Source organism: Angustibacter sp. Root456 (assembly GCF_001426435.1).
In the GTDB taxonomy this organism is placed as follows: Bacteria; Actinomycetota; Actinomycetes; order Actinomycetales; family Angustibacteraceae; genus Angustibacter.
In genome coordinates this window covers 440,764-555,672 of sequence record NZ_LMER01000020.1, presented here as the reverse complement: position 1 = coordinate 555,672, position 114,909 = coordinate 440,764, and the positions used below count along the sequence as shown (strand labels likewise).

Annotated in this window: 95 protein-coding genes and 2 pseudogenes (2 of these 97 cut by a window edge); 32 read left to right on the top strand and 65 right to left on the bottom strand. The window is 72.7% G+C overall.

The annotated features are described in order from the left end of the window. The 5 genes from ASD06_RS17350 to hisC form a co-directional block, all read right to left on the bottom strand. Positions 1 to 1,429 carry the 5' portion of a dihydrolipoamide acetyltransferase family protein gene (locus ASD06_RS17350; protein WP_056680533.1) on the bottom strand. The gene continues 113 nt to the left of window position 1, outside the view, so 1,429 of the gene's 1,542 nt are visible here — the first part of the coding sequence; its start codon is at positions 1,427 to 1,429; the stop codon falls past the left edge of the window. A 13-nt stretch (positions 1,430 to 1,442) separates the two neighbouring features. Further along, positions 1,443 to 2,426 (bottom strand): alpha-ketoacid dehydrogenase subunit beta, encoded by a 984-nt coding sequence (locus tag ASD06_RS17345; RefSeq protein ID WP_056680530.1) that lies wholly within the window; start codon positions 2,424 to 2,426, stop codon positions 1,443 to 1,445. A 1-nt stretch (position 2,427) separates the two neighbouring features. Further along, positions 2,428 to 3,591 carry a pyruvate dehydrogenase (acetyl-transferring) E1 component subunit alpha gene (gene pdhA / locus ASD06_RS17340; RefSeq protein ID WP_056680528.1) on the bottom strand — a complete coding sequence of 388 codons (1,164 nt, stop codon included), beginning with the start codon at positions 3,589 to 3,591 and terminating at the stop codon, positions 2,428 to 2,430. A gap of 228 nt (positions 3,592 to 3,819) precedes the next feature. Continuing rightward, positions 3,820 to 5,358 carry a hypothetical protein gene (locus ASD06_RS17335; protein ID WP_157371776.1) on the bottom strand — a complete coding sequence of 513 codons (1,539 nt, stop codon included), beginning with the start codon at positions 5,356 to 5,358 and terminating at the stop codon, positions 3,820 to 3,822. Between the two features lie 217 nt (positions 5,359 to 5,575). Further along, on the bottom strand, positions 5,576 to 6,718 hold the full coding sequence (gene hisC / locus ASD06_RS17330; protein WP_082538170.1) for a histidinol-phosphate transaminase: 1,143 nt from the start codon (positions 6,716 to 6,718) through the stop codon (positions 5,576 to 5,578). Between the two features lie 179 nt (positions 6,719 to 6,897). Here hisC and ASD06_RS20070 point away from each other — a divergent pair. Together ASD06_RS20070 and ASD06_RS17320 are read left to right on the top strand one after the other, a co-directional pair. After that, a pseudogene (locus tag ASD06_RS20070) lies at positions 6,898 to 9,354 on the top strand (immune inhibitor A domain-containing protein); the annotation flags it as partial. 58 nt (positions 9,355 to 9,412) lie between these two features. Further along, a complete protein-coding gene (locus tag ASD06_RS17320) occupies positions 9,413 to 9,799 on the top strand; it encodes a phage holin family protein (protein WP_056680519.1) in 387 nt (128 codons plus the stop codon). A gap of 110 nt (positions 9,800 to 9,909) precedes the next feature. Here the strand turns inward: ASD06_RS17320 and paaN are convergent, their stop codons facing one another. Next, on the bottom strand, positions 9,910 to 11,700 hold the full coding sequence (gene paaN / locus ASD06_RS17315; protein WP_082538169.1) for a phenylacetic acid degradation protein PaaN: 1,791 nt from the start codon (positions 11,698 to 11,700) through the stop codon (positions 9,910 to 9,912). A gap of 63 nt (positions 11,701 to 11,763) precedes the next feature. Here paaN and ASD06_RS17310 point away from each other — a divergent pair, with 63 nt between their 5' ends. Genes ASD06_RS17310 through paaK form a run of 3 tightly spaced genes read left to right on the top strand, consistent with a single transcriptional unit; the run spans position 11,764 to position 15,102 of the window. After that, positions 11,764 to 13,338: a 3-hydroxyacyl-CoA dehydrogenase gene (locus ASD06_RS17310; protein WP_056680516.1), complete on the top strand. Its 1,575-nt coding sequence runs from the start codon at positions 11,764 to 11,766 to the stop codon at positions 13,336 to 13,338. 34 nt (positions 13,339 to 13,372) lie between these two features. Next, the gene (gene paaI / locus ASD06_RS17305; protein WP_082538216.1) at positions 13,373 to 13,789 is read left to right on the top strand and encodes a hydroxyphenylacetyl-CoA thioesterase PaaI; all 417 of its coding nucleotides are present in this window, start codon (positions 13,373 to 13,375) and stop codon (positions 13,787 to 13,789) included. Continuing rightward, positions 13,786 to 15,102, top strand: coding sequence for a phenylacetate--CoA ligase PaaK (paaK, locus tag ASD06_RS17300; protein WP_082538168.1), 1,317 nt, complete (start codon positions 13,786 to 13,788; stop codon positions 15,100 to 15,102). Before paaI ends, paaK begins: the two co-directional genes overlap by 4 nt. A gap of 34 nt (positions 15,103 to 15,136) precedes the next feature. Here the strand turns inward: paaK and ASD06_RS17295 are convergent, their stop codons facing one another. Continuing rightward, positions 15,137 to 15,619, bottom strand: coding sequence for a DUF4396 domain-containing protein (locus ASD06_RS17295; RefSeq protein ID WP_056680510.1), 483 nt, complete (start codon positions 15,617 to 15,619; stop codon positions 15,137 to 15,139). Between the two features lie 82 nt (positions 15,620 to 15,701). On the opposite strand from ASD06_RS17295, the gene ASD06_RS17290 reads away from it, so the two are divergent. Further along, positions 15,702 to 16,703: an LLM class F420-dependent oxidoreductase gene (locus ASD06_RS17290; RefSeq protein ID WP_056680508.1), complete on the top strand. Its 1,002-nt coding sequence runs from the start codon at positions 15,702 to 15,704 to the stop codon at positions 16,701 to 16,703. 101 nt (positions 16,704 to 16,804) lie between these two features. Then, the gene (locus ASD06_RS17285) at positions 16,805 to 17,770 is read left to right on the top strand and encodes a DMT family transporter (RefSeq protein ID WP_200942288.1); all 966 of its coding nucleotides are present in this window, start codon (positions 16,805 to 16,807) and stop codon (positions 17,768 to 17,770) included. Position 17,771: 1 nt separating this feature from the next. Here the strand turns inward: ASD06_RS17285 and ASD06_RS17280 are convergent, their stop codons facing one another. Further along, entirely contained in the window at positions 17,772 to 18,470 is a 699-nt protein-coding gene (locus ASD06_RS17280; RefSeq protein ID WP_056680504.1) for a dienelactone hydrolase family protein, read from the bottom strand. 61 nt (positions 18,471 to 18,531) lie between these two features. On the opposite strand from ASD06_RS17280, the gene ASD06_RS17275 reads away from it, so the two are divergent. Further along, on the top strand, positions 18,532 to 19,794 hold the full coding sequence (locus tag ASD06_RS17275) for an NAD(P)/FAD-dependent oxidoreductase (protein ID WP_056680502.1): 1,263 nt from the start codon (positions 18,532 to 18,534) through the stop codon (positions 19,792 to 19,794). A gap of 188 nt (positions 19,795 to 19,982) precedes the next feature. After that, a complete protein-coding gene (purB, locus tag ASD06_RS17270; protein WP_056680501.1) occupies positions 19,983 to 21,389 on the top strand; it encodes an adenylosuccinate lyase in 1,407 nt (468 codons plus the stop codon). A 26-nt stretch (positions 21,390 to 21,415) separates the two neighbouring features. On the opposite strand, the gene ASD06_RS17265 is transcribed toward purB, so the two are convergent. The 4 genes from ASD06_RS17265 to ASD06_RS17250 all read right to left on the bottom strand — a co-directional run bounded on the left by ASD06_RS17265 (position 21,416) and on the right by ASD06_RS17250 (position 24,840). Beyond that, positions 21,416 to 22,129: a DUF72 domain-containing protein gene (locus tag ASD06_RS17265; protein WP_200942286.1), complete on the bottom strand. Its 714-nt coding sequence runs from the start codon at positions 22,127 to 22,129 to the stop codon at positions 21,416 to 21,418. 31 nt (positions 22,130 to 22,160) lie between these two features. Beyond that, a complete protein-coding gene (locus ASD06_RS17260; RefSeq protein ID WP_056680500.1) occupies positions 22,161 to 22,799 on the bottom strand; it encodes a VOC family protein in 639 nt (212 codons plus the stop codon). Between the two features lie 153 nt (positions 22,800 to 22,952). Continuing rightward, on the bottom strand, positions 22,953 to 24,161 hold the full coding sequence (locus tag ASD06_RS17255; protein WP_056680499.1) for a pyridoxal phosphate-dependent aminotransferase: 1,209 nt from the start codon (positions 24,159 to 24,161) through the stop codon (positions 22,953 to 22,955). 64 nt (positions 24,162 to 24,225) lie between these two features. Beyond that, positions 24,226 to 24,840, bottom strand: coding sequence for a phosphatase PAP2 family protein (locus tag ASD06_RS17250; RefSeq protein WP_056680494.1), 615 nt, complete (start codon positions 24,838 to 24,840; stop codon positions 24,226 to 24,228). Positions 24,841 to 25,174: 334 nt separating this feature from the next. Here ASD06_RS17250 and ASD06_RS17245 point away from each other — a divergent pair, with 334 nt between their 5' ends. After that, positions 25,175 to 25,597 (top strand): ATP-binding protein, encoded by a 423-nt coding sequence (locus ASD06_RS17245; RefSeq protein WP_056680491.1) that lies wholly within the window; start codon positions 25,175 to 25,177, stop codon positions 25,595 to 25,597. A 192-nt stretch (positions 25,598 to 25,789) separates the two neighbouring features. Beyond that, positions 25,790 to 26,383 carry a hypothetical protein gene (locus ASD06_RS17240; RefSeq protein WP_056680490.1) on the top strand — a complete coding sequence of 198 codons (594 nt, stop codon included), beginning with the start codon at positions 25,790 to 25,792 and terminating at the stop codon, positions 26,381 to 26,383. A 52-nt stretch (positions 26,384 to 26,435) separates the two neighbouring features. Here ASD06_RS17240 and ASD06_RS17235 read toward each other — a convergent pair whose 3' ends face one another. Genes ASD06_RS17235 through ASD06_RS17225 form a run of 3 tightly spaced genes read right to left on the bottom strand, consistent with a single transcriptional unit; the run spans position 26,436 to position 28,416 of the window. Further along, complete coding sequence (locus tag ASD06_RS17235) at positions 26,436 to 26,888, bottom strand: PPOX class F420-dependent oxidoreductase (protein ID WP_056681244.1); 453 nt, start codon at positions 26,886 to 26,888, stop codon at positions 26,436 to 26,438. Positions 26,889 to 26,896: 8 nt separating this feature from the next. Next, positions 26,897 to 27,430: a methylated-DNA--[protein]-cysteine S-methyltransferase gene (locus tag ASD06_RS19860; protein ID WP_304438695.1), complete on the bottom strand. Its 534-nt coding sequence runs from the start codon at positions 27,428 to 27,430 to the stop codon at positions 26,897 to 26,899. Beyond that, entirely contained in the window at positions 27,427 to 28,416 is a 990-nt protein-coding gene (locus ASD06_RS17225) for a DMT family transporter (RefSeq protein ID WP_082538167.1), read from the bottom strand. Before ASD06_RS17225 ends, ASD06_RS19860 begins: the two co-directional genes overlap by 4 nt. Before the next feature lie 127 nt (positions 28,417 to 28,543). Here ASD06_RS17225 and ASD06_RS17220 point away from each other — a divergent pair, with 127 nt between their 5' ends. Beyond that, complete coding sequence (locus ASD06_RS17220) at positions 28,544 to 30,520, top strand: bifunctional diguanylate cyclase/phosphodiesterase (protein ID WP_157371775.1); 1,977 nt, start codon at positions 28,544 to 28,546, stop codon at positions 30,518 to 30,520. Between the two features lie 9 nt (positions 30,521 to 30,529). Here the strand turns inward: ASD06_RS17220 and ASD06_RS17215 are convergent, their stop codons facing one another. Both ASD06_RS17215 and ASD06_RS17210 read right to left on the bottom strand, forming a co-directional pair. Further along, complete coding sequence (locus tag ASD06_RS17215; protein WP_056680488.1) at positions 30,530 to 32,089, bottom strand: LLM class flavin-dependent oxidoreductase; 1,560 nt, start codon at positions 32,087 to 32,089, stop codon at positions 30,530 to 30,532. A gap of 12 nt (positions 32,090 to 32,101) precedes the next feature. Next, positions 32,102 to 32,698 carry an Lrp/AsnC family transcriptional regulator gene (locus ASD06_RS17210; RefSeq protein ID WP_082538166.1) on the bottom strand — a complete coding sequence of 199 codons (597 nt, stop codon included), beginning with the start codon at positions 32,696 to 32,698 and terminating at the stop codon, positions 32,102 to 32,104. 29 nt (positions 32,699 to 32,727) lie between these two features. Between ASD06_RS17210 and ASD06_RS17205 the strand changes: the two genes are divergently transcribed. Further along, positions 32,728 to 33,954, top strand: a complete 1,227-nt coding sequence (locus ASD06_RS17205) for a PLP-dependent aspartate aminotransferase family protein (protein WP_082538165.1) — start codon at positions 32,728 to 32,730, stop codon at positions 33,952 to 33,954. Positions 33,955 to 33,973: 19 nt separating this feature from the next. On the opposite strand, the gene ASD06_RS17200 is transcribed toward ASD06_RS17205, so the two are convergent. Together ASD06_RS17200 and ASD06_RS17195 are read right to left on the bottom strand one after the other, a co-directional pair. Further along, complete coding sequence (locus ASD06_RS17200) at positions 33,974 to 34,573, bottom strand: methylated-DNA--[protein]-cysteine S-methyltransferase (protein ID WP_056681225.1); 600 nt, start codon at positions 34,571 to 34,573, stop codon at positions 33,974 to 33,976. Between the two features lie 32 nt (positions 34,574 to 34,605). Then, positions 34,606 to 35,094, bottom strand: coding sequence for an RNA polymerase sigma factor (locus tag ASD06_RS17195; protein ID WP_056680486.1), 489 nt, complete (start codon positions 35,092 to 35,094; stop codon positions 34,606 to 34,608). A 152-nt stretch (positions 35,095 to 35,246) separates the two neighbouring features. Between ASD06_RS17195 and acsA the strand changes: the two genes are divergently transcribed. From acsA to ASD06_RS17170, 5 genes are all read left to right on the top strand, one after another. Then, positions 35,247 to 37,007, top strand: coding sequence for an acetate--CoA ligase (gene acsA, locus ASD06_RS17190; protein ID WP_056680483.1), 1,761 nt, complete (start codon positions 35,247 to 35,249; stop codon positions 37,005 to 37,007). Positions 37,008 to 37,096: 89 nt separating this feature from the next. Continuing rightward, positions 37,097 to 38,029 (top strand): pyruvate dehydrogenase (acetyl-transferring) E1 component subunit alpha, encoded by a 933-nt coding sequence (gene pdhA / locus ASD06_RS19005; RefSeq protein ID WP_056681221.1) that lies wholly within the window; start codon positions 37,097 to 37,099, stop codon positions 38,027 to 38,029. Continuing rightward, the gene (locus ASD06_RS19000) at positions 38,026 to 38,994 is read left to right on the top strand and encodes an alpha-ketoacid dehydrogenase subunit beta (protein WP_200942282.1); all 969 of its coding nucleotides are present in this window, start codon (positions 38,026 to 38,028) and stop codon (positions 38,992 to 38,994) included. The genes pdhA (ASD06_RS19005) and ASD06_RS19000 overlap by 4 nt, the downstream gene beginning before the upstream one ends. Further along, positions 38,991 to 40,328, top strand: a complete 1,338-nt coding sequence (locus ASD06_RS17175) for a dihydrolipoamide acetyltransferase family protein (RefSeq protein ID WP_056680479.1) — start codon at positions 38,991 to 38,993, stop codon at positions 40,326 to 40,328. Before ASD06_RS19000 ends, ASD06_RS17175 begins: the two co-directional genes overlap by 4 nt. Next, positions 40,325 to 40,606: an acyl carrier protein gene (locus ASD06_RS17170; protein ID WP_056680477.1), complete on the top strand. Its 282-nt coding sequence runs from the start codon at positions 40,325 to 40,327 to the stop codon at positions 40,604 to 40,606. The genes ASD06_RS17175 and ASD06_RS17170 overlap by 4 nt, the downstream gene beginning before the upstream one ends. Before the next feature lie 119 nt (positions 40,607 to 40,725). On the opposite strand, the gene ASD06_RS17165 is transcribed toward ASD06_RS17170, so the two are convergent. The 6 genes from ASD06_RS17165 to ASD06_RS17140 form a co-directional block, all read right to left on the bottom strand. Beyond that, entirely contained in the window at positions 40,726 to 41,016 is a 291-nt protein-coding gene (locus ASD06_RS17165) for a hypothetical protein (protein ID WP_056680474.1), read from the bottom strand. Positions 41,017 to 41,115: 99 nt separating this feature from the next. After that, positions 41,116 to 41,550 (bottom strand): Hsp20/alpha crystallin family protein, encoded by a 435-nt coding sequence (locus tag ASD06_RS17160; protein ID WP_056680473.1) that lies wholly within the window; start codon positions 41,548 to 41,550, stop codon positions 41,116 to 41,118. A 17-nt stretch (positions 41,551 to 41,567) separates the two neighbouring features. Next, positions 41,568 to 42,461 carry a class I fructose-bisphosphate aldolase gene (locus ASD06_RS17155; RefSeq protein WP_056680471.1) on the bottom strand — a complete coding sequence of 298 codons (894 nt, stop codon included), beginning with the start codon at positions 42,459 to 42,461 and terminating at the stop codon, positions 41,568 to 41,570. A gap of 105 nt (positions 42,462 to 42,566) precedes the next feature. Then, on the bottom strand, positions 42,567 to 43,244 hold the full coding sequence (locus ASD06_RS17150; protein WP_056680469.1) for a hypothetical protein: 678 nt from the start codon (positions 43,242 to 43,244) through the stop codon (positions 42,567 to 42,569). A gap of 100 nt (positions 43,245 to 43,344) precedes the next feature. Next, a complete protein-coding gene (locus ASD06_RS17145; protein WP_056680464.1) occupies positions 43,345 to 44,913 on the bottom strand; it encodes a glycerol-3-phosphate dehydrogenase/oxidase in 1,569 nt (522 codons plus the stop codon). Next, positions 44,910 to 45,461, bottom strand: a complete 552-nt coding sequence (locus ASD06_RS17140; protein WP_056681215.1) for a TetR/AcrR family transcriptional regulator — start codon at positions 45,459 to 45,461, stop codon at positions 44,910 to 44,912. The genes ASD06_RS17145 and ASD06_RS17140 overlap by 4 nt, the downstream gene beginning before the upstream one ends. 83 nt (positions 45,462 to 45,544) lie before the next feature. Here ASD06_RS17140 and ASD06_RS17135 point away from each other — a divergent pair, with 83 nt between their 5' ends. Then, complete coding sequence (locus ASD06_RS17135; protein WP_200942278.1) at positions 45,545 to 47,137, top strand: FAD-binding oxidoreductase; 1,593 nt, start codon at positions 45,545 to 45,547, stop codon at positions 47,135 to 47,137. A gap of 149 nt (positions 47,138 to 47,286) precedes the next feature. Here the strand turns inward: ASD06_RS17135 and ASD06_RS17130 are convergent, their stop codons facing one another. The 4 genes from ASD06_RS17130 to ASD06_RS17115 form a co-directional block, all read right to left on the bottom strand. Continuing rightward, complete coding sequence (locus tag ASD06_RS17130; RefSeq protein ID WP_056680463.1) at positions 47,287 to 49,050, bottom strand: DUF429 domain-containing protein; 1,764 nt, start codon at positions 49,048 to 49,050, stop codon at positions 47,287 to 47,289. Positions 49,051 to 49,183: 133 nt separating this feature from the next. Next, a complete protein-coding gene (locus tag ASD06_RS17125; RefSeq protein ID WP_056680461.1) occupies positions 49,184 to 49,672 on the bottom strand; it encodes a DUF664 domain-containing protein in 489 nt (162 codons plus the stop codon). Continuing rightward, positions 49,672 to 50,220: a GNAT family N-acetyltransferase gene (locus tag ASD06_RS17120; protein ID WP_082538213.1), complete on the bottom strand. Its 549-nt coding sequence runs from the start codon at positions 50,218 to 50,220 to the stop codon at positions 49,672 to 49,674. Before ASD06_RS17120 ends, ASD06_RS17125 begins: the two co-directional genes overlap by 1 nt. 68 nt (positions 50,221 to 50,288) lie before the next feature. Continuing rightward, a complete protein-coding gene (locus tag ASD06_RS17115) occupies positions 50,289 to 50,825 on the bottom strand; it encodes an ABATE domain-containing protein (protein WP_056680453.1) in 537 nt (178 codons plus the stop codon). Positions 50,826 to 50,863: 38 nt separating this feature from the next. Between ASD06_RS17115 and ASD06_RS18640 the strand changes: the two genes are divergently transcribed. Further along, entirely contained in the window at positions 50,864 to 51,874 is a 1,011-nt protein-coding gene (locus ASD06_RS18640; RefSeq protein ID WP_082538162.1) for an EamA family transporter, read from the top strand. Between the two features lie 32 nt (positions 51,875 to 51,906). Here the strand turns inward: ASD06_RS18640 and ASD06_RS19730 are convergent. The 3 genes and pseudogenes from ASD06_RS19730 to ASD06_RS17100 all read right to left on the bottom strand — a co-directional run. Beyond that, positions 51,907 to 52,935: pseudogene (locus ASD06_RS19730) on the bottom strand (MFS transporter); the annotation flags it as partial. 56 nt (positions 52,936 to 52,991) lie between these two features. Further along, a complete protein-coding gene (helR, locus tag ASD06_RS17105) occupies positions 52,992 to 55,136 on the bottom strand; it encodes an RNA polymerase recycling motor ATPase HelR (protein WP_056680450.1) in 2,145 nt (714 codons plus the stop codon). A 110-nt stretch (positions 55,137 to 55,246) separates the two neighbouring features. Then, positions 55,247 to 55,645: a VOC family protein gene (locus ASD06_RS17100; RefSeq protein ID WP_056680448.1), complete on the bottom strand. Its 399-nt coding sequence runs from the start codon at positions 55,643 to 55,645 to the stop codon at positions 55,247 to 55,249. Between the two features lie 146 nt (positions 55,646 to 55,791). On the opposite strand from ASD06_RS17100, the gene ASD06_RS17095 reads away from it, so the two are divergent. Together ASD06_RS17095 and ASD06_RS19725 are read left to right on the top strand one after the other, a co-directional pair. Further along, positions 55,792 to 56,016, top strand: coding sequence for a tautomerase family protein (locus ASD06_RS17095; protein WP_056680446.1), 225 nt, complete (start codon positions 55,792 to 55,794; stop codon positions 56,014 to 56,016). Between the two features lie 56 nt (positions 56,017 to 56,072). After that, positions 56,073 to 57,725, top strand: a complete 1,653-nt coding sequence (locus ASD06_RS19725; protein WP_056680444.1) for a helix-turn-helix transcriptional regulator — start codon at positions 56,073 to 56,075, stop codon at positions 57,723 to 57,725. 18 nt (positions 57,726 to 57,743) lie between these two features. On the opposite strand, the gene ASD06_RS17085 is transcribed toward ASD06_RS19725, so the two are convergent. From ASD06_RS17085 to dnaB, 3 genes are read right to left on the bottom strand one after another with little or no spacing between them, the layout of a single operon-like run. Next, positions 57,744 to 58,337, bottom strand: coding sequence for a hypothetical protein (locus ASD06_RS17085; protein ID WP_056680441.1), 594 nt, complete (start codon positions 58,335 to 58,337; stop codon positions 57,744 to 57,746). After that, positions 58,334 to 59,590 (bottom strand): MFS transporter, encoded by a 1,257-nt coding sequence (locus ASD06_RS17080; RefSeq protein WP_082538161.1) that lies wholly within the window; start codon positions 59,588 to 59,590, stop codon positions 58,334 to 58,336. Before ASD06_RS17080 ends, ASD06_RS17085 begins: the two co-directional genes overlap by 4 nt. 42 nt (positions 59,591 to 59,632) lie before the next feature. Next, positions 59,633 to 63,223 carry a replicative DNA helicase gene (dnaB, locus tag ASD06_RS17075; protein ID WP_056680434.1) on the bottom strand — a complete coding sequence of 1,197 codons (3,591 nt, stop codon included), beginning with the start codon at positions 63,221 to 63,223 and terminating at the stop codon, positions 59,633 to 59,635. Positions 63,224 to 63,571: 348 nt separating this feature from the next. On the opposite strand from dnaB, the gene ASD06_RS17070 reads away from it, so the two are divergent. Further along, the gene (locus ASD06_RS17070) at positions 63,572 to 64,855 is read left to right on the top strand and encodes an MATE family efflux transporter (RefSeq protein WP_200942277.1); all 1,284 of its coding nucleotides are present in this window, start codon (positions 63,572 to 63,574) and stop codon (positions 64,853 to 64,855) included. A gap of 159 nt (positions 64,856 to 65,014) precedes the next feature. Here ASD06_RS17070 and rplI read toward each other — a convergent pair whose 3' ends face one another. The 6 genes from rplI to ASD06_RS17040 all read right to left on the bottom strand — a co-directional run bounded on the left by rplI (position 65,015) and on the right by ASD06_RS17040 (position 70,624). After that, on the bottom strand, positions 65,015 to 65,461 hold the full coding sequence (gene rplI / locus ASD06_RS17065; RefSeq protein ID WP_056680430.1) for a 50S ribosomal protein L9: 447 nt from the start codon (positions 65,459 to 65,461) through the stop codon (positions 65,015 to 65,017). Between the two features lie 16 nt (positions 65,462 to 65,477). Then, entirely contained in the window at positions 65,478 to 65,714 is a 237-nt protein-coding gene (gene rpsR, locus ASD06_RS17060) for a 30S ribosomal protein S18 (protein WP_056680427.1), read from the bottom strand. 110 nt (positions 65,715 to 65,824) lie between these two features. Beyond that, complete coding sequence (locus ASD06_RS17055) at positions 65,825 to 66,415, bottom strand: single-stranded DNA-binding protein (protein WP_056680423.1); 591 nt, start codon at positions 66,413 to 66,415, stop codon at positions 65,825 to 65,827. Positions 66,416 to 66,471: 56 nt separating this feature from the next. Beyond that, positions 66,472 to 66,762 (bottom strand): 30S ribosomal protein S6, encoded by a 291-nt coding sequence (rpsF, locus tag ASD06_RS17050; RefSeq protein WP_056680422.1) that lies wholly within the window; start codon positions 66,760 to 66,762, stop codon positions 66,472 to 66,474. Positions 66,763 to 66,975: 213 nt separating this feature from the next. Beyond that, positions 66,976 to 68,409, bottom strand: coding sequence for a glycosyltransferase family 87 protein (locus tag ASD06_RS17045; RefSeq protein ID WP_056680419.1), 1,434 nt, complete (start codon positions 68,407 to 68,409; stop codon positions 66,976 to 66,978). 19 nt (positions 68,410 to 68,428) lie between these two features. Continuing rightward, positions 68,429 to 70,624 (bottom strand): transglycosylase domain-containing protein, encoded by a 2,196-nt coding sequence (locus ASD06_RS17040; protein ID WP_056680418.1) that lies wholly within the window; start codon positions 70,622 to 70,624, stop codon positions 68,429 to 68,431. Between the two features lie 263 nt (positions 70,625 to 70,887). Here ASD06_RS17040 and ASD06_RS17035 point away from each other — a divergent pair, with 263 nt between their 5' ends. Together ASD06_RS17035 and ASD06_RS17030 are read left to right on the top strand one after the other, a co-directional pair. Then, a complete protein-coding gene (locus tag ASD06_RS17035) occupies positions 70,888 to 71,466 on the top strand; it encodes a PadR family transcriptional regulator (RefSeq protein WP_056680417.1) in 579 nt (192 codons plus the stop codon). 39 nt (positions 71,467 to 71,505) lie between these two features. Beyond that, on the top strand, positions 71,506 to 72,585 hold the full coding sequence (locus ASD06_RS17030) for an inositol-3-phosphate synthase (protein ID WP_056680416.1): 1,080 nt from the start codon (positions 71,506 to 71,508) through the stop codon (positions 72,583 to 72,585). Positions 72,586 to 72,673: 88 nt separating this feature from the next. Here the strand turns inward: ASD06_RS17030 and ASD06_RS17025 are convergent, their stop codons facing one another. The 13 genes from ASD06_RS17025 to ASD06_RS16965 all read right to left on the bottom strand — a co-directional run bounded on the left by ASD06_RS17025 (position 72,674) and on the right by ASD06_RS16965 (position 95,420). Further along, positions 72,674 to 72,943 (bottom strand): WXG100 family type VII secretion target, encoded by a 270-nt coding sequence (locus ASD06_RS17025; RefSeq protein WP_082538159.1) that lies wholly within the window; start codon positions 72,941 to 72,943, stop codon positions 72,674 to 72,676. A gap of 64 nt (positions 72,944 to 73,007) precedes the next feature. Continuing rightward, positions 73,008 to 73,304 carry a WXG100 family type VII secretion target gene (locus tag ASD06_RS17020; RefSeq protein ID WP_082538158.1) on the bottom strand — a complete coding sequence of 99 codons (297 nt, stop codon included), beginning with the start codon at positions 73,302 to 73,304 and terminating at the stop codon, positions 73,008 to 73,010. Between the two features lie 52 nt (positions 73,305 to 73,356). After that, positions 73,357 to 77,799, bottom strand: a complete 4,443-nt coding sequence (locus ASD06_RS17015; protein WP_056680408.1) for an FtsK/SpoIIIE domain-containing protein — start codon at positions 77,797 to 77,799, stop codon at positions 73,357 to 73,359. Continuing rightward, positions 77,796 to 80,216: a transglutaminase domain-containing protein gene (locus ASD06_RS17010; RefSeq protein WP_157371773.1), complete on the bottom strand. Its 2,421-nt coding sequence runs from the start codon at positions 80,214 to 80,216 to the stop codon at positions 77,796 to 77,798. The genes ASD06_RS17015 and ASD06_RS17010 overlap by 4 nt, the downstream gene beginning before the upstream one ends. Continuing rightward, positions 80,213 to 81,436: a DUF58 domain-containing protein gene (locus ASD06_RS17005; protein ID WP_056680402.1), complete on the bottom strand. Its 1,224-nt coding sequence runs from the start codon at positions 81,434 to 81,436 to the stop codon at positions 80,213 to 80,215. Before ASD06_RS17005 ends, ASD06_RS17010 begins: the two co-directional genes overlap by 4 nt. Before the next feature lie 4 nt (positions 81,437 to 81,440). Continuing rightward, positions 81,441 to 82,409, bottom strand: a complete 969-nt coding sequence (locus ASD06_RS17000) for a MoxR family ATPase (RefSeq protein WP_056680400.1) — start codon at positions 82,407 to 82,409, stop codon at positions 81,441 to 81,443. A gap of 55 nt (positions 82,410 to 82,464) precedes the next feature. Further along, positions 82,465 to 88,824, bottom strand: coding sequence for a fibronectin type III domain-containing protein (locus tag ASD06_RS16995; protein WP_056680395.1), 6,360 nt, complete (start codon positions 88,822 to 88,824; stop codon positions 82,465 to 82,467). Next, positions 88,824 to 89,558, bottom strand: coding sequence for a hypothetical protein (locus ASD06_RS16990; protein WP_056680391.1), 735 nt, complete (start codon positions 89,556 to 89,558; stop codon positions 88,824 to 88,826). The genes ASD06_RS16995 and ASD06_RS16990 overlap by 1 nt, the downstream gene beginning before the upstream one ends. 1 nt (position 89,559) lies before the next feature. Further along, positions 89,560 to 91,182, bottom strand: a complete 1,623-nt coding sequence (locus ASD06_RS16985) for a serine/threonine-protein kinase (protein ID WP_056680387.1) — start codon at positions 91,180 to 91,182, stop codon at positions 89,560 to 89,562. Continuing rightward, positions 91,179 to 92,753 (bottom strand): FHA domain-containing protein, encoded by a 1,575-nt coding sequence (locus ASD06_RS16980; protein WP_056680386.1) that lies wholly within the window; start codon positions 92,751 to 92,753, stop codon positions 91,179 to 91,181. Before ASD06_RS16980 ends, ASD06_RS16985 begins: the two co-directional genes overlap by 4 nt. A 3-nt stretch (positions 92,754 to 92,756) precedes the next feature. Then, entirely contained in the window at positions 92,757 to 93,557 is an 801-nt protein-coding gene (locus ASD06_RS16975) for a PP2C family serine/threonine-protein phosphatase (protein WP_056680384.1), read from the bottom strand. Then, on the bottom strand, positions 93,554 to 94,066 hold the full coding sequence (locus tag ASD06_RS16970; protein ID WP_056680381.1) for a hypothetical protein: 513 nt from the start codon (positions 94,064 to 94,066) through the stop codon (positions 93,554 to 93,556). Before ASD06_RS16970 ends, ASD06_RS16975 begins: the two co-directional genes overlap by 4 nt. Positions 94,067 to 94,193: 127 nt before the next feature. Then, positions 94,194 to 95,420 (bottom strand): WXG100 family type VII secretion target, encoded by a 1,227-nt coding sequence (locus tag ASD06_RS16965; protein WP_056680378.1) that lies wholly within the window; start codon positions 95,418 to 95,420, stop codon positions 94,194 to 94,196. 119 nt (positions 95,421 to 95,539) lie between these two features. On the opposite strand from ASD06_RS16965, the gene ASD06_RS16960 reads away from it, so the two are divergent. From ASD06_RS16960 to ASD06_RS16950, 3 genes are all read left to right on the top strand, one after another. After that, on the top strand, positions 95,540 to 95,704 hold the full coding sequence (locus ASD06_RS16960; RefSeq protein WP_157371772.1) for a hypothetical protein: 165 nt from the start codon (positions 95,540 to 95,542) through the stop codon (positions 95,702 to 95,704). Between the two features lie 457 nt (positions 95,705 to 96,161). After that, positions 96,162 to 96,521 carry a hypothetical protein gene (locus tag ASD06_RS16955; protein ID WP_157371771.1) on the top strand — a complete coding sequence of 120 codons (360 nt, stop codon included), beginning with the start codon at positions 96,162 to 96,164 and terminating at the stop codon, positions 96,519 to 96,521. Positions 96,522 to 96,771: 250 nt separating this feature from the next. After that, positions 96,772 to 98,049, top strand: a complete 1,278-nt coding sequence (locus tag ASD06_RS16950; RefSeq protein ID WP_056680368.1) for an MFS transporter — start codon at positions 96,772 to 96,774, stop codon at positions 98,047 to 98,049. Between the two features lie 19 nt (positions 98,050 to 98,068). Here the strand turns inward: ASD06_RS16950 and nhaA are convergent, their stop codons facing one another. Genes nhaA through ASD06_RS16900 form a run of 10 tightly spaced genes read right to left on the bottom strand, consistent with a single transcriptional unit; the run spans position 98,069 to position 108,212 of the window. After that, entirely contained in the window at positions 98,069 to 99,466 is a 1,398-nt protein-coding gene (nhaA, locus tag ASD06_RS16945) for a Na+/H+ antiporter NhaA (RefSeq protein WP_082538157.1), read from the bottom strand. Between the two features lie 14 nt (positions 99,467 to 99,480). Next, positions 99,481 to 100,473 (bottom strand): transketolase family protein, encoded by a 993-nt coding sequence (locus ASD06_RS16940; RefSeq protein ID WP_056680365.1) that lies wholly within the window; start codon positions 100,471 to 100,473, stop codon positions 99,481 to 99,483. Next, a complete protein-coding gene (locus ASD06_RS16935) occupies positions 100,470 to 101,357 on the bottom strand; it encodes a transketolase (RefSeq protein WP_056680362.1) in 888 nt (295 codons plus the stop codon). The genes ASD06_RS16940 and ASD06_RS16935 overlap by 4 nt, the downstream gene beginning before the upstream one ends. Then, complete coding sequence (locus ASD06_RS16930; protein ID WP_056680359.1) at positions 101,354 to 101,839, bottom strand: ribose-5-phosphate isomerase; 486 nt, start codon at positions 101,837 to 101,839, stop codon at positions 101,354 to 101,356. The genes ASD06_RS16935 and ASD06_RS16930 overlap by 4 nt, the downstream gene beginning before the upstream one ends. Further along, complete coding sequence (locus ASD06_RS16925) at positions 101,836 to 103,554, bottom strand: dihydroxyacetone kinase family protein (RefSeq protein ID WP_056680357.1); 1,719 nt, start codon at positions 103,552 to 103,554, stop codon at positions 101,836 to 101,838. The genes ASD06_RS16930 and ASD06_RS16925 overlap by 4 nt, the downstream gene beginning before the upstream one ends. After that, positions 103,551 to 104,402, bottom strand: coding sequence for a sugar phosphate isomerase/epimerase (locus ASD06_RS16920; RefSeq protein WP_056680354.1), 852 nt, complete (start codon positions 104,400 to 104,402; stop codon positions 103,551 to 103,553). Before ASD06_RS16920 ends, ASD06_RS16925 begins: the two co-directional genes overlap by 4 nt. Before the next feature lie 18 nt (positions 104,403 to 104,420). Beyond that, complete coding sequence (locus tag ASD06_RS16915) at positions 104,421 to 105,197, bottom strand: SDR family NAD(P)-dependent oxidoreductase (RefSeq protein ID WP_056680352.1); 777 nt, start codon at positions 105,195 to 105,197, stop codon at positions 104,421 to 104,423. 60 nt (positions 105,198 to 105,257) lie between these two features. Then, on the bottom strand, positions 105,258 to 106,526 hold the full coding sequence (locus ASD06_RS16910; protein WP_056680351.1) for a TRAP transporter large permease: 1,269 nt from the start codon (positions 106,524 to 106,526) through the stop codon (positions 105,258 to 105,260). Beyond that, entirely contained in the window at positions 106,526 to 107,191 is a 666-nt protein-coding gene (locus tag ASD06_RS16905; RefSeq protein ID WP_082538156.1) for a TRAP transporter small permease, read from the bottom strand. Before ASD06_RS16905 ends, ASD06_RS16910 begins: the two co-directional genes overlap by 1 nt. 1 nt (position 107,192) lies before the next feature. Beyond that, positions 107,193 to 108,212, bottom strand: coding sequence for a DctP family TRAP transporter solute-binding subunit (locus tag ASD06_RS16900; protein ID WP_056680346.1), 1,020 nt, complete (start codon positions 108,210 to 108,212; stop codon positions 107,193 to 107,195). 129 nt (positions 108,213 to 108,341) lie between these two features. Here ASD06_RS16900 and ASD06_RS16895 point away from each other — a divergent pair, with 129 nt between their 5' ends. Further along, the gene (locus ASD06_RS16895) at positions 108,342 to 109,049 is read left to right on the top strand and encodes a GntR family transcriptional regulator (protein ID WP_200942276.1); all 708 of its coding nucleotides are present in this window, start codon (positions 108,342 to 108,344) and stop codon (positions 109,047 to 109,049) included. 79 nt (positions 109,050 to 109,128) lie between these two features. On the opposite strand, the gene ASD06_RS16890 is transcribed toward ASD06_RS16895, so the two are convergent. Then, on the bottom strand, positions 109,129 to 110,526 hold the full coding sequence (locus ASD06_RS16890) for a CCA tRNA nucleotidyltransferase (protein ID WP_369853785.1): 1,398 nt from the start codon (positions 110,524 to 110,526) through the stop codon (positions 109,129 to 109,131). 126 nt (positions 110,527 to 110,652) lie between these two features. Between ASD06_RS16890 and ASD06_RS16885 the strand changes: the two genes are divergently transcribed. The 3 genes in view from ASD06_RS16885 to murJ are tightly spaced (each overlapping or abutting the next) and all read left to right on the top strand, a layout consistent with a single transcriptional unit that may run on beyond the window. Further along, entirely contained in the window at positions 110,653 to 111,129 is a 477-nt protein-coding gene (locus tag ASD06_RS16885; protein WP_235502378.1) for an NUDIX hydrolase, read from the top strand. Beyond that, positions 111,126 to 113,339, top strand: coding sequence for a DUF6049 family protein (locus ASD06_RS16880; RefSeq protein WP_056680338.1), 2,214 nt, complete (start codon positions 111,126 to 111,128; stop codon positions 113,337 to 113,339). Before ASD06_RS16885 ends, ASD06_RS16880 begins: the two co-directional genes overlap by 4 nt. Then, on the top strand, positions 113,336 to 114,909 hold the 5' portion of the coding sequence (gene murJ, locus ASD06_RS16875; RefSeq protein ID WP_200942275.1) for a murein biosynthesis integral membrane protein MurJ. The gene runs 73 nt beyond the window's last position; only the first 1,574 of its 1,647 coding nucleotides appear in the window; its start codon is at positions 113,336 to 113,338; its stop codon lies off the right edge, out of view. The genes ASD06_RS16880 and murJ overlap by 4 nt, the downstream gene beginning before the upstream one ends.

The following is a 114,909-nucleotide window of genomic DNA, read 5'->3' as shown; positions in this document are numbered from 1 at the left end:
TGGTCACCTGGCGCACCCGCACCTTGCCCTTGTGCACCCACGGCATGGGGCGCACCTGGCCGAACGCGAGGATCGCCGCCTCACCGGAGTTGAGGATCGGCGTCCCGGTGTCGACGCCGAAGACGCCGACGTTGGTGATCGAGATCGTCCCACCGGCCATGTCGGCGGGCTGAGTGCGCCCCTCGCGCGCGGTCTGCGTGAGGGACGCCAGCTCGTCGGCCAGCTCGCGCAGCGACTTGGTGTGCGCGTCCTTGATGTTCGGCACCACGAGCCCCCGCGGGGTCGCCGCGGCGATCCCCAGGTTGACGAAGTGCTTGATCACGATCTCCTGGTTCGCCTCGTCCCAGGCGGCGTTGATCTCCGGGTTGCGCCGCGCCGCGATGAGCATCGCCTTGGCCAGCACCAGCAGCGGCGAGACCCTGACACCGGCGAACTCGCGGTCGGCACGCAGCCGCTCGACCAGCTTCATGGTGCGCGTGACGTCGACCTGCACGAACTCGGTGACGTGGGGGGCGGTGAAGGCGGACGCCGTCACGGCCTGCGCCGTCATCTTGCGCACGCTCTTGATCGGCACGCGCGTCTCGCGCTGCCCAGCCGACGCCGGCGCGAAGTCGCCGTACTCGCGGGCCGGTGCGGTAGCGGCCCCGCCTCCACCCGAGGCGTGGTTCTGGACGTCCTCGCGGGTCACCGTGCCGTTCGGCCCGGTGGCCGCGACCTCGGAGATCTCGATGCCCAGGTCACGCGCGAGCTTGCGCACCGGCGGCTTGGCGAGCACCTTGCCGTGCGGACGCGGCTGCTCGTCGTGGCCGAGGTGACCCGGCAGGTCGACGTGCGGGGCGCGGTGCGGCTCGGGCTCAGGCTGCGACGCCTTCTCGGCCATCTCCTGCTCGACCATCCGGCCGATCTCGTAGCCGCCGTGACGCTGCGGCTTGACGCCCTCCTCGGTGAACGAGTCGACGTTGGCCTTGCGCGGCCGGCGCACCGCCGACGTCGTGCGCGGGCCGTAGCCCACCAGCACCGAGGTGCGGCCACCGGGGGCCGGGCCGCCGATGAGGCCGGGCTCGACGGCGCCCTCCTCGGGCGCCTGCTCGACCTCGGTCGCGCCGGGCGCCGCGCCCTGCGGCTCGGACGACTGCGGCGCCTGGGCGCCGCCGCCATCGGCGCCACCGCCGCCACCGCTGCCGGGGGCGACGTCCACGGAGATGATCGGCGTGCCGACGTCGACCGTCTGCCCCTCGGGCACGAGCAGCTCGGAGACGACGCCCGCGAACGGCGTCGGCAGCTCGACCAGCGACTTGGCGGTCTCGATCTCGACGATGATGTCGTTGGTCTTGACCGTGTCGCCCGGCTGCACCTTCCAGCTGACGATCTCGGCCTCGGTCAGGCCCTCGCCGACGTCGGGCAGGCGGAACTGCTTCAGATCTGGCATGTCCTCCCCTTCCTCAGTGGGCGAGCGAGCGGTCGACGGCGTCGAGCACCCGGTCGAGGTCTGGCAGGTACTCCTCCTCGAGCTTGCTCGGCGGGTAGGGCAGATTGAACCCGCCGACCCGGATCACCGGCGCCTCGAGGTGGTAGAAGCAGCGCTCGGTGACCCGCGCCGCGATCTCGGCGCCCATGCCGAGGAAGGTCGGCGCCTCGTGGACGACGACGAGCCGGCCGGTCTTCTCCACCGACGCCGCGAGCGTGTCGACGTCGAGCGGTGACAGCGAGCGCAGGTCGATGACCTCCAGGCTGCGGCCCTCCTCCTCGGCGGCCTTGGCCGCCTCGAGGCAGGTCTTCACCATCGGGCCGTAGGCCGCGACGGTGACGTGCTCGCCCTCTCGCACGACCTTCGCCTGGTGCAGCGGGCGCGCGTCGGCGAGCGTGAGCCCCTCGGGCAGCTCGGCCTTCTCCCAGTAGCGCCGCTTCGGCTCGTAGAAGATCACCGGGTCGTCGCTGGCGATGGCCTGCTGGATCATGAAGTGCGCGTCGACGGGGTCGGCGCAGCACACGACGCGCAGGCCGGCGGTGTGGGCGAAGTAGGCCTCGTTGGACTCGCTGTGGTGCTCGACGGCGCCGATGCCGCCGCCGACCGGGATCCGGATGACGACGGGCAGCTTCACCTTGCCGAGCGAGCGGGCGCGCATCTTGGCCAGCTGCGAGACGATCTGGTCGAAGGCCGGGTAGACGAAGCCGTCGAACTGGATCTCGCAGACGGGCCGGTAGCCGCGCAGGGCCATGCCGATCGCCGTCCCGACGATGCCGGACTCGGCGAGGGGCGCGTCGATGACGCGGTCTTCCCCGAAGTCCTTCTGCAGGCCGTCGGTGACGCGGAAGACGCCGCCCAGCTTGCCGATGTCCTCGCCCATGAGCAGGACCTTGGAGTCGGCCTCCATCGCGGCCCGCAGGCCGGTGTTGATGCCCTTCGCGAGGGTGATCTGCGCCATTTCAGTGCCCTCCCTCGTGGCCGGCGTCTGCGAACGAGTCGAGGTAGGTCGCGAACGCGCGACGCTCCTCGTCGACCAGGGGGTGGTCGTCGACGTACACGTGCTCGAACATGTCGAGCGGCTGGGGGTCGGGCATGTTCAGGCAGCCCTGCCGCACGTGCGCGGCGAGCTCGTCGCTCTCGGACTCGACGGCCGCGAAGAAGTCGTCGTCGGCCATGCCGTTCGCGATCAGGTGGGCCTTCAGGCGGCTGATCGGGTCGCGCTCCTTCCACACCTCGACCTCGGCCGAGACGCGGTAGCGCGTGGGGTCGTCGGACGTCGTGTGGGCGCCCATGCGGTAGGTGAACGCCTCGATGAACGTCGGGCCGCCACCCTGGCGGGCGTTGTCGAGCGCCGCCTTGGTGACCGCGTAGACCGCGAGGACGTCGTTGCCGTCGACGCGCACGCCCGGGAAGCCGAAGCCCTTGGCGCGCTGGTACAGCGGGATCCGGGTCTGGCGGTCGTTGGGCTCGCTGATGGCCCACTGGTTGTTCTGGCAGAAGAACACCACCGGCGCGTTCTGCACCGCCGCGAAGACGAACGCCTCGTTGACGTCGCCCTGGGACGTCGCCCCGTCGCCGAAGTAGGCGATGACCGCGGCGTCGCGGCCCGGCTCGCCGCTGCCGACGGCGTGGTCGCGCTGGATGCCCATCGCGTAGCCGGTCGCGTGCAGCGTCTGCGCGCCGATGACGATCGTGTAGAGGTGGAAGTTCTTCTCGTCCGGGTCCCAGCCGCCGTGGTTGACGCCGCGGAACAGGCCGAGGAGGTTGAGCGGGTCGACCCCGCGGCACCAGGCGACGCCGTGCTCGCGGTAGGTCGGGAAGGCGTAGTCCTGCGGCGCCATCGCGCGGCCGGAGCCGACCTGGGCGGCCTCCTGACCCAGCAGGCTGGCCCAGATGCCCAGCTCGCCCTGGCGCTGCAGGGCGGTGGCCTCTGCGTCGACGCGGCGCACCAGCACCAGGTCGCGGTAGAGGCCCCTCAGGTCCTCGGCCTGCAGGCCGGCCACGTAGTGCGAGTACTCGGGGTGCTCGATCCGCTCGCCCTCGGGGGTGAGCAGCTGCACGAGGTCGGGGCCTCCGTCGGTGGTGCTGACGTCGACCTCGTTCCCGACGGCGCTGTCGGTCACGTGATCTCCTTCGTCGACCCGGCGCGAGGGTGGCCCGCGGCGGGAGCTGACCAGTAGGTACCGACGCCTGTGACCGGCGGTGGCCGGGGCGAGGCGGCGGGGGCGCCCGCGCGCGCGGTTGTGGCGCGCGTCACGGTTGCTCAGGTCAAGGTACCGGCAGCAGTCGGCAGGGTGCGAACGGGCTGCACGCGAACGACGACCAGGGCCGCTCGATTCGACGGCCGGGTGTCAGCGACGGTGGCGGCCCGGCGCGCGACGCGGCTCGTCGTCGCTCGACGCCAGGTGCGCGCCACGGTGCTTGGCCGCCGAAGCGTCGTGGTGGTGCTTCACGCCGGCAGCCGCGCGGGGCTTGCGGGCTGGCTTGGTCTTGGCCTTGGCCTTCGCAGTGCGCAGCGTCTCGGGCTCCACGCGGCTGTGCGGGCGCACCTTGTCGTCGCCGCGGGCGGGGGCCTTGCTGGGCGCGCGGCGGCCGGCGGTCGACGTCGATGTCGACGTCGACGTCGATGTCGATGTCGACGCGGTCTGGACGCTGCCCACCTGCGGGCCGGCGTCAGCGGCGACCTTGCGGTCGCTGCTCGACGTGGGGGCCGTCGGCGAGCTGGGCGCCGAGGTGGCGTCGGGGGACGCGTCGTCGGTGGGGGACGCGGTGGCGGAGGCGGACGCCGTCGCGCTCGCGCTGGGCGCCAGGGCCGCGCGCTGGGCCGTGGCCTCGCCACTGTCGGTGACGCTGTCCGCGACGGCCTGCACGACGGTGGACGTCGACTGCTGGGCCACCTCCGGACTGGCTGAGGCGGCCGCGGCGGTGGCCACGAGGACGACGGCGGCGGCGTCGGTGGTGCGCGGCGCGACCTGCTTCACCGTGTCGCTCACGAGCGGGGCCACCGCGGACTGCAGCGCCGACGGCAGGGCGGTGCGGAAGCTCACGGCGGCCACCAGACGGATCTGGCCCTCCGACGCCTTCGCCTGCGAGGCCTTGACCGCGTCGTCCAGCGCGGTGTTGGCCGCGGTGTTCATGGCCAGGGTGACGACGGCGTCCATCGACTTGTCGAGTCGGTGGGAGACCTTCTTCACGGCTGCGCGGTCCTGCGGGGACGGGCCGGCGAGGAGCGCGAGTGAGGTGCTGACGCGGCCGACGACGGCGTCGCCGGCCTTCTCCACCTGCTGCTTGGTGAACGCCACGACGATGGAGCTCGGCGGCTGCTTGGTGGGCGTCGGTGTGGAGGTCGGCGGCTTGCTCGGGTGACTGGGGCTGGTCGGCGGCTTGCTGTGCGACGGCGAGGTCGGGCGCCCGGGGTGCGACGGGTGCGTGCTCGAGGGCCGCGACGTCGTGGGACGGCTGGGCGGCGTGGTCGGGCGGCTGGGCGAGGTGGTCGGCACCGGCGTCGTCACCGGACGGCTGGTCTGCTCGCCAGGTTGCGGGATCGGGTTGCTCACGCCGCCCCGCTGCGGGGTGGGAGCGGTCGGCCTGCCGCCCGCTGCGGGAACGACGACACCGACTCCCACCGGGGTGCGAGCCGGGCGGCGCACGAAGGGGCTGCTCGGCGCGACGGGCGTCGGCACCGTGATGGCCTGCACCGAGCCGGGCACTCCGGGCACGTCGCCCGTGACCGCGGCGTACGGGTCGTGCAGGCCGGTGGCGCTGAAACCGAAGACGGCGGCACCGACGAGGGCCGCGGAGGCCATGGCCGCGATCGCGGCGGCGGGCCCGCTCGAGCGCACGCTCAGCCTGCGACCGGCACCTCGCGCCGTCCGCCGCTCTGCGGTCATGACCATCGCCCCCGGTGGCGTGTCGAAGGATGTTACGGAACGTTACGCTCGTGCCGATGTCACGTAATGCTATCGCACGACCGCAGTCAGTAACACCTAGAAGAACCAGCCTAATCGGCGTAACGCACGAACAACATGCCCCGATATGACTAGCCCTCAGGTGACCCGACAGGACTACATCGGCAGTGGGCCGCCAACGCTTTAGCCCATCAGGGGTTCACCCGTTCGCGGACCCCCGGCGGAGGAACTGCCCCGCCACCTCGATGAGGCGGTCGTTGGCTGCAGGCTCACCGATGGTGACGCGCACCCCGTCGGTGGCGTACGGCCGCACCACCAGCCCGTGCGCCTCGCAGGCCGACGCGAAGTCCGGCGTCCGCTCGCCCACGCCGAACCACACGAAGTTCGCCTGCGACTCGGGCAGCTCCCAGCCCTGCTCGGCGAGGGCGGCCGCGACCCGCTCGCGCTCGGCGACCAGAGCCTCGACCCGCTCGGCGAGCTCCGCGGACGCGCCCAGCGAGGCGATCGCCGCCTCCTGGGCGATCCCCGAGACGCCGAAGGGGACGGCCGTCTTGCGCAGCGCCGCGGCCACTCGAGGCTGCGCGACCGCGTACCCCACCCGCAGGCCGGCGAGCCCGTACGCCTTGGAGAAGGTGCGCAGCACGGCCACGTTGGGGTGCTCGCGCTGCAGGGCCAGGGCGTCCGGCGCCTGCGGGTCGCGTACGAACTCGACATAGGCCTCGTCGATGACGACCAGGACGTCGCGGGGCACGCGGGCCAGGAAGGCGTCGAGCTCGTCGCGGTGCACGACCGGCCCGGTCGGGTTGTTGGGCGTGCACACGAGCACCAGCCGCGTGCGGTCGGTGACGGCGTCGGCCATCGCCGACAGGTCGTGCCGGGCGTCGGGGCGCAGCGGCACGGGCACGGGGACGGCGCCGGCGGCCTGCGCGACGATCGGGTAGGCCTCGAACGAGCGCCACGCGAAGATCACCTCGTCACCCTCGCCGCACGTCGCGGCGACGATCTGACCGAGCACCCCCACGCTGCCGGTGCCGGTCGCCACGCACTCGGCTCCGACGCCCACGTGGTCGGCGATGGCCTGCACCAGCCCCGTGGCGAACATGTCCGGGTAGCGGTTCATCGAGGCCGCTGCCTGCTCCACGACCGCCTGCACCGCCGGCAGCGGCGGGTAGGGGTTCTCGTTCGACGACAGCTTGTACGTCGTCACACCGGGCTGCGACGGCGCGGGCTTGCCCGGCACGTAGGCCGGGATGGCGTCGAGGGTCGCTCGCAGGTGCACGGGCACCTCGTGCTCGGCGTCCGGCGTGATGGCGTCCGGCGTGGTGGCGTCAGGCTCGCTCATGGCCGCCACCCTAGGACGCCGCACCGACGGGTGCGTGATCGGTCGGCCGGCGGCGGCACCACAGGGCCACGTCACGGGCGAAGGTCACGATTTGTGACAGGTGAACGACAACCTCTAGTCACCGTCGGCCCCGGCCCCTACGTTGTGTCACGGCCAACTCGGGGTGAACACGGGCCTTCGTGACCTTTCGGTCTCCTCGCGGTGTGGCTGCACGTCACCATCCCTCCACCGAATGGAGAACGTCAGTGCGCAAGGTCACCGCGGGAGTCGTGAGCCTCGTGCTCGCGGCCGGCGCTGGTGCAGCCTTCGGCATCGCGCCGGCCGCTGCAGCGCCGCCCGTCAACACCCCGTCGCAGGCGTCGGCCACGAGCCGACCCCAGGCGACCGACGAGCTCACCAACCCCCTCGAGAGCAAGCGGCGCGAGCTGCGCGAGGCAGCCCTGTCGGAGGTCATCTCCGGTGAGGCCAAGCCCGTGACCCGCGGCGGCAGCACCGTCGTCAAGGTGGGTGAGAAGGCTCAGGGACACGGCCGCAAGGGCCTGGCCCGCAGCCGCACGAAGACCGACCAGTACGTCGAGCTGGCCCGCGAGAAGACCGACCACATCTTCGTGATCCTCGCGGAGTTCGGGAACGAGCGGCACCCCGACTACCCCGACCAGGACACCGACCCGACGACGGAGGGTCCGGCGACCTTCGACGGCCCGCTGCACAACGCGATCCCCGCTCCCGACCGCACGAAGGACAACTCGACGGTCTGGCAGGCGGACTACAACCGCAAGCACTACCAGGACATGTACTTCGGCAAGGGCGAGAACTCCCTCGCGTCGTACTACGCCAAGCAGTCCTCGGGCCGCTACACCGTCGCCGGTGAGGTCACCGACTGGGTCAAGGTCAAGTACAACGAGGCCCGCTACGGCCGCAGCAACGGCACTCCCTGCGGGGGCAACGTCTGCTCCAACAGCTGGGCGCTGATCACCGACGCCGTCAACCAGTGGGTCGCCGACCAGAAGGCCAAGGGCCGCACGACCGCCCAGATCACGGCCGACCTGGCGCAGTTCGACCAGTGGGACCGTTACGACTACGACGGCGACGGCAACTTCAACGAGCCCGACGGGTACATCGACCACTTCCAGATCGTGCACGCGGGTGGCGACCAGGCGGACGGCGACCCGCACCAGGGCGAGGACGCCATCTGGAGCCACCGCTGGTACGCGTACTACAACGGCCAGGGCAAGACCGGCCCCGCGACCAACAAGCTCGGCGGCACCGAGATCGGTGACACCGGCCTGTGGGTCGGCGACTACACGATGCAGCCGGAGAACGGCGGCCTGTCGGTCTTCACGCACGAGTACGGCCACGACCTCGGCCTGCCCGACCTGTACGACACCGCGGGCGGCAGCAACGGCGTCGAGTACTGGAGCCTGATGGCCCAGAGCCGCCTGAACGCTCCGGGCGAGGCGCTCGGTGAGCGTCCCGGCGACCTCGGCGCCTGGGAGAAGATGCAGCTCGGCTGGCTCGACTACGAGATCGTGCCCGCCGGCACGCGCCGGACGCTCAACGTCGGCCCGCACGAGTACAACTCGCGCAAGGCCCAGGGCCTCGTGGTCCCGCTGCCCGACAAGAAGATCACCACCGACCTCGGCGCGCCGGCATCCGGCAGCTACCAGTGGTTCAGCGGCCAGGGTGACGACCTCAACAACACCCTGACCCGCAAGGTCACGCTGGCGGGCGGCACCTCGACGCTGTCGATGAACGCCCGGTGGAACATCGAGGACTGCGGCGCCGACGCGTGCGACTACGCGTGGCTCGAGGTCAACGACGGCTCCGGCACGTGGGTGAGCGTCCCCGGCTCGGTGACCCACGCCGACGAGGGCAACGGGATCGACGGCGTCCAGGCGACCTACACGCCCATCACGTTCGACCTGTCCGCCTACGCGGGCAAGACGGTCGACGTCCGGCTGCGCTACCAGAGCGACGGCGCCGCGCAGGGCACCGACCCGGACCTGGGCTGGAGCGGCATCTTCGCCGACGACATCACCCTGACGTCCGGTGGGACGACGGTGTTCGCCGACGACGCCGAGACCGCCGACCCGGCCTGGACGGCGGACGGCTTCACCCGCGTGGGTGCGTCGGTCTCCAACTCGTTCGCGAACTACTACATCGCCTCCAACCGGCAGTACGTGTCGTACGACCGCTGGCTGAAGAGCGGCCCGTACAACTTCGGGTTCGCGAGCAAGCCGGACTACGTGGAGCACTACAGCTTCATGCCGGGCCTGCTCATCAGCTACTGGGACACCTCGCAGGCTGACAACAACACCAGCCAGCACCCCGGTGAGGGCCTGATCCTGCCGATCGACGCCCACCCGGCGCCGATCTACCGGATCGACGGCAAGGCGTGGCGCTCGCGGGTGCAGGTCTACGACGCACCGTTCTCGCTGCACCGTCCGTCGTCGTTCACGCTGCACGTGGCCGACCAGCCCAGCTACATCAGGGGTCAGAAGGCGCAGCCGGTGTTCGACGACACCCGTTCCTACTGGAACGACGTCATCCCCGGTGTCGGCGTCAAGGTCGCCGACGCGGGCGTCCGCATCCAGGTGCTCGACGAGAAGGGCACCTCGATGCGCGTCCGGGTGAGCNGGCCGGGAGGTGCGAACCTCCCGGCCCGCCGTCGTCTGCGGTGGTTGACTGACGATCATGAAGTCGTTCCTCGTCAGGGTCGTCGTCAACGCCATCGCCATCTGGGTCGCGACGCTTGTGGTCAGCGGGATCTCGGTGAGCAGCCCCCGCGACAGCACGGCGAGCACCGTGCTGACCTACGTGGTGATCGGTGCGATCTTCGGGCTGGTCAACGCGATCGTGAAACCGGTCGTGAAGGTGCTGGCGTTCCCGTTCTACGTGCTGACGCTCGGGCTGCTGACCTTCGTCGTCAACGCCCTCATGCTCGAGCTCACCGCCTGGCTGTCGAGCCACACCAGTCTCACGCTGACGATCGACCACTTCTGGTGGGACGCCATCTGGGGCGCCCTCGTGGTCACGCTCGTGAGCGTCGTCCTCAACGCCGTCCTGCCCGACGACGACTGACCCCTCCGAGCCCCCCGCCCACGGCAAATTCCCCGGAATCTGTACACCTGGAGCAGCCCAGGCGTACAGATTCCGGGGAATTTGCCGGCAGGGGTCGGTCGGGGAGGCCGTCAGGAGTGGCGGCGGGCCGTGATCACCCGGAAGCGGCTGGCCACGAACGCGCCGTCGGTGTAGGTCGCGTTGGCCGCCGGGTTGGCGCCCGTGCCGTGGAAGTCGCTGAACGCCGCGGTCTGGTTCACGAACACCTGGCCGTTCAGGTTCTCGCTCAGCGCCACGCCGGCGTCGACCGCGGCGTCGCGCGCGGCGTCCAGCACGTCGTCGGACGTCGAGTACACCGCCGCCGTCATCGCGCCGTGCTCGCGCACGGTGTCGCGGAAGCGCTGCAGCGACTGCTCGGTGGAGTCGGTGGCGATGAGGAACACCACCGGCCCGAAGCACTCCTGGGTGTAGGTCGACTCGGCCGCGACGTCCAGGGCGAGGATGCCCGGCGTGCGGACGACGGCGTCCGGGTACGTCGGGTGGGTGACCGCCCGCGAGTCCAGCACGACGCGGCCGCCGGCTGACGACGCGAGGTCGGCCAGGCCCGACGCCCGCGAGCGCACCTGGTCGTTGACCGTGGCGCCGAGCAGCTCGACTGCCTTCGCGTCGTCACCGGTGAGCCGAGAGACGGCCTGGCCGAGCTTGTCGGCGAAGTCGTCGAACGACAGGTGGCCCTCGTCGGTGTCGACGCCGGCGCGCGGCACGTAGACGTTCTGCGGCGTGGTGCACATCTGGCCGCTGTACAGCGTGAACGAGAAGGCGAGGTTGCCCAGGGCACCGCGCAGGTCGGGCACCGAGTCGACGACGACGGTGTTGACGCCGGCCTTCTCGGTGTAGACGGCCTTGCCCGCCGCGCCCGCCTCGCGCTCGAGCCAGCCGCCGAACGTCGGGCCGCCGGTGTAGTCGATGACCTTCACGGCCGGGTGCAGGGCGAGCGTCTTCGCCAGCCCTTCGCCGTCCGCCTCGGGTGCGAGCGTCACGAGGTCGGGGTCGAAGCCGGCGTCGCGCAACGCGCTGCGGATCGCCGAGACGCTGATGGCCAGCGGCAGGATCGCCCGCGGGTGCGGCTTCACGACCACCGCGTTGCCGGTGGCGAGCGAGGCGAACAGGCCGGGGTAGGAGTTCCACGTCGGGAAGGTGTTGCAGCCGATCACGAGCGCGACGCCGCGCGGGACGACGCGGTAGTCCTTCGTCATCCGCAGCGGCTCGCCCTTGGCGGGCTTCTCCCACACCACGGAGGCCGGCACGCGCCGCTGCTCGAACAGCGCGTAGGCGACGGCCTCGAGCGCGCGGTCCTGCGCGTGCGGCCCGGCGGCCTGGAAGGCCATGACGAACGGCTGGCCGGTGGTGTGCATCACCGCGTGCGCCATCTCGAACGAGCGCGCGTGGATGCGGTCGATCGCCTCGACGCAGACGGCGGCGCGCACCTCGGGTCCGGCGTCACGCCAGGCCGGGATCGCGTCCTGGGCGGCGGTCATGAGCCGCTCGACGTCCTGGTGCGGGTAGCCGATGCGCAGCGTCGGACCGAACGGCGACACCTCGTCACCGACCCGCCCGTCGGTGGCGGGCTGGTCGTCGAGCTCGTCGAACTCGCGGGTCAGGTGGCCCTCGAAGGCCTGCTGGCCGGCCTCAGCCGCACCCTCGCCGTACACGCGCGGCGACGGGGACTCCGGGTAGCGGGAGTAGTACGAGCGGGAGACGGCGGCCGCGAGCGCGTCGTCGACCGTGCCCCGGTGCTTCTCGACCAGATCGCGCGCCGCCGTCGGGGCCGTCTCGGGCACCGGGTGAGCGGGCAGGGAGAACGGGCTGCGCGGCGCCTCGGCCTCGTGGGCGTAGGTTCCTGCGTGCGACTCTGCACTCATACGGTGACCCTATCCGCCCGAGCTGCAGCGCCCCACCGCCAGCACCCACCGAGGAGGACCCGCGTGACGCTCCCCGCGCCCGGATCACCCGTCGCCGTCGTCGGCGCCGGCACGATGGGGGCCGGGATCGCCCTCGTCGCGGCCCAGTCGGGGCACCCCGTGCGGATCCTCGACGTGCGAGAGGGCGCGGCGCAGGCGGCGGTCGACCAGCTGCGCGCCAAGCTGGCGTCGCTCGCCGAGCGCGGCAAGGTCGACGCCGACGGCGCCCGGTCGGCGAGCGATCGCCTCTGCGCAGCCGCGTCGGTGGCCGACCTGCGCGACGTGGCGCTCGTCGTCGAGGCGGTGGCTGAGGACCTCGAGGTCAAGCGCGCGCTGTTCCGCGACCTCGAGGCGGTGGTGGGCGACGACGCGCTGCTCGCCACCAACACCTCGTCGCTGTCGGTGACGGCGGTGGCGGCTGCGCTGCAGCGACCCGAGCGGGTGGTCGGCCTGCACTTCTTCAACCCCGCCGACCGCATGCGGCTGGTCGAGGTGGTGCGCGGCGACGCGACGTCCGAGGCGGTGGTGGATGCCGCCATCGAGCTGGCCCGTTCGTGGGGCAAGACGCCCGTGGTGTGCACCTCGACGCCGGGCTTCATCGTCAACCGCGTGGCCCGTCCGTACTACGGCGAGGCGCAGCGGATGGTGGAGGAGGGGGTTGCCGATCCCGCCACCATCGACGCCGTGCTGCGCGAGGCCGGCGGCTTCCCGCTCGGGCCCTTCGAGCTCACCGACCTCGTGGGGCAGGACGTCAACCTCGCGGTGTCGAAGTCGGTGTGGGCCTCGACGTTCCACGACCCCCGCTATGCCCCCACGGTGTTCCAGCAGCGGCTGGTCGACGCCGGGCGGTACGGCCGCAAGACCGGCCGCGGTGTCTTCGCCTACGGGCCGGACGGCAAGCCTGCGGACGCCGAGCCGGCCACGGAGCCGCCGCGGCCGGCTCCCGCCCAGGCGGTGCTGCACCACGTAGACGACGACGACGGGTTCTGCGTCATGCGGCCATTCCTGCACCGCATCGAGGCCGGCGGAGTCACCATCGAGCGGCTGCTGCTCGACGTCGAGGACCTCGAGGACGACGACGAGGTGGGCATCGAGCTGCCCGGCGGGGCCGTGCTGCGCGAGGTCAACGGCTCGAGCCCGCTCGACGACTGGGCCGCCGGCGAGGGCGGCGTCGTGCACCTCGACTGGGCGCACGACCCCGCGACGTGCACGCGGGTCGTCCTGTCGCCCTCACCACAGTGCCCGCAGGAGGCGGTGGAGGCCGCGGTGGCACTGTGCCAGGCCGCCGGCGTCGCGGTGAGCGTGGTCGGCCCGACGCCCGCGGGCGTCGTCGCGCGCACCGTCTCGATGCTGGTGAACGAGGCGGTCGAGCTGCTGCTGCGGCGCGAGGCGAGCGCCGAGGACGTCGACGTCGCCATGATCCTGGGCACCAGCTATCCCTCGGGGCCGCTGCAGTGGGGTGACCGGCTGGCGGAGGCGGGCGTCGACGTCGCCTGGTTCGTGAGCGAGCTGAACGACCAGTTCCCGATCGGGCGGTACCGCCCCTCCCCCGGCTTCCAGCTCGCCTCGGTGCGGGGGGTGCGGCTGCGTGACCTCTGACCTGCAGGCGCTCGCCCGCCGCAGCGCCGAGGCGATGCTGGCCGAGGACCGCGCCAGCGCCGGGCTGGGCATCGAGCTGCTGGACGTCGGCCCCAGCACCGCCCGGCTGCGGATGCCCGTGCGCGACGACATGGTGAACGGCCACGCGATCACCCACGGCGGCTTCATCTTCGCGCTCGCCGACAGCGCGTTCGCCGTGGCGTGCAACACCCACGGGGTCGTCACGGTGGCCGCCGGCTGCGACATCACCTTCGCGGCGCCGGCCCGGCTCGGCGACGTCCTGGTGGCCCACGCCGTGGAGACCGACGTGTTCGGGCGCAGCGGCAGCACCGACGTCCGCGTGACGCGCGAGTCCGACGGCGTGCTCATCGCGATCTTCCGGGGTCGTTCGCGCTCGCTCGGCCGTCCCATTCCTGGTGTGGAAAGCGTTGTGACAGAGGAGAAGTCGTGAGCCTTCCTGAGATCGACGACCGTCCCGACCTGTACGACGCCGCCGAGCGCTGGTCAGTCGACGAGCTGCGCGCCACCCAGCTCGAGCGGCTGCGATGGTCGCTGACGCACGCCTACGAGAACGTGCCGCACTACCGGGAAGCCTTTGACGCCAAGGGTTTCGACCCCCGCGAGGTGACCAGCCTCGACGACGTGCGCCACGCGCCGTTCACGTCGAAGGCCGACCTACGCGACAACTACCCCTTCGGCATGTTCGCCGTGCCGCGCGAGCAGGTGAACCGCGTGCACGCGTCGTCCGGCACCACCGGGCGTCCCACGGTCGTCGGCTACACCGGGCAGGACATCGCGACCTGGGCCGGGCTCATGGCGCGCTCGATCCGGGCGGCGGGTGGGCGTCCGGGCGACGTCGTGCACGTCGCCTACGGCTACGGGCTGTTCACTGGCGGCCTGGGCGCGCACTACGGCGCAGAGGCGTTGGGCTGCACCGTCGTCCCCGTCAGCGGTGGCATGACCGAGCGCCAGGTGCAGCTCATCACGGACTTCGGCCCGCGCGTGATCATGGTGACGCCGTCGTACTTCCTGTCGGTGCTCGACGAGATGGAGCGTGCGGGTATCGACCCCGCGACGTCGTCGCTGCAGGTGGGCATCTTCGGCGCCGAGCCGTGGACGGACGCGATGCGCCGCGAGATCGAGCAGCGCGCGGGCATGCACGCCGTCGACATCTACGGGCTGTCGGAGGTGATGGGGCCAGGCGTCGCGCAGGAGTGCGTCGACACCAAGGACGGCCTGCACATCTGGGAGGACCACTTCTACCCCGAGGTCATCGACCCGGTGACCGAGGAGCCCGTGGCCGAGGGCGAAGTGGGGGAGCTGGTGTTCACCTCGCTCACCAAGCAGGCGATGCCGGTGGTGCGCTACCGCACCCGCGACCTCACGCGGCTGCTGCCGGGGACGGCGCGTCCGGGTATGCGGCGCATGGAGAAGATCACCGGACGCACCGACGACATGATGATCGTGCGAGGCGTCAACGTCTTCCCCACCCAGATCGAGGAGCTCGTGCTGGCGACCCCGGGCCTCACGCCGTACTTCCAGTGCGTGCTCACGCGGCCGGGGCGGATGGACGAGCTCACCGTGCTGGTCGAGGCCGAGGAGGGACTCGGCTCAGCCGAGCGTGAGGGCCTCGGCCGGCAGGTCTCCGGCATGATCAAGCACCGCATCGGCATCACGGCCGGTGTGCGCGTCGTCGAGCCCGGTGGTGTCGAGCGCAGCATCGGCAAGGCGCGCCGGATCGTCGACCAGCGCCCGCACGACTGAGTCGGGCGGGCGCTGGCCGGCGTCCTCGAGGGCGTCAGTGCATCGCGTGGACGACGGCGTGGCCCTTGCCGCGGCCGATCATCCACTTGTTCACCGGCGTGGTGACGACGAACGCGATGGCGAGCGAGGCGATCAGCGAGCCCCAGAACAGCACGCTGCCCAGCCCGGCGTCCATCGCACCCGGCACCGCGAGCACGAAGCCGTTGTCGACGACCTCCATCACCGCGATCGAGACGGTGTCGGCGGCCAGCGCCACCTTCACCGCGCCGGCGAGGTCGAGGCCCGAGCGCAGCACGCCGCGCATCGTGAGGCCGTAGCCGAAGACGAACGCCAGGGCGATCGACAGCACAACGGTGGCGGCGTTGTGCCAGCCGAGCGCCGTCCCGATCACCATGCCGAGCACCTCGCCGATGGCGCAGCCGGTGAGGCAGTGCAGCGTCGCCTGAGCGGCCATCCGCCACGTGGCGGAGCCGGCGGTGCCGTGGGAGGCGTGGTCGGTGTGCATCGAGTGGTCCATGGCTTCGCCAACACAGTACCCCCATGGGGTATTCCATCGCGCCGCGAGTGCGGCGTGCGGCTCGCCGTGCCAGCGTCGAGCCATGACACGTTTCGGGTACACCCTCATGACCGAGCAGGCCGGGCCGACCCAGCTGGTGCGCGACGCCCAGCTCGCCGAGCGCGCAGGGTTCGACTTCGAGGTGAGCAGCGACCACTACTTCCCGTGGCTCGAGGCCCAGGGCCACGCGTCGTACGCGTGGTCGACCCTGGGCGCGGTCAGCCAGGTGACCGAGCAGGTTGAGCTGATGACCTACGTGACCTGCCCCACGCAGCGCTACCACCCCGCCGTCGTGGCGCAGAAGGCCGCGACCATGGGCCTGCTGTCGGGCGGTCGCTTCACCCTCGGCGTCGGTGCGGGCGAGAACCTCAACGAGCACGTCGTCGGGCGGGGCTGGCCATCGGTGCGCGTGCGACAGGAGATGCTCGCGGAGGCGATCGAGATCATCCGCGAGCTGTTCACCGGCGAGCTGATCGACTACACCGGCGAGCACTTCCGGGTGGAGTCTGCGCGCCTGTGGGACCTGCCCGAGCAGCCCGTGCCCATCGCCGCCGCCGTGTCGGGGGCGCGCTCGATCGAGCGGTTCGCGCCGCTGGCCGACCACCTCATCGCCGTCCAGCCCGAGGGCGACCTCGTGCAGGGCTGGGCCCAGCACCGCAAGGACGCCGGGCAGCCGGCGTCGCGCACCATCGGCCAGATCCCGGTGTGCTGGGGGCCTGACCGCGACGCCGCCGTGCACACCGCGCACGAGCAGTTCCGCTGGTTCGGCGGCGGGTGGGCCGTGAACGCCGACCTGCCCACGACGGCCGGGTTCGCCGCGGCCTCGCAGTTCGTGCGCCCCGAGGACGTCGCCGAGTCGATCCCGTGCGGGCCCGACGTCGACCCGATCGTCAAAGCCGTCTCGGCCTACTGGGACGCCGGGTTCACCGACATCGCGCTGATCCAGGTGGGCGCCGACAGCCAGGAGGAGTTCTGCCGGTTCGCCGAGGCCGAGCTGCTGCCGGCGCTGCGCGAGGCCGCGCCGGCCGTCCCACCCGCCGGCTGACCCCTCCCCACCCCCCGGCAGATTCCCAAGAACTTGTACGCCTGGAGTCCGCCAGGCGTACAAGTTCCGGGGAATTTGCCGGGGGTGGGTAGCGTGCGGGGGTGAGGAACAGCAGCGCCCGGGCGGCGTCGGGCGTGGCGTTCGCCGTGGCGGCATCGGTGCTGTTCTCGCTCAACGCCACCGCGAGCAAGCTCGTGCTGCAGCACGGCCTGACCTCGATCGAGCTGGTGTCGCTGCGCTCGGCCGGGGCCGCCGTCCTGCTGCTCGCCTTCACGGCGATCACTCGCCCGCGCACGCTGCGCGTCTCGCGCCGCGAGCTGGGGTTCCTCGCGGTCTACGGCATCTGCGGCATCGCGATGGTGCAGTGGCTGTACTTCGTCGCCCTGTCGCGCATGCCAGTGGGCGTCGCGCTGCTGCTCGAGTACACCGCGCCCCTCATGGTCGCCCTGTGGGTGCGGTTCGCCCGGGGCGAGGCCGTGCGCTCGCGGGTGTGGGCCGCGCTCGCGCTGTGCCTCGGCGGCCTGGCGCTCGTGGCCCAGGTCTGGGACGGGCTCACGCTCGACGGCGTGGGCGTGCTGGCCGGCCTCGGTGCCGCGGCAGCGCTCGCGACCTACTACCTCATGGGTGAGCGCGGCCTCGGGCAGCGCGACCCCGTCTCGCTCATGGCCTGGATCTTCTCGTTCTCGGCTCTGCTGTGGGCCGCGGTCGTGCCGTGGTGGAGCTTCCCCTTCGAAGCGCTCACCCGCCCGGCGCCGCTGCCTGGCGGTGTCGACGTGCCCGTCGGCGTGCTCGTGGCCGGGATCGTGCTGCTCGGCACCGTGACGTCGTTCGGGCTGGTGCTGCTCGCCGTCGGACGAGTGGGGGCCGCGCGCGTAGGCATCCTCGGGATGCTGGAGCCGGTCGGCTCGGGCCTGGTGGCCTGGTGGGTGCTGTCGGAGCGGCTGCGCCCGGTGCAGCTGCTCGGCGCCGGGGTCGTGCTCGTCGGCATCGTGCTCGCCGAGACGGCGCGCCGGCGCCCCCCTCAGGCCACCGACGCCGTCCCGCTGCCCGAGGGTGTGGCGCCCTGAGTCAGCGCACGCGCGAGCGCAGGAAGTCCACCGTGCGCGACCACGCGAGCTTCGCCGACTCCTCGTCGTACGTGCCCAGGCGGTCCTTGTCGTTGTGGAACGCGTGCCCGGCCGGGTAGTAGAAGAACTCGACGTCGGCGCCGGACTCCTCGCGGATCTGCTGCTCCTGCTGGCGCGCCTGGTCGACCGGGTAGAAGTCGTCGCGCTCGCCGTAGTGGCCCTGCACCGCGGCCCGCACGCCGGTGTAGGTGTCGGGCACGGCGGGGCCGACGCCGTAGAACGGGACGGCGGCGCTGACCTTCTCGCCCTGCTGGGCGGCGAGCAGCAGCACGAAGCCGCCGCCCATGCAGAAACCGACGGTGCCGACGGTCTGCGACGTGACGGCGTCGTGCGCCAGCAGGTAGTCGACGGCGCCACCGAGGTCGCGCGCGGCCTGCTCGACCGGCAGCTGCTGCATCATCTCTCCGGCCTCGTCCGAGTCGTGGGCCACGCGGCCACCCATGAGGTCGGGCGCGAGCACCACGAAGCCCTCGCCCGCGAGCCGGTCGGCGACGTCGACCATGTGGTCGTCGAGGCCCCACCACTCCTGGATGAGCACGACGCCCGGCCCACTGCCGGAGCTCGGAACGGCCAGGTACCCGTGGGCCTGGTGGCCGTTGCTGGCGAAGGTGACGTTCTGCCGGGGGTTCGTGTCAGCCATGGGGCGATGCTAACCACGCCGGCGAGATGCGGCTCGCCGTGCGAGCGAGGAGGCTGTTCACATGATCAACCCCCGCTCGAAGCGTCCGCGCGTCGTCGTCGTCGGAGGCGGTTTCGCCGGCCTGTCGGCCGTACGCGAGCTCAGCGTGGCCGACGTCGACGTGCTGCTCATCGACCGGCACGGGTACAACACGTTCCAGCCGCTGCTGTACCAAGTAGCGACCGGTGGGCTGAACCCCGGTGACGTCACCTACGCGCTGCGCGCCTTCACCAGCCGGTACCGCAACGCCGACTTCCTGCGCGCCACGGTGACCGGCGTCGACACCGAGCAGCGGTTGGTGCAGCTCGAGGGCCTCGACCCAGTGCCGTACGACTACCTGATCATCGGCTGCGGGGTCACCGCGAACTTCTTCGGCATCGACGGCGCGCAGGAGCACGCGCTCACGATCTACACGCGCAGCGGCGCGATCAGGACGCGCGACCGCATCCTCACCGCCATCGAGGACGCCGCCCAGGACCGCGAGGGTGCGCCCGACCCCACCGTGGTGGTGGTCGGCGGTGGCGCCACGGGCGTGGAGATGGCCGGCTCGCTCGCCGAGCTGCGCAACGCCGCCGTGCCCATCGCCTACCGCACGCTCGACATCTCGCGCGTGCGCATCGTGCTGGTGGAGATGACAGACGTCGTCCTCGGGCCGTTCCACCCCCAGCTGCAGGCGTACGCCGCCAAGGAGCTGCGCGAGCGGGGCGTCGACCTGCGACTCGGGACGTCGGTGCAGCAGGTGCGCGAGGACGCCGTCGTCGTCAAGGGCCCGGACGGCGAGGAGCAGACGATCCCGGCGGCGGCCGTCGTGTGGGCGACGGGCATCACGGCCTCTCCGATCGTGGGCGACTGGGGGCTGCCCACCGGGCGCGGCGGCCGGATCGACGTCGGCCCCGACCTGCGCGTCACCGGCCACCCCGAGATCTTCGCCGTCGGCGACGTGGCGCTCGACCCCGAGAACCTGCCGCAGGTGGCCCAGCCGGCGATCCAGGGCGGCAAGCACGCGGGCGTGCAGATCCGGCGGCTGCTCGCGGGCTCGCCGACCGAGACGTTCCGCTACCGCGACAAGGGCAGCATGGCCACGATCGGGCGCAGCGACGCGGTGGTGGAGTTCCCGTTCGGGCTGCGGCTGAAAGGCCTCGTGGCCTGGCTCGCGTGGCTGGGCCTGCACCTGTTCGAGCTCATGGGCGGGCGCAACCGGCTCGCCGCGCTCATCAACCTGTCGGTGCGGTACTTCAGCTGGCCGCGCAGCCTCAACATCGTGGTCGGCGACCCCGCCGACTGATCCCTTCCGCCGCTCAGGCCGCATTCCGCCGCTCGTGCCGCTTTGCGCGGCTCAGCCGCGGTCTGGGTGGCGCAAGCGCGCATGCGTCCGCCGCCCGAGCCGCGGCTGCCGGGCGCAAACCGGTGCTGGAGGCGGAAAGGGCTCGAGGGGCGGAAGGGGGTGAAGGGCCGGGCCGCGGATCTGGGACCATGAAGCCCGTGACCTCCACGCCCCTCGCAGACGCCGGTATCGCGCTCGGAGCCCTCGACGGTCGCTACCGCGCGGTCGTCGCCCCCCTCGTCGAGCACCTGTCCGAAGCCGCGCTCAACCGCGAGCGCGTGCGCGTCGAGATCGAGTGGCTCGCCCACCTCAGCCGCACGGGGGCGGTGCCCGGCGTCCGCGCGCTCACCGAAGACGAGGTGGCCGCCCTGCGCGCGGTGGTCGACGGCTTCGGCCCGGACGACGTCGCCGAGCTCGGCGAGATCGAGCGCGAGACCGTGCACGACGTCAAGGCGGTCGAGTACTACCTCAAGCGTCGGATGGCCGCGCTCGGGCTGGGCGAGCTGAGCGAGCTGGTGCACTTCGGGTGCACCAGCGAGGACGTCAACAACCTGTCGTACGCGCTGATGGTGCGTGGCGCCGTCCAGCAGGTGTGGCTGCCGGCTGCCGAGGCGCTCGCGGACGACGTCGCCGACCTCGCGCGTGCCCTGCGCGACCAGCCGATGCTGGCCCACACGCACGGCCAGCCCGCCACGCCCACGACGCTGGGCAAGGAGCTCGCCGTACTGGCCCACCGCCTGCGCCGCCAGCTGCGCCGGATCGCCGCCGCGGAGTACCTCGGCAAGATCAACGGGGCCACCGGCACCTTCGGCGCCCACGTGGCGGCCGTGCCGGGCACGGACTGGCCGGAGGTCTCACGCACCTTCGTCGAGCACCTCGGCCTCACCTGGAACCCGCTCACCACCCAGATCGAGTCGCACGATTGGCAGGCCGAGCTCTACAGCGACCTGGCGCGTTTCAACAGAGTTTTGCACAACCTGTGCACCGATTCGTGGACGTACATCTCGCTCGGCTACTTCGTGCAGGTGCGTGGCCAGGGCACGGTCGGATCGTCGACCATGCCGCACAAGGTCAACCCGATCCGGTTCGAGAACGCCGAGGCCAACCTCGAGGTCTCGAACGCCCTGCTCGACGTGCTGGCCCAGACGCTGGTCACCAGCCGCCTGCAGCGCGACCTCACCGACTCCTCCATGCAGCGCAACATCGGGACGGCGTTCGGCCACTCGCTGCTGGCCATCGACAACGTGCGGCGTGGGCTCGCGGGTCTCGACCCCGCGCCTGCGGCCATGGAGCGCGACCTCGACGCCAACTGGGAGGTGCTCGGCGAGGCCGTGCAGTCGGCCATGCGCGCCGCCGGCCTGGCCGGGACGCCGGGCATGCAGGAGCCGTACGAGCGGCTCAAGGAGCTCACGCGCGGCCAGCGCGTCGACGGGCCGCGGCTGCGCGAGTTCGTCCGCGGGCTCGGCCTGCCGGACGACGTCCGCGAGCGCCTCGAGGCCCTCACCCCGGCCGGGTACACCGGCCTGGCGTCGCGGCTGGTCGACTTCGTCGACTGACGCCGACCGGCTCAGCCGGCCCGCGGTCACGGCGCCAGCAGGGCGCGGAACCGCTCCGCGTCGCTGGTGCGCGACACGTTGTTGAACATGACGTACGGCGACGGCCGGCCCTTGACGAGGTCGCGCAGCCGGCGCAGCTCGTCGTCGGTGTGGACGTGCCGGAAGCCGGTGGTGCCGTGCAGCCGGTAGTAGGTGTGCTCCGGCGTCACCGTCTCGGTCTGCATGGGGTCGACCACGTGCACCAGGTCCAGCTCGGAGCAGAGGTCCGCGAGGAGCTGTCTGGGCCACTCGCCACGGGGCTCCCACAGCAGCCGACCGGCCGGTCGCTGCACCTGCGATACGAAGCTGCGCAGCCGGGCGACGTTGTCGGGCGTGGGCCCGAAGCTGCGTGGGCACTGCAGCAGCACCGCGGTGGCGCGCAGGACGCGGGCGCACTCAAGGGTTCGCTGCCAGCCTGCCAGCACCGCGGGCGTCGTCCGGAACGCTCCGACCTGTCCGTGGTCGCCGTCCGGAAGCGGTCGCTTCATCCGCCGGTACGTGGGGCTGGTGGACTCGTGGGTGACGACCTGCCACGCCTTGATCGTGAACTCGAAGTCGGCCGGCGCCTGCGCCCGCCAGCGCGCCAACGTGGCGTCTGGAGGCGGTTCGTAGAACGTGTGCTGCACCTCCACGACCGGAAAGCGCCGCACGTACGACGCCTGCGACACCGTCCACCCGCACAGGCCCACGCGAACGTCCACGAGGCCCACCCTGCCAGCCCGCGGTGCGGACTCAGACGGTGACGGCGCCGTTGGGGGTGTCGAAGGTGCAGGCCAGCAGCCCCGGGGTGCCGTGGGGCGCCACGAACTGGAACGCGACGTCCTGGGCGACGTAGGTCGAGGGCAGGCCGAGCCAGTCGGTGACCCGGTGGGCGTCGCCTGCGATCTGCAGACCCGCGAGGCGGACGTCGGAGGGGCCCGCGGTGGAGGGGTGCAGGTCGTCCGGGGTCTCCCACTGCAGCACGAACGGCAGCTGGGGGTCGGCCAGCAAGCCCTTGACGCCGATCTGGCGCCAGCGCAGCTCGACGCCGTCCGGGCGGTGCCGGTTTCCGGGCACCGACTCGCGACCGAGGCGCTCCTCGACCGGGTGGATGTCGTCGACGGCCACGACCCAGCCGAGCCAACCGCCGCCGGCCTCGCTGCGGGCCCGGACGGCCTGGCCGAAGGGCGCCTTGTCGGACGCCGGGTGGTCGAGCACCTCGACGACCTCGACGTAGCGGCGCTCCGCCAGCGGCAGGATCACGTTGCGGGTGCCGAACCGGGGGTGCACCCCGCCGTCCACCGCCGCGACGCCGAGCTGCTCGGCGAGACGCTCGGCGGTGTCGTGCAGGCCACCGCTCTCTGCGGCGTAGGACACGTGGTCGACTCGCATGCGGGGATGGTGTCACACGGCGCGGGGTGCTCTGCGCGCAGGTCTGCCAGCCGGACGTCTGGGGAAGATCACTTCACTCGGCGCTGGCGACTGGGTGCCCCTACCGCCATAGGTTGGCCGCGGGGTGCCACCGCGGCCAACAGGCGGGAGAGGTCAGCGGCGGGGGGCGAGGAACTCACCGAGGCGCCCGATGGCCTCGGTGAGGTCGTCGACGTGCGGCAGGGTCACGATGCGCAGGTGGTCGGGATCGGGCCAGTTGAACCCGGTGCCCTGCACCAGCAGCAGGTGCTGCTCGCGCAGCAGCTCGAGCACGAGCTGCTGGTCGTCCTTGACGGCGTAGACGCCGGGGTCGAGGCGGGGGAAGAGGTACAGGGCGCCGTCCGGCTCGACGCACGAGACGCCGGGGATGTCGGTGAGCAGCCGCAGCGCGGTGTCGCGCTGCTCGCGCAGGCGCCCGCCGGGCAGCACCAGCTCGTCCAGGCCGTGCCGCCCCCCGAGCGCGGTGGCGATGGCGTGCTGGGCGGGCACGTTGGCGCACAGCCGCATGTTCGCCAGGATCGTCAGGCCCTCGATGTAGCTGCGCGCCTCGGACGTCGGCCCCGACACCACCAGCCAGCCCGACCGGAAGCCGGCGAGGCGGTACGCCTTCGACAGCCCGTTGAAGGTCAGGCACAGCACGTCGGGCGCGATCGCCGCCGTCGCGGTGTGGGTGGCGTCGCCGTACAGGATCTGGTCGTAGATCTCGTCGCTGAGCAGCATCAGGCCGTGCCGCCGCGCCAGGTCGGCGATGCCCTCGAGCACCTGCGTGCCGTAGACGGCGCCGGTGGGGTTGTTGGGGTTGATCACCACGATCGCCTTGGTGCGGTCGGTGATCTTGCCGGCGAGGTCGTCGAGGTCGGGCTGCCAGCCGGCGCTCTCGTCGCACAGGTAGTGCACCGGACGCCCCCCGGCGAGCGACACCGCCGCCGTCCACAACGGGTAGTCGGGCGCCGGGATCAGCACCTCGTCACCGTTGTCGAGCAAGGCCTGCAGCGCCATGACGATGAGCTCGCTGACCCCGTTGCCGAGGTAGATGTCGTCGACGTCGATGCCCTGGACGCCCTTGGCCTGGTGGTACTGCACCACCGCACGGCGCGCCGACACCAGCCCCTGCGAGTCGCAGTAGCCCTGGGCGGTGGGCAGCGCGGCGACGACGTCGGCCAGGATCCCCTCGGGCGCCTCGAACCCGAACGGCGCGGGGTTGCCGATGTTGAGCTTCAGGATGCGGTGACCCTCGCGCTCGAGCCGCTGGGCCTCGGCCAGCACCGGCCCGCGGATGTCGTAGCAGACATCGGCGAGCTTGCGGGACTGCAAGAACGTCACGACGTCCAGTGTCTCAGCGCCGCCGCCCGGTGGGCAGTGCGGCTCGCGGGCTGAGACCGACGTCTCACGCGCGAGCCGGCTGGGTGCGGTCGTCCGGCAGGCGCCGCCGGGTGGTGAGGAACAGCCGGTGAGCGGTGATCACCACCGACAGCCAGCCGAGGGCCAGCGCCCACGCGACGACGACGTCGGTGAGCCAGTGGTGGCCGAGGTAGACGCGGGTCAGCCCCATCGTGACGCCGAAGGTGGCCGCGAGCACGACCGTCACCACGCGGGCGCGGCGCGTGCGCAGCCGTCGCACCACGACGTACGCCGTGATGCCGGCGAGTGCCATGGCGTTCAGCGAGTGCCCGCTCGGGAACGAGAACGACTGCTCGTAGGGCGGCACCGCGTCGGCCAGCGGCGGCCGCACTCGCCCGACGACGACCTTGCCCACCACGGTCATCGCGAGGGACCCGGCCCCCGTCGCCAGGCCGAGCAGCACGGGGTCCCACGCGCGCCAGCGCCACGCCAGCAACGCCAGGACCACGGTGGCGAGCACGGGCATGCCGATCGGCCCGCCGATGGTGGTGTAGACCTGCACGACGCGCGTCAGTCCCGGCGTCCGCATCGCCTTCGCTGCCTCGAGCACCGGGTGGTCGAGGCCGGCCAGCCCGTCGGCGTCCGCGACCTGGTCGTACACCTCCTCGGCACCCCAGGTGCAACGCGAACACGGCGATGCCGACGGCGAGGGTCAGCAGCGCGACGCCGTGCGGTTGCGCCCATCGGGCGAGGCGCGCCGCCCAGCCCGCCACCCGGCGTCCGGCGGCGGTCGGCCAGGCGGCGAGGTCGCGCTGGCCGACGTGCTCGTCGTCCGTGGGGCGCTCGCTGGCGGCCTGTGGGTCGTCCATCGACGCATTGTGTCCGGATCGTGCACGACGCGCCCGCTCGTGAGACCGGCGATACGGTGGAGGCGAGGGTCCGAACGGGGGGCCTGGAACGGTACGGAACGGTACGACAGGTCCGAAGGAGACCCGATGTCGGTGCGTGTGGTGCCTGCCGCTGAGCCGCCTGACGGCATGGCCGTCGGCGAGTGGCCGCTGCGGCCGGTGGCGAGCAGTGCACCGCTCGCGCGACGCCTCGTGACCCAGGCGCTGACCGGCGCCGACGAGCAGGTGCTGCGGCGCGCTGCGCTCGTGGCCAGCGAGCTGGTGACCAACAGCGTGCGGCACGCGCCGGGTGGGGTCTCGCTCGCCGTCCAGCAGCTCGACGGGGACTTCGTCGTGGCGGTGACCGACAGCAGCAGTGCTCCGCCCCAGCTGCGCGACGACGGTCCGCTGGCCGACAACGGGCGTGGGCTGATGATCGTGGCCCGGGTGAGCCGCGCGCTCGGGTGGGCGCGCACGCCCACGGGCAAGGTCGTGTGGGCTCGCCTGTCGCCCCGGGGCCCGCAGCTCTAGCGGCGCGCCGCTCGCCGTCGTCCGGCCTCCCCCACGTGATCAGGCACGCCGGGGCGCCGCTGGGGAGGATCACTTCACTGCCGTGTGGCCACTGGGGCACCCTGCTGCACTCCTATGGCAGCAGGGTGCCACCGCGCCGAGCCTGCGGCGGCCGGGAGTGGGGCGGGTGAGGAGCCGCCGTAGGCTCGGCGCATGAGCGAGCCGGACGCCGTCGACGCGCCCCTGCTGGACGCCCTCGCGCGCCGTCCGCTCACCGTGGCGCGCACCCCCGACGACCGCAGCGTGGTGGTCGAGCACGACGGACGGCGGGTCGTCGTCGCCTGCACCGACCGCGCCCTGCTCGCGGCGTGGTGGCACGAGCACGCGGCGGACGCCCCTGCGGTCACCGTGCGTGAGCTGTCGCTGCGCGAGCTGCTGGGGCTGTGGGCCGCACCGGACGTCGACCTGCTCGTCGACCCGGACGCCAGCGGCGGCGTACTCGTGCCCGTCACCCCCGCGCGCCGCCACCTCGGGCTCGGGCCGGTCGTGGCCGAGGGTGACGGCAGCGAGCCCCTCCCGTTCACCGGCTTCCACTCCGGACGCCGGCCGCTCCAGCTGCTCCTCGTGCTGGCAGTGGTCGCGGTCGTGCTCGGGGCCGTGGCGTTGAGCCGGCCCGACCCGTGGTTCGGGCTCGCGGCGCTCGGGAGCCTGCTCGTGGCCGGCGTCATCGGTCGTCCGGTGCTGCGCGAGCTGCGCGCCGCCCGCCGCGCCACCCGCCGGTTGCAGCAAGCGCGCCGCCTGTCCTGACCTCGCACCAGCCCCACCCCGCCCGTGCGGGTGGGGCAGGTCTGGGGGTGGGTCAGCGGGCGAGGCCGTAGAGGCGGTCGGGGACGAAGCTGAGCACCAGCCGCTCCTCGTCGACCATCGCCTGGCGGAACTCGTCCCAGTCGGGGTGCTCGCCGCTGAGCGTGCGGTAGTGGTCGACCAGCTCCTCGACCGTGGCGTCGTGCGGGTCGCGCGCCACGACGCCGAGCTGGGCGCGCCCCTCGGCGACGACGTACGACCACCCGTCGGCGCTCGACGCGTGCAGGCTGAGCCGGGGGTCGCGGCGCAGGTTGGCGGTCTTGGCGAGGGGGCTGCGGGTCGAGATGCGCACCAGCATCGACTGCGGGTCGACGGCGTACGACACCGTCGACAGCTGGGGGCGGCCGTCGCGCTTGAGCGTGGCGAGCACGCCGCGGCGCGCCCCGCGCAGCAGGTCGGCGAGCGGCTGGGGCAGGGCGGCGCCGGACGGCGTGGCGGTGGGGTCCATGCCGCCCATCAGAACAGCAGGTCGGCCTCGAGGTCGAGCAGGAAGCGCTTGCGAGGCAGCCCACCGGCGAACCCGGTGAGCGTCCCGTCGGCGCCGATCACCCGGTGGCACGGCACGATCACCGGGATCGGGTTGGCTCCGTTGGCCGTACCCACCGCCCTGGACGCCTCCGGCCCCAGCCCCAGTCGCGCGGCGATCTCGCCGTAGGAGCGGGTCTGCCCCCACGGGATCTCGCGCAACGCCGCCCACACCCGCTGCTGGAAGGCGCTGCCCCGCGGCGCCAGCGGAAGGTCGAACTCTCGCAGCTCACGGGCGAAGTAGGCGTCGAGCTGCCGCCGCACGTCGGCGAAGAGGGGCAGGCCGTCGTCGCGCTGGGCGTCGGGGTGGGCCGCCGACCACCGCGTGTGCGGGCTGAACCACAGCGCCGTCAACGCCTCACCGTCCGAGACGGCGAGCAGGTCGTCGACAGGGCTCGGCACGAGCGTCCAGCGCAGCACCCGGCCATCGTGCACCAACGGCGCTCGCAGGTCGTCGGCGATCACGCGGCGCTCCCGCGGCGGGTGGCCCGCGGCGCCCGGCGCGCGACGGCCACCCCGAGCAGGCAGACCACGCCGCCCACCAGCGACAGCGCGGCGGGCACCTCGCCCAGCAGCCCCCACGCGAGCAGCGAGGCGATCGCGGGCACGAGGTAGGTGGTGGAGCCCAGCCGCCCTGCGCTGGTGCGCGCCAGCGCGTAGGCCCACGTGGTGAAAGCCACCGCCGACGGCCCGACGCCGAGGTAGACCACCCACGCCGACGTCGAGAGGTCGGCGGCCGCGAGCTCGCGCACCAGGTTAGGGGCCGCGGGCAGGCAGGCGACCGCCCCCACGGTGCAGGCGATCCAGGTGACCTGCAGAGCCGGCATCCGCGCGAGCAGCGGCTTCTGCGCCACGACGCTCACGGCGTACGCGACCGCGGCGACGAGGCACAGCACCGCGCCCACGGTCTGGGCGTCCGCGCCGGCCCCGACGGCGCCCGACGCCCGCGCCGTGGCGACGCCGATGAGCACGACACCACCGAAGGCCACGACGCTGCCCACCACGAGGTGGCGGGGGAAGCCCTCGCCGAGCACCACGGCCGCCAGCACCGCCACCAGCAACGGGCCGATGTTGACCAGCATGGCGGCAGTGCCGGCGTCCACGCGCTGCTCGGCCGCGTTGAGCGCGACGTTGTAGAGCCCGAACCACAGGACGCCGATCAGCAGCAGGCGCACGCCGTCCCGCCGGCTCGGGCGGGCCACCGGCGCGCGGCGGTGACGTCGCGCCAGCAGCAACCCGAGCAGCAGACTGGCCACGAGGCAGCGGCCCAAGGTGAGAGCCGCCGGCGACACGGCGTCGCCCACGTGCCGGATCGCCACGAACGCCGAGGCCCACAGCAGCACGGTGACGCCGATCGCCGCGGCAGCGAGGCGGGACGCCGGTGACGGGCCGTCCGCCTCGGCGGGGCGGGCGGGTGGCCTGGCGGGCGGGGTGGCCGCAGCGGTGCTCATACCTGGCCAACGCCCGCGGGCGGACAGACGTGAGGTTGCGGTGCGTGACCTTTCCGCCATCCGGGGGCGGCTGCGCCCGCAGGCTCAACCGGCGCTCGCGGTCGGTCGATAGGCGGCCGTGCCGACCGTGGACTCACCCCCCGCCTCCGTCGGCCGGGTGTTCGTCGCGTTCGCCGCGGTGAGCCTGGTCGTCGTGGTCGCGATGGGTCTTGCGCTGTCGCGCTCGTTCAGCGCGGGGTCGCAGCAGCGGGGGCTGGCCGAGGGCCGGGCCCAGGTCGAGCTGATGGCCCAGGCGAGCGTCGAGCCGCTGCTCGGCGGCCTGCCGGTCGACGACGACCTCGACATCCAGACGATCACGGGCATGCGGGCGGTGACCGCGCGGCTGGAGGCCTCGGGTCGAGTGCTGCGCCTGCGGGTGCACGCCCCCGACGGCCACGTGGTGTTCTCCGACGACGGCAGCGGCTTCACCGGCCCGGTCGACGACGAGGCGCTCGACGCCGCCACCGGGCACAGCGTGCTGCGGCTGACGCGGCTCAACGCTGACAGCAACGACAACGGCCCGGCGGGCGTCCCCGCGATCGAGGCCTACCAGCCCCTCGGTGACCCCCAGGCCGCCCTGGGCGTGCTCGAGGTCTACCTGCCGTACGCGCCCATCCAGGCCGAGATCGACGCCGGGCTGCACCGCCTGCACCGGCTGCTGGTGATCGGGCTGTCGGCGCTCTACCTCGTGCTGCTCGGACTCGCCCTCACGACGACCCGACGGCTGCGCCAGCACGGACGCCACAACGCCTACCTCGCCGAGTACGACCAGCTGACCGGCCTGCCGAACCGGCGGCTGTTCCAGCGCGAGCTGGCCGCGCTCACGGCTGACAAGCTGGCCGGCGCGGTGGCGGTGATCGATCTCGACCGCTTCAAGGAGGTCAACGACTCGCTCGGGCACCGCAACGGTGACGCGCTGCTGCGCGCGCTCGCCGATCGCCTCGCCGCGGCCGTGCGGGCGGGTGACCTGGTCGCCCGGCTGGGCGGGGACGAGTTCGGCATCGTGCTGCCCGACGTCACGTCTGCCGAAGCGGCCCGCGCGCGCTTCCTGCAGCTGCGCGAGCGCCTGGGTGACGACCTCGACCTGTCGGGGATCACGCTGTCGAGCGAGGCGAGCATCGGCTTCGTCCTGGTCGGCGACGACGGCCGGGCGCCCGACACGCTGCTGCAGCGCGCCGAGATCGCGATGTACGTCGCCAAGGCCAGCACCGACGGCGTGGTGCGCTACGACAGCGCGCTCAACCACTTCGACGCCGACCGGCTGGCCATGGTCGGTGAGCTGCAGCGCGCCATGGACCTCGACGAGCTGGTGCTGCACTACCAGCCCAAGCTCAGCCTCGACGACGGCCGCGTCGTGGGTGTGGAGGCGCTGCTGCGCTGGCACCACCCGCGGCACGGCCTGGTCTACCCGGACTCGTTCCTGCCACTGACCGAGCGCACTGGTCTCATCGAGCCGCTCACCGACTGGGTGGTGCGGCGCGCCCTGCGCGACCTCGGGCGAATGGCCGTGCCGGCGACGGCGCGCGTGTCGGTGAACGTGTCGGCGCGCAACCTCACCCAGCCCGACTTCGCCTCGCGCGTGCTGGCCGCCGTCGCGACGGCCGGCGTGCCGACGTCGCGACTGGTGCTCGAGATCACCGAGACGGCGGTGTTCGCCGACCTCGAGCGCGCGACCGCCACGCTGGCCCAGCTGAGCGGAGCCGGCATCGCCATCAGCCTCGACGACTTCGGCCAGGGCCAGACGTCGCTGGGGTACCTCTCGCGGCTGCACCTCGCCGAGCTCAAGATCGACCGGGCGTTCGTGCGCGACATGCTCACCGACGACGCGCACGCGACGATCGTGTCGTCGCTCGTGGGGCTGGCGCACAACCTCGGGCTCACGGTGGTCGCCGAGGGTGTGGAGGACGACGCCACGCGCCGAGCGCTGGCCGAGCTCGGGTGCGACGAGGGGCAGGGATACGGCCTGGCCAAGCCGATGGACCCGCAGCGGCTGGCCGCCTGGCTGGGGCAGCAAGGCCCCATCCGCGGGCCCGGCGCCTTGGCCGCCGTGGCGTCGGCTCAGTAGAATCCCAACTCAGGAGAAACCCAAGCGCGCCAACGGTTCCACCAGCTCACGTTCTTCGTACGCCAGGTGCGACAGCAGCGTGTCGGTGAGCAGGTCGACGGCGGCCCGCACCTGCGCGAGGCCGTCCGGCGCCGACACCATGGCGACGAGCGCCTGGTCGACGCGCTCGAGCACGTCGGAGATCACGTGGTGCTCGGCTTCGAGGCGGTCGATCACCGGCGCGAGGCGCGGGTCGCGCGAGCGCAAGTGGGGGAAGACGCTGTGGTCCTCCAGGCTGTGGTGCCCCGTCACGATGCGGCAGTACGACGCGCAGTAGACGCCGAGCGTCCAGTTGTTCTGCCGCAACGTCATCGTGGCGATGTGCGAGCGCGCGTCGCCGACTCCGGCGTGGCCGGCCGAGACCTGCTCGACGAGCTCGCGCAGCTGGTTGAGCTCCGCACGCAACGCGTCGTGGACGTCGACGAGGTGCTGGCCTGCCGCCTGCTCCTGCGGCGTGTACGCGCGGTCGCCCTGTGGCGCAGGGCCGGCGGGGCGGGTCGACTCGTCCCACGGGCGCTCGGCGCTCAGGCGCGTGCCGTCGTCCGGCGTGGGCACGACGTCGAGACCCGGCACGACGCGCACCTCGATTCTCTGCGGCGCGGGCGGTTCGGTCGGCAGCGCCACGTCGGGCCGCCCTGAGCCCGACCGCTCGGCAGCCACGAGCTCACGGACGCCCGGCGCCACCTCGGCGGCGAACCGCCGGATCACATCGGGGTCGTCGCTCGCCAGGACGTACGTGCTCATGCCGTGCGTGAGCGTGAGCTCGGCGAGCTGCTCGACCCACACGGTCGCCGGGCCGGTCAAGAAGCCGCGGCCGTCACCGCCGAAGTCGCCGTTGACGTTGTAGAGCCGGCGTACCTCACGGGGGTCGCGTCCGGCGTCCGTCGCGGCCTCGTCGATGGCGGCGTTCATCGGGCCGATGGCGTCGACGTCGGCGTAGCCGAGGCTGGGGAGCCAGCCGTCGGCGTGCGCTCCGGTGATCCGCAGCATCCGCGGCTTGTAGGCGCCGAGCCAGATCTCGACGTCGTGGGCGGGGCGCGGGCCCGGGTGGGCACCCCGCACGCGGTAGTGCTCGCCGTCCTCGCGGATCGAGCGGGCGCCGTCTTCGTCCCACACCGCCCGGATGATGCGCAGGGCCTCTTCGAGTGCGTCGACCCGCTGCGGTGCAGTGAGTTTCGGCCCTCCAACGGCGGCGATGGCGTCGGCGAAGCCGCCCGCGCCGAGGCCGAGCTCGACCCGGCCGCCGCTGAGCAGGTCGAGGGTGGCGACGCTGCGCGCCAGCACCACGGGTGGCCGTAGCGGGAGGTTGGCGACGTTGGGTGCCACGGTGACGCGCTCGGTGCGCGCGGCGATCACCGACAGCAGCGTCCAGGTGTCGACGAACTTCGCCTGGTACGGGTGGTCCTGCACGGTGACGAGGTCGAGGCCCACCTGCTCGGTCAGCAGGGCGAGCTCGACGACGCGATGGGCGGTGGCCGCGAGCGGGGTGATGAAGGTGCCGAAGCGCAGCGGGTGGCCGTAGTCAGTCACCCGCGCATCGTGTCACCGGACCCGTCGAGGGGCGTCCGGGGTCAGCAGCCCGTCGCCGCGCAGGTGCTCGAACACCAGGTGGGTCTGCGTGGCGCGCACGGCGGGATGGCTGGTGATGCGGTCGAGGATGAGGGCGCGCACGGCGTCCGCCGACGTGGCAGCCACGTGGATCAGGTAGTCGTCCTGCCCGGCGACGTGGAAGACCTGGACGACACCCGGCAACGTCGGCGCGAGTGCGCGGAACGCGTCGACGTGGGCGTGCGTGTGGCCGTGCAACCGGACGGCGATGAGCACCTGCAGCGGGCGCCCGACCCGCGCCGGGTCGATGTCGGCGTGCACCCCCCGCACGACGCCGCGCTCGCGCAGCGCGCGCGTGCGGGCCAAGGCGGTGGACGGCGCCACGCCGGCGCGCGAGGCGAGCTGCGCGTTGGAGGTGCGGCCGTCGGCCTGCAGCTCACGCAGGATCGCCAGGTCGACCGGGTCGAGGTCGGCCGGTGGAGGGGACGGCGCGCTCTCGTCGTTCGCCACGACGGCCTCCTCGGCGTGCAGGGTTCGACGCCGTGCGGTGAACACCGGCGCCTGCCGCAGGTTCTTCGGCAGCAGCCCCATGGTGGCGCAGATCCAGCCACGCTGGGGGGATGTCAACGACGACTGATGCCCTGAGCAGCGCAGCCACTCACGCCCCGGCGCAGGGCCGGCGTCCGGGTGAGCGCACGCGCGCCGTCCACGCCGGACGCGCCGACCTCACCGACCTCGGCGTGCACGCGCCGCCGCTCGACCTGTCGTCGACCTACCCGCTGCCCGACGTCGACCTCGGCGGCGACTCGTACGAGGCCATGGCCACCGGTGGGCGTCCGACGGCCGGCGGCAACGTCTACGCGCGGTTGTGGAACCCCACCGTCGCGCGGTTCGAGGACGCCCTCGCCGACCTCGAGGGCACGAGCGACGCGGTGGCGTTCGGCAGCGGCATGGCGGCGCTCACCGCGGTGCTGCTCGCGTGCGTGCACGCCGGCCGCCCGCACGTCGTGGCGGTGCGCCCGCTGTACGGCGGTTCCGACCACCTGCTCGCCACGGGGATGCTGGGCACGCAGGTGACGTGGGCGAGCGCTGACACCGTCGCCGAGTCGGTGCGGCCCGACACCGGTCTGGTGGTGTTCGAGACGCCGGCCAACCCGACGCTGGAGCTCGTCGACATCGCCGCCGTCGTGGCGCAGGCGGGCGACGTGCCGGTGCTGGTGGACTCGACGTTCGCCACGCCCGTGCTGCAGCAGCCGGCTCGGCACGGCGCTGCGCTGGTCATGCACAGCGCCACCAAGTTCCTCGGCGGCCACGGTGACGTGGTGGGTGGTGTCGTCGCGTGCGGCGACGAGTGGGCGCATCGCCTGCGGTCGGTGCGCGCCATCACCGGAGCGCTGCTGCACCCGCTCGCGGCGTACCTGCTGCAGCGCGGGCTGCCGACGCTGCCGCTGCGCGTGCGCGCCCAGCAGCAGACGGCGTGCGAGGTGGCCGCGTGGCTCTCCGACCACCCGCGCGTCACCGCGGTGCACCACCCGAGCCTCGCGGGCGCCGACCCGCTCGGGCTCCTGGGTCGCCAGCAGGCGGGACCGGGCAGCCTGCTCGCGTTCGAGGTGCGCGGGGGTGCGGCGGCCGCGCGGGCGGTGGCGTCCGGCGTCCGGCTGATCACGCACGCGGTGTCGCTGGGCGGGGTCGACACGCTGATCCAGCACCCGGCGTCCCTCACGCACCGGCCCGTCGAGGCGTCGGCCAAGCCGGTGGGCGCCCTGCTGCGGCTGTCGTGCGGGCTCGAGGACGCCGCCGACGTGATCGCCGACCTCGACCAGGCGCTGACGAGCCCCACCCCCTGACCGCGGTCCCCCGCGCAGGTCAGGGGGACGGCGGGGTGACGCCCTCGAGGGCGAGGAGCAGGCTCTTGGCGGCCGGGCCGCCGCCGTACTGCCCGAGGGAGCCGTCGCTCTTGACCACCCGGTGGCACGGCACGACGAGCGGCAGCGGGTTGCGCGCGCACGCCGAGCCCACGGCCCGCACGGCGCGCGGGCTGCCGGCTGCGGCGGCCACCGCGGCGTAGCTGGCGGTGTGCCCGTACGCGATCTCGTTCAGGTGGTCGAGCACCGCCCGGCGGAACCCGTGGGCGAGCTGCAGGTCGAGCGGCAGGTCGAAGGCGCGGCGGCGTCCGGCGAAGTACTCGTCGAGCTCGCGGGCCACGGCGTCGAGCCGGTGCCCGTCGTGCAGGATCCGCGGCGACACCTGGCGCGCGATGCGGTCGAGCACCAGGTCGTGCCCCTCGCGCTCGAAGGCCACCCGCAGCAGCCCACGCTCGGTGGCCGCCAGCAGCAACGGGCCCACCGGGCTGTCGACCGTGCGGTAGGCCACCTCGAGCAGGTGCTCGCGGGAGGCGTCCGCCGCCAGCCGCTCGTGCAGGCGACGCAGGGTGTCGCCATCCGCCGGGCCGAGACCGGCCAGCAACGCCCGGACGTCGGGTGCGGTGTCATGTGCGCTCACGACTTCACCTCCTCCGGTGTCAGGTAGCTGCGGCGCAGGGCTGCGATGCCGTCGGCGGCAGCCCGTCGGGCGGCGTCCGGTGTGCCACCGACGATCTCGGCGACCTGCGCGTACGGCAGGCCGACGAGGTGGTGGTAGGCGACGCACTCGCGCTGCTTGAGCGGCAGGTCTGCGAGCGCGGCCCACAGGTCGGCCTCCCAGCCACCGGGCTGGCCGGTGGTGCTCGGCCGCTCGGGGACGACGTCCGTGGGCACCGGACGCCGGGCCGCGCCCCGCAGCTGGTCGATCGCCTTGCGGTGGGCGATGGTCACGAGCCAGGCGGCCACGTCGCTGCCCGGCCGCAGGTTCGGGTAGGCCCGCAGCGCCGACAGGAAGGTCTCGGACCACGCGTCGTCCGCCGCGTGCGGGCCGACCACCGCGCGGCACACGCGCAGCACCATCGGCCCGTACCGGGCGACGACGGTTTCGAACGGCTCGAGTCCCACAACAGGTCAACGTCCCACGAGGCGGTTTCGTGAGCCACCCTCGCCGGGGCACGGCCGCTGCGTGTCGCGGGGTGGGTGCGGGCGGGACGTTTCGCCCTACCCGCGCCGGGCGCCGCGCGCGACGGTGACCACAGACTCACCGCGGAGGCGTCATGGCGCACCAGGACCTGCTCACGGGCACCAGCCACCTCAGCGAGCGCACCGACACGTCGCTGTGGGACGCCGCGCGCGCCGACCTCGCCGGCCTGCCCGACGGGCGAGGCCTCAACATCGCCTACGAGGCCGTCGACCGGCACGTCGCCGAGGGCCGAGCCGGCACCGTCGCCCTGCGCTGCCTGGCGCTCGACGGCAGGTCCGCTGACGTCACGTACGGCGAGCTCGCCGAACGCAGCGCCCGCGTGGCGAACGCGCTCACCGACCTCGGCGTGACGCCGGGCGACACCGTGTTCTTGCTGCTCGGGCGCACCGCCGACCTCTACGCCGCGGCTCACGGCGCCCTCAAGACCCGCGCGAGCGTGTGCACGCTGTTCGCGGCGTTCGGCCCCGAGCCGATCCGCGCCCGCCTCGAGCTGGGCCGGGCCAGGGTCGTCGTCACAACGCCCGCGCTCTACGACCGCAAGCTCGCCGGCGTGCTCGACGCGCTCGACCACCTCGACCACGTCCTGCTCACCGGCCCGGACGACGGCCGCGAGCGCCCGCGCACCCGCTGGCTCGAGCCGTTGCTGGCCGCGGCCGAGCCGACGTACGTCGTCGGCCCGACGGATCCCGAGACGCCGTCGTTCCTGCACTTCACGAGCGGCACGACGGGACGCCCGAAGGGTGCGGTGCACGTGCACGGAGGGGTCGTAGCCCACCTCGCGACCGCCCGGCTGGTGCTCGACCTGCGTCCTGGCGACGTCTACTGGTGCACCGCCGACCCCGGGTGGGTGACGGGCACGTCGTACGGGCTGGTGGCCCCTCTCGTCGTCGGCGCGACCTGCGTCGTCGACGAGGCGGAGTTCGACGCGAGCCGGTGGTACGGCGTCCTGGAGCGAGAGGGCGTCACGGTCTGGTACACCGCACCGACGGCGATCCGCCGGCTCATGCGCGCGGGCGCCGAGCTGGCCCAGAAGTTCGACACCTCGCGGCTGCGCCTGGTGGCGAGCGTCGGCGAGCCGCTCAACGCCGAGGCCGTGCGGTGGGGCGAACAGGCCCTGCGCCGCACGATCCGCGACAGCTGGTGGCAGACCGAGACGGGCGCGATCATGATCGCGAACTACGCGGCCGACGCCGTGGCCGGCTCGCTGGGGCGTCCCGTGCCGGGAATCACGGCAGCCGTGCTGGTGAGCGACGAGCAGGGCGAGGCGCTGCGTCCGGGCGGGCACGTGCAGGTGCGGACCGAGCCCGACGTCCCCGGCGAGCTCGCGCTGCGACGGGGCTGGCCGTCGATGTTCCGCACCTACCTCGACGACCCCGAGCGGTACGCGGCGGCCTTCGTCGACGGCTGGTACCTCACGGGCGACGTCGTGAAGCAGGACGCCGAGGGCCGGCTGTGGTTCATGGGCCGCGCCGACGACGTCATCAAGTCATCGGGCCACCTGATCGGCCCGTTCGAGGTCGAGAGCCTGCTCATGGAGCACCCGGCCGTGGTGGAAGCGGGCGTGATCGGCCGACCCGACCCCGTGGCCGGCGAGGTGGTGAAGGCGTTCGTCGTGCTGGGCAGCGGCGTCGAGCCCTCCGACGCGCTGCGGCTCGACATCGTCGGCTTCGCTCGCAAGCGTCTGGGTGCGGCGGTGGCTCCCAAGGAGATCGACATCGTCGACGACCTGCCCAAGACGCGCAGCGGCAAGATCATGCGGCGCCTGCTGCGGGCGCGCGAGCTGGGCCTCGCCGAGGGCGACACCTCGACGCTCGAGACGGTGGAGTCGCGATGAGCCGCCGCCCGGCCCGCACCGCCACGGCGTCCGAGCAGGCAGCCCCGGCGCCGACGTCCGCTGACCCCGACGTCCAGCTGCTGCGCACGATGCTGCGGATCCGCCGCTTCGAGGAGAAGTGCGCTGAGCTGTACAGCGCGGGGAAGATCCGCGGCTTCCTGCACCTCTACATCGGCGAGGAGGCCGTGGCGACGGGCGTGCTGCCCGAGCTGGGCCCGGACGACGCCGTGGTGGCCACCTACCGTGAGCACGGTCACGCCCTCGTGCGCGGTGTGCCGATGCGCTCGCTGATGGCCGAGATGTTCGGCAAGGTCGAGGGCTGCAGCCACGGCCGCGGCGGCTCGATGCACCTGTTCGACGTCTCGCGCCGGTTCTACGGCGGCCAGGCGATCGTCGGCGCTGGCCTGCCCACCGCCATCGGCCTCGCGCTGGCCGACCGCATGCTCGGCCGCACCGGGCGCGTCACCGCCTGCTTTTTCGGCGACGGCGCGGTGGCCGAGGGCGTGTTCCACGAGTCGGCGAACCTGGCCGCGCTGTGGCACCTGCCGGTGCTGCTGTGCTGCGAGAACAACCGCTACGCCATGGGGACGGCGATCGAGCGCTACGAGTCGCAGACCGACCTGTGTCTCAAGGCGGCCGCCTACGAGATCCCCGCGTGGCCGGTGGACGGCATGGACGTGCTGGCGGTGCGCGACGTCGCGCGGCGCGCGGTGGAGGCCGTGCGCGGTGGGGGCGGTCCGCTCTTCCTGGAGCTGCAGACCTACCGCTACCGCGCGCACTCGATGTACGACCCCGACCGCTACCGCGACCGCGCCGAGATCGAGCGGTGGAAGCAGCGCGACCCGATCGCGACGCTCGCGGCGTCCCTGCGCGAGCGGGGGGTGCTCGACGACACCGCGCAGCGCGCCATGGAGGACGACGTCGCGACCGAGGTGGCCGACGCCGTCGAGTACGCCGAAGCGGGCCACCTCGAGCCGGTCGACGAGCTGACGCGCTGGGTGCACAGCGAGGTGACGGCGTGACGACCTACCGCGAGGCCGTGCGCGAGGCGATGCGGTCGGCCATGGAGGCCGACGAACGGGTCTTCCTCATGGGTGAGGACGTCGGCGCCTACGGCGGCGGGCACGGCGTGAGTCTGGGGCTGCTGGAGCAGTTCGGGCCCGAGCGCGTCCGTGATGCGCCGTTGTCGGAGAACGGTTTCGTCGGTGCGGGGATCGGCGCGGCACTCGGTGGGCTGCGTCCCATCGTCGAGATCATGACGGTGAACTTCAGCCTGCTGGCGCTCGACCAGGTGCTCAACACCGCCGCGACCCTGCTGCACATGTCGGGCGGCCAGGTGAACGTGCCGCTGGTGATCCGCATGACGACCGGCGGCGGCCGCCAGCTCGCGGCGCAGCACTCGCACAGCCTGGAGAACTACTACGCCCACATCCCCGGTCTGAAGGTGGTCTCGGCCGCGACCGTCGAGGACGCGCGGTGGATGCTCGCACCAGCGCTCGACGACCCCGATCCGGTGGTGATCTTCGAGCACGGCACCCTCTACAACACCGAGGGAGAGCCCGGCGAGGGCCCGGTCGATCTCACCAGCGCGGCGTTGCGTCGCAACGGTTCCGACGTCTCCATCATCACCTACGGCGGCAGCCTCGGTGTCTGCCTCGAGGCAGCCGAGAAGCTCGCCACCGACGGCGTCGAGGCCGACGTGCTCGACCTGCGGGCGCTGCGCCCACTGGACGTCGGCGCCGTGGCGGAGTCGGTGACCCGCACCCGCCGCGCGGTGGTGGTCGATGAAGGGTGGCGCTCGGTGGGCATCGCGGCCGAGGTGATGGCGCTCATCCAGGAGCAGGCCTTCTACGAGCTCGACGCTCCGGTGCAGCGGGTCTGCACCCTCGAGGTGCCACTGCCCTACCCGCGCCATCTCGAGCAGGCCGCGCTGCCGTCGTCCGAGCGGGTGATCGAGGCCGTGCACGAGACGCTGGGACGCGCATGAGCACGCTGTTCACGATGCCTGCGCTGGGTGCGGACATGGAGTCGGGCACCCTGCTCGAGTGGCTCGTCGCGCCCGGTGACGAAGTGCATCGTGGGCAGGTCATCGCCGTCGTCGACACCGCCAAGTCGGCGATCGACGTCGAGTCGTGGCACGACGGGGTGGTCGAGCGGCTGCTCGTCGAGCCCGGCACCACGGTGGACGTCGGCACGCCGCTCGCCGAGCTGGGCGCCGTCGGGCAGGCGATACCTGTTGCGTCAGCGGTGATTCCGTCGCCGCGTGTGGCCGAGCCGAGAGCGTCCGTGAAGGCACCACCGCCCGCCACGCCCGTCGTCCGCCATCTCGCGGCGCAGCTCGGCGTCGATCTGGGCTCGGTCGTCGGCACCGGCCAGGGCGGCCGGATCACGCACGCCGACGTCCGCGCTGCAGCAGGCCCACCGATCACGCCGACGGCACCGCGGCGTGCGCGGGTGTCACCGGTGGCGCGCCGACGGGCCGCGCAGCTCGGGATCGACGTCGGCACGCTGAACGGCACGGGCAGCGGCGGGGCCGTGACGCTGGCGGACGTCGAGGTCGCGGCATCCGCCCCTGCGACAGCGCCCGCGCCTGCCGTTGCGCCGCAACCGGTTCCAGCGAAGGCGACCAGCGCACCGCCGGACGACACGGCGACCCGCAACGCGGCGATGCGGGCCGCCATCGGGCAGCTCATGAGCCGCTCGAAGCGCGAGATCCCGCACTACTACCTGGCGCACACCATCGAGCTGTCAGCGGCGTTGCGGTGGCTGAAGGACCACAACACCGGGCTGTCGGTGGCGCAGCGCGTGCTGCCCGCCGCCGTGCTGCTGCGGGCGACCGCCGTGGCCGCCACGCGCGTGCCCGAGGTGAACGGGCACTTCGTCGACGGCGCGTTCGAGCCCAGCACGGCGGTGCACCTCGGTGTCGCGGTGAACCTGCGCGGTGGGGGTCTGGTGACGCCGGCCCTGCACGCGGCCGACCAGCTCGACGTCGACTCGCTGATGGCGGCGCTGCAGGACCTCGTGATGCGCGCCCGAGCCGGCCACCTCAAGCGCACCGAGCTGTCGGAAGGCACGATCACCGTCACCAGCCTCGGCGAGCGCGGGGTCGAGCTGGTGCACGGCGTGATCGTGCCCCCACAGGTCGCACTGGTCGGCATCGGCACTGTCGTGGAGCGGCCGTGGGCGGTGGGCGACGCGGTCGCCGTCCGGCCCGTCGTCACCGTGACCGTCTCGGGCGACCACCGGGCAGGCGACGGCCACCTCGGCGCCCGCTTCCTGGTGACGCTCGACGAGCTCCTGCAACGACCGGAGGACCTGTGACCAGCACCGAGCACGAGAAGACCCAGCGCGACGAGCAGGCCCGAGCGGCCATCAGCGAGCTGCTCGCCCGCATCGCCCCCGGCAACGACCTCGATGCCATCCCCCCGGACGCCGATCTGCGCACCGAGCTCGACCTCGACTCCATGGACTTCCTCGGGTTCGTGGTCGGCCTCGACGACAAGGTCGGCGTCGCCGTCCCGGAGGAGGACTACCCGAAGCTCACGACGATGCGCGGCGCCGTCGAGTACGTCGCAAGCCACCTACCGGGCCCACGGTGAGCACCCTCACCCAGCCGCTGCGGCAGGGACCCACTGTGGCGCAGTGGCTGTCGCTGTGCGCGCTCGGCGAAGCCATCGGGATGAGCGCCGGGGGCAGGCTGCACGAGCTCGGCGCCGGCTCAGAACAGCAGCGCGAGCCAGCACAGCACTGAGCGCACCGCGTCCAGCATCGACCTGGCGAACGAGCGGTGCCGGCGTCGGGAGTCCCGCCAGGCCAGCACCGCGGCCGCGGCGAGGGACACCACCACGGTCAGCCCGCCGATCGCTGCCGCGAGCGTCGAGTCGGCGACGTCGCTGACCGCCAGCAGGATCCCGCCGGCGAAGGCGAGCAGCAGGAACGCGCCGGCCACCGGTCGCCCTGCAGTGGCCAGCACCACCGCCGGGACGGCGTCAGGGCGCGCCTCGCTCATGGCTCCATGGTGCCTCACGCAGCGAACGGGAGGCTGCTCCATCAGCAGTCTCCCGTCGCCTCGGCGCCGGCCAGCCCGCACTGACCTCGCCGCCGCGGGCTACTCAGACGGCCCGCGGGCGACCGGGATCATCCGTGTCGCCGGCTTGGACTCCTCCAGCGGCACGTCCACCTCCAGGATCCCGTCGCTGTAGTGCGCCGAGAGCTCGTCCTCCTTGGAGCCCGTCGGCAGGCTGACGCGCCGCACGAACGAGCCGTAGTGGAACTCCGAGCGTCCCTTCTCGGTGACCTCCTCGCGCCGTTCGGCGCTGATGGTGAGGACGCCGTCAGCGACGCTGATCTCGACGTCCTTCTCGGGGTCGATGCCCGGGAGCTCAGCGCGGATGACGTAGCGGCCTTCGTCCATGCGGTCCTCGATGCGCATCATGTGGGCACCTTCACGGCGTAGCTCTGCGACGCCCGGCCACCCGGACTCGATCCAGTCGAACAGCTCGGTCAGCGGTGACGTCGCCGTCCGCTTGGTGATAGCGGCCATTGCTCCTCCTTCGTGGGTCAGCGACTGGGGTGACGGTCGAGGACGTCGCGCAGCCGAGCGACGAGCTTCAGCGAATCCTCGTGCTCGCGCTGCCAGACGTTTCGGCCGAAGATCAGGCCGGTGGCGCCGGCGTCCATCGACAGCTGCGCCTTGGTGAGCATCGCCTCGTCGCTCGCCTTCGAGCCACCGGAGATGAGGACGAGAGTCCTTGCGGCAGAACGGACGACGGCCTCGACCGCCTCCTGGTCGGTGAACTCCCGCGCGTACTCGTCGCGCACGTGCTCGGTCTTGCGCGGCTTGGGGAAGTTCAGCTTGACGACGTCCGCGCCGATCTCGGCGGCGGTCCGGGCTGCGTAGTCGACGGCGTAGAAGGAGTCCTTGCCGCCCTTGGCCTCGATCGCGGATCCCCGCGGGTACGCCCACACGATCAGCGGCATGCCGAGCTCGAAGGCGCGCTGGCGCACCCGGCGCAGCGCAGCGAAGTCCTGGTCGTAGGCCGGCGAGCCGACGTAGAGCGTGTAGCCGACGGCGTCCGCGCCGAGACGCACTGCCTCGTCGACGCTCGCGTGCACCGACGACAGCGCGTCGGCGTCGGGCGGGATGTCGGTCTTGCCGTTGAGCTTGAGCACCAGCGGGATCTCGCCGGCATACTCCCAGAAGAACTTCTGAGCCAGGCCGATCTGCAGCACCACGCCGTTGAAGCCGCCCTCGACGGCCAACCGCAGGATGTATCGCGGGTCACTGGACTCCGGGTTGGCGAAGAAGTCGCGCGGGCCGTGCTCGAGGCCCTGGTCGTAGGGCAGGAACAGCGCCGTGCCGTTGCCTGCGCCGTGCTCGAAGAGGATGCGCCGCAGCCTGGTCTTCTTGCCGGTTCCCAGACCGAGCTCGTCCAGCGTGGGTCGTGACGGCATCTGACACCTCCGTGCTCGCCTTCTCCCATGCTGGGAGGCGGCCCGAGCACGGGGTCAGAGCCGAAGGTCCTGACCGCCCCTCCGCCCCGCCCACCCCTCGGGCCGTCAGGGACGACGGCCGGCGAGCAGGCGGGACGCCGCCCGCTGCCAGGCCGGCGACGAGCAGGACGTGTAGTTGGTCCAGGTGGCCCCGAGCTGCACGGCCATGCAGTCGGCCGCGCGCTCGAGGCCGGTCATCCCCGAGCCGCCGAACGCGGCGTTCAGCCCGGCGATGGTCGCCGACGCGCTGCCGTAGACCCGGATCTGCAGCACGTGCGCCCACTCGTGCCGGACGACGGAGTCGAGGCGGCTCGCGGGCACGGACGGGCTGATGTAGACGGTGCCGCTGCCGAGGTCGGTGGCGCCGTAGTGGCCGTACTGGCTGGTGAGCACCCAGCGCGTGGGCCGGTGGGCGCCGTAGCGCGGGATGCGCGCGACGGCCTGGTGGAGCGTGGTGCTGGGTCGCACCGGCTTCGAGCGTGCTGGTCGCTTCACCGCAGCCCGGCGCACCACCTGCCGGTGCGGAGCGGCAGCCGCTCGGACCTGCAGCGCAAGGGGCTTGTGCGGCAGCCCGCTGACCGTTGCGGTCACGGCGGGCAGCGGGTTGGGCTCCTGGTCGACGACGAGCGCCTCGAGCCGCACGCCGTCGCGCGTGGACGACGTCGCAGGTGCGCCCGCGGCGGCCGCCACGCCGACGATCGCGGTGGTCGCGGTGACAGTCAGGACGCACCCTGACAAGAGCACGCGAAAGACCGTAACTCGGCCAGCCATGTGCCGTCACCCTCGATCGCCTCGACTCCGCGGACCTCAGGGACGTCGGCAAGCGGACCCGGTGACTTGACCGTTACACGCGCAGGGCGGCCAGCGCGTGCTCGGCCGCGGGCACCGCCGCCGCGCGGTCGGCCGCCACCAGCCCCACTCGCGTGCGACGGTCGAGCAGGTCGTCGACGTCGAGCGCACCCTCGTGGGTCACACCCCACGCGAGGTCAGCGGCCGTGCAGTCGACGCCGGGCGCCACCGGCCGGGTCGACTCCCCTTGGCGGGCGACGGCGAGCGCCTCGCTGCCGTGCCGGTCCACCAGCCGCTGCGGCAGCTTCCGCAGCTCCTCGGACGCCGGACCCGAACCCTCGGGCCCGGCAGCTCCCACGAGCGGCAGTCGCGACGTGCGGCACGGCCCGCAGCTCAGCCCGGCCCTCCGGACGGCGACGTCGACGGCGTCCTGAGCCATCCTGCGGTACGTCGTGAGCTTGCCGCCCACGACCGTCACGACACCGGACGGCGACTCGAGCACCGCGTGCCGGCGCGACAGGTCGGCGGTGCGCCCCCGAGCGTCGAGCAGGGGTCGCAGCCCCGCGAACGCACCCACCACCGCCCGACGGTCCGGCGGGTGCTCGAGGGCCGTGCCCAGCAGGTCGAGCAGGAACGCGATCTCGTTCTCGGTGGGCGTCGGCACGTCGGGCAGCGGCCCGTCGACCGGTTCGTCGGTGAGCCCGACGTAGACCAGGCCCCCGGCGTGCGGCACCACCAGCAGGTAGCGGTTGCGCTCACCGGGCATGGGCACGGTGAGGGCAGCCGACAGGCCCGGTAGATCGCGGCCGCGCAGCACCAGGTGGGTGCCGCGCGAGGGCCGCAGGGCGACGTCCGGCGCGAGCTGGCCCGCCCACACGCCGGTGGCGTTCACCACGGCCCGCGCTCGCACGACACCGGTGCGGCCGGTGAGCTCGTCGCGGACGTCTGCGCCGTCACCGCGCAGCGTCACGACGCGGCAGCGGGTCAGCACCCGCGCCCCGTGGGTCGCCGCCGTCCGGGCGACGGCCACGACGAGCCGCGCGTCGTCCTCCAGCCGCCCCTCCCACGTCGCGAGACCGCCGCGCAGGCCTGCGCGCCGCACACCGGGCAGCAGCTGCAGCACCTCCGGGCGGGTCAGGTGCCTGGCCGGTGGCAGCACCTGACCCGACGTGCGGGTGCCCAGCCGGAGCAGGTCACCGCCGCGGAACCCCAGGCGTGCCACCGATCCCTGCAGCCGCGAGACCTCCGGCAGCAGCGGCAGCACCATGGGCACGGGCTGCACGAGGTGCGGCGCCGTGGTGGTCATGAGGATCCGCCGCTCGACCGCGCTCTCGGCGGCGACGCCGACCTGCCCGCGCGCGAGGTAACGCAGGCCGCCGTGGGCCAGCTTCGAGCTCCACCGCGACGTGCCGAAGGCCAGGTCGTGCGCGTCGACGGCGACGACGTCCAGCCCGCGTGCCGCCGCATCGAGCGCCACACCGGCACCGGTGATGCCCAACCCCACGACGAGCAGGTCGACGACGCGCCCGTCCGTGGCCTCAACGAGCTCCGTCGCGCGCCGAGTGGCGTTGAGCGCCGACCCGCGTCCGGGCCGCGCCGCACCGCTCGTGGCCGCGCGTGTCATGGCCCGACGTAGCGCTCGACCAGGGTGGCGAGCTCGTCGACCAGCCGGTCGAGCTCGGTGTCGTCGTCGGCCATGGTCTGGGCGGAGATGGTGGCTCCGTGCGCCGCGAGCAGCACGGTGCGAGCGAGCACGCCGGGGTCGGCCAGGCGGATGCTGCCGTCGCGCTGCCCGTCGCGGATCGCGTGCTCGAGCAGCGCCAGGATCGCCTCCTGGCTGCGACCCGGCCGGTCGAGCAGGTACGGAAGCAGCAGCTCGGGGTCGACGTCGATGATGCGGCGCAGCAGCGGGTTCGCTCGCACGGCGCGCACGGTGCCCACGACTCCGGTGACCAGGCGCTGAGCCGCCGTGCCCTCGCCGGCTGCGACCTCGGCCGCGGCGCTCGCCACACCCGACCACTCACGGGTCATCAGGTCGGCCAGCAGCGTCTGCATGTCTGGCCACGAGCGGTAGATGGTCATGCGCGAGACGCCGGCGCGGCGGGCGACGTCGGTGAGCGTGGTGCGCTTCCAGCCGACGGCCAGGATGCACTCGCGGGCGGCGTCGAGCATCAGCGCACCGGTGGACGACGAGTCGAGCTCGAACGCCGGATCGACCATGTGACTGTTGGACGCCATGTGTCACACTGTAACGCATGCCTGACCGCGAGCCCATGCCCTTCGCCCGGTGGGGAGCCATCGACCACGCCACGCCCCTGACCCCCCAGGCCCGCGCCCTGGTGCGGCAGGCGCTCGGCATCGAGCACCCACCCGCGGCGGCGACGACGCTGCGCGACGTCGGCCTCCCCCGACCCCAGCTCCCGAGCGGGTTCCTCAGCGACCTGCGCGAGCTGCTCGGCCCTGGCGGCGTGGCCACGGACGACGCGAGCCGCGCACTGCACGCGCGCGGCCGGTCGACGTCCGACCTGCTGCGCCTGCGCGCCGGCGACCTCGGCGACGCACCCGACGCCGTGCTGCGCCCCGGCACCGCCGAGCAGGTGCAGGCCGCGCTGGCCCGCTGTGGCGCCGCACGCGTCGCGGTGGTGCCGTTCGGCGGGGGCACGTCGGTGGTCGGCGGCCTGAGCGCACGGCGCGACGGCTTCGCCGGCCTGGTGGCGCTCGACCTGCGGGGGTTGCGCCGGCTGGTCGCGCTCGACACCGTCTCGCGCACGGCGGAGCTGGAGGCCGGGCTGCTCGGGCCCGAGGCGGAGGCGCTGCTCGCGGCGGAGGGCTTCACGCTCGGCCACTTCCCGCAGTCCTTCGAGCACGCCAGCATCGGCGGGTTCGCGGCCACGCGCTCGAGCGGTCAGGCGTCCGCGGGGTACGGACGCTTCGACGACCTGGTCGTGGCGCTGAGGGCGGCGACGCCGAGAGGACCGCTGGAGCTCGGCCGCGCACCCGCCAGCGCGGCGGGGCCCGACCTGCGCCAGCTGCTGCTGGGCTCGGAGGGCGCCTTCGGCGTCATCACCTCCGTCACCGTGCGCGTGCGCCCGGCCCCGCAGGCCAGCCGCTACGAGGGCTGGCGGTTCGCGACGTTCCCCGACGCGGTGACGGCCGCCCGAGCCCTGGCGCAGGACGGCCCGCTGCCGACGGTGCTGCGCGTCAGCGACGAGGCAGAGACCGCAATCGGGCTCGCGACCCCCGAGTCGGTCGGCGCCGAGTTCGGCTCCGGCGCCCTGCTCGTCGCCGGGTACGAGGGCACGGCCGCGGACGTCGAACGTCGAGCCGCCGATGTCGCCACGGTGCTCACCACGCTCGGCGGCACGTGCCTCGGCCCCGAGCCCGGGGAGGCGTGGCGACGCGGGCGCTACGCCGGCGGCTACCTGCGCGACGCGCTGCTCGACGAGGGCGCGCTCGTCGAGACGCTCGAGACCGCGGCGTTCTGGTCGCAGCTGCCGGTGCTGTACGACGCGGTGCGCGGCGCCCTCGCGGACGCACTCGGCCGGTCGATCGTGCTGTGCCACCTCTCGCACGTGTACGCCACCGGCGGCTCGCTCTACTTCACCGTGGCGGCCCCCCAGACTCACGACCCGTTGCGGCAGTGGGACTGCGCAAAGCGAGCCGCGTCCGAGGCGGTGCTGTCGTCTGGAGGCACGATCAGCCACCACCACGGCATCGGCCGCGACCACCGCGACGACCTGCCGCGCGAGATCGGTGACGTCGGCGTCGGCGTCCTGCGGGCGGTGAAGGACTACCTCGACCCCGACGGCGTCCTCAACCCCGGTGCGCTGGTCGGAGAGGGGACCTAAGCCCTCTCCCGCCGCGATACCCCCTGCCGTATCGTCGAAGCGTCCGGTACCTCCTCCGCAAGACCCGGCGCGGCTCCGTCAGCCTGCCGTGAGCGTCCCTCCGGACGCGGGGCCGTCGAGGCTCGTCGCACCTCGGCGGCCTCGTCAGGTCAGGCGCTGGGTTCGTTGCCCCGCAGACGATCCAGGCGCGCCCGCAGCAGCGGTACCCGATGCTGGTTGCCGTGCAGGCCGACGTAGCGGCTGCCGAAGACGGCCAGCAACGCGTCGTCGAGCCGCCGGACGGCGCCCGGCGGGTACCGGTAGGCCGTGCGGCCGTCGATGGCCGCGACGTCGATGGTGCCCAGCAGCCCGGCGAGCTCGTCGAGCGAGGTGATGCCCAGCTCGAGCAGCAGCCCCGAGATCCACTCGTAGTGATCGGTGCGCGACCAGCCGGCATCGGCGAACTGCGAGGCCAGGAACGCAGCGAGGTCGTTGGCCGCGATGCGCGGGTCGGTGTCGTCGGGCTCCTCGCGCTCGGTCGACCGTCCGTCGCGCAAGCGGTCGCGGATCGCGGAGAACTCGCTGTCGGCCAGCTCGAGCAGTCCGGCGGCGAGGGTGAAGCGGCGGTCGAGGTCGGGCGCGTGCTCCTCGGGCACGACGCCCTTGTAGCGGATGTCGTGCTCGAACTCGGCCCACGCGTGCTGCAGCACCGTGCGCACCTGCACCTGGGCGCTGCGGCCCCGGAGCAGGTCGGACGCCGCGGCAGCGCGCGCGTCGTCGAGCTCGACGAGCAGGTGCCGGCTGGCGTAGCCGAACCGACCCTCGCTCGCCGTCACCTCGCCCATGTCGCGGTCCTCGAGGACGCGCAGCTGGTCGCTGAGGACGTCGGCCACGGCGGTGACGTCGCTGCGCACGTACGTGATGACCCGCACGCCGATCTGGTCGGTGATCTGGTGCAACGGATCGGCGTAGAGCGGGCGGCCGTCGACGGTGCGCTCGGCCTTGGCGGCGAACGACGCGACGGTCTTCGCACGGCCGCTGACGGTGAGGTAGTTGATGCCCGCGTCGTCGAGCAGGCTCGTGACGAGCTCGACGTACTGCTCCGTGGCCTCGCGCAGGTCGGGTTGCAGGGCGGCGTACTCCTGCACGGCTTGGCGGATCGTCTGGTCGACCTCGGTGAGCTGGTCGGTGTCGGGCTCGTGGCCCGGCGGCAGGCTCGGCGTCACGATCGCGCCGGTGCGGGCGTCGCCGTACGTGGTGGTGAGATCGGGTCGACGCTCGGCGAAGAGCGCGACGTACGCGCAGACGACGGCATCGACCTGGTCCTCGGCGCGGCGCAGGTCGCTCTTGCGCTCGGCGGTCTCGACGCCGGCCACGAGGTCTCGCCACCCCCGGTGCTGGGTGAGCCGCAGGGCCGGCTCGGCGGCGGCCAGGCCCTCGAGCAGGCCGATCAGCCGCATGAGCTCCGAGCGCAGCTGGGTGAGCGGGCGGCCCGGCTTGTTCTTGTACTTCAAGGTCCGGCCGAGGCGGAACAGCGAGACGGTGGCGGCGTGCGGGTACACCTCCATCGCGCGCTGGGAGCCAGTGGCGGGCGGGGTGATGTCGAGCCCGAGGCGCTCGGCCAGGCGTGCGGCGCGGGGCTGCTGGGCAAACTCGGCCCGGGCGGTGTTGGTGGGGTGGGCACCGGCGTGGAACCTCGCGAAGTCACGGTTGAGCGCGGCCTCGGCGGGCCGGTTGCCGGTGGCGTTGGTGACGACGATGGGCGCGTCGAAGCCGACGAGGCACGGGCCCCCGACGTAGCCGGCGAGCGCGGCGACCACGCTGTCGTCGTCCGTCACCGCCGACAGGTGCACCAGCCGCCCGTCGGCGTCCAGCACCGCGACGCCGGTGGGTCGCTTGTCACCCCAAGCCAGGTCGACGCCGATGAAGTGCACGGGGCCACTCTGCCCCACCCGCTCCCCGTCCTTCGCGCAGATACCCGCCGATTTCCGGTCAGAAGTGCGCCCCGACGCCGTCTGCAGGCGGAGATCGGCGGGTATCTGCGGGTGTGTGCGCGTGTCAGGGCGCTCAGTCGAGCACCAGCCACTGGCGGCCATCGATGAGCTCGCGGACGGCGTCCAGATGGCCCGCGTGCGTGGCGGTCTCGGTGAGCACGTGCAGCATCACCTCGCCGAGGTCCGCGAGCCGGTAGTCACCGAAGAAGCCCGGCCACCACGCCGGCGGCGCGTCGAGATCCGTGGCGGCGATGATGGCGGCGGCGCGCTCGATCTCGTTGCGGTACAACGTGATGACGTCGGACGGCGCCAGGCCGGGCGGCACCGTCCAGCCACCATCGGAGTCGGGGTCGATCGCAGCGACGACCTCCGGCTCACCCGCCACGGTGCCGCGGAACCAGAAGCGCTCGACGTCCACGGCCAGGTGGTGCAGCAGCTGCGTCGGCGTCCAGCCGGAAGGCAGCACGGCGCGCTGCAGGTCGTCGTCGCTCAGGCCGTCGACGATGCCCAGCACGTGCCGGCGGGCGGATCCCAGGTGGGCGGCCAGCACGTCCTTGTCCATCAGGCTCCTGGGTCGGGCTGCCAGGCGAACTGGCGCATCGTCAGGCCGAACCACCGGTCGGTGAGGCCCTGGTCGACCATAGCCAGCCGACGGGTCACGGCCTGGGACGCCACGTTGTCGTCGTCGGTGACGGCGAGGACGCGACGGTGACCGGCGTCCGCCGCACGCTGCAGCAACGCGTGCGCAGCCTCGGTGACCAGGCCCCGGCCCTGGTGGTCGGGGTGCAGGTGCCAGCCGATCTCGACCTCCGACGTCGCGCCGTCGGCGTCGTCGAGCGGTAGCAGGATCAGCGTGCCGACCGGAGTCCCGTCGGCGCCGTCGTCGCGGGGCACCAGCGCCCACAGGCCGAACGGCGCCTCGAGCTCGTCAGCCAGCTGCACCCAGCGCTGCAGGCGCCGGCGGGCCTCGGCCTCGTTCTCCACCACGCGGCGCGGCTGCGGGCCGAGCCAGCGCATGACGTCCCAGCGGGAGTAGAGGTCGAGGTAGGCGGTGAGGTCGTCGTCGCACCAGTGGCGCAGCTCGGTGCGCGGTGTCGTCAGCAGCAGCACGGCCGCGACGGTAGTGCGCCGCAGCCGGTGGCGCACTGCACTTTTCGGCTCTCTCCACTCGCCGCCGGTCAGCGGGCGGCGCGGCGGGCGCGGTAGGCCGCGACGGCGTTGCGGTTGCCGCAGGTGGTGCTGCAGTACCGACGCGAGCGGTTGCGCGACAGGTCGAGCACGAGGCCCTCGCAGGCGCCGTCCGCGCAGGCGCTGAGTCGCGACATCTCGTCGGCGCGGATGACGTCCATCATCGCCACGGCCGTCTCGACGCGGACGCGCGTGACGAGCGACTCGTCCTGCGACACCGCGTGCACGTGCCAGTCGAAGGGGTCGTGCCGCATCAGCTGCGGCACGGCGCGGGCCTGGGCGAGCATCACGTTGACCTGCTCGGCCGCCGCGTCGCGGTCGCTGGTGAGCAGCCGGCGCAGCTCGTCGCGCAGACCGCGGACGTCGGCCAGCTCGCCGGCGTCGCGGTCGTGCCGCCCGGTGTACCCGTGGGCGTCGAACCAGGCGTCGAGCTCGGCCACCGTCGTCATCGTGTCGGGCGGCCCAGCACTGTTGACCAGCGCGACCGCCGCCTGCAACGACAGCTCGGTGTCATGAGTGAAAATCACGTTGACACCTTACCCAGGCCGCCCTAGCGTCATGACCCATGACGGCGATCGCTCATGACACGCACACCGCTCGGATGACCAGCGGTCTCGTGCTGGCCGTCGTCTCCGCCACCACCTTCGGCCTGTCGGGCTCCCTCGCCCGCGGGCTGCTCGACACCGGCTGGACGCCGGGTGCGCTGGTCGTGGTGCGGGTGGGTCTGGCCGCCGTCGTCGTCGCGCCGTTCGGTGTCGCCGCGCTCGATGGACGCTGGCTGCTGCTGCGACGCAGTGCCGGCGTGATGCTGCTCTACGGCCTGCTCGCCGTGGCGGGTGCGCAGTTCTGCTACTTCTCCGCGGTGCAGCGCATGCAGGTGGGCCCGGCCCTGCTCATCGAGTACACCGCGCCGGCCGCCGTCGTCGCGTGGCTGTGGCTGCGCCGTGGCGAGCGGCCAACCCCGCTCACCGTCGCCGGTGCCGGCCTCGCCGCAGTGGGCCTGGTGCTCGTCCTCGACCTGCTGTCGGGTGCACGGCTCAGCCCGGCCGGTGTCGCGTGGGCCCTGGCGGCCATGGTGGGCGCCGCCGTCTACTTCGTGGTGTCGGCCGACGAGGGCAATGGCCTGCCGCCACTCACCCTGGCCGCGGGCGGCCTGCTCGTCGGGGCGCTCGGTCTCGGCCTGCTCGGCGTGGTGGGGGTGCTCCCGCTGCGGGCGGCGACCGCCGACGTCGCGTACGCCGGTCACACCGTCGGGTGGTGGGTGCCCTTGCTCCTGCTCGGCCTGGTGACGGCGGCCGTGGCGTACGTGACCGGCATCGCGGCGACACGGCGGCTGGGCTCGCGACTCGCGTCGTTCGTGGCGCTGCTCGAGGTGCTGGCCGGCGTCGGCTTCGCCTGGGCGCTGCTCGACGAGCTGCCTCGCGCCGTTCAGCTGCTCGGCGGGCTGCTGGTGCTCGCGGGCGTCGTCGCGGTGCGGCTGGGCGAGCGCAGGCGCTGGGAGGTGACGGCCAGCACGACCCCGCAGCCGGCGACGACCCCGCACAGCGGCCACAGCAGCGACGGTGCCGTCGCGTAGACGAGCCCTCCCAGGGGCGCGGACAGCATCATGCCGCTCGTCGCGGCCCCCATGTACAGCCCCTGGTACTGCCCGACGAGGTGGTCGGGTGCCTCGTCGAGCACGTGCGCGGTGGCCGTCGTCTTGTAGAGGATCTCCCCCGCGGTGAGCACCACCATGGCGGTGACGGCCGAGGCGGCGAGGGGCAGGCCCGGCAGGTCGACGCCGAAGAGCACGAAGCCGACCGCCACGAGCGCGTAGCCGATGGCGACGATCGTGAGGGCCGCGTGCCGACGCAACACGACGGCGACCGGCACCTCGAGCAGCAGGATGAGCCCGGACCCCAGCGCGATCAGCAGCGTGTAGAGACCGAGTGGCTGCCCGTGATCGCGGAGGTACACCGGCAACGTGCTGTAGAGCTGGCGGTACACGAGGTCGACCAGCACGACGCCGACCAGCAGGACGACGAGCGGCGGGTTGGCGCGCACCGACCGCCACAGACCGTCGCGTGGCCGGCCTGGGGCGTGCGGTGCGTCCGGCGGCAGCAGCCGCGAGGTGATGACGCGCAGCACGATGGTGAGCACGCCGTCGACGACGAACAGCGCGTCGAGGCTCGACGCGGTGGCCACCAGAGCCGCGATCGGCGGCCCGATCACGAACCCCGCGTTGGACGCCGCGCGGCTCACGGCCACCGACGAGCGCCGGTCGCCCGTCGGCACAGCGAGCGCCGCCAGCGCGCCCTGGCTCAGTGACGCCGTCGCGCCGAGGTAGCCGATCACCGGCAGCGTGAGCGCGAGCGCCCAGGTCGGCGTCCACGGGATGAGCGTGGTGCCGGCGCCGACGACGCTCGCCGCGGCGAGCAGCACGCGCCGGTGGCCGAGGCGGTCACCGAAACGCCCGCCGGTGAAGTTGCCGAGCAGGCTGCCCACCCCGTGCACGCCGGCGATGACACCGGCGGTGCCGACGGGCAGGTGCCGGTCGCCGGTGAGGTAGAGCACCAGGAACAGGATGAGGAACGAGCTGGCGGAGCTGACGAAGCGGCCGCCGGCCAGCACCCACACCACCCGCGGCAGGTCGCGCATGCGGGTCGCATCGGCTGCGGCGGTGGGCACGGTCGGCAGCATGGCAGGGAGCACCGTCAGTCGTCGCTGGTGAGGACGACGAGCTGCTGGGTGGCCCGGGTCATCGCCACGTAGCGGTCGACGGCGCCCTCGATCCCGGTGCCGAACGCTTCGGGGTCGACCAGCACGACGAGGTCGAACTCCAGCCCCTTGGCCAGCGCCGGAGTGAGGGAGCGCACGCGCGGCCGGGACGCGAGCGGCGGGCCGCCGATCACGCACGCCGTGCCCTCCGCGTGCGCGTCGAGCCAGCGGTCGAGCAGCGACTCCAGGTGCGCCGTCCGACCGCGCTGCACCGGCAGCCCGCTGCGGCGCACGGACGTCGGCACGTTGGCGTCGGGGACCGCGGCCCGGATCACCGGCTCGGCCTGCGTCATGACCTCCTCGGGCGTGCGGTAGTTGATGCTCAGCGTGGCGAGGCGCACTGAGGCGACGCCGAGGCGAGCCAGGCGCTCCGCCCACGACTCGCTGAAGCCGTGCCGCGCCTGAGCGCGGTCGCCGACGATCGTGAGGCTGCGCGACGGGCAGCGGCTGAGCAGCATCTGCCACTCGGCGTCCGTGAGCTCCTGAGCCTCGTCGACCACGACGTGCGCGAAGGGGCCGGCGAGGGCGTCGGTCGCCTGGTGGGTGATCGGTGCGTCGTCGACGATGACGCTCTGCAGGTCGCTCACGCGCAGCATCGACATCACCTTCATCTCCGAGTCGTCGGTGGCCACGAGGTGGTCGACCACGGCGTCCATCTCCTGGCGCTGGGCGGCGACGGCGGCCCGCTCCCGGGTGCGACGACGGGTGGCGTCCGGGTCACCCACGCGGCGGCGGGCGGCGTCCAGGAACGGCAGGTCGGACGTCGTCCACGCCGTCGGGTCGTCACGCTGCAGAGTGCGGACGGCGGCGGGCTCGAGCCACGGGGCGCAGTGGCGCAGGTAAGCGGGGACGCTCCACAGGTCGCCGACGACGTCGAGCGGGTCGAGCGTCGGCCAGGCGGCGTTGAAGCGGGTGCGCAGTCCTTCGTGCCGGTGCAGCGAGCGCCGCAGCGCGTCCGGCGACAGATCGTCGCCGTCGTGCTGGTCGGCGAGCAGGTGGATCAGCGCCTCCCAGATCTGCTCGCGGGCCTCGTTGTGGGGGGTGTCGGGGTCGGGGGCGGCGAAGACCTCGGCCCAGTCGCGGGCACTCAGGCGCAGCTCGACACCGTCGACGTCGACCGTCAGTGGGTCGGTGGGCACCTCCTCGTAGAGCCGGACGGCCGGCTCGATGGCCGCCAGCAGCCGGGCGTCGGACTTGAGCTGGGCCACGTCGGTGTCGCGCTCGGCGACGGCGGTCGCTCCCTCGGGCACGAGGTCGCGCAGCGTGCAGGTGCGCACGCCCTCCTCACCCAGGCTGGGCAAGACGTCGGACACGTACGCCAGGTACGGCTCGTGCGGGCCGACGAAGAGCAGGCCGCCGCGGTGGTGGCCGAGGCGCGGGTCCTCGTAGAGCAGGTAGGCGGCGCGGTGCAGCGCGACCACGGTCTTGCCGGTGCCCGGGCCGCCGTCGACCACGAGTGGGCCGCGCGACGACGCACGGACGATCGCGTCCTGGTCGGCCTGGATGGTCGCGAGGACGTCGCGCATCCGGGGCGACCGGCTGGCGCCCAGGCTCGCGATGAACGCGGACTGGTCGTCGAGGGCGCCATGACCCTCGAGGCCTTCGGCCGTGAAGACCTCGTCCCAGTAGTCGGTGACGCGGCCGAGCGTCCAGCGGTAACGGCGGCGGCTCAGCAGGCCCATGGGCTGGGCATGCGTGGCGGCGAAGAACGGTTCTGCGGCAGGGGAACGCCAGTCGACGAGCAGGCGCCGACCATCGGCGTCCGCGAGACCGAGGCGTCCGACGTAGCGAGGCTCGGGGTCGCCGTCCGAGACGATGCGGCCCAGGCACACGTCGATGCCGTAGCGCTGCAGGGTGCGCAGGCGGGCGCTGAGGCGGTGCACCTCGAGGTCGCGGTCCATGGCCGACTGGCCGTGTCCACCGGCCTGCCGGCGCTGGGTGTCGAGGCGCCGGGTCAGCTCGCCGGTGGCGTGATCGAGGGCGGCGGTGATGGCGGCGAAGTGCTGCTCGTCGGCGGCGATGAGAGCTGGAACTGCCTTGTGCGCAAGGGTCTCGGGCAGGCTGAAGGCGGTGTCGGTCACGCGGGCGGCTCCGAGGGTGGGGCTGGCGGAGCGGCGATTCTGCCCCGCCACCGGGGCCTTGCCGCAAGACCCGGGTGCCGCTATACCTTGGAAGTGGAGGGGCTCCCTCGTCAGGCGAGGTTGAGCTGCCAGGAGACGCCGAACCGGTCATTGACCCATCCGAAGCGACGGCTGAACCCGTAGTCCCCCAACGGCATCAGCGTGCCGCCGCCGTCAGCGAGCGCCGTGAAGAGCCGCTCGAGCTCGTCGTCGGACTCGGCCTCGACCCACAGCGACACCGACGGCGTGAACCCGAAGCCGTGCTGCACCGGGCTGTCGCTGCACATGACCTCCTGGCCGGCGAGGGTGAAGCGGGCGACCATGACCGTGCCTTCGGGGCCGGGACCGTCGGCGCCGTACTTCGCGACGTCGAGCACCTCGCCGTCAGCGAAGAGCGACGTGTAGAACGTCATGGCTTCCTCGGCGTCGGCGTTCTGGAACATCAGGAAGGGCGCGGCTTTCGTGGCCATGCCGGCGATGCTAGCCCCGCTCTGGCCCGATCGGGCCAGGGTCCGCGCCGCCAGAATGGCTCGTCCGGGCGACGCGCCGATGACGCGGCGGGGCCGACGCTGGCCGTGGGCGTCGAGAGTCGGCGTCCACGACCCAGGAGGACACCATGCCGCTCATCCAGGTGAAGGTCATCGAGAACGTGTTCACCCCCGACCAGAAGCAGCAGATCATCCGACGGCTGACCGACACGATGGTCGAGATCGAGGGTGAGAACATGCGCCCGGTGACGTGGTGCGTGCTGGAGGAGGTCGCCAGTGGCGACTGGGCCATCGCCGGCAACCCGTTGACGTCAGCGGACGTGCGCGCGCTGGCGGCAGGGGTCAACGCGTAGGGCGAGCCGACGCGCACTCCTTGCGGCCACGGCCTTCGGGGCGGGACGCTCCGTCCATGCAGGACGACCGGTCGACGGGTGTGGCCGCAGCGGACCAGGCGCTGCGGGCGGGCCAGTGGGCCGGGGCGCGCGACGGCTACCTGGCCGCCTTGCGCGCGGGGCCGGACCCTGCGGCCTACGCGGGGCTGGCGCAGGCGTGGTGGTGGCTCGACGACGGAGCCGCCTGCCTCGAAGCCCGCGAGCAGGCGTACCGCGCGTTCCGCGACCGCGGCGACGTCCGCGGCGCGGGGCGCGCGGCTGCCGACCTCGGGTACGACTCGCTGCTGTTCGGGCAGGGGCCGGCGGTGGCCCGCGGGTGGCTGGCCCGCGCGCGTGAGCTGCTGGGACAGGTGAGCGAGGCCGAGGAGCACGGCTGGTGGGCCCTGCGTGAGGCTGAGGTGGCCCTGGCCGTCGAGCACGACGTGACGGGTGCCCGGGCCTGGGCCGAACGGGCTGTCGACGTCGGCACCCGGCTGCAGGTGGCCGATCTGCGGTTCGCGGGCACCGCACTGGCCGGCCTGGCGTCGACCAGCGCCGGCGAGGCCGCTCGGGGCCTGCGCGAGCTGGACGCGGCGGTCGCCGCGGCGACCGTGGGTGACGTGCAGGACCTGATGTGGACGGGGAAGATCTGCTGCTGGATGATCGTCGCCTGCCAGGAGACGCAGGACCTCGGCCGGGCTGAGGAGTGGTGCCGGCGAGTCGAGGCGCTCTGCGAGCGGCGACACCTGACGCCGCTGTTCAGCGTGTGCCGGATCCAGTACTCGTCGATCCTCGTGGCGCTCGGTACGTGGCCCGAGGCGGAGCGCACACTCGTCGCCGTGCTCGACCAGTTCGCGCAGTCGCGCCGTCAGACGCGCGTCGAGGCGATCGTGCAGCTCGGTGAGCTGCGGCGACGCCAGGGGCGCCTCGACGAGGCCGACCACCTGCTGAGCCAGGCAGAGTTCCATCCGGTGGCAGTGGCCGGTCGCGCCCTGATCCGCCTCGCCCGCGGGGACGCTCGCGGCGCCTGGTCGTCCGTGCGGACCGTGTTGCGCACGATCCCCGAGTCCAACCGCCTGGACCGAGCCCGGGTGCTGCTGCCCGCGGTGCTCACCGCGACGGCGGCCGGCGACCGGCTGGCCGCCGCGGCCTGCGCGAGTGAGCTGGCCGCCACGGCGCAGGACGTCGGCACCGACCCCCTGCTCGGGCTGGCCGCCGTTGCCGCTGCGACCGTCGGCGGCGGCGAGCCGGAGCCGCTCTGGCGCGAGGCCGTGCGACGGTTCCACGACTCGGGGTTGCGGTTCGACGAGGCGCAGAGCCGGCTGGGTCTCGCTGCTGCGCTGCTGGACTCGGGCGATCCGACGGCGGCGGCCGAGCAGGTGGCGACGTCGAGCCGGCTGCTGGCCGACGTCGGCGCGACCGGCCTGCTCGAGCGGGCCGGGCGGCTGGCGCGGGCGGCGGCAGCAGCAGGTCCAGAACCGGCTGCGACTCCTGACCGCGGACGGCTCACCCGCCGCGAGACGCAGGTCATGCAGCTGGTGGCGACGGGACGAAGCAACGCGCAGATCGCCGCGGAGCTCGTGCTGAGTGAGCACACGGTGCACCGGCACGTGGCCAACATCCTGACCAAGCTCGATCAGCCGACGCGGGCCGCCGCCACCGCCTACGCCGTCACCCACGGCCTCGTCTGAGTCCGGCCGTCGGGACGCTCAGCGGGCGGTCGCCGCGCGGCGCCCCAGCAGGGTCACGAGCAGGTTGGCGTAGCCGCGGGCGTCGTCGATCGCCTCGTGGGTGTGCGGGACGTCGCCAAACCACTCCGTCGGCAGCTGGTGCACCGAGAAGGTGGCCGGGTCGCCGCCGGTGGCGCCGCAGGCGAGGCTCATGAGGCACACACCGGGCCCGTGAAAGAGGCGGTCGGTCTCGTAGGGGCCCTGGCACACGGCGTACTGCGTGAAACGCCGGAGGTAGTAGTCGATCCAGCCACCGTCGAAGGCGAGAGGCGACGCCACGAAGTGCCGGTCGGCACCGAGGCTGAGCACCCACTGCGCGTAGTCGTCGAGCACCACGGGCACGGGACGCGGGTCGCGCGTGGCCGCCGCCCACGCCTGCGGCTGGGTCTGGAACCACGCGTGGGTGTCGGGGTTCGGCTGGGCTCCCGGCAGCGGTTCGAGGACGGCCTGGAACTCACCGCGGACGTCGCCCGCCGCCGTCACCGCGACCGAGGCGAAGGAGCGCATCGAGCTCGGGCCCGGCCAGGGCCCGTCGACCTCGATGTCGGTGACGACGTAGATCGGCTCGGTCATCCGGGCACCCTGTCCTGCGCTTGATGCGCAGTCACCTGGCTCAGCAACGGGATCGCCCTGATCGCAGCGCTCAACGTGATGTTCAGACCGGCGAGCACCAACGGCACGCACAGCACCAGGACGGCGGCCCGCAGCCCGGAGTTCTGGAGCAGCAGACCGCCCGCGATGGGTGCGAGAGGACTCGTCGCCGTGGCGAGGAACCCGATCGCGCTCTGGGCACGCCCCTGCATGTCGTCGGGCGTCACCAGCACCTGGTAGCCGAAGAGCCCGGCGTTGAAGGACGGCACGAAGAAGATCGCCCCGGCGAGCAGCACCACCAGTGCGGCCGGTGCCGTCGTCAGGGCGGTGAGTGCGAAACACACCGTGATCACCCACACCGCCAGCACGGCGATGCGTCCCGTGGTCAGCCGGGCGATCAACGGTGCAGCGGCCAGAGCTCCCAGGAGGCCACCGACGCCGATACCGGTCTCGAGCAGGCCGATGACCGGGGCGCGGGTGCCGATGCGCTGGAGGTGGACGATGAGCACCAGCATGATCGCGTTGGCACAGAAGTTGAGCACCGTGGCCGAGAAGGCGATGGCCCGGATCGCAGGCTGAGCCAGCACCCAGCGCACGCCCTCGCGGATCGAGGCCAGCACGGGTGGCTTGGCGGAGCCGCTTGGGGCTGCGAGGGAGGCGCGCAGCGTCAGCGTCGCGACAGTGAGGACGACGTAGGAGACGGCGTCGGCGAGCACCGGCACGACGCGCGAAACGGAATAGAGGGCGCCCGCTAGGGGCGCGCCCACCAGGGACGCGAAGTGCTCGCGGCCCTCGTTCGCCGACATGGCGGCGCCCATGTCGTGCGGCGCGACGATCGCCCGCAGGGCCGCGTTCTGCGCCGGGAGGAAGAAGGCGCGCGAGAGGCCGGACCCGAGCCCCACGACCACCAGGTGCGCGAGGGTCAGGTGGTCGAGGGCCAGAGCCGCCGCGACGGAGCCGTAGAGGACGGCGCCCCCGGCCGCGCAGCAGACCAGGATCGTCTTGCGGTTCCACCGGTCGACCAGAGCCCCCGCCGGCAACGAGGTCAGGGCCGCACCGAGCGCGTAGGCACTTCCTACCAACCCGGCCTGGGCGGGTGAGCCCGTGACGTCGACCGCGAGCAGGGTGAACACGAAGGCGCTCATGGCCGAGCCGAGCGAGCTCACCGTCTGGCTGCTGAGCAGCACCACGTAGTCGCGGTTGTGCATGAGCCGACCAGTGCTCCCCCAGGGCATGGCGGGACCTTGGCAGGGCGAGCCGGATCTGTCCAGGTTGGGCTAGCTCTGAGCCATGTCGACGAAGCGCGAGTAGTGACCCTGGAAGGCGACCGTGATCGTGTCGGTGGGGCCGTTACGGTGCTTCGCGACGATGAAGTCCGCCTCGCCCGCGCGCGGCGACTCCTTCTCGTAGGCGTCCTCGCGGTGGAGCAGGATCACCATGTCGGCATCCTGCTCGATGGAGTTGTGCACCGCGACGCCGTTCGCGATGAAGTTGTGGTTGCCGACGACCGTGGCGTCGAAGACCTGCTCCTCGCCGTCCGGCTCGATCGACACGACCTCGTCCCAGAGCAGGTCATTGACTGCATGGACGTCGAGATCCGCCCGATCCATCACGGCCGTGATGCCCGACAGCAGAGACTGACCCGAACGCGGACCGGCGCGCAGCATCGACTCGATGTGGGACCACATGACGGGATCGGCCAGCCGCTGTGGTGTCGTCGCGGTGTCATCGCGCGCCCGCTCCAGCACGTCGCGGGCGTCGACGTCGAACGACTCCTCGAGACCGATCTCCTGAAGGAAGCGCCGTCGGTCGTCGGCGTCGCGCAGCTCCAATCCAACAACAGGTCCAGCACCGGTCGACTTCACGCTGATCCCGAAGCGGAGCAGGAGGCGAGTGATCGCCTCGCCGAGGGAGGCTTCACCTGCCCAGACGACGGTGCCGGCGTCGGGTCCTTGGGGTGCTCGCAATGCTCCACCCGCGGACCAGAGTCGGCACAGAGCGATGCCGATCTGACGCTTCGGCAGGTGGAACATCCACGAGGGGACATCGTGCGAGGTGCCTAGTTCAGGTCCGCTGATCGCCGCCAGCACCTCCTCGTCACTTCGTACCGCCTCCAGCTCGGGCGCGGGGACGTGCCGCGGGACGCCCAGCCGCGAACCGACCTCCAGCTGGTCGAGCCGTCGCCAACCGTCATAGGTGAGGAACGGGTGGTTGGCGGTCGCCCGCACCTGCTTGCCGGAGGCGAGGGTGAGCTTGAAGACCGGCTTCACACCCGTCGAGAATACGTGCGTGAGATGACGTCGGACGTACCGCAGTGAGTCGTCGAGCGACCACACCGGGACGTCGGTGGCGCCCGAGGCGAACAGCTCGCCCATCGTCGTCTCGGCGCCGGTGTCGGCGCGCAGGATGCGGGTGTCGGCGGTGAGGCAGCCCGATTCGCGAAGGTCGCTCATCTGCGGCTTCTTGTCGGTGCGCTGCTCCGGGCCACGGTTGAGCTGGCTGATCGCGATCACCGGCACCTCGAGCTCCTTGGCCAGCAGCTTGAGGGCTCGGGAGAATTCCGAGACCTCCTGCTGACGGGACTCGACGCGCTTGCCGCTGCTCATCAGCTGCAGGTAGTCGATGATCACGAGCTTGAGGTCGTGCCGCTGCTTCAGCCGCCGGCACTTCGCGCGGATCTCCATCAGCGACATGTTGGGGCTGTCGTCGATGAACAGCGGCGCGTCGCTCAGCTCGCCCATGGTGCGCGCCATCTTGGTCCAGTCGGAGTCCTCCAACCGCCCCTGGCGCAGCTTCTGCAGCGGGATCTTGGCCTCGGCGCTGAGCATGCGCATGGTGATCTCGGTGCGGCTCATCTCGAGCGAGAAGATGACCGACGTCAGCCCGTTGTGGATCGACGCCGACCGGGCGATGTCGAGACCCATCGTGGAGTTGTGCGTCGGGATCATCGACCGGCCTGCGAGGAACAGGTGGTCGGGCGAGTCGACCTGCAGGCAACGCACCGGCACCGACGCCACCGGACGCACCTCGGTGATGAAGCGCGACCGTCGACGGGTGAACCGACGAGCGCCGCGCTCCTTGTGGAGCAGGCGCTTGCGCTCGAGCCAGAAGACCGTGTCGTCCGTGCTGAACGACACTGTGTACGCGGTGGACGAGGCGTCGGTGCGTCCGCGAACTGGCCTCGTGGCGAAACCACACCGGTGCCCCAGGCTCAGGACGAGCTCGCGGACGCCCTCGGCCAGCCGCTGGTTCGTGCTCGTGAACTGCACGACGCCCGTCGGCATGACGGTGCCGTCGGTGTCGAGGAGACCGGCGAGCAGGTCTCGTCGCTGCTGGACGCTCCCGCGCAGGTAGTCGGCGGGGATGTGCTTGTTGTTCAGGACTCCGATCGTGCGCAGGCGACCCGCTACCGTGCCGTACTTCCAATGGCACTCCTGGCACCGCACGAGTCCGCAGGTCTCCACACCGCAGTCGGGGCACGTGGGCGTCGCGACCGGCGCGCTCACCGTCTTGGCGCGCCCTCCGCACGAGCGACCACAGGTGCGCACCTGGCTGGTCCGCGGCTGGAAGAGCGCGCCGCACACGACGCACGCACGCTCCACGACCGCCTCTGTCGGCAGCTTCAGCGAGTAGCGCAGGTGCGCACCCGTAGGTTGCACGACGAGGCCGTCGGCCTCCAAGCGCATGACGATCTCGGGGTCGGCGCTCGTCAGGGACGCAGCCGCGCTCGTGCCGTCGCCGAGCCAGGCGCCGAGCGTGTACGGCTGGACGAGAAAGTCCCGCTCGGGGAGCTCGAGCGGCTCGGTCGTCGGGACAGCGTGGTTGAGCCGACCGTCAGCGGTCTCGCAGCGCAGCGTCTGCGCGATCTCCTCGGTGGTGCGCACCGACCCGAGGGTCAGCTCGGAGTCGCCCCGCCGGCGCACACGGACAGCAGCCGGCCCGCGACGGGAAGCCCGCGTCGTCGTGACCCACTGGTGCTCGGCATCCGCGACGATCACCGAGCCGTCCGAGAAGTGCACTTCGTAGCAGGGGCGGTCGACCATCACGTCGGTCGCGGCGACCACCCGGGTGGGGGCACCGTCGGCCCCCAGGAGCTCGTCACCCACCTGGACGTCGCCCATCGTCGTCCAACCCGTCGGCGTCGGCATCGGCGTGTCGAGCGCGAGCGCCTTGCCGATGGCCGGTCTGGCGGCGAGAACCACCATCTGACCCGGGTGCAGGCCGTTGGTGAGCCGGTCGAGGTCGGCGAACCCGGTGGGGACGCCGATCATGCCCTCGCCGCGGTGACCGGCCGCCTCGATCTCGTCGACCGTCGGCTCGATGATCTGGCCGATCGGCAGGTAGTCCTCGCTCGTGCGGCGTTCGGTGACGGCGTACACCTCGGCCTGGGCGGCGTTGACGATGTCGTCGACGTCGCCGCCGGTGGTGGCGTAGCCCAGCTGCACGATCTTGGTGCCGGCCTCGACGAGCCGGCGCAGCACCGCCCGCTCGCGGACGATGCGCGCGTAGTAGCCCGCGTTCGCGGCCGTGGGCACCGACGAGATGAGCGTGTGCAGGTACGGCGCACCGCCCACCCGGCCGAGGTCGCCCCGCTTGGTGAGCTCGTCGGAGACGGTGACGGCGTCGGCCGGTTCGCCCCGGCCGTAGAGGTCGAGGATCGCGTCGTAGACGAGCTCGTGGGCGGGTCGGTAGAAGTCGTTGCCGCGGACGACCTCGACGACGTCGGCGATGGCGTCCTTGCTCAGCATCATGCCGCCGAGCACGGACTGCTCGGCCGCCACATCCTGCGGCGGGGTGCGGTCGAACGACTCCCCCGGGCCGTCCGGTGGGCCGTACTGCGCCGGCCTGTCCACGTCGGTGATCGACACCGCTTCGCACCCCTCCCTCTCGACTGCACGAACCCCCAACGCGACCCGGGGAACAGTGCACCAAAGGGCACCGACAGCGGCGGTCGTGACGTGCGACCCCACGCTAGGGAGGTCCGGCGGGTGGACTCAAGCGGGCCTGTGCACAGCCCTGGTGAGAAGGTGTGGACGACCCTGTTGACCACTGCCCACAGCCTGTGGAGTCCACTGTGGACGACGACGGCTCCCGGCCCGGTCTCGTGCTCGCGACCGGCCACGATGCCGTGCACACGCTGTGGACAGAAGAAAGTTCTCGAGGATCTCGCTATCGACCAGCCACCCGTCCGTCATCCGGACGCCACCTCGCGCGAGGTGCTGCGGCTCGCCGTCCCGGCGTTCCTGGCGCTGGTGGCCGAGCCGGCGTTCCTGCTGGCGGACTCGGCCATCGTCGGGCGCCTCGGCACGGTGCCGCTGGCCGGTCTGGGCGTGGCCTCAGCCGCCCTGTCCACCGCGGCAGGCATCTTCATCTTCCTCGCCTACGGCACCACGGCGTCGGTGTCGCGTCGGGCTGGTGCGGGCGACGCGCGGGCGGCGTTCGGCCTGGGCGTGGACGGCGTGTGGCTGGCCCTGGTGCTCGGCGTCGCGAGCGGCGCGCTGCTGCTCGCCGCGGCACCCTGGGTGGCGGGCGCCTTCGACGCCTCGGGGGCAGCCACCGCGCAGGCCGTGACCTACCTACGGGTGAGCGCGTTCGGCGTGCCCGGCATGCTCACGGTGCTCGCCGCGACCGGGGTGCTGCGCGGCTTGCAGGACACCCGCACGCCCCTCGCGGTCGCCGTCGCGGGCTTCTCGCTCAACATCGTGCTGAACGTCGTCTTCGTCTTCGGGCTCGGCCTGGGCATCGCGGGGTCGGCGCTCGGCACCGTGGTGGCGCAGACCCTCATGGGCACCGCCCTGGTCGCGGTGGTCGTCCGGGGCGGACGCCGGCACGGAGCCTCGCTGCGGGCCCACCCGCTGCGGGTGCTGGCGGCGGCGCGCGACGGCGTCCCGCTCCTCGTGCGCACGCTCGCACTGCGGGCGGTGCTGCTGCTCACGACCTGGGCGGCGGCGTCCGGCGGTGACGTCACGCTCGCGTCGTACCAGGTGTCGGCGACGGTCTGGACCTTCCTCGTCTTCGCTCTGGACGCCCTGGCGATCGCGGCGCAGGCGCTCACCGGGCACGCCCTCGGGGCGGGCGACGTGGCACGGGCCCGGGCGCTGACGGCGCTGATGCTGCGTTGGGGCGTCGTGGGCGGTGCGGTCTTCGGTGCCGTGGTGGTGCTGCTGCACCGGGTGCTGCCACCGCTGTTCACGGCCGACGCCGGCGTGCGGGCCTCGCTGGCCGGTGCGCTCATCGTGGTCGGCCTGCAACAGCCGCTCTCGGGCTACGTGTTCGTGCTCGACGGCGTACTCATCGGGGCTGGCGACGGGCGGTGGCTGGCGCGCGCGGCGCTGGCCCAGCTCGTGGTTTACGTGCCGGTGGTGCTGGCGGTGCGCGCAGGGGCGGGATCGGCGTCCGCGCTGTGGTGGGGGTTCGGCGTCTTCATGCTCGTGCGCGGCGCGCTGCTCGGCTGGCGAGCGCGCGGGCCGCAGTGGGCCGTCGTCGGCGCCTCCCGCTGAGCCGCGCCGGTCGCGCAGATACCCGCCTACTTCCGGTGGAATCCGCCCTTCAGAGGGCCCCACAACCGGAAGACGTCGGGTATCTGCGGGAAAGGGCGGGCATGCGGAAGGGCCCGCACCCGAGAACGGGTGCGGGCCCCAACGCTGAGGCGGACGGCGTCAGCCGGCGACGACCTCGAGAGCCACCTTCGCGGAGACCTCGGGGTGCAGACGCACGCTCACGTCGTGACGGCCCACGGCCTTGATCGGCTGGCCGAGCTCGATCTTGCGGCGGTCGAGCTCGGGGCCACCGGCCTGCTGGACGGCGTTCGCGACGTCCGCGGTGGTGATGGCACCGAACAGGCGGCCGGCAGCACCCGCGTGGGCGGTGAGGGTGACCGTCTTGCTCTCGAGCTGGCTCTTGATCTGCTGAGCCTGCTCGATCGAGGCGATCTCACGCGACGCGCGGGCCTTGCGGGTCGCGTCGACCTGCTTCTGGCCGCCCTTGGTCCACGGGGTGCCGAGGGAGCGGCGGATGAGGAAGTTCCGGGCGTAGCCGTCCTTGACGTCGACGACGTCACCGGGCGCACCGAGACCGGTGACCTCCTGGGTGAGGATGAGCTTCATCTTCTGGTCCCCTTCCTCAGCGAGTCGCGCTGGAGTAGGGCAGCAGCGCCATCTCGCGGGCGTTCTTGATCGCGCTGGCGATCTGCCGCTGCTGCTGGACGGAGACACCGGTGACGCGGCGAGCGCGGATCTTGCCGCGGTCGGAGATGAACTTGCGCAGGAGCGCGGTGTCCTTGTAGTCGATGTACTCGACCTTCGCCGCCTTCAGCGGGTTGGCCTTCTTCTTCGGCTTGCGCACAACGGGCTTTGCCATCGTGGAGCTCCCCTTTCGTGGAGCCCGGACCGCGTGCGAGGTCGGTCCGGGATGGTCGGAGTTGATCTGTCAGTGCCCGGCGAGGCCGGGCGGGTACTGCGAGGTGCCGATCAGAACGGCGGGTCGTCGTTGTAGCCGCCGCCGGACTGCTGGCCACCGAAGCCGCCGCCCGAGCCACCGGACGGGCCGGTCGCCCACGGGTCGTCGACCTGCTGGCCGCCGCCCTGGCCACCCTGGTTGCCCTGGTTGCCCCAGCCGCCGCCACCTTGGCCGCCGCCGCTGAAACCACCGCCACCCTGGCCACCGCCGCCGCCACCGAAGCCGCCGCCACCGCCGCGCTGGGCCTTGGTGACCTTGGCCGTGGCGCGCCGCAGCGTCGGGCCGATCTCGTCGACCTGCATCTCGGTGACCGTGCGCTTCTCGCCCTCCTTGGTCTCGTAGGAGCGCGAGACCAGGCGGCCCTGGGCGATCACGGCGGTGCCGCGGGTCAGCGACTCGGCGACGTTCTCGGCCGCCTCACGCCACACCGAGCAACGCATGAACAGCGTCTCGCCGTCCTTCCACTCGTTCGACTGGCGGTCGAACGAGCGCGGGGTCGAGGCGATCGTGAAGTTCGCGACGGCAGCACCCGACGGGGTGAACCGCAGCTCGGGGTCGCCGGTGAGATTGCCGACGATCGTGATGATCGTGTCGCCTGCCATGGCCTGCCCTTCGTTTCGGTGGGGTGGACGACGTCCGGTCGGTGCGACCGAACGGGTCAGCGCACCTCGGGACGGATGAGCTTGGTGCGCATCACGGACTCGTTGAGGCCGAGCTGGCGGTCAAGCTCCTGGGCCACGGCCGGCTCGGCGTGCATGTCGACGACCGCGTAGATGCCCTCGGACTTCTTGTTGATGTCGTACGCGAGACGACGGCGTCCCCAGACGTCGACCTTCTCGACGCTGCCGCCACCCTGACGGATGACGTTGAGGAACTTGTCGAGGCTCGGAGCGACGGTGCGCTCCTCGAGATCGGGGTCGAGGATCACCATGAGCTCGTAGTGACGCATGCGTTAACCCACCTCCTCTGGACTCAGGCGGCCACGGTCTCTCCGTGACAGGAGGGCTGATACGTCGTTCGCCGCGGCACCCGAGGCACCGGATCCACCGGCACCAGGCCCGCGACGACGGGATCAAGACTACCGGGTGCGGGCAGGCGAGGACGAATCTCTGTCCACAGGCGCCGTTACCGGGCGCGGGCCGGCCGCCGTGGGGGCCCGGGGTCAGGCGAAGCGCAGGACGACGGCGTCAGGGGCGCCGTCCAGCGGGCCGCCGAGCGGGTCGTCGTCACCGGCCCGCCGCACGGCATCGCGCTCGGGACGCCGGACGTCGCGCACGACCGACACCACCAGCCAGAGCAGCCCGGCCGCGCGCACGAGCAGCAGCAGCGAGTACCACGCGCCAGGCAGGCCGCGGTCGGTGTTGGTCTGGCCGCCGATGTAGAGCCAGACACCGACGAAGTACGTCGCCTCGCACGCGAACCACACCAGCTGGTCGCGCCACCGGGGCCGGGCGAGCGCGGCCAGGGGCAGCAGCCACAGCGACGCCTGCACGGGCCACGACTTGCCCGTGAGCACGACGATCGCGAGCACCACGAACGCCACCTGCGCCACGCGCGGACGCCGGTCAGCCGCCAACGCGAGCACGAGGCCGACCACCAGCGCCACCGCCAGCCCGACGAGCGCGAGGGTCGTGACGGCTCCGCTGGACAGGCTGACCGGGTCCCAGCCCAGCCGGTCGACCCAGTGCGGGCGAGGGTCGGACGGCACCACCTGCGGCAGCAGCCACAGGGAGCCGTAGCCCGCGCTGCTGTGCGCCCACGCGCTGTAGACGGCCTTGACCCCCGCCGGGTTGACGGCGAACCAGGGCAGCAGCACCGCCACCACCGTGAAACCGGCGGCGACCGTCGTGGCGAGCCACTCGCGCCAGCGGCCGGCGCGCAGCGCGAGCACGGCGAGCACCACCAGCAGCACCGCCGGGTAGGTGCGCGCGGTGACCGCGAGACCGATCAGGACACCCGCGAGCAGCGGTCGAGAGCGCGCCCAGGCCAGCAGGCCGCACGCGGCGAGCGTCACGCCGAGCAGGTCCAGGGACACCAGGGCCGACAACGCCAGCAGGGGTGAGAGGGCGACGATCGAGGCGTCCCAGGGCCGGCGCCGGCCGGCGCTGGCTGCGGTCACCGCGACGAGCACGGCCAGCAGCACGGCGATGAGCGCGGTCGACAGGTCGAAGTACCACCGGTCGCGCTTGAGTGGTGGCCCGTCCGGCGTCGCCTGGCCCACCGCCCACATGGTCAGGCCGGTGAGTACGGGCTGGGCCAGGTAGTCGCCGTCGCGGGCGTCGACGTACGGCACGGCGCCGCTGGCCAGGCCGCTCGTCTCGTAGACCAGCGGAAGGTCGCTGTAGCACGCGTGGAAGAACTGGTCTGGCGTCGACCAGCCCTGGGCGCGGCAGTGCTGCTTCTCGACCACGCCGAGAGCGAGCACCACCATCGACAGCACGACGAGCACGCGGGCCGCAGTCCACCAGCCGTGCCGGCCGCCCCGCACGCGCCGCCCCGCGGGGCCGCCCACCACGGCGGAGAAGCGCTCGACGACTGGGTCGTCGCGCGACGGCGCCACCACGGGCTCGTCGACGACGCCGGTTGCGGGGGTCACGCGCCGATCATGGCGCACGTCAGCCGGGCGGCGCCGCAGCGGCGGTCGTCTTGGTCTTGGTGGCCGGTTCCGCCGCCTTCGTCTGCGTCGCGGTCGTTGTGCTCGAGCTCGTCTTCGTGGTCGGGAGCGTCGTCGGCACGGTGATCGTCGTCGTCGGCGTCGTCGACGTCGTCGTGGTGGTGGACGTCGGCGGCGTCGTCGGCGTGCTGGTCGTCGGCGTGCTCGTGGTCGGCGTGCTGGTCGTCGGCGTGCTCGTCGTGGTCGTGGTGGTCGGCGTGTAGGTCGGCACGTTGCTCTTGCCGCCGTAGACGGGGTCGGGGAACTGCAGGACCTTCTGGCCGTCGAGCGCGTCCTTCATGAACGCGGTCCAGATCTTCAGCGGGAACGACGCGCCGGTGACGGCGTTGTTACCACCTAGGCCGTTCAGCGAGAGCTGCACGACCTGGCCCTTGTCGTTCTTGCCGTTGCGGTACAGGCCCACGGCGGTCGCGAGCTGCGGCGTGTAGCCGGCGAACCAGGCCGCGTTGTTCTTCTGCGCGGTACCGGTCTTGCCGGCGAGCGGGCGGTCGATCTGCGAGCCGGCGTAGGAGCCGGTGCCGTTCTTGATCACCGCCTGCAGGGCGTAGGTGAGGTCGGCCATGGAGTCCTCGCTGAAGACGCGTTCGGTCTTCGGCTTGGCCTTGTACAGGCTCTTGCCGTCGGCGCCCGAGACGCTGCGAACCGTGTAGGCGTCGGCGTGCATCCCCTGGGCCGCGAAGGTGGCGTAGGCCTCGGCGACGTCGATCACGTGAGGCGAGGCCGTGCCGAGCACGTTCCCGAGCTGCGGGGGCTTCAAGCCCAGCGTGTTCGCCGGGTACCCGGCCTTGATGGCGGCCTGCATGGTCTTCTCGGGGCCGACGTCCTGGTTGAGCGCGACGTAGACGGTGTTGACCGAGTGGGCGGTGGCCGTGATCAGGTCGATGTTGCCGAACTGCTCACCGCGGCCCGGCCCGTAGTTCGAGACCTCGTAGGTGCCGAACTTCTTGGGTGAGCTGCCGTCGTACCGGGACTTCAGCGAGATGCCGTCCTCGAGCGCGGCCGCGAGCGCGAACGGCTTGAACGTCGAGCCGGCCTGCATGACCGACTGCGTCGCGTCGTTGTACGGGTCTTTCACGGCGTCCTTGCCGCCGTACATCGCTACGACTGCGCCGTCACCGGGCTTGATGGAGACGAGGCCGGCCCCGACGCCCTTGGCGCCCTCGGTGGGCAGCTCGTCGTTCATCGCCTTGACGGCGTCGGCCTGGGTGGTGCGGTCGAACGTGCTGACGATCTTCAGGCCACCGCGGTCGATGTCGGCGTCGGTGAGGCCGGCCTTGGCGATGACCTCCTGCCGCACGACCTTGAGCAGGTAGCCGTTGGTGCCACCGAAGCGGTTGCTCGTGCGCTGCTTGGCGATCTTGGGGAACTTCGCCTTGTCGCGCTGGTCCTGGGTGATCCAGCCTTCCTTGAGCATGCCGTCGAGCACGTAGTCCATGCGCGCCTGCGCGTTGGCCTTCTCGGTGACCGGGTCGTAGAGGCCGGGCGAGCGGATGATGGCCGCGAGCAGCGCGCTCTGGCTGAGGTTCAGCTTCTTGGCCGGCACCCCGAAGTAGGCCTGGCTGGCCGTCTCGACACCGTAGGAGCTGCGACCGAAGTAGATCGTGTTGAGGTAGTTCTCCAGGATCTGGTCCTTGGACTCCTTCTGCTCGATCTTCAAGGAGATGATGAACTCCTTGGCCTTGCGGGTGATCGTGCGGTCCTGGGTGAGGAAGTAGTTCTTCACGTACTGCTGCGTGATGGTCGAGCCACCCTGCTTCGAGCCGCCCTTGAGGGCCACCCAGGCCGCGCGCGCGATGCCCTTCGGCGAGACGCCGTGGTTCTGGTAGAACGTGCGGTCCTCGGCCGCCAGCACGGCCTTCTGCATGCTGTCGGGGACGTCCGAGAGCGGCACCGAACGCCGGTTGACCTCGCCGAAGCGGCCGATCTCGGTCTTGCCGTCCGACCAGTACACGACCGAGGCGTTGGCCGTCACCAGCTGGTTCGGTGACGGCACCGAGACCTGGCTGTAGAGGATCGCGAAGGCGATGACGCCGAGGGAGAAACAGGCCAGGACGGCGCCACCGACCAGGCGCCAGGAGGGGACGAACCGCTTCCAGCCGCTCTTGCCGGCACGGGGGTAGTCGACGATGCGGCGCACGGGGCGGGGTTCTCCAAGCTGATCGGGACGGGGATCGCGTGGTTCAGGCTCGCCCTGTGGGCGCGATGCCCAGTATGCGGTGAGACGGCGCCCACCACCCACTCGAGACGGGCGGCTCCACGTGGTCCTCACCAAACCTGCCCACGGATCGAACCGGGGCAGCTGTTTGCCATCGCAGCATCCCGTCACCTACAGTCCGACATATCGCGGCGATACATCGCGCGGATCGGTCGGCCCGGTACCCGGCACCTGAGGAGGTCAGCATGGCACGTCGCTCCGACGTCCTCGACCTCGCGGTCCTCGGGCTGCTGCACGACAGCCCCCTGCACGGCTACGAGCTGCGCAAGCGGCTCTCGACCGTGCTCGGGCCCTTCCGCGCGCTCAGCTACGGCACGCTCTACCCCTGCCTGAAGCACCTGTCGGACCAGGGCTGGATCACCCAGTCCAGCGCCGACGGCGAGGGCACCGGGCGGCGCGCCCGCATCGTCTACGAGCTCACCGCTGCCGGCAAGGAGCACTTCGAGACGCTCGTCGACGAGTCGGGGCCGACGTCCTGGGAGGACGAGAGCTTCGGCGTCCGGTTCGCGTTCTTCGCGCGCACGCCCACCGACGTGCGGCTGCGCATCCTCGAGGGGCGCCGCAGCCGGCTCGAGGAGCGGCTCGACTCCGTGAGCAGCTCGGTGGCTCGCAACCGTGAGCGCGCCGACCAGTACACGCTCGAGCTGCAGCGGCACGGGCTGGAGTCGGTGCAGCGCGAGGTGCGCTGGCTCAACGAGCTCATCTCGAACGAGCGCCGCGACGCCGGCGCAACCGACAGCACGACTGACCGCACCACCCCCTGAGCACCACCCCACCCAGAAGAACCGATGAAGGAGCACCGCATGGGATCCGTCCGTGTCGCCATCGTCGGCGCCGGTAACTGCGCCGCCTCGCTCGTCCAGGGCGTGCACTACTACGCCGACGCCGACCCGAACGCGTCCGTGCCGGGTCTGATGCACGTGATGTTCGGTGACTACCACGTCAAGGACGTCGAGTTCGTCGCCGCCTTCGACGTCGACGCCAAGAAGGTCGGCTTCGACCTGTCCGAGGCGCTGGTGTCGAGCGAGAACAACACCATCAAGATCTGCGACATCCCGCCGCTGAACGTCCCGGTGCAGCGCGGCCACACGCTCGACGGCCTCGGCAAGTACTACCGCGAGACCATCGACGAGTCCGACGCCGAGCCGGTGGACGTCGTCCAGGTGCTCAAGGACACGCAGGCCGACGTGCTCGTCTCCTACCTGCCGGTGGGCTCCGAGGACGCCGACAAGTTCTACGCCCAGTGCGCCATCGACGCGGGCGTCGCCTTCGTCAACGCCCTGCCCGTCTTCATCGCCTCCGACCCCGAGTGGGCCAAGAAGTTCGAGGACGCCGGTGTGCCGATCGTCGGCGACGACATCAAGTCGCAGGTCGGTGCCACCATCACCCACCGCGTGATGGCCAAGCTGTTCGAGGACCGCGGCGTCGTGCTCGACCGCACCTACCAGCTGAACGTCGGCGGCAACATGGACTTCAAGAACATGCTCGAGCGCGACCGCCTGGAGTCCAAGAAGGTCTCCAAGACCCAGGCCGTGACGTCGAACATCGGCCACGACCTCGGTGCGCGCAACGTGCACATCGGCCCGTCGGACTACGTGCAGTGGCTCGACGACCGCAAGTGGGCGTACGTGCGCCTCGAGGGCCGCGCGTTCGGTGACGTCCCGCTGAACCTCGAGTACAAGCTCGAGGTGTGGGACTCCCCGAACTCGGCCGGCATCATCATCGACGCCATCCGCGCGGCGAAGATCGCCAAGGACCGCGGCATCGGCGGCCCGCTGCTGTCGGCGTCGTCGTACCTCATGAAGTCCCCGCCGGTGCAGCAGCCGGACGACCTCGGCCGCGAGAGCGTCGAGGCCTTCATCCGCGGCGACATCGAGCGGTAGGGCTTCACCGAGAACGCAGAAGCGGCCCATCCGGAGGGATCCGGGTGGGCCGCTTCTGCGTTCTCGCTGCGCTGCAGCAGGCGTCACCTCACTTGGAGGCGGCCTCCTGCTGGTCGGCGTTGCGGTCGCACACCTTGCTCATCGCCGTGATGTCGCTGGCGGCGGTGGTGAGCTTCTTGCTGTGGCTGTTCCAGTCGCTGATGAACCGGCTGGCGTCAGCGCCGTGCCAGTTCTCACCCATGCGGTTGACGGCGTTCTGGATCCGGCTCTGGACGTCGTCGAGCGTGCGGGCGTCCTTCTTCAGCTGCGCAGCGATCTCGCGCACGCGCTGGATGTCCATCCCCTGGCTGAGCGTCATGGTCGTTCCCCTTCAGGTCTTCAGGTCGAGTCGAGCGGGCGGTCGGTGAGTCGGGCGAACCGGCTCAGTGCGAGGTCGAGATCTGCTGCTTGACCTCGGCCTTGGCGGTCTGCGCCATCTCCTCGATGAGCTTCTTGGCGTGCTTCAGGGACGCCTTGTGCTCGCCCTCCCACTGGGCCTGGAAGCGCTTGGCGTCCGGGCCGCGCCACGCGTCCTGCAGCCGCTGGGTCTCGGTCTCGAGCTTGTGGATGAGCTTCTGGATCTCGCCGGCGAGGTTCTCCAGGTGGTTGGCCTGGGTCTGCACCACCTCAGGGGTCATGCCCTTGAAGGAGCCCCCGCCGCCTGCTGCCGCGTTTGCCATGATCGGATCCCTCCTGCTGGGTCGTGCCGGTCTGTCCGGCTTGGTGATGAACCTAGAGCGAGTCGGCGGGGGCGTCGATGGGGAGCACTCCCCCCTCGTCGACCGCCACCTGCGCGAGCTCGGCCCGCCCCTTCTGGACGACGAACCCGCGGCCTGCGGGGACGTCGGGCTCGGTGACGGCCGGCAGGTCGGTGCGAAAGAGCGTCTGCCCCTCGAAGCCGTCGGGCTGCAGGACGATGCCGCTGCGCGAGGTCTTGACCACCGCCGGCAGGCCGTAGCCGGACGACAGGTCGGAGGTGTCACCCTCGACGACGACGAGCTGCTCGTGCTCGACGAGCGCCTTCACCAGCTCGGTGACGTCGTCCTCGCTGCGCCCGTCTGCGACGTCGCCAAACGCCTCGACCGCCACCACGAGGCTGCTCGGGGCGAGCGAGCCCTCGGCCAGCCGCCGGCTCAGGGCGCGCGCCAGCTCGCAGATCTCGTCCTGCCCCGCCGCGACGTGCCGCCACAGCGGATCGTCGCGCAGCCGGGAACGCTTCGGAGACAACAGGTAGGCCTCGACCGACGGACGCCACCGCTGCACCGCGCGGACGACGGTGCGCACCGCCGTCGTGCGCCCGCTGCCCGCCGGGCCCGTGATGACGAACGTGCCGACGGGGTCGATGGTCTGCGGCCCGAGCGACTCGGCGCTCACACCCACGACCGGCCGGCCGTCGGCCTGCGGGGGGAGCTCGGCGAGCGGCATGCGGTCGCCCAGGCTGCGGATCGGCGGCGCCTCAGGCACCCCAGCCTTGCGCATGGCCGCACCGAAGGCGGCCACCGCGCGGGCCTGCGCCGACACGTCGCTCGTGCCACCCAGCACCGCCACCTGCAGCTCGTGCGGGCCGAGCAGCCCGCGGCCCGGCGGTGAGGCCAGGCTCAGCACGTCGGAGGGCGCCGACAGGAACGAGTAGTCGTCAGGGTGGGCCATCCGCAGGACGAGCCGGGTCGGCATCGCCGCTGCGAGCGCGGGCCACATGCCGGCCCGCTGGTCGATCGCCACGACGACGTGCACGCCCACCGGCCGCCCGTCGGCGGCGATCGAGGTGAACAGGTCGAGCCAGCGCTGTCGCTTGGCCGTGTCGTTGGCCTGGCGGAACGCCGTGAGCCCGTCGACGAGCAGCAGCATCCGGGGCTCGTGCGGTGCGTTCGCGAGGCGGCGGTACTCGGTGATCGTCGCCGCGCTGGCCCGTGAATAGCGCTCGGCCCGCTCGTCGATCGTCTCGCGCAGGTGCCCGAGCAGTCGCTGCATCCGCTCGTCGTCCGAGCCGTGCACGACCGCCCCCACGTGCGGCAGCGACTCGAGCATCGACAGGCCGCGGCCGGCGAAGTCGAGCCCGTAGACGTGGCACGGGCCGCCGCGCACGGTGTACCCCGCTGCGATGGCGAGACTGCGCAGCAGGACGGACTTGCCGGAGCCCGAGGCGCCGAAGACGGCGAGGTTGCCCTCGAGGTCGGGGCGGAACGACACCACCGGCTGCTGCTGGTGGTCGGGGTCGTCGCCGACGGCGAACACCAGCTCGTCGTCACGGCGCGACGTCGGCAGGGCGGCGAGCTCGTAGTGGTCAGCCAGCTCCGGAAGCCACGGCTTGCGCGGAGCAGGGAGCTCGGCCTGCGCGGCAGCCCCGGTGATCGTGCCGACGAGACGCTGGATGTCGGTGGGGCCCAACGCCTCTCGGGCATCGGGCCGGTCGTCGTCGACCGGCGCGAGCCACTCGACGGCACCGCCGAAGGTGAGCGTCTCGACCGCCATCTCCGGGGTCGGCTCGGCGTCTGCCGTCCAGCCACCGGCGTAGGCGGTCTGGAACGGAGTGAGCCGTCCGGGGCCCGTCTTCGACACCGCGCGACCGGGCAGCGCGGGGTCGAAGAAGGCCGCGACGTTCGAGTCGAGGACGTCGGTGCTGTCACTCTCGTCGGCCATCCGCAGCGCCAGGCGCAGGTTGGTGTTGGCCCGCAGGTTGTCCTTGATGACGCCGGCCGGGCGCTGGGTGGCCAGCACCAGGTGCAGGCCGAGTGAGCGGCCGCGCTGCGCGACGTTGACGACCCCGTCGACGAACTCGGGCACTTCCTGCACCAGCGCCGCGAACTCGTCCACGACGATGATCAGGCTCGGCGGCGCGTCGACCTCACCCCGGCGCTCGAGCTCGACGAGGTCCTTCGCATGGTGCTGCGCCAGCAGGTGCTCGCGGTGGCGCAGCTCGGCCGACAGCGACGCGAGCGCGCGGCGTACGAGGTGCGGGCTGAGGTCAGTGACCAGGCCGACGGTGTGCGGCAGGTTCACGCAGTCGCGGAAGGCCGAGCCGCCCTTGTAGTCGACGAGCAGGAAGGTCACCCGCTGCGGAGAGTGCGCTGCGGCCATGCCGAGGATCCAGGCCTGCAGCAGCTCGGACTTGCCCGATCCGGTGGTCCCGCCGACGAGTGCGTGCGGGCCGTCGGCCCGCAGGTCGATGGTGAGCGGACCCTGCGCGGACTGACCGACCACGGCCCGCAGCGTGCCGGGCTGGCGAGGCAGGCGCTCTGGGGCGTAGGGGCCGGTGAGCACCGACCGGCTCTCGCCCCAGCGCTCGATCACGGCGTCCGGCGAGGTCGCGAGCTCTGGCCCGGTGAGCGAGAGCAGCGACACGGCGCGAGGCAGGTCGCTGTCGTCGTCGACCGGCGCGCCGCTGTCGACCACCGCCGACATGAACCGGGCGGTCTCGAGCGCCTGCGTGGCCTCGACGGCGTCCGGTGCCACCGGCAGGTAGAGCCGGCTCTCGCCGACGTACCCGACCTGCGCGGTGCCGTCGGCGGCGACGTGCAGGTAGGTGCGGCAGGCTGCGGGCAGCAGCTCGAGGCGCTCGGCGTGCCAGAGCACGACCACCCCGCGGTGCCAACCGCGCTCGGCGAGCTGCACGAGGCGCGCCCGGTCGACCGGCGCGTCGTCCTCCACCAGGACGACGACCACCGGCTCCGCGGGCGCCTCGGGCTGCCGTTCGCGCAGCAGGCTGCGACCGGCGACGAGGTCCTCCAGCTCGCTGAGCAGCGCCGTGCAGGCCGGGCCGGTGCTCGCGAGGTGCCGCGCCTCCAGGGGGCTGTGCGGCGAGGCCACGTGCGGCAGCCACTTGAGCCAGTCCCAGTCGCGCGCGCTGCGTTCGGACGCGAAGGCGGCCAGCACGACCTCGGCCGGTGAGTGCAGCGCGACCGTCTGCGTCACCAGCGCCCGAGCGGCGGCGAGCGCCTGCACCCGCGGCCCGGCGACCCCGACGGCACCGTCGGCCAGCGGGTCGGCCACCACCGGGACGTCGTCGACGGCGTTCAGCCCTTCGAGGCTCGCCGACGTCTCCTGCCACGCCTCGACCTTGGAACGGCCGACGTCCGGCATCTCGATGGTGGAGCGGGAGGGTTGGCGGCCGGTGCCGAGGCGCCACTGCACGAAGCCGGACTCGCCAGGCCGCCGCGTCCACACCAGCGGTGCGAGCGAACCCACTGCGGCGCAGCACTCCTGGGCCGACGGCAGCTCGGCGAGGCGCACCTGGTGCTCGGTCGCGAGGGCCGCCCGGATCTGCTCGGCGAGCAGGCCGAGGTCCTCGCGGAAGTCCCGCATGTCGTCCTCGAAGTCCTTCTTGGCCTCGCGGCGCTGCTCGACGGCCATGCCGATCATCATCAGCGGCGTGAGGAACAGGAAGAGCAGCGAGTACGGGCTGCGCGTGAAGGCGAACAGGCCGAGCCCGAGCAGTGCGGGGACGGCGATCGCGATCCACGGCATGCGGGTCTTGCGGGCGCGCTCGGGGAGGTCAGGCACCTTCCACGTGGCGCCCTCGTACACCGGCGACAGCCGCGGCGAACGGGCGAACGCCACGCCGGCCGCCGATCCGTGCACCACGCCGGCTGCGGTCTCGACCACCCGGATCTGCAGCACGGTGTCGCCGATGCTCACCGTGCCCGCCGCGCCCAGCATCGCGCGGTCGACGACGTCCCCGCCGGCGCTGATGCCGTTGGCGGAGCCGAGGTCGACCACCTCGACGACGTCCGTGACGAGCAGCTTGGCGTGCCGGCGCGACACCGACGGGTCATTGAGCCGGACGTCGACGCCGCGGCTGCGCCCGACGTACGACGTGCCGCGCTGCAGGGGGAACTCGCGCCCGGCGTCCGGACCGGTGGTGACCACGGCCACTGCGGCGGGCTCGCTCTGGTCGACGTAGCTGTCGCTGCGCCGGGTGACGGTGAGGTGGGCGCCGGAGCGCAGACCGGCTTCGGTGACGGTGAGGCGCGGGTCGACGGCGCGGTAGCCCTCGTCGACGTGCGAGAGCGTGAAGTCGCCGCCGCCCGCGGGCGTGCTCGCCGACCCTGAGCGCCGCGAGGGGTCGACCTGCACGAGGTAGCGCGCGAGGTCGCCGACCGTGGTCGCGGCGTCGACCGTCGCGATGAGGTCGGTGGTCGCGCCACCGGGCGAGTCCAGGCTGAACTTGAGCTTCACCGTCGGGGGGCCTTCCTGTCGTCCCGGCGTCGGCCGCTGCGCAGGGTGCGCACGTCCCAGTCGGCGCGCAGCGCGCGCCAGCGTCCGGCGTCGCGCCGCAGCGCGTCGCGGACGGTGTCGACGTCCGCCCAGTAGGCGGCCACCTCGGCGTCGGTCGGCTCACCGGGGCCGAACACCGAGGCGTCCGCCGTCACCGCGAGCCGGCCGACGTCGTCAGGGGCCCCGACCAGCTGAGGCACCTGCTCGCGGCGGGTGAGGGTGCGTGGCACCGGTCGACCGAGCTCGCGGGAGGTCTCGATGAGGTCCTGCCAGCCGGCCGCCACCCGCGCGGACGGCGGGCCCACCAGCCGGCGCCGCCGCCGCTGCCGCCGCTTGAGCGCGACGAGCACCAGGTGCAGCCCGAGCAGCAGCAGCACCGGCAGGACGACGAAGATCAGCAGGCGCACCAACCAGTCGGGCCAGCCGCGCGGGTCGAGGGGCCCCCGCTTGGCGCGCTTGGCCTTCGTGTCGTTCTGCGCCTGGTCGGGCCCTTGCAGCAGGCTCGGCGGGTTCTGTGCCGCGGGTGGCGGCACCTGGGCGCCGACCTGCCGCTGCTGCGACCGCAGCTGCTGGACGTCCGGCGTCTTGTTGCGGTCGGGCACGAAGGCGGACGCCGGGATGGTCAGCCAGGTGCCGTCGGCCCGGTTGACCTCGACCCAGGCGCGCACGTCCTTGCCCTTCACCCGGCCGTCGGGCTCCGGCACCGCGCCGAGCACCACGCGAGCCGGGAGCCCGAGCCGGTTGGCTACGAGGGCCAGCGTGGCGGCGTACTGCTCGTCGTCGCCCGCGAGCTGACTCGAGCCGACGAACCGCGCCAGCCGGCCGATGCTGTGGCCGGGCAGGTAGACGCTCTCGCTGCTGCCGCGCGCCCCGCCGTCGGTGTAGGCGCCCTGCGAGCGCATGTACCGGGCGACGGCGACCAGCTTGGCCCAGGGATCCTGAGCGTTGCCGGTCCAGGCGTCGAGCTTGTCGTCGACGAAGGCGACGGAGTCGGTGTCGACGGACGTGGCCGAGCCGACGTCCAGCTGCTCGGGGAGCTTCTCCGGCGGCGACTGCGGCACGACGGCCTGGAGGGTGTAGGAGTCGCCGGGCCCGATGGTGCCCGGCAGCACGCCGCTGTCGGTGTCGACGTTGAACCGCAGCTGGTCGGCGAGCTGCTCGGCCCGCGGGCCGTGGAACTGCAGCGCGGTGACGGCGCCCACCGTGGGCAGCCAGACCTCGCGGTAGCCGCCGGAGGGCACCTGCACCGTGAGCGTCACCTCGCGCCCGCGCGCCGCCGTGGCCAGGTGCGAGCCGACGCGCCGGAACGCCGCGCCGGGGTCGGCCGTGCCGATGGCACCGGTGCCCGCCGCGCCCCAGACCGAGCCGTCGTAGCTGTCGAGCGTGGCGATCCGAAGCGGGACGCCCTCGGGCAGCCCACGCACCGTGAGCAGGGTGCGGTCGAACAGGTCAGCCTGGTTCGGCTTGGTGTAGCGCCGGAAGCCGGCGAGCGGGCTCGGCAGCTGGGCGACGTCGAAGGGTGGCTGCAGGTCGGTGCGCCAGACGGTGCGGGCCTGTCCGGAGCGGGCTTCGAGCACCGGCCCGGCCAGCACACCGGCCGCCACCGACACCGCGAGCAGCCCGACGGCGATGCCGGCACGGGTGGTGCGCGCCGTGCCGCTCTGCAGGCGCGAGCGCAGCCGGCTGGCCCGCTGCACCAGCCACAGCAGCGCCACCACCGCGAACCCGGCGCCCTGCAGCCAGGTGGCGGCGGGCTGCACCGTGCCCAGCGCGATCGACAGCAGCAGCAGCGCCAGCGGGGCGACGACGGCCGCCCAGGGGGCGCGCCAGCGCCGAGCGACCGCGTAGGTGGCCGCCGACCCGACGAGGGCGAACAGGAACGGCAGCGCGACGAGCCTGCCGGTCGCGTCGACCGGTGCGAGCGTCGTGAGGAGGTCCTTCCAGCCGGGCACGGCGGCGTGCGCGAGGTCGGCCACGGTGCGGCCGGTGGGTAGGACGCCCGCCACCAGGTGGTCGCGCACGGCCATCGGGCCGCCGAGCAGGAAGTACGCGGCGGCGAGCGCCACCAAGCCGACGAACGGGCCGAGCCCCGGCAACCGCGCCGCCTGCACGACGTGGGCGATCACGAGGCCGACCAGCGCGCCGAGCACCGCCGCGACGACCCACTGCGGACCGTAGAACGACGTGCGGAAGCCGGCGGCCGCCACGAGCACCAGCACCAGCGTCGCCCCGGCGTCGACGAGCTGATCGCGACCGGGACGCAGCGCACGCCCCACCTGGCGCAGCCGCTCGCCCGGCGGCACGACGCGGTCGCGGCCGGCGAGGTGGGCGGGTGGCGGCGGCACCGCGCTGGGGAGGCCCCCCGGTGTGGCGGTCACGAGCGCACCCCCGACACCAGCAGGTTTCGCAGCTCGGCGAGGTCGGCCAGGGTGAGCACGGTCAGGCCGGCGACGTGCTGCACGCCCGCGCGGGCCGACGAGTCGACGACGAGGACGACGACGCGCACGTCCTGCTCGAAGTGCGCAGTCGCGCGGCGAACGTCGACGAACGCGCGCTGCGGGCCGGTGACGACGACGGCGAGGCTCGCGTCGGGCGCCAGCCGCACGGCCTCGGCGGCGGCGGCCTCGAGGTCACCCCTGCCGGTCTGGACGCGGGCCAGCACGTCGAGGGTGAGCGGCGCCGTCGTCCGGCTGGCGCTCAGGCCGCCGGCGCAGACCGTGGTGTCCTGCTCGTCCCTGATGGAGCGCACGGCGATGCTGGCGCCGACGCTGAGGGCGGTCTCGGCGTCCGGCTCACCGCCCGCGTAGGCGTCGAGGCCGGTGTCGACCACGACGGCGACGTGCGAGCGCCGGGTGTCGAGGAACTGCCGGACGAGCAGGCGCCCGTGCTTGGCTGACGACCGCCAGTGGATGTACCGGCGGTCGTCGCCGGGCTGGTACTCGCGCAGGGCGTGGAAGGCGAGGTCGCTCATCGAGAGGTCCTCGGTGGTGTCGCCCTCGAGGTCGCGCAGCAGGCCCGAGCCGAGGCTCTCGAGCGGAACGGTGCGGGGGTGCACGAACAGCTGGGTGACGGCGGTCCAGGTCAGCGTGCGGCGCACGAGGCCGAAGGGGTCACCCTGCACCGTCGTGGCCGGCCCGACGTCGATGACGCCGCGGTGCTCGGTGGGCACGACGAACAGCTCCTCGTGCGTCGTGCCGCTCGCGATGGTCGGTAGCACGAACCGGGCGGCACCGACCCCGATGGGCAGCTCGACCACGACGGGCAGCAGCGTGCGCCGCGCGTGGTTGGTCACGAGCACCCGACCGCCCGCCGCCTCCCCCACGGTCACGCGGTGAGGCGACACCTCGGCCACGATCTCGAGGCGCGTCCGGCCCGCGACCAGCACGCAGCAGAGCACGAAGAGCGTGGCGCACGCGACGGCGACGACCATGAGCTCGACCCAGCCGAACCGGCGTCCGGCCAGCAGCGCCACGACGGCGAGCGCCAGCACCGACCAGCCCAGGCCCGACACCCAGCCGAGCACGCGACCCACCGGCCGGCCGGCCGGGCCCAGGGCTCCGGCCAGCCGCTGCCGCAGCCGCTCCGCACGCTCACGCATCGGATCAGGCGACCCGCTCGACCGGGGGCGCCACCTCGGCGAGCACCTGCGCGATGACCTGCTCGACCGACGTCCCAGCGAACTGCGCCTCGGCGGTGAGCAGCAGGCGGTGGTTGAGCACCGGTGTCGCCAGCATCTTGATGTCGTCGGGGACGACGTAGTTGCGGCCCTGCGAGGCGGCCCAGGTCTTGGCGCAGCGCACGAAGGCCAGGCACCCGCGCACCGACAGGCCCAGCCGGACGTCGGGGTGGCGGCGGGTCTCCTCGGCGATCCGGCTGACGTACGACAGCAGCGCCGGGTCGACGTGGATCTCGTCGGCCAGGGCCGCCATGTCAGCGACCACCGAGCTGGTGATCACGGGCTGCAGCTGCTTGGTGCGGTCACGCGTGCTGGCCTCGGCGAGCACCGCGACGGTGGCCTCGTGGTCGGGGTAGCCGAGCGAGGTCTTCATGAGGAACCGGTCGAGCTGGGCCTCGGGCAGCCGGTAGGTGCCGGCCTGCTCGATCGGGTTCTGCGTCGCGATCACCATGAACGGCGCGCCGACCGAGTGCGCCACGCCGTCGACCGTGACGCGACCCTCTTCCATCACCTCCAGCAGCGCCGACTGCGTCTTCGGCGAGGCCCGGTTGATCTCGTCGGCGAGCACGATCGTGGCGAAGATCGGGCCGGGGTGGAACTCGAAGACCTGCTTGCCCGGCTCGTAGATCGTCACGCCGGTGACGTCGGAGGGCAGCAGGTCAGGCGTGAACTGGATCCGGCTGTTGCTGCCCTGCACCGTGCCGGCGATGGCGCGGGCGAGCATGGTCTTGCCGGTGCCGGGGAAGTCCTCCAGGAGCAGGTGCCCTTCCGACAGCAGGCAGGTCAGGGCGAGGCGCACGACGTGGGCCTTGCCGAGCAGGGCGCGCTCGATGTTGGCGACGAGCGTGTCGAACGTCTGGGCGTACCACTCGACCTGCTCGTGGGTGACGGTCATCGGTGTTCTCTGCTTCCTTCTGCGGGACGTGCGGGGGTCAGGGGACGGACGGGCGTCACGGGTACCAGTCGACGAGGCCGGACTGCACGGTGCCGGAGGGGCCGCCGGAGATCTGGACGTTCACCTTCGGACCGAGGTTGGGGTCGAGCGCGCAGTAGTCGCCGGAGTTGCCACCACCCGCCAGCACCGTGACGGTGCCGGTGTAGAACGCGCCCTTGCGACCGGACCGGAAGCACTTGAGCGTGTAGCCGCCGGGCGTGACGCCCTCGGCGTGCCAGAGCACCTTGTAGCAGTTGCCGCAGTCGCTGGTCCTGGCCCCCGCGTGCACGTTCGTGATCTTCTTGGCCGGCTGGGGCGCCTTGTCGGTGCGCCCGCGGATCGTCGTCCAGCCGCTGAGAGCACCGGTGGAGTCCTTGGCGCGCACGGTGATCGAGTACGCCGTGTCGTACTTGCCGTACGTGAACGAGTAGGACCGCGCGTTGCCTCCGAGGGCCACGGTCGTGCCGCCGCGCCGGACCTGGAAGCCGGTGATGGGCCGGCCGTTGGTGCCTTGGCTCCAGCGGTAGGTGATCGTCTTCGCGTTGGTCGACGAGCCCTGGCTGACCGGCGCCTTCGGCGGCCCGTACGGCTGGAACGCGTTGCTGTACGCCGACCAGCTCGAGCAGCGACCGGCGTCGTTGCAGGTCGAGACGCGCACGCGGTGGCTGCTGTTGACCGACAGCCCGCTGAGCTGGCGGCTCACCGAGGTGTTCTCGGGGCAGTTGCTCGAGCACGACCAGGCGCCGGTGCGGCCACCGTCGGTCTGCCACTTGACCTGGGTGAAGCGCGACGCGCGCGTGGTGCCGAGCCGCACCGTCACGGTCGCCTGGCTGTTGGCCGACGGCGTCGTGACTCTCGGCGTCCCCGGAGTCGACGGGATGCCTGTGGAGCGGTAGGACTCGACGTTCGCCTTGGCCGACTCCTTGCCGCCGCCGTTCGTGGCCGTGACGACGTAGCCGTAGGTGCGTCCGTCGTACGGCACGGTCTGCGTGGCCTGCCGCGTGGCGGACGCCGACACCCGGGCGAGCGTGCGCCACGCCCCGCCGTCGAGGCGGTAGTACACCGTGTACTGGGTGAGCGGCGGCCCGTTGGGCGACGTCGTGGGCCAGGTGATCTTGACCTGGCCGGTGCTGCTGTCGGGGGTCGGCGTCCGCGGCTGCACGCTCGGACGGCCGACCGGCGGCGGCGTACCCACCGACTGGCCACGCACCGCCGGGCCGAACTGGCCCCAGCCGGCCTGGTTGTGACCGCGCACCCGGATGCTGTACTCGTCGTCGTTCGTGAGGCCCGACAGGCGGGTGCTGGTGGCCGCCACCCGCACGGTGCGCGACCCTGGGTGCGAGCCGACGTTCGTGTACTGCACCTCGTAGGTGTCGACCGCGGTGCCGTCGAAGGTCGGCCGGTTCCAGGCGACGCTCAGGGTGCGGTCGCCGCGAGCGGTGACGCGCGTGCCGCTGATCGGCGGCGGCGCGGTGTCGGGGGTGACGGCCTGGCTCGGCCCACCTGCGGGCGACCAGCCGGCGGCGTTGCGCGCCCGCACAGTGAAGCGGTACGCCGTGCCGTTGGTGAGTCCGGTGATGGTGCACGGCGAGGCGCTGCACGCCTTCGTGCCACCCGACCAGCGCACCTCGTACTCCTGCACCGGCAGACCGCCGTCGAACGCGGGCGGACGCCAGCTGACGCGGGCCGAGCCGCCCTGCACGCGGTCGGCCACGGCCGAGACCTGTTGCGGCGCCAGTGGCTTGCCGCGCACGCTCACGCTGATCCGACCGGTGGCCTCACGGCCCGGTGCGTCCGAGACGGTGACGAGCAGCTGCTGCGCGCCGCTGGCTCGGTCGCCCGCGCGCACGGTGAGGCGGCAGCCGGATCCGGTGGCGCTGACCCCGTTGCCGGACAGCGGCCGGGTGCCGGTGATGGTGCACGCGGGGTTGGCGAGCGGTGAGCTGAGGTAGGGCCGCAGGTCGACCGTGCGGCTCGCGCCGGGCTCGATGGCGCCGAGGTCGACGGGGCGCAGCGAGGGAGGCGGCACGGCCGCGCTGATCTGGCCGTCAGGCCCGATGCCGATGACCTTCACACCGATGTCGAACTGCTCCTTCGAGCCGTCCACACCCACCTGCAGCACGGCGTTCTGGCCGTCCGGTGCGTCGTCGTGCGCCTTCAGCACCACGGACCGACCACCTGCGCCGGTCTGGGTGAGGTCGACCTTGCGGGGCGCGGTCTTCCACCGCGCGGTGAAGCGCACGTCGTCGAGCGAGAGGCCCTGCGGCAGCCAGGCGTGGCACAGGCGAGGGACGTCGAGCGTGCGCGCCGGCCCGCGGGCGATCACCGTGACGGTGTACGCCGGGCAGCGCAGCAGCGGCTGCTTGGGGCCGATCTGCACGGGGATCGAGACGTACGACGTGTGTGCCTTCTCCACGGCCGTCGGCGCGTCGGTGACCTCGAGCATCAGCGCGCCGGGGCCGACGTACCCGCGCATCGAGGTGAGGTCGATGCGCGTACCCGAGTCGGACTGGCCCTGCAACGCGTCGACCGGCGAGGTGCTCAGCGTGTCGGGCGACGTGATTGAGACGGCCGTCCCGCTGGGGGCACGCACGTAGTCGCGCAGGTCGATCGTCTTGGTGGAGTCGGTGTCCATCTCGATGAGCGATCCGGACACCACGAACGGCGCACCGTCGGCGCCGGAGGGCACGTAGATCAGCGCCATCGCCCGGGCACCGTCGGCGTCCTCGATGACATAGGGCACCGAGCGGGGATGGTCCTCGACGGTGACCCGCACCTGGCGGCCCTCGACGACGGCGCCCTCGCCGAGCACACCCACGAGCTTCAGCGAGGCGTTGTCGCCGTCGAGGTCGTAGTCGTTCGCCAGGACGTCGACGAGCGTCGACGTCTCGCCGTCCTTGGGCTTGGCGACATCGTCGACGGCGGTGGGCGGGTTGACGAAGTCCTTCTGGCCGCGCACCAGCAGGGTCGTGCGGGATGGGTCGAACAGGCCGTCGTCGAGCCCGTAGGTGAGCGCGCTCGGCGCACCCTCGTCCGGCACGACGGTGCGGTAGGTGTCGTCGCGCTGGCGGCTGAAGCGCTGTGCGACCTTGGGGTCATTGAGCTGCTTGATGTCCTCGAGCTCCACCTCGTCGTGCGGTGAGATGAGGTCGTTGTCGAGCACCGGCGCGTTCACCGTGCGCCCGGGTGCGGCCACCACCTCGTCCTCGACGGCCACCGGCGGCTGCGGGTCGCTGGGCGGCACGACGCCCATGCGGATGAAGCCCTCGCCGAGCAGTCCGTAGCGGTCACGCACCTGGTACCGGATCGTCTCCGTCCCGGCGCTGCGCGGGTACGCCTCGTACCGCAGCGTGGTCGGGGACACCGAGGTGATGCGGCCGAGGGAGAGGTCGACCGCGTCCCCGTCGTCACCGACGATGCCGGTGACCGTGACGGAGTCGCCGTCGGGGTCGACGCCGCTCGTGGGAACGGTGACCGAGATCGAGTCACCGGCCGTGACGCTGGCCGAGAAGCTGCGCGGCACGGGCGCTTGGTCCGGGGTCGTCGCGGTGGGCGCAGGCTTCACCGTCACGGTGACGCGGCCGGTGACGGCGTTCTCGGGCAGGCCGTCCGGGAACGTCGTGTACTCGAGCACCGACACGGTGTCGGCGGGCTGGGGCGTCGCGTCGGGCACGAAGCGCAGCACGTTGCCCGACACGAACACCGCGCCCTTGCCGGTGACGACGCGCGCGCCACGGGGGTCGAGCCGCAGGGGCACGCCGTCGGCCATGGAGTCGTTGTCCTGCACCGGGATCGACACCGAGTCGCCGACTCGGACGACAGCCCGGTCGTCCTGCACCAGCGGCACGACCTCCTGGTCGAGCGGGGGCTTCTGGGTCACCGCGACCTGGCCGGTGGCCTGCCGGACGCCGTCGCTGACGACGTACTGCACGGTCGCGTGGCGCACGTCGTCACCGATCGCCGGCTGCGTCGCCTGCAGGTGCAGCCAGCGCCCCTGCACCACCGACGCCCGGATCCACGGCACGTCGCTCACGACCCGCTGGGTCACCAGCACGTCGCCGCGCGGGCTGTAGTCGTTGGCCAGCACGTCGACCACCGAGGGCAGCTGGTCGCGCAGCGTCGCAGCGTCGGTGGCCGCGACCGGCGGTGTGTCGTCGTCGGGGTCGGCGAGTACGTCGACGCGGATGCGTCCCACGTCGGTGGCCGAACCGACCTGCGCGGCGTAGCTCAGCACGTACGTGCCCGGCGTGCTGCCGGTCACCGTCACGACTCCGGTGTCGGTGTTGGTGTCGACCTTGAGGTCGCCCACCGGGCGCACGGCCGAGGCGATCCGCAAGGTGGCCTCGGGGTCGGTGGGGTCGGCGCCCGTGACGTCGTTGCCGAGCGGCTCGACCTGCACCGGCTTGCCGGCGACGCCCCGGACGACGTCGGTCTGGCTGCGCGGCGGCACCGCGCGCTCGGTGTCGCCGAGGACGTCGATGGTGACCGACGCGGTGGTCGATCGCCCGTGGCCGTCGTCCACCGCGAACTTCACCTGGTGCGAGCCGGTCTCGGACGGCGCCCGGAAGGTGAGCCGGCCCTGCCCGTCGATGCTCGTGCCGGGCGCGACGGCGTCGGCGGTCACGGGGTCGGACTCGGGGTCGCGCCAGTCTGCGAGCACCGCCAGCTCGACGTTGCGGCGCGGCAGCGTCGGGAAGCGGGCCTTGGCCAGGGACGTCGCCCCCGGCCGCAGCGCCGGTGCAGTGTCGACGTCGTCGCCCACGAGCTGCACCGACACCTTCGCGGTGGCCCGCGATGTCGCGGTCGCCCCGCCGTTGTTCACGGTGTACGAGAAGGTGATCCGGTCGCTGCTGACGTCACGCGGCACCGAGAGCAGGATCGCCTGACCGTCGGCCGAGACCTGCGCCGTGACACCGGAGACGTCGGGTGTGGTGACGTCACCTGGAGCGATGGCGAGGATGTTGCCTGCGGTGTCGGAGTCGTTGTCGAGGACGTGCAACGTCGACACCACCCCGGGCCGGGCGCGCAGCGAGTCGTCGCGCGCCTTCGGCGGCTGCTGGGCGGTGTTGTCGTCGACGAGGTTCTGGTTCTTCTCGGTGTTCTTCCGCTGCTGCTGCGGCGGCGGGATCACCGAGTCCCAGTTGTCGACCTTCACCGGCTTGTCGTCGAGGTCCCACACCGAGCCGCTGTCGAGGTCGTTGAGGACGATCTGGCCGCGGTTGACGCGCAGCTTCACGCCGTCGGTGCGCGGGGCGTCGGACGCCGACTCGATCCGCACAGCCTGCGTGGGCTCGCCCTCACCCCGCGCCGCACCGGCGGCGGCCCCGCAGCTGCGGCCGTAGTACGTAACTCCCGTGGCCGCCCAGGCGCCGTGCACGCAGTTCGCGAGGCGCACGGGCCGCGCCACCTGCAGCGCCGCGGCGGCCTCGCCGCTCTGGTCGTCGGGCAGCGCGACCACCTCGGAGCCGCCGCTCTCACCGTCGAGGGCGACGACCTGAACGCCCGCCGTGCTCTCGACGGCCACGCCGTCGGCCTGCGGCCCGGGCTGCTGCAGGGCCGCGTACGCCGGGTCGGCCGCGTTGTGGTCGCCCAACGAGCCCTGCGCGGCAATGGGTTTGGGCTGGCCTGCCACCCAGAGGCGTTCCTTGGCGGCGTCGAGCACCACCCAGGTGGTGCCGACCGCGGTGAGGTCGAGCGCGCTGGAGCGCAGCGCCGTGGTGTCAGTGGTCGCCCGCTCGAACCCCCCGGCAGTCGGCCGCAGCGTCGCGACCTTGCCCGTGGCACCGGACGCCGTGTAGACCGAGCCGTCGACCCCCACGGCCAGCACGGCCTGCGCGCCGACCGTGACCAGCGGATCGGCCTGCGCGCTCAGCGCGGCGACCGACTCGACCGCGGAGTCGGGATCGACCCGCTCGGCCCACACCTTGCCGGTCGCGGGGTCGATGCGGGCCAGCGTGCCACCGCGCAGGTCCGCGGTGTCGGGACGAAAGGCGCGCGACCCCGGCGCCGCCGTCCGCGGTGCCGCCAGCGGCGCGATGGCGTCATCGCGCAGGGTCGCGGTGATCGGGTCGATCGGCATGAGCTGGTTGGCCGTGCGGCTCACCGCGACCACGGCGGAGCCGTCCTGCAGGACGTCGAGCCCGGCACCTGCCGCCGTCGGGGCCGCCACGCCGGCGTCGAGCTCGCCGACCGGCTTGTTGAGCCGGCCGTAGCGAGCGTCGGCGTTGGAGGTGACCCAGACACCGCCGTCGTGCAGGTCGGCGCGTCGGATCACCTCGCCGTCAGCGCGCACGGCGAGGCCGACGAGCAGCGCGGCCACGACACCGACCGCCGTCGCCGAGGCCGCCGTGGCCCGGCGGCGAGTGAAGACCCCCATCAGCGTCCCTGGCCCGCCGCCGAGTCCGGTGCGCCCGTGGTCACGCCCGAGCGCTCGGGCAGCAGCGCGAGGTCGTGGACGCCGACGATCCGGGTCGACAGCGCGTGCTCGACCAGGCGCGCCTTGCGGTTGCTCGCCAGCTTGGTCGGGCCGCCGTGCAGGCCACGGATGCCGGCGTCGGCGAGCTTGCTGCAGACGTTGTCGAGCTTGCGGTTGAAGCGGGTGAGGGTCCAGCCGAGTCGCTCAGCGGCCTCGGCCGACGACGGCACCTGGCCCTGGCCGCCACCGCGCCGCAGGAAGCCCTCGCACAGGGCGACGACGAGCAGCTTCTGGTCGGGCGTGAACGACACGCGGCCCACCGTGGTCTGGCCGCTCGCGTCGTCCTGCTCGGCCTCGAACACCGCGGTGAAGGCCGGCTCGTCGACGTGCAGGTCGAACTCGTAGGTGGTGGGGCCGGCCGTGAACCACACCGTGAAGTGCTGCAGCGCCAACGGAACGCGCGCTCCCGGCGCGAGCCAGGCCTGGAACAGTCCCTTGTCGTCAGCCACCGTGGCGGTCAACGTGGTGCCCACGTTGGTGAGCCACCACAGGCCGCCCTCCTCGACCACCACGAGGAACGCACGGTGCAGGTACGGGTTGTCGTCGATCTCCAGGTCACCGACCCGGCCGATGGTGAAGGGCCGCCCCGGCTCGGCCTGGAACTGCTCGCCGCAGAACTCGATGCGCACGCCCACGTCAGCCCGCCCTCCCACACGCTGCTTCGGACGGGTTCGAGGTGACACCGGAGCGCACGACCGAAACCACGACACACAGCGCGCGGCCCGTGGTGGTGCGCACCGTCGTCGAGGTGTCCTGCACCGTCCGCGGCGCGGCGCGGCGGGCGTCGTCGGGCGTCGGGCCGACCTGGATGCGGAAGGTGTCGCGGCCGCGCTCGGGCGCCACGTAGTTCCAGCTGAAGGTGACTCCGCCCGCGATGGGGCGCACGGAGACGGTGGGGGTGCTGGGGATGTCGACCACGGGCTGATCGGACGGCGTGATCGTGGCCCTGCCGGTGGCCGGGGTGCCGGGGTCGGCCGCGTCCCCTCGGCCGCCGAGCAGCAGGACGACCAGCACGACCACGGCGAGCGCCACCAGCGTGACGACTGCCGTCAGCGCGACGGCCGGCCGTCGCCAGCCCGCGAGGTCAGCTGTCGGCTGCGCGTCCACCGGCACCGGCATCGCCTGCGGCACAGCGGCAGGCGAGCGACGCACCGTGGCGTCGTCGGCCTCGGGCGCCGGAGCGGGCCGCGGACCCGGCGTGGCGTAGGTGGTGGGGTGCGGGGTGACACCGTCGGCAGGCGGAGCGGGCCGCGGGCCGGACGTGGGTCGAGGTGGCGCAACGCGTTGCGCCGCAACGCTCTGCGGGGCCTTGACGCGCGTCCGCTCATCCTCGTCGTCGTCGACGGCACCCCGGTGGCTCTCCAGGGTGGCGTTGCCGCTCTCATCCAGCACCAGGATCTCGGTGCGGGCGAAGCGTTGCTCCTGCTCGACCTGCTGCAGGGCCCGGGCGAGCTCCAGCGCGGTCGCGGGCCGAGCCTCGGGCAGCTTGGCCATCCCCTGCTGCAGCAACCGCTCGAGGGTCTGGGGCACGTCGGCGCGGCCCGTGCCGGGCGGGGCGCTCTGCCGGATCCGCGGCATCAGCGCGTACGACGAGTTGTCGCCACCGGGCACCTCGAACGGCGAGCGCCCCACGAGCAGGTGCCACAGCGTCGCCGACAGCGAGTACACGTCGGCCGCCACGCTGCCGTTGCTCTGGCCGTAGATCACCTCCGGCGCCGCCCAGGGCACCGAGACGCCGACGTCGTCGAGGTCGTCGTCGTCGCGCGCCCCGCGGCCGGCGATCCCGAAGTCGGTGAGGCCGGGTGCGCCGTACTGGCTGACCAGGATGTTGGCCGGCTTGATGTCGCGGTGGGTGATGCCCGCGCGATGCGCCGTCTCGACCGCGCTCGCTACCTGGATGCCGGTGCGCAGCACCTCCTCCACCGTGAACCGCTCACTGCGCGCGCGCAGCGCGAGGTTCGGCGGCGGGTAGTACTTCATCACCATGTAGGGCCGGCCGTCGGCGGCGACCTCGGAGCGGAAGATCTGCACGATGTAGGGGTGGTCGCCGAGGTGGGCCATGGTGTTGGCCTCGTCGGTGAACTGGCGCCGGATCGCGTCGGTGAGGCCGTCGCGCTTCAGCACCTTGACCGCCACGGGCATGCGCGGCATCTGCTGCTCGTAGAGGTAGACGTCGGCGTAGCCGCCAGAGCCCAGCGGCTCGACGAACACCAGGCCCGGGATCTCGGGTGCCGGAGCGGCCGGCGGGCGCGCGTTCACGGCGTCACCTCGTAGACGAGGCTGACCTCGTCGGCGAGCACCACGACGGTGCCCGGCTCGATCGGCTGCTGGTCGCCGGGACGCAAGCGCACCGGATCCTGGCCGGGCAGCTGCACGGTGGTGCCGTTGGTCGACCCGAGGTCGCTCACGAGCACGTGCCAGCCCTCGAGCGCGAACTGCGCGTGGTTGCGTGAGATGTCCTTGTCGGGGCTGGCGACCTTGACGACGTGCGGTCGGTCGCCGAGTGAGACGTTGCCCGCGAGGGTCGGTGCCCGGCCGAGCAGCACGCCGCGGTCGAGGGTGACGACGTCGCCGGTCGACAGCGTGAGCACGCCGAGCGGCGGGCGTGGCGTGCGGTACGGCGTCTGCGCCGGGACGTCGCGCCCGCACACTCGGCAGCGGGTGGCGTGCGCGGGGCTGGGGTGTCCGGCCGGACAGAGCACCGCGAGCACCTCCGGGCCGGTCACCGGCCGCTGGGCGAGCAGGGCCGCGCGGTCGACCGTCGCCTCGTCGAGCTCGTCGAGCCCCTCGGGTTCGTCGGTGGCCTCCAGCTCGGTGCCCGCCGCGGGCGGCGTCGGCTCGGGCTGCGGCCGGGCCGGCAGGCTCACCTGCTGCACCGGCACCGGCGCGACGGGGACGGGTGCCGCAGCCGCTGCGGGGGCCGGCTCGTCGTCCGGGGCCGAGCGCCGCCACGGCACCGAGCTGATGAGGGGCGGCGGCGCGTCGGTGCTGGTCTGGCGCGCCTGATCACGGCCGGGGTCGCCAGCGTGATCATGCGCGCCGGACCCTGGTGCCGTGGGGAGCTGGCCGGTGAGCTCGGTGGTGGGCGGCGGCAGCGTGAGGTCGACGGCGACGGCCTCGGCCGGACGCGGGGGCACCAGCCCAGGCGTCGGTGCGGGCGGCTCAGCCACCGGCTCGCGGGCGGACGGTGCCGGCGCGGCGGCCACGCCCCCGAGGGCCAGGCCTCGCTCGGTCGCACCGAAGAGGAAGTCGTACGAGAAGGCCGCAGCGTCGTCGGGCGCCGCGGCAGACCTGGCCTCACCGGCGGCCACGGCCGGCGGCGGCTCGGCCTTGGCCGAAGCCGGAGGCTCAGCCGGCACCATCAGCGACGGCGGCAGCGGCCAGGCGGCCTCGACCGGCACGGCGGCGGCCCGGTCGTCACCGACCGCTGCGCCCACCCCATCCAGCGGCTCGGCCGACGCGACCTCCTGCCCGGGCGCGAGCAGCGCGACGCGGGCGACGCCGGCGAGGTCGACATCGCGCCACGGCCGGGCACCGGCCGCCTCCACGACGTGCTGAGCGCCGTCCGCCTCCTCGACGACGACCCGGCCGCCACCACGCACGACCACCCGCGCGCCGTCCTCGCTCAGCGCCACCGCCGCGAGGTCGGGCACGGCGCGCACTCCCCCGGCGAGCGCCGCGTCGAGCACGTCGTCGAGGTCACCGCAGGCCGCCGCCGAGCGGCAGCCGTCGACGAGCTCAGCGGACGCGGCGTCATCGAGCAGCACGACCAGGCCCGTGCCGTGGACGAGCGTCCACGGTCCCGGTGCCACGGCGGCGTGCGGGCGCACGTGCTACCCCCCTGCTCCTGCCAGCTGCTGTCGCGGTGAGGTGTCCTCGTCGACGTCCGACACCCCACCCCCCCGCGAGAGCGCGACGACGATAGCAGTGACGTTGTCGCGCCCACCCGCTGAGAGCGCGGCCTCGACGAGCCGCTCGGCGGTGCGCTGCGGCGGGTCGTCGGCCGCCATGACGTCAGCGATCACCGTGTCCTCGACCTCGTCGGTGAGGCCGTCGGAGCAGATGACGAAGCGCTCGCCCGGCTGCTGCGGCACCACCCACAGGTCGACCTGCGGCATCGGGTCGTGGCCGAGCGAGCGGGTCACGATGTTGCGGCGCGGGTACGCGCGCGCCTCCTCGGCCGTCAGCTCACCGGCGTCCAGCAGCTCCTGCACCTCGGAGTGGTCGACGCTGACCTGACGCAGCTCGCCGTCGACGTACTGGTAGACCCGCGAGTCGCCGACGTTGAACACCGCCCAGTGCGGCTGACCCCCCGCCCGCACCACCACGAGGCCGGTGGCCGTCGTCCCCATGCCCGACTGCTCGGGGTGCTTGGCCGACGACTGCAGCATCTGGGCGTTGGCGGTGCGCAGAGCCGCGAGGACGTCGGCGGCGCGCAGGTCGTCGCGTGGCGCCAGCTCACGGAAGGCGTCGACCACCAGCCGGCTCGCGACGTCGCCCGCCGCGTGGCCGCCCATGCCGTCGGCGACGACGAACACCGAACCCTCCGCCAGCACGCCGTCCTCGTTGCGCTGCCTGCGGTGGCCGACGTCGGACGCCGCCCCCACGAGCACCTCGAGCGGAGCGGACGTCACGGCGTGGTGTCCTGGGCCGCCTGGCCCGGACTGCCCGGCGTCACCGTCACCTGCTGGATGACCTGCTGCACCGTCCGGTAGTCGTCGGTGGCGTTCGCGCCACCGACCGACCCGGTGATCTGCACGAGGTCCTGCAGGTCACCGGCCGGCAGCAGGGTGAACAGGTGGGCCTGCACCACGGTGCCCGCGACCGGGTCGACCCACGAGACGTTGCGTCCGGAGTACTCGTGACCGCCGAACGACGCGGTGAACGGCTCGCTGGCCTCGCCGCGCGGCTTGGCCTCGGCGTACTCGACGACCTCCTCGAGCGCGTCGGCCAGCGTGTAGTCGCCCGCCCGCCGCTCGAACCGCAGCACCACGTTGGCCAGGAACGTCGGCTGGCCGTGGTCGGCCACGCGGGCCGCGAGCGCCGTCCCGGGCACCGACACCGGCTCCCAGCCGTCCGGCACCTCGAGCGCGGCCGCGGGGGGCCCGGGGAACCGTGCGCTCGGGTACTGCAACGTCGTCATGCCCGTCTCCTCGCTGTCCAGACCATCCTGACCATCACGTTCGCGCGGCTCGTCCGCACATCGTCGCATCCGTTCCCGCCGCGTGGCCCCGGAGCGCGTCAGGCACCGGCCACCCTTCGGGCACCGCTCAGCCGATCCAGCCGGTCGCGCCGTCCCACAGGTCGCCGGCGCCGTCGCGCACCGAGTCGAGCGCCTCGCTCGGGTCGACCTCGAGGCCGACGTCGAAGCCGCCGCCGACACCGAGGGTCGCGCCGACGTCGAAGTGCACCCCGACGCTGTGGGTGCTGAAGCTGCCGTCGATGTCGGCGTGCGCGCCGATGCCGTACGACAGCTCGCCGCCGCCGGTAGCGGTCACACCGTGGGCAGACACCGATCCGTCGCTGCGGATCTTGCCGCCCGCGAAGGCCTCACCACCGGCGCTGACCTTCACGCCGTCCTTGCCGATGCTGCCGCCGACGTTGCCCGACGCCTCGGCGCCGACGTACGCCGTGGTGTGCTGACCGTAGGTCGCGGCCCCGAACTTGCCCGACGTCGTGCTGCTCGCGTAGGCGGCGTACACACCGGCGGTGCCGGTCGCCGCCACGGCCAGGCCGTTCTTGTCGAGCTTCAGCGACGTCTCGTGCTCTTCGCGCGCCGAGCCGAACGCGACGTACGCCGGGCCGTCCTCGTCGCCGTACTCCAGCGCGTTGGCGCTGTGCTCGCCACCCTGCTGGTACAGGGTGACGGACGGGTCGACGTGGTCCCTCCAGCCCGGCTCGTGCTGCAGCGGGCTGGTGCCGTCAGGGTGCCGGTCGTCGGTGGTCGTATAGCGCCACTCACGCTTGGCGCCCTCGTTGTCGACGTAGGTCTTGGTGTCGGACGTCGTCGTGCTGCCGTCGGGGTTCTCGATGGTCCAGCGGTCGTGCTTCGTCCAGTCGGGCTCGGGGTCGTACTCGGCGCTCACGCCCGGCACGACGCCCCACGGCGAGTCACCGCCCGGCGCGTCACCGGGGGACGCCGGCCACGACGACCCCGGCCCACCCGGCCAAAGCGGCAGCGTCGGCACGGGCAGCCCCGGCCACGACGGCACGCCGCCCCCCGGTCGGCCGCCACCCTCGCCGCTCGCCTGCCGCTGCTCGTCGGCCTGCACGTGCAGCTGGCGCGCGCAGCCGGTGAGGGCCTGGTGGGCCTCGCCCAGCCGCGGCCCGACGACGTCGTGCCACTGGGCGAGCAGCCGGCCGGAGTCGGGCCCGGACCACTGCGCCGACATCGCGGTGATGGCGTGCGCCGCGCGCTCGCGGATGGAGTCCAGCGACCGGGCGTCCGCCCGGAGCAGGCCGGCGATCCGGTCCAGCTCGTCCGGATCCGCTCCCATCCTGAGAACCATCACGTTCCTCCCCTGTCGTCGCGCACACGCTAACGGCGGGGCGTCGCCAGTGGCGATGGGGAGCACTCCCCACCTCACCCGTGCGGCGGGCTGGCTACCGTGAGCAGGTGCACTTCGTCGCCGACCTGCGCGTCGTCCTGCGCGGTCGCGACTTCCGGCACCTGTTCGCCGTCCGGTTGGTGTCGCAGAGCGCGGACGGCGCGTTCCAGGTGGCGCTCGTCGCGGCGGGCGCGGCGGGTGCGGCGGGCGCGGCGGGTGCGGCGTCCGAGTGACGCGCCGGGTTGTGCGACTGGGTCCCGTTACTGCCTTCGAGCCCGGCCACTGGGTGCCCCAGCTGCCATAGGTTGGCGACGGGGTGCCACCGCGCCAAAGAACGGGAGAGGTCAGGGGGTGGGGGTGGCCGCCGACTCGGGCTGGTCGGCCCACCACCGCAGCAGCTCGCGTCCGTGACGTACCGGCGCACCGCCGAGTCGGTCCACTCACCGGTGCCGTAGCCGTGGAAACGCAGGTGCAGCTCGACCAGCCGCGCCACCGCCTTCACGGTGTCCTGATCTTCGCGGTGCTCCTGCGGCCCTGCCCATGATCGCGCGGTTGGCCTCGTGCGTGGCGGCGACCACGTCGTCCGGGGTCAGATCGTCGCGAACGCGAGTGGCAGGGGCGGGGTGGCCACGCGGCAACCGTCGCACCCCTCACGGCGCACGTGCTGTGTCGGTTTCGGCACTCATGATCATGGACGGTCCGTGTCGCGTCGCGTCGCTCAACCAGAGCGCATTTCTCGTCGAGGCCTCGGTCGGCATCCTGAACACGGTCGACCCCGGCCTGGCGCCCTGGCAGGCACTGCTGCCTGCCGTCGCCTGCCCTGCGTTCGTCGGACTCAGCCCCGCCAGCCGGCCGAGCGTGGAGCTCGTCGCACCGCGCGCAACGTCACGGCTCGACGTGGCTCTGCTGCTGCTCGTGACGGCATTCGGCGGCGTGGTCGTGGCAGCGTCGTCGGGCTGGACGGGCCAGCCGTCAGCCGGCCTGATGGGGGCCCGGGACCTCTGCGGATTCGTCGGGATCGCGTTGGTGCTGCGCCCGTGGCTGGGCTGACCGGCCTGGTTGGCGCCGGCCGCGTTCGGTGCGTTCGAGATGCTCTTCGGCCGGGCGCGTGACGGATCCCCGGTGCCGTGGGCGTGGTCGATCGCACCGTCCGGTGATGGGCTCGCCGCTGTCGTCGCGCTCCTCCTTCTCGCTGCGGGCCTGATCCTGACTGCGCTGGGCCGCACGGGTCGGGCCCGACGCCGAGGAGACCGAGGTCTAGCGGCGGGCGGGTGTCGCCGGCGATGCCTAAAGTGAGGGCGTGCACTTCGTCGCGGACCTGCGCATCGTCCTGCGCGGTCGCGACTTCCGGCACCTGTTCGCCGTCCGGTTGGTGTCGCAGAGCGCGGACGGCGCGTTCCAGGTTGCGCTGGCGAGCCTGGTGTTCTTCTCGCCGGAACGCGCGGCCACCGCGCAGGCCGCGGCGGCTGCCGCTGCGATCACCGTCCTGCCGTACACCGTGATCGGGCCGTTCGCCGGGGTGCTGCTCGACCACTGGCGTCGGCGGCAGGTGCTGTTCGTGGCCAACCTCGTGCGCACGGGCCTCGTCGTCGTGATCGCTGCGCTCGTAGCCGCCGGCTCGGTGGGGCCGGCCCTCTACGGGCTGGTGCTGGCGTGCCTGTCGGTCAACCGGTTCTTCCTCACCGCGCTCGGCGCGGGACTGCCGCACGTCGTGCCGAGCGACGAGCTCGTGATGGCCAACGCCGTGACGCCGACGTCCGGCACGCTGTCCGCGCTCGCCGGCGGTGGCCTCGCCTACGTGCTGACGCGCTTCCTGCCGCGCGGCGACGACGGTGACGCCGTGGTGCTGGCCATGGTCGCGGTGGTGTACCTGGGCTCGGCGCTGCTGGCGCTGCGGATGCCCCGCGCGTTGCTGGGGCCCGAGCACGGTGAGCGGACGGCGCTCGGGTGGCGCGCGGTGGCGGACGGCGCCCGGCACGTGCGTGAGCGGCGGCCGGCGTGGAACGCGCTCGCGGCGATCGGCGCCCACCGGTTCGGGTACGGGCTCACGACGTTGGCCACGGTGCTGCTGTGCCGCAACTACTTCAACGACCCCCGGGAGGCCTCGGCGGGTCTGGCCTTGATGGCGCAGGTCTTCGGCGCGGCGGGGTTGGGCTTCGGGGGCGCGGCGCTCGTGACGCCGTTCGCCACGGCCCGGTGGGGCACCGGCGGCTGGGTCTGGCGCGCGATCGCCGGGGCGGCGGTGGTGCAGGCGCTGCTCGCGGTGTGGCTGACCGTCCCGGTAGCGCTGGTGGCGGCGTTCGCGCTCGGGGTCGTGGCCCAGGGGATCAAGATCTGCGTCGACGCGGTGGTGCAGCGGGTCATCGACGACGACTTCCGCGGCCGCGTGTTCGCGTTCTACGACGTGGTGTTCAACGTCGCGTTCGTCGCCGCGGCCGGCGCTGCGGCGCTCGTGCTGCCGCAGGACGGCCACGCACCCGTGCTCTTCGGGCTCATCGCCGCGCTCTACGCGGCGACGGCGGCGGTGTACTGGACGACGGTGCGCGCGACGCGGGTGCGGCGGACGGCGTCCGACTGAGCGGCACGCCAGGCAGCGGTCAGCGAGGTCGGCAGCACCGCAGCGCGATGAACCCGGCCAGCCCGGAGACCACACTCCCCGTGAAGATCCCGAGCTTCGCGGCCTCGCCCAAGCCGGCGTCGCTGAACGCGATGTCGCCGACGAACAGCGCGACGGTGAAGCCGATCCCGGCGCACAGCGACAAGCCCAGCAGGTGAGTCCATCGGGTGCCGGACGGCAGCGTGAGCCCCGGCAGCCGCGTGACGACCCACGTCGTGCCGAAGATGCCGAGCGTCTTGCCGGCCACCAGGCCGACCCCGACGCCTGCGGTGACCAGAGCGGCGTCGTGCGACATCGACCCTCGACCCGAGAGGCTGAATCCGGCGTTCGCCAGCGCGAACACCGGCACGACGACGAAGCTGACCAGTGCCGACAGCCGGGCTTGGATCCTGTCGAGCGGAGGCAGTGCCTCGTGCGCGAGCCGGACGGTCTCGCGCACAGCCGAGCGCACGGAGTCCAGCTGATCGGCAGTCAGGGCGCGCGCGGCCGTCGGGTCCGCACAGGTCGCAGCGCTGGTGGCGTCCTCCACGGCCCGCGCCTGAGCCCGCGCCCGCTGCGCGAACTGCGTCGCGTCGTACCACGGCCAAGCCGGCGTGAGCAGCCCGAACGCGACACCAGCCAGCGTCGGGTGCACACCACTGTGGTGCAGGAGCACCCAGCAACCGATGCCGAGCAGGACGTACGGCGTGAGCGCCCGGACGTGGCCGCGCTGCAGCAGCCACGCCACGCCCACGGTGGCGAGGGCACCCAGCAGCGGCAGCACCGCCAGGTGGCCGGCGTAGAAGAGGGCGATGACGACGATCGCCCCGAGGTCGTCGGCGATCGCGAGGGTGAGCAGGAAGACCCTGGCCGCCGGTGGCACGCGAGAGCCTGCGGCCGTGACGACGGCCACGGCGAACGCGATGTCGGTGGCCATCGGGACGCCCCAGCCCGAAGCACCAGCCGTCCCGGCCGTGAAGGACAGGTAGATGACCGCGGGCACGACCATCCCGCCGACGGCCGCCAGCACCGGCAGCGCCGCGGCGGCGGGACGCCTCAGCTCGCCGTGCACCAGCTCGCGCTTGATCTCCAGGGCCACCACGAAGAAGAACAGCGTCATCGCTCCGTCGTTCACCCACTCGCGCACGGTGAGCGCACCGAGTGGGTGCCACGTTCCGAAGCTCAGGCGCACCGCGGTGTCGAACACCGCGGTGTAGCCGTCGGCGAACGCGGAGTTCGCCCACACGACGGCCAGCACCGCGGCACCGAGCATCACCGCCGCGCTGGAGGCCTCGAGCTCCATGAACCGCAGCAGCGGACGCACCACGAGCCGCGGGATGAGCCGGCGCGACTCGCTCCAGACAGTGGGTGGGCTCGCGGGTTCGGCCTGCAGGTGCACGAGCGGAGGCCTCGTCAGCCCCGGCCGAGCTCGGCGAGCACCGTCGCCACCACCGCGCTGGTCGACAGCCCGTAGCGGTCGTGCAGCGTGGGCAGCGCGCCGGCGTCGAGGAACTCGTCCGGCAGCGCGATGGCGCCGAGTCGTCGAGGTGCCGGGCTCGCCACGAGCGCTGCGGCGACCGCGTCGTGCAGGCCACCGACCACAGAGTGGTTCTCCACGGTGAGTGCGAGCCGCGGGCTGTCGAGCTCGCGCAGCACCGTCTCGCTGTCGAAGGGCTTGAGCGTCGGGCAGTGCACCACCGCGACGTCGACGTGGTGTCGCTCGAGCTCCGTCGCGGCCAGCAGCGCGCGCATCGTCATGAGACCGGACGACACCAGCACGACGTCGCGACCGGGACGGATCACCTTGGCCTTGCCGAGCTCGAAGGAGTAGTCGTACTCGTCGAGCACCCGGGGCACCGCTCCGCGCAGCAGCCTGGTGTACGTCGGGCCCGGGTGCGCCGCGAGCTGCGGCACGGCCTGCTCGATGTCGACCGCGTCGCAGGGGTCGACCAGGGTGAGGCCGGGCATCGCCCGCAGGATCGCGACGTCCTCGGTGGCCTGGTGCGACGGTCCGTAGCCCGTCGTCAGTCCGGGCAGGGCGGCCACGACGTTGACGTTGAGCTGGGGCTCGGCCATGTCGAGGCAGATGAAGTCGTAGGCGCGGCGCGTGGCGAACACCGAGTACGTCGAGGCGAACGGCACCAGACCCACCTGGGCCATGCCCGCGGCGGCGGCCATCATCACCTGCTCGGCCATACCCATCTGGAAGTACCGGTCCGGGTGAGCGGCCGCGAACACGTGCATGTCGGTGTACTTGCCGAGGTCGGCGGTGAGACCGACGACGCGGTCGTCCCCCGCCGCCAGGGCAGCCAGCGCGTGACCGAACGGCGCTTGCCTCGTCCGCACACCGGGATCGGCGATCGAGGCGATCATCGCCGCCGAGCGCTGGGGGGTCGTGGCGGTCATGAGTGCCTCCCTCGCGAGTACCCGGCGGTGAGCTGGTCCTTGCAGACCGGCCACTCCTCGGGTGCGATCTTCATGAAGTGCAGCCGCTCGCGGTTCTCGAGCAGGGGCACGCCCTTGCCGACCGTCGTGTCGCAGACCAGCACCTGCGGGCGCCCGTGGGCGCCTGCCCGGCTCGTCGCGCAGTCGAAGGCCTCGAGCAGGGCGCCGACGTCGTTGCCGTCGACGCGCTGGGCGTCCCAGCCGAACGCCGTCCAGCGGTCGACCTGCGGCTCGTTGCGCAGGACGTCGCTCGTGCGTCCGTCGGCCTGCAAGCCGTTCATGTCGACGATGCCCACGAGGTTGCCCAGCTCCCAGCTCGAGGCGCTCATGGCCGCCTCCCACGTCGAGCCCTCGTTGAGCTCGCCGTCGGAGAACAAGCAGAACACCCGCTGGTCGACCCGGCCCTGGTGCCGCAGGCCGAGCGCGTGACCGACGGCCAGCCCGAGCCCGTGACCCAGCGAACCCCCGGAGATCTCGACCCCGGGCGTGTAGGTCGACATCGCCGACATCGGCAGGCGCGAGCCGTCGGCCGCGTAGGTCGTGAGCTCCTCGCGCGGGATGACGCCGGCCTCGGCCAGCGCCGCGTACATCAGGAGCGCGTAGTGACCGGTCGAGAGCAGGAACCGGTCACGGTCGGCCCAGTCGGGATCGTCGGCGCGGTGGTGCAGCACGTCGGCGTACAGCACGGCCAGGACGTCGGCCGCGCCGAGACCCTGCCCGACATAGCCCTCACCCTGCGCCTCGCCCTGCTCCAGCACGCCCATCCGGATGCGGTAGGCCGCGTCCCTGCACGTCGCCAACCGCTCGACGCCTGGGCGCGCGGGCACCGTCGACACCTGGCTCATCTGGCCTCCCTCGCTTCGTCGTAGCCCTGCAGCGCGGCCACCTTCTCGGCTGATGGTGACGACGCGTCGAACTCGTAGCCCAGCCACTCGCGCGCGAGGCGGCGGGCCAGCTCGATGCCGATCACGCGCTGGCCGAAGCAGAGCACCTGGGCGTCGTTGCTCAGGACAGCTCGCTCGACCGAGAAGCTGTCGTGCGCGGTGACCGCCCGCACCCCGGGCACCTTGTTGGCGGAGATCGCCACACCCAGGCCCGTGCCGCACACGAGCAACGCGCGGTCGACGTCACCAACGGCGACCTTGCGGGCGGCCTCGACGGCGACGTGCGGGTAGGCGGTGTGACCGTCGGGGCCGACGCCGACGTCCACCACCTCGCTGACCCGCGGGTCGGCGAGCAGGTCGGCCTTCAGCCGCTCCTTGTACTCGTAGCCGGCGTCGTCACTCCCGACCACGACGCGCCAACGTCCTGGGGGCTGCGTGCTCACGAGCTGACCTCCTCGACGGCGGCGCGCACGCAGACCGCGAACGACACCGCTCCTGGGTCTGGCGTGCCGACGCTGCGTTCGGCCAGGGGGCGGGCGCGCCCGACCTGGGGGCGCAGGGACGCCGTGGCCGCCGCCGCTTCGGTGGCGGCGACCACGGCCAGCCTCCACGCCTCGGGCGGCGCCATCCCGACATCGACGTTGCGCCGCAACGCCTCGACGAACGGCTGGGCGGCGTCGAGCATGGTCTTGTCTCCGGGGGCGGCCTTGCCCAGCGTGGCTACCGCCTCGACCGCCGCGGCCACCGCGTCGGCGAGGGCTGACCCGCTGACGGGGTCGACGTCACCGAGGCGGTCGCCGGCTGCCTGCAGCGCAGTGCCCCATAGGACGCCCGACGTCCCCCCCGCCTGCGCGGCCCACGCGCGCCCGGCGCGGCAGAGCACCGTGCCGATCCCGGCGGCCGACTGGACGGCCTCCTGCGCCGCCGCCGTGGCCGCGGTGAGCCCACGCACCATGCCGCGTCCGTGGTCGCCGTCCCCGGCTACCGCGTCGAGCTGAGCCAGCTGCGACTCCGCGTCGCGGACGGCGGAGAGCGCAGCCGACAGCGCCTGTGCCGCAACGCGACCGGCGGCCGCCGACTCTGGCGATCCGGTGACCGGCGGCTGCTGGTCGTCGTCGCGGGAGATGACCGCCGGACGGGCGCGTGACGCCCTGTCGAACTGGTCCAGCCCCGCGCCGCGACAGAACGCGGGCGTGCGCGCAGGCGCCGTCCAGAACCGCTCCAGCTCGTCGTCCAGAGCGACCACCGTCAGCGAGATCCCCGCCATGTCGAGGCTCGTGACCAGCTCGCCGACCTCAGGCTCCACGACCGTGCAGCCACGATCACGCAGCAGCCGCGCCACCGTCGCCCAGACGACGAACAGCTCCTCGTACTTGGTGGCGCCCAGACCGTTCAGCACCGCGCTCACGCGGCCGGCCCCCGGGAGCTCGGCGAGCACGCCGTCGACGAGCAGCTCGGCCAGGTCGCGCGCCGAGAGCAGATCGCGCTCCTCGATGCCGGGCTCGCCGTGGATGCCGAGCCCGACGCCCAGGCGACCTGCGGGCACGGTGAACAGCGGCTCGGTGCTGCCGGGCATGGTGCACCCCTGCAGCCCGACGCCGAGGGTCCGGGTGCGGTCGTTGGCGTGCTCCGCCACCCGCACGACGGCGTCCAGGTCGAGTCCGGCCTCTGCGGCGGCCCCGGCGACCTTGAACACCACGAAGTCGCCGGCCACCCCACGACGGCGGGCGACCTGGTCGGTAGGTGCGCTCGCGACGTCGTCCGTGACGTAGAGGGTCTGAGTCCGGATGCCCTCTGCGGCCAGCTTCTCGCGGGCCTGGTCGAAGTTCATGACGTCACCGGCGTAGTTGCCCGTGATGAAGAGCAGCCCGCTGTCGCCGTGCGCCGCGCGGCCCACGCTGCAGGCGTCATCGGCGGACGGCGAGGTGAAGACGTTGCCCACCACGGCCCCATCGGCCAGGCCAGGGCCCACGAGCCCGCAGAAGGCGGGGTAGTGGCCGGAGCCACCGCCGACGACGACCGCGACCTTGCCGGGCCGGGTCTCTTGAGCGCGCACCACGCCACCGGGCACCCCCGCGACGCGGCCGGCGTACGCGTCGAGGAAGCCCTCGAGGAGGTCCTCGCGGAAGCTGCTGGGGTCGTTGACCAGCCGCGTCATGCCGCACCCTCTGCCGCAGCCCCCCGAACCAGGTTCAGCACCAGCTCGCGGCTGCGCCGGGCATCGGCCTCGCGCTCGTCCTCCGCCACGTCGTGCGTCTCCAGCTCGAGGATGTACGAGCCGTCGAAGCCGCCCCGCTCCAGCGTGGTGATGACCGCAGCGAAGTCGACGACGCCGCGGCCGATGCCGAGGTTGAGGTCGCCCGGCACCGCGTCACGCAGGTGCACGCGCTCGATGCGATCGACCCGTCGGGCCGCCCACGCGGCCGGTTCCTCGTCGGAGGCGACCACGTGCGAGACGTCGAGCAGCAGACCGATCTGCTCCTGCGACAGCGCGTCGAGCACTTCGTCGGCCCGCGCCACGCTGTGCACAAATCGCTTGTGGTGCAAGACCTCCACGAGTAGACGCACGCCGCGGTCGGACGCCAGCCGGCTGAGTCGCGCGAGGTTGTCGACGATGCGCGTGAGGTCGCTCTCGACGTCGACGAACGGCTCGTACGACGCCCGCCCACACGGGACGATCAGCGCGCCACCCACCGCCGCCGCGAGCTCGACCAGCGGCGTGGCCAGCTGGCTCAGCGCCTCCCACGAGTAGTCCGGGTCGTTGAGGTCACCGACGTCCGCGTTGACGGCACCGGCCCGGAGCCCGTTCTGCTGCAGCAGGTGCAGCAACGCGCTGGGGTCGTCGCCGTAGGGCACGGGAACGTGGTCGGTGACCGCGGGGATCGCACCCAGGTCGACTTCGACGGCTCCCAGGCCGGCGATGAGGCGCAGCGCCTCGTCGAGAGGTCGGAAGCGGAAGGTGATGGTGGAGACGCCGACGCGGGCGTCCGTGGCTGTGGTGGTCATGCCGAGTCCTCCGGCCGCTCAGGCGATGTACTGGCCGCCGTTGATGTTGTGCGTGCAGCCCGTGATGTAGGCGGCGTCCGCGCTCGACAGCCACACGTAGAGCGCCGCCACCTCGTCGGCACTGGCCTGACGTCCCAGCGGGACGGACGCCGACAGGCGAGCCTCGTTCTCGGCGTCGCTCGCACCCGCGCGGATGTCGGTGTCGACGATGCCGGGGGCGATGGCGTTCACCGTGATGCCGTGGGGCGCCATCTCGCGCGCCAGCGACCTCGTGAGCCCGAGCACCGCGGCCTTGGCGGCGGAGTACGGGGTCTTGGAGAACACGCCGCCACCCATCTGCGCCGATACCGACGACATGTTGACGACGCGGCCGTACCCGCCCTCGATCATCTGCGGCAGGAAGGCCCGCGAGAGCAGGAAGACACCGGTGACGTTGACGTCCAGCACCCTGTGCCACAGGTCGAGCGACACCTCGAGGAAGGGCACGGGTGACGGCAGGCCGGCGACGTTCGCCAAGGCCCCGACCGGCGGGAGGTCCGACTCCGCCACGGCTCGGGCCGCTGCCTCCACCGAGTCCTCCGAGGTGACGTCGACGTGCACCGCGAGCACCGGCACCCCGTGCTCGGCGCTGATCGCCTCCGCCGCCTCCTTGACGGCCACGCCGTCGATGTCGAGGGCGGCGACGGCCCAGCCCTCCGCTGCGTAGCGCTTGGCCGTCGCGTACCCGATGCCGCGCGGCGAGGCGACGCCCGTGACGACGGCAGTCCGCTGGCCCACGCCTGTCTGGTAGTTCATGTGAGGCTCCGATCTGTGACCCGTCCCGCGCACGCCCCTCCGGCGGCGCGAGGACGACGGTCAGGGGGTGATGGTGAACGCGGGCACGTACGACACGAGCAGGAGCGTCACGAGGCTGACCGCGTAGAACGGCATCAGCGTGCGCGCGACGCGCTCGATCTTCTCTCCCGCAAGGGCTGTGGAGATGTACAACGTCGTGCCGACGGGTGGGGTGAACAGCCCGATCGCCAGGTTCAGGGTCATGATGATCCCGAGCTGCACGAGGTCCAGGTGCACTGCCTGCGCCATGGGGATGAACACCGGCGCGAGCAGCAGGATCGCGGCCGGCATGTCGAGGAACATGCCCGCGACCAGCAGCACCACGTTCATGAACAGGATGACGCCGAACCCACCGACTCCAGCAGCTAGGAACCACTGCGAGAGGTGCTGCGGCAGCTGGCTCACGGTGAGCAGCCAGCCCAGCGCCGTCGACGTCATGATCAGCCACATGACGACTCCGGTGGCGATTCCGGTGGTGGCCAGCGTGCGCACGAGCTGGCCTACCGACAGGTCGCGGTAGAGGAACATGCGCAGCAGCAGCGCGTACACGGCCGCGACCACCGACACCTCCGTGACGGTGGCGACACCGCCGACGAGAGCGCCGATGACGAGCACCGGCATGAGGATCGCCGGCAGCGCCTTCAGGAAGTCCTTCACCAGCGCCCTGAAGTCGAATGGCTGCGAGCGGCGGGGGTAGTCGTTGCGCTTGGCGACCCACCAGCACAGCGCCATCTGGGTGGCGCCCACGAGCACTCCGGGCAGGATGCCTGCGACGAAGAGGGACGCTACCGACACGTTGGACACCGCGGCGTAGACGATCATCGGAATCGACGGCGGGATGATGACGCCGATCGTGGAGCTGGCGGCGTTGACCGCAGCAGCGAAGCGGGCGGGGTAGCCCTCGCGCTTCTGCCACGGGATGAGCACCGACCCGATGCCCGACGCGTCGGCGACAGCCGAGCCGGACACCCCTGCGAACGCCATCGACGTCACGACGGACGCCTGTCCGAGGCCGCCGTGGAAGCGTCCGACCAGCCTGGCCGCCAAGGTGACGAGCTGCGTTCCGAGCTTGCCGGAGGCCAGCAGGTCTCCTGCGAGGATGAAGAACGGCACGGCCAGTAGCAGGAAGCTCTCGGTCGAGGCGAACGAGCGCTGTACGACGATGTCGATCGGCACCATGCCGCCGAAGACCACGGCGACGCTCGTGCCGATGAGCAGGCTGTAGGCCACCGGCACCTCGAGCAGAAGGAGCCCGAAGAAGACGACGAACGCGATGATCACGGGAGTCATCAGCGGCCCTCCTGAGTGAGTGACGCCAGCTCGGCGTCGGCTTCGGCATCCGCAGCGGCGTCGGCCCCCACGGTCTCGGCCTCGCCGAGGAACGACGGCAGCGGTGGGTGTCCCAGCAGCGCGGCGACGAAGCGACCGACCGCGTGCACGAGCAACGCCAGCAGAGCGAGCGGGAACGACAGGTAGCTGAGGACCGCCGGCCAGCCGAGGATCGGCGTGTTCTGGTGGGCGTAGCTTCCTCGCAGCCGCAGGGCCGCCAACGTGATGATCACGAGCGTCAGGGTGACGAGCAGCCACATGAGCGTCCGCACGACGCGTTGAGCGACCTTCGGCATGCGCTCGACGAAGAAGTCGACCGCGAGGTGGCCGCCCGCACCGGCGGCAGCGACGATGCCGCTGCACACCAGCCATGGGAAGAGGAACGTCGGCAGCTCGGTCGCGAAGGGCAGGCTGGCACCGGAGAGGTACCGCAGCACCACCGAGACGAACAACGTGACCCCGACGATCATTAAGCAGGCGACCGACACGAACCCGGCCCCTACCACCAGGGCGCGGTCGAGACCGCGGACGACGCGGACGGACCGGCTCGCGGGGGCCGCCGGGGTCTCCGGTGGCGCCGCGGGGCCGTCCGCGCCGTCCGAGCTCACAGGGGCTGACGACGACATGTCAGCCCTGCGCCGCGTCCTGCAGCGCCTTGACCAGCTCGGGGTACTTCTTCGACCACGTGTCGTACACCGAGGCGGTGGCCTGGCGGAACGGCTCCTTGTCGGGTGTGGTGATCTTCATGGTCTTCGCGAGCTCGGTCTGCAGCTGCTTGTCCTGCTCCTGCATGAGCCGCCGTTGCTTGTCGCGCGCGTCGTCCGCCGCCTGCTGCACGACCTTCTGGTCCTTTGCCGACAGCGAGTTCCACGTCTTGAGGCTCATGACGAACGGCGTCGACTCGTACTTGTGACCGGTCATGGCCAGGTACTTCTGCACCTCGTTGAGCTTGGCCGAGGCGATGTTGGTGAGCGGGTTCTCCTGCCCGTCCACGGTGCCCTGGCGCAGTGCGAGGTAGAGCTCACCGAAGGCCAGTGGAGTGGGGTTGGCACCGAGCGCCTTGAAGATGTCGACCGTCATCGGGTCGTCAGGCGTGCGGATCTTGAGCCCGGCGACGTCCTTCGGGGAGGTGATGGGTCGCTTGTTGTTCGTGATGTTGCGGATGCCGTTGTCCCACCACGCCAGCACCTTGATGCCCTGCTTCTCGGCGAGCGCCGCGAGCTGGTCACCGACGGGGCCGTCGAGCACCTTGTAGGCGGTCTCGGAGTCGTCGAACAGGAACGGCAGGCCGATGAGGGCCGCCTCGGGCACGGACGCCGACAGCGGGCCCTGGGAGTTGGCCGACAGGTCGAGCGTGCCGGCTCGCACCGACTGGAGCATCTGCGTGTCGGAGCCCAGCTGCTCTGAGCCCTGCACCTGCACGGTGATCCGGCCGCTCGTCTTGTCCTTGACCTCTTGGGCGAAGGCGTCCGCGGCGACGGTGCGGGGGTTGCCCGGCGCGGCGCCGTGCCCCAGCAGCAGCTGACGCGGGCCGTCGCCCTCGCTCTTGCCGGTCGCGGCCGACTGCAGCTGACTGCAGGCCCCGAGCACCAGGCAGAGGGTGGCTGCCGCGACGGCTGCGGCGGGCCGGGTCACTGTGAGCTTCATTGCTCGTCCTCCTCGAAGGGTGCGCGCACGCCACTGAGACGTTGCGTTCCAGCGAGTATTGGACCCAGCCTGTTGACTGTCAACAGTCGACTGCTAACAAATTCCGGTGATGTGCTCTATCCTCGCCATGTGGCGAACACCAGCTCTGACGGGGTCCGGCGACTGACGCTCGACCGCACGACGCTGCGCGAGCAGTGCCTCACGATGCTGCGCTCGGCGATCACCGCTGGCGAGCTGCCCGCCGGAACCCGCCTGGTCGAGACCGAGCTCAGCGCGTCGTTCGGGATCAGCCGCGGCACGCTGCGCGAAGCACTGCGGGCCCTCCAGCAGGAAGGGCTGGTCGTCGCGAGCGACGGCGGCCTGCGCGTGCGGGCTGTCGAGTCGCGCGAGCTGCACGAGATCTTCGCCGTGCGCGCCGCCCTGGAGGCGCTGGCCGTCGACATCCTGTGCTCGATGCCCGACCGCACCGACGTCACCGCGCGCCTGCGCGCGGCGCTACGAGCGATGGACGACCAAGCCGGTGACCTGGCGCAGCAGGCCGAGGCCGACCTGGAGTTCCACCACCTGCTCTGCGAGCTGACGACCAACGAGACCCTCGTGCGGTCGTGGGAGTTCCTCAGCGGGCACGTGCGAGCCACGATCATGCGCGCCGGCCCCGAACGCGCGCTGCACAACATGAACGTGGCCCGCCACTCACCGATCGTCGACGCGATCGAGTTCGGCGACGCCGAGCGCGCCTCACGCATCGTGCGCGAGCACATGCACGAGGCCGCCGACCGGCTGTCGAGCGCGCTGGCCGACGCCACCTCCGCGAGCGCCGCGACGTCGCCCCACTGAGCGGACCGGTTGCCCACGCTGCTGCCTAGGGTTCCCCTGACTCTTGCCCTGGTTGGTGCGAGCGGGTGCTTCGCGAGGGTCAGGGGGTGGGGGCGGTCGACTCGGGCTGGTCGGCCCACCACCGCAGCAGCTCGGCGCGCGCGGCGTCCTCACCGAGCAGGCCCTGGTCGAGCCGCACCTGCAGCAGGTGCTGGTAGGCGCGCCCGACGACGGGGCCGGGCCGCAGGCCGAGCGCGGCCATGATCTGCTCGCCGTCGAGCTCGGGACGGATCGCGGCCAGCTCCTCGGCCTCCATGAGCCGGGCGATGCGCGTCTCGAGGTCGTCGTAGGTGCGCGCGAGCCGGGCGGCCTTGCGCGCGTTGCGGGTCGTGGAGTCCGACCGCGTCAGCTTGTGCAGCCGCGAGAGCAGGGGGCCGGCGTCCGTGACGTACCGGCGCACGGCCGAGTCGGTCCACTCACCGGTGCCGTAGCCGTGGAAACGCAGGTGCAGCTCGACCAGCCGCGCCACCGCCTTCACCGTGTCCTTGTCGTAGCGCAGGGCCTTGAGCCGCTTCGCGGCGAGCTTCGCGCCGACCACCTCGTGGTGGTGGAACGACACCCCACCCCCCGGCTCGAAGCGCCGCGTCGCCGGCTTGCCGATGTCGTGCAGCAGCGCGGCGAGGCGCAGCACGAGGTCGGGGCCGGGCACGTCGTCGTCCTCGAGGTCGATCGCCTGCTCGAGCACGGTCAGGGTGTGCTCGTAGACGTCCTTGTGCCGGTGGTGCTCGTCGCGCTCGAGCCGCAGCGCGGGCAGCTCGGGCAGGACGACGTCGGCCAGGCCGGTGTCGACCAGCAACGTCAGGCCGAGCCGAGGGTGGGCCGCGCAGACCAGCTTGGTGAGCTCGTCACGCACGCGCTCGGCCGAGACGATCGACAGCCGCTCGGCCATGTCGCTCATCGCGGCCACCACCTCGGGCGCCACCTCGAACCCGAGCTGCGCCGCGAACCGCGCCGCGCGCAGCATGCGCAGCGGGTCGTCGCTGAACGAATCCTGCGGCGTGCCCGGCGTGCGGATCAGTCCCGCAGCGAGGTCCTGCAGGCCGCCGTACGGGTCGACGAACTCCTGGGCCGGCAGCGCGAGCGCCATCGCGTTGATCGTGAAGTCGCGGCGCACGAGGTCGTCGTCGAGGCTCTCGCCGTAGGCGACCTCGGGTTTGCGCGACTCGCTGGCGTAGGCCTCCGCGCGGTACGTCGTGATCTCCACCGTGTCATCGCGGTGCCGCGCGCCGATCGTGCCGAAGGCGCGCCCGACGTCCCAGGTGGCGTCGGCCCACCCGGCGATCACCTGCTCGGTCTGCTCCGGCCGCGCGTCGGTCGTGAAATCCAGGTCGTTCACCGGGCGCCCGAGGATGAGATCGCGCACCGACCCACCCACCAGGGCCAGCTCGTGGCCGGCGGCGGCGAACCGCTCGCCGAGCTGCAGCGCCGCGGCAGGCACCTGAGGCCCACCGGGACGGCGGGCGGCCGGGCGCTCTCGGGTGCTGGACACGAGGGTTAAGCCTAGGCGAGGTCACGCGGTCACGGCTGCGGCCCTCGTCCAGCGCGCCTCGTTAGAGTGACGGCTGTGTCCCAGCCCTCCTCTCGCCCGCGTCGACGGCTGCCGTCGGTGGAGGAGACGTCGGCCGGCGGGCTCGTCGTCGACCACGGTGAGGGCACGCCGCGCGCGGCGGTGATCGCCCGCCGCAACCGCGCCGGCCGCGTCGAGTGGTGCCTGCCGAAGGGCCACCTCGAGGGCGACGAGACCCTCGAGCAGGCGGCCGTGCGCGAGGTGGCCGAGGAGACCGGCATCACCGGGCGGGTGCTCGAGCCGCTGGGCACCATCGACTACTGGTTCTCGCTCCCCGACAAGCGGATCCACAAGGTCGTTCACCACTACCTGCTCGAGCGGGTCGGTGGACGCCTGACCATCGAGGACGACCCGGACGCCGAGGCGATCGACGTCGCCTGGGTGCCGCTGCCGGAGCTCGACGCCCGGCTGACCTTCCCCAACGAGCGCCGCATCGCCGACCTGGCCGCCCGGCGCCTCGCGGGACGCGCGTGAGCCGCTCGCGGACGGCGGCGACCCCCAGGGCCGGCGTCGGGGCGCTGGCCGGCGGGCTCGTGGCGGCCCTCGGTGCGGCCATCGCGCTGCTTGGGGGACCCACACCCGCGGCCCACGCGGACGACGCCCCCCAGCCCACCGCCCGCATCACGCTGTCTGCGGTAGGCCCCGATCTGGTCACCGCGACCTCCACGGTGCGCGTCGTCGGCACCATCACCAACACCGGAGACCAGCTGCTCGACGACGTCACCGTGCGGCTGCGGCCGGTGGACGGTCGGCTCGGCACCCGCGCCGACGTCGCGGCCTGGCTGAGTGGCGACGACCCGCGCGCCGGCGTCCCCGTCACGCCCACCGCCGACCTCGCCGTCCCCCTGGGCGCCGGTGCTTCGGCCGGCTTCACCCTCGAGGTGCCCGCCACGAGGCTCGGCCTGACCTCCAGTCCCTTCGGTGTCTACCCCGTGGCCGTCGACGCCCGCGCCCGGCCGGACGGTGGCGCCCGCGACCAGGTGGCGTTCACCCGCACCACGCTGCAGTGGCAGCCCCCGACCAAGCAGTACGCCGCGCAGCAGATCGCCTGGCTCGTCCCCTTCACCGGCCTGCCCGGTACGAACTCCGACGTGCGGCCCCGCCCCGCCGACGTCGCCGCAGCCGTCGCCCCGGGCTCGCGGCTGCGGCACGTGCTGGACGCCGCGTCGGCGCCCGGGGTGGCGTGGGCCGTCGACCCGCAGCTGCTCACGAGCCTGCAGGAGGTCGCGACCGCGAGCGTGAGCCGCCCCACGGCCACGCAGACGGCGTCGCCGTCGACGACGCCGGGCTCAGGCGCCAGCGCCAGCGTGACGTCGCCGCCCCAAGCAGCGACACCCACCGACGCCGCGACGACGCCGAGCAGCAGCCCCACGCCCGACGCGGACGCCGCCGCCCGGGCCGTCGTCCGCGACTACCTGAGCGCCATGCGCGCAGCGGCCGCCGGTCGCGACGTCATCGAGCTGCCCTACGCCGACACCGACCTCGAGCCGGTGTCGGACGCCGGCGCCATGCAGCTCGTGGAGGCCGCGCGCGCCGCCGGGGCCGGCACCATCACCGAGGTGCTCGGCGTGGCTCCGCGCACGGACGTCGCCTGGCCGGCCCACGGCTACGCGAGCGACCACCTGGTGAAGGACCTTTCGAACCGCGGCATCCAGACGCTGGTGCTCGACGCCCGCACCCGCCCTCTCGTCGAGGCCCTCAGCTACACCACCGACGCGCGGGCCGAGCTGCCCTCGGGCTCGACCGCCGTGCTGTTCGACCCCGAGCTCAGCGCGCTGGCGGCTCGGGTGCGTCCCGGCGACGCGACCAGCCGCAGCCGCTTCCTCGCCGAGACGGCGGCGGCGACCACCGAGCGGCCGGGCCTGTCACGCCGCCTGCTCGTGGCCCTGCCGCGCACGGTCGACCCCCAGCCCGCCGCGTTCCGTGACCTGGTCACCTCCGCGGCGGCCGTGCCGTGGCTCGACCCGATCTCGTGGGGCCAGCTCGTCGCTCCGCTCGGCACGCGGGGTGACACGTCGTCCCTGCCGCGGCGCGCCGCGGCACCGCGGGCCGTTCGCGCTCCGGCGGGCATCACCCGCCAGGACGTGGCGCTCACGCTCGAGCTGAGGGCACGGCTCTCCGCCCTGGGCGAGGTGGTTGACGACCCGGTGCGCACCACCGCCCAGCTGCAACGCACGACCCTGACGCTGGTGTCGTCGGTGTGGCGCGGGAACCGGTCGGCCCTGACCCGGCGGCAGCGCCTCGAAGCCAGCACCATCGAGACCCTGGTGAACCAGCTGCGGGTGCTCCCGACGACGATCACGTTCCTGCGCAGCTCGGGTGAGCTCCAGCTCACGGTGAGCAACGACCTGCCCGAGGCCGTGCACGGCGTGCGGCTGCGCGTCGTGGCACCGAGCCCGCGACTGGTCGTCTCGCGCGAGCTCTCGGAGCCGCTCGACCTGGCCGCGGGATCGCGCGCCAGCGTGCGGGTGCCCGTGCGCGCCCTCGCGAGCGGCCAGGTCGACCTGCAGGCGCAGCTCGTGGCACCGTCCGGCTCGCCGATCGGGGAGACGGAGCACGTGAAGGTCCGCGTGCGACCCACCGACAGCTGGGTGCTCACCGTCGGCGGCGTCGTCGCCGGTCTGGTGGTCGTGGTCGGGCTCGTGCGCGCGCTGCGCCGGCCCCGGCGGAGGGTCGAGGGGTGAGCGACAGCAGCCTCATGCGCTCGACGTCGGTGATGGCGGCGGGCACGTTCGTCTCGCGCATCCTCGGGTTCGTCCGCACCTCGCTGCTCACCGGCCTGCTCGGCGTCAGCGGCGCGCTCGCCGCCGACACGTTCATCACCGCCAACACGGTGCCGAACCAGATCTACAACCTCATCGCCAGTGGCCTGCTCAATGCCGTGCTGGTGCCGCAGATCGTGCGCGCGGCCAAGGACCCCGACGGCGGCCAGGCGTTCCTCGACCGCCTGCTCACGGTGTCGCTGCTCGGCATCGCAGCGGTCACCGTGGTGGCGACGCTGCTCGCCCCAGCCGTGCCTTTGGTGCTGAGGCCGAGCGAGGGGTCGTGGGACGCCGCCACCGTGGCCCTGTGCATCGCGTTCGCCTACTGGTGCATGCCGCAGATCTTCTTCTACGGCGTCTACACCGTGCTCGGCCAGGTGCTCAACGCGCGCGGGCGCTTCGGGGCCTACATGTGGGCGCCGGTGGCCAACAACGTCGTCGCCATCGTCGGGCTCGTCGCCATGTTCGTCTGGATCGGTGGCTTCGACCGGTTCACCAACCCCCACCCCCCGGCGTCCTGGACCCCGGGCCAGATCGCGGGACTCGCCGGCACCGCGACGCTCGGGGTCGTCGTCCAGGCGCTCGTGCTGTTCTGGCCGTTGTGGCGGATGGGCTTTCGCTACCGGCCGCGGTTCGGTCTGCGCGGCGTGGGACTCGCCAGCGCGGGCAAGGTGGCGGGCTGGACCTTCGCCGCCGCCGTGATGGGCCAGCTCTTCTTCATCGTCACCGTGCGCGCCGTGCTCACCGCGGGTGCCGGCGGTGGCCCGGGGCAGAACTCCTACAGCAACGCCTTCCTGCTCTTCATGCTGCCGCACTCACTGGTCACGGTGTCGCTCGTGACCGCCTTGTTCACGCGGATGAGCGAGTCGGCGGTGTCGGGGCGTCCCGACCTCGTGCGGCGCGACCTGTCGGTGGGGCTTCGCCTCACCGGCGTGGCCTCGGTGCTCGCCGTCGCGGCCATGGTGGCGGTGGGGCCGGAGCTCACCGCGACGCTGTTCATCACGAACGCTCCTCCCGACACCCGGGCCATCGCCGCGGCCGCGACGGCGATGATGCTCGGCCTCGTGCCGTTCAGCGCGCAGTACCTCTTCCAGCGCGCGTTCTACGCGTTCGCCGACGCCCGCACGCCCTTCCTCATCCAGGTGCCGGTGGTGCTCACCATCGCCGCCACGAGCTTCGCCGCCGGCCACCTGCTCGACCCGCAGCACATCGTCGTGGGGGTCGGCCTCGGCATGGCGCTCGGCTACCTCGTGGGCGCCGTGCTGTCGGCCGTGGCGCTGCACCGCCGCCTCGGGGGGCTCGACGGCCGGCGCGTGCTGCGGACGTACGTCCGGCTCGCGGCGGCCGCCGTGCCGGCGGTGCTCGTCGGGCGCCTCATCGCCTGGGGCGGCCACGCGTGGCTCGGCCAGACCAAGGCGTCGTCGGCGCTCGTGCTGGTGGTGGGCGGCCTCGCCGTCCTCGCCGTCTACCTCGGTGCCTGCCGCGTGCTGCG

What these genes read in the sequence shown, in the direction of transcription:
- hisC (WP_082538170.1), bottom strand. Translation starts at nt 6,718, where the DNA reads ATGAGCGAGCCTGACGCCACCACGCCGGACGCCATCACGCCGGACGCC.
- ASD06_RS17135 (WP_200942278.1), top strand. Translation starts at nt 45,545, where the DNA reads ATGCCTGACCGCGAGCCCATGCCCTTCGCCCGGTGGGGAGCCATCGAC.
- ASD06_RS17240 (WP_056680490.1), top strand. Translation starts at nt 25,790, where the DNA reads ATGAGCGAGCCGGACGCCGTCGACGCGCCCCTGCTGGACGCCCTCGCG.
- ASD06_RS17145 (WP_056680464.1), bottom strand. Translation starts at nt 44,913, where the DNA reads ATGACACGCGCGGCCACGAGCGGTGCGGCGCGGCCCGGACGCGGGTCG.
- acsA (WP_056680483.1), top strand. Translation starts at nt 35,247, where the DNA reads ATGGCGCACCAGGACCTGCTCACGGGCACCAGCCACCTCAGCGAGCGC.
- ASD06_RS16935 (WP_056680362.1), bottom strand. Translation starts at nt 101,357, where the DNA reads ATGAGCCAGGTGTCGACGGTGCCCGCGCGCCCAGGCGTCGAGCGGTTG.
- ASD06_RS16995 (WP_056680395.1), bottom strand. Translation starts at nt 88,824, where the DNA reads ATGGGGGTCTTCACTCGCCGCCGGGCCACGGCGGCCTCGGCGACGGCG.
- paaI (WP_082538216.1), top strand. Translation starts at nt 13,373, where the DNA reads ATGCTGGCCGAGGACCGCGCCAGCGCCGGGCTGGGCATCGAGCTGCTG.
- ASD06_RS17345 (WP_056680530.1), bottom strand. Translation starts at nt 2,426, where the DNA reads ATGGCGCAGATCACCCTCGCGAAGGGCATCAACACCGGCCTGCGGGCC.
- ASD06_RS16955 (WP_157371771.1), top strand. Translation starts at nt 96,162, where the DNA reads ATGGACGGTCCGTGTCGCGTCGCGTCGCTCAACCAGAGCGCATTTCTC.
- ASD06_RS17055 (WP_056680423.1), bottom strand. Translation starts at nt 66,415, where the DNA reads ATGGCAGGCGACACGATCATCACGATCGTCGGCAATCTCACCGGCGAC.
- ASD06_RS16905 (WP_082538156.1), bottom strand. Translation starts at nt 107,191, where the DNA reads ATGTCGTCGTCAGCCCCTGTGAGCTCGGACGGCGCGGACGGCCCCGCG.
- ASD06_RS17175 (WP_056680479.1), top strand. Translation starts at nt 38,991, where the DNA reads ATGAGCACGCTGTTCACGATGCCTGCGCTGGGTGCGGACATGGAGTCG.
- ASD06_RS17160 (WP_056680473.1), bottom strand. Translation starts at nt 41,550, where the DNA reads ATGGCCGCTATCACCAAGCGGACGGCGACGTCACCGCTGACCGAGCTG.
- ASD06_RS17320 (WP_056680519.1), top strand. Translation starts at nt 9,413, where the DNA reads ATGAAGTCGTTCCTCGTCAGGGTCGTCGTCAACGCCATCGCCATCTGG.
- ASD06_RS17030 (WP_056680416.1), top strand. Translation starts at nt 71,506, where the DNA reads ATGGGATCCGTCCGTGTCGCCATCGTCGGCGCCGGTAACTGCGCCGCC.
- ASD06_RS17275 (WP_056680502.1), top strand. Translation starts at nt 18,532, where the DNA reads ATGATCAACCCCCGCTCGAAGCGTCCGCGCGTCGTCGTCGTCGGAGGC.
- ASD06_RS19725 (WP_056680444.1), top strand. Translation starts at nt 56,073, where the DNA reads ATGCAGGACGACCGGTCGACGGGTGTGGCCGCAGCGGACCAGGCGCTG.
- rpsR (WP_056680427.1), bottom strand. Translation starts at nt 65,714, where the DNA reads ATGGCAAAGCCCGTTGTGCGCAAGCCGAAGAAGAAGGCCAACCCGCTG.
- ASD06_RS17210 (WP_082538166.1), bottom strand. Translation starts at nt 32,698, where the DNA reads ATGGGGCTGCTGCCGAAGAACCTGCGGCAGGCGCCGGTGTTCACCGCA.
- ASD06_RS16965 (WP_056680378.1), bottom strand. Translation starts at nt 95,420, where the DNA reads ATGGGAGCGGATCCGGACGAGCTGGACCGGATCGCCGGCCTGCTCCGG.
- ASD06_RS16920 (WP_056680354.1), bottom strand. Translation starts at nt 104,402, where the DNA reads ATGACCACCACAGCCACGGACGCCCGCGTCGGCGTCTCCACCATCACC.
- ASD06_RS17025 (WP_082538159.1), bottom strand. Translation starts at nt 72,943, where the DNA reads ATGACGCTCAGCCAGGGGATGGACATCCAGCGCGTGCGCGAGATCGCT.
- paaN (WP_082538169.1), bottom strand. Translation starts at nt 11,700, where the DNA reads ATGAGTGCAGAGTCGCACGCAGGAACCTACGCCCACGAGGCCGAGGCG.
- ASD06_RS17005 (WP_056680402.1), bottom strand. Translation starts at nt 81,436, where the DNA reads ATGCGTGAGCGTGCGGAGCGGCTGCGGCAGCGGCTGGCCGGAGCCCTG.
- pdhA (WP_056681221.1), top strand. Translation starts at nt 37,097, where the DNA reads ATGCTGCGGATCCGCCGCTTCGAGGAGAAGTGCGCTGAGCTGTACAGC.
- ASD06_RS17205 (WP_082538165.1), top strand. Translation starts at nt 32,728, where the DNA reads ATGTCAACGACGACTGATGCCCTGAGCAGCGCAGCCACTCACGCCCCG.
- ASD06_RS17000 (WP_056680400.1), bottom strand. Translation starts at nt 82,409, where the DNA reads ATGACCGTCACCCACGAGCAGGTCGAGTGGTACGCCCAGACGTTCGAC.
- ASD06_RS16940 (WP_056680365.1), bottom strand. Translation starts at nt 100,473, where the DNA reads ATGACCGCCACGACCCCCCAGCGCTCGGCGGCGATGATCGCCTCGATC.
- ASD06_RS17140 (WP_056681215.1), bottom strand. Translation starts at nt 45,461, where the DNA reads ATGCTCGACGCCGCCCGCGAGTGCATCCTGGCCGTCGGCTGGAAGCGC.
- ASD06_RS17100 (WP_056680448.1), bottom strand. Translation starts at nt 55,645, where the DNA reads ATGGCCACGAAAGCCGCGCCCTTCCTGATGTTCCAGAACGCCGACGCC.
- ASD06_RS17125 (WP_056680461.1), bottom strand. Translation starts at nt 49,672, where the DNA reads ATGGACAAGGACGTGCTGGCCGCCCACCTGGGATCCGCCCGCCGGCAC.
- ASD06_RS16900 (WP_056680346.1), bottom strand. Translation starts at nt 108,212, where the DNA reads ATGAAGCTCACAGTGACCCGGCCCGCCGCAGCCGTCGCGGCAGCCACC.
- ASD06_RS17225 (WP_082538167.1), bottom strand. Translation starts at nt 28,416, where the DNA reads ATGAGCACCGCTGCGGCCACCCCGCCCGCCAGGCCACCCGCCCGCCCC.
- ASD06_RS16915 (WP_056680352.1), bottom strand. Translation starts at nt 105,197, where the DNA reads ATGAACTACCAGACAGGCGTGGGCCAGCGGACTGCCGTCGTCACGGGC.
- ASD06_RS17080 (WP_082538161.1), bottom strand. Translation starts at nt 59,590, where the DNA reads ATGCCCTGGGGGAGCACTGGTCGGCTCATGCACAACCGCGACTACGTG.
- ASD06_RS17335 (WP_157371776.1), bottom strand. Translation starts at nt 5,358, where the DNA reads ATGACCGCAGAGCGGCGGACGGCGCGAGGTGCCGGTCGCAGGCTGAGC.
- rpsF (WP_056680422.1), bottom strand. Translation starts at nt 66,762, where the DNA reads ATGCGTCACTACGAGCTCATGGTGATCCTCGACCCCGATCTCGAGGAG.
- ASD06_RS17235 (WP_056681244.1), bottom strand. Translation starts at nt 26,888, where the DNA reads ATGGACCCCACCGCCACGCCGTCCGGCGCCGCCCTGCCCCAGCCGCTC.
- ASD06_RS16910 (WP_056680351.1), bottom strand. Translation starts at nt 106,526, where the DNA reads ATGACTCCCGTGATCATCGCGTTCGTCGTCTTCTTCGGGCTCCTTCTG.
- ASD06_RS18640 (WP_082538162.1), top strand. Translation starts at nt 50,864, where the DNA reads ATGACGGCGATCGCTCATGACACGCACACCGCTCGGATGACCAGCGGT.
- ASD06_RS17260 (WP_056680500.1), bottom strand. Translation starts at nt 22,799, where the DNA reads ATGCGAGTCGACCACGTGTCCTACGCCGCAGAGAGCGGTGGCCTGCAC.
- ASD06_RS16970 (WP_056680381.1), bottom strand. Translation starts at nt 94,066, where the DNA reads ATGACGACGTTGCAGTACCCGAGCGCACGGTTCCCCGGGCCCCCCGCG.
- ASD06_RS17165 (WP_056680474.1), bottom strand. Translation starts at nt 41,016, where the DNA reads ATGAGCGAGGCGCGCCCTGACGCCGTCCCGGCGGTGGTGCTGGCCACT.
- rplI (WP_056680430.1), bottom strand. Translation starts at nt 65,461, where the DNA reads ATGAAGCTCATCCTCACCCAGGAGGTCACCGGTCTCGGTGCGCCCGGT.
- ASD06_RS17295 (WP_056680510.1), bottom strand. Translation starts at nt 15,619, where the DNA reads ATGGACCACTCGATGCACACCGACCACGCCTCCCACGGCACCGCCGGC.
- ASD06_RS17155 (WP_056680471.1), bottom strand. Translation starts at nt 42,461, where the DNA reads ATGCCGTCACGACCCACGCTGGACGAGCTCGGTCTGGGAACCGGCAAG.
- ASD06_RS17280 (WP_056680504.1), bottom strand. Translation starts at nt 18,470, where the DNA reads ATGGCTGACACGAACCCCCGGCAGAACGTCACCTTCGCCAGCAACGGC.
- ASD06_RS16925 (WP_056680357.1), bottom strand. Translation starts at nt 103,554, where the DNA reads ATGACGCGGCTGGTCAACGACCCCAGCAGCTTCCGCGAGGACCTCCTC.
- ASD06_RS17020 (WP_082538158.1), bottom strand. Translation starts at nt 73,304, where the DNA reads ATGGCAAACGCGGCAGCAGGCGGCGGGGGCTCCTTCAAGGGCATGACC.
- ASD06_RS17035 (WP_056680417.1), top strand. Translation starts at nt 70,888, where the DNA reads ATGGCACGTCGCTCCGACGTCCTCGACCTCGCGGTCCTCGGGCTGCTG.
- ASD06_RS17245 (WP_056680491.1), top strand. Translation starts at nt 25,175, where the DNA reads ATGTCGGTGCGTGTGGTGCCTGCCGCTGAGCCGCCTGACGGCATGGCC.
- ASD06_RS17095 (WP_056680446.1), top strand. Translation starts at nt 55,792, where the DNA reads ATGCCGCTCATCCAGGTGAAGGTCATCGAGAACGTGTTCACCCCCGAC.
- ASD06_RS17085 (WP_056680441.1), bottom strand. Translation starts at nt 58,337, where the DNA reads ATGACCGAGCCGATCTACGTCGTCACCGACATCGAGGTCGACGGGCCC.
- ASD06_RS17290 (WP_056680508.1), top strand. Translation starts at nt 15,702, where the DNA reads ATGACACGTTTCGGGTACACCCTCATGACCGAGCAGGCCGGGCCGACC.
- purB (WP_056680501.1), top strand. Translation starts at nt 19,983, where the DNA reads ATGAAGCCCGTGACCTCCACGCCCCTCGCAGACGCCGGTATCGCGCTC.